Here is a 114,632-nt window from a genome sequence, read left to right as displayed (position 1 = left end):
ACGGGTGATGAGGGTGACGTCGAAGCCGTCGATCTGCCGCTCGGCGGTGATCTTGTCGAGCATCCGCTGGCGTTCGTCGAGGCTGTGCCAGAGGCCGAGTTGCACCGAGGTGCGGCCGAGGGCTTCTTCGCGGCTCCAGCCGAAGTGATCGACGAAACTGGCATTGAGCTCGAGGAATTTTCCGCTGTCCCGGTCGGTGATGACCATGGCGTCGGGCGCGGTATGAAAGGCTTTGGCGAACTTGTCCTGTCCGTCGGAGGCGTGCGGGGGCGTGTGCGGATCGCGGCTCATGCGGCGCTCCCCCTGAGTCTGGCGGCGCCGGCCAAGTGGGGCCGGCTAACGCGAACGGGTGTGCGGACGGGCATTCGGGCCCCTTCTTCTAGTTCTGTCAGAACAATAGAGGTTAGGCCGCGACAGGCGCAAGCCCGGCCGCCTGGGCGTCGAGCAGGCGCATGAAGGCCCGCGCGGCGTTGGACAGCGTGCGTTCGGTATGCAGGATGTAGCCCAGCTGGCGGCTGAGCTGGATGTCCTGCAGTGGCAGGCGCACGACGCTGTCATCGAGCATGGTGCGCGGCAGGACGCTCCAGGCCAGGCCGATGGAAACCATCATCTTGATGGTCTCCATGTAGTTGGTGCTCATGCCGATGTTCGGCGTCAGGCCCTCGGCCTCGAACATGCGCCGCACGATGTGGTGGGTGAAGGTGTTTCCGCCGGGGAACACCGCCGGGTGCCGCGCCACGTCGGCGAGGAATACCGGGCCCTGCACCGACAGCGGGTGCTCGGGGGCGGCGACGAAGTCCAGCGGGTCATCCCACACCGGCACGGCGCGCACCGGTTCGGCGGTTTCCGGGGCGAGGGTGATCACGGCCAGTTCGGCGCGGCCATGGAGAATTTCTTCGTAGGCCACTTCCGAGTCGCAGAACTGGATATCCAGCGCCACCTGCGGGTGGGCCTTGGTGAAGGCGCGCAGCAGCGGCGGGAGTCGGTGCAGGCCGATGTGATGACTGGTAGCCAGGACCAGCCGACCGCTCACTTCGCCGTTCAGGTTGGTCAGGGCGCGACGGGTGTCGTCCAGCACACTGAGTATCTGGTAAGCGCGCGGCAGCAGGGCGCGGCCGGACTCGGTGAGGGTCACCTCGCGGCCGACGCGGTCGAACAGCCTTACTCCCAGCTGGTTCTCCAGGGCGGCGATGCGCTTGCTCACCGCTGGCTGGGTCAGGTGCAGGCGCTCGCCGGCTTCGGAGAAGCTGCCGGATTCGGCGATGGCGAGGAAGGTGTTGAGGCTGGTCAGGTCCATGTCGACTCCCTGCGCTCTGGAAGCGGCGCCCGACTTTTATAACGCACCGTATTCCCTGTGGGAATCCTTTGGATAAAAAATATGAATTTGAGTTATTCGGCGCCTTTCCATAGGATCATCCCCACAAGCCCAAGGGGCATAGAAAGACGCTGATGAGGACTCTCTGATGGCCGGCAAGACGCTCTACGACAAACTCTGGGAAATGCACGAGGTGAAGCGCCGTGACGATGGTTCGTCGCTCATCTACATCGACCGCCACATCCTCCATGAAGTGACCTCGCCGCAGGCCTTCGAAGGTCTGCGCCTGGCCGGCCGCAAGCCGTGGCGCATCGACGCGAACATCGCGACCCCGGACCACAACGTGCCGACCACCCAGGTCGAGCGCAAGGGTGGCCTCGCGGCCATCGCCGATGAAGTGTCGCGCATCCAGGTCCAGACCCTGGACGAGAACTGCGATGACTTCGGCATCCTCGAATTCAAGATGAACGACGTCCGCCAGGGCATCGTCCACGTCGTCGGCCCGGAGCAGGGCGCGACCCTGCCGGGCATGACCGTGGTCTGCGGCGACTCGCACACCTCGACCCACGGCGCCTTCGGTGCGCTGGCCCATGGCATCGGCACCTCCGAAGTGGAACACGTGCTCGCCACCCAGTGCCTGGTCGCCAAGAAGATGAAGAACATGCAGGTCCGCGTGGAAGGCAAATTGCCCTTCGGCGTGACTGCCAAGGACATCGTCCTCGCGGTGATCGGCAAGATCGGCACCGCGGGCGGCAACGGCCATGCCCTGGAGTTCGCCGGCAGCGCCATCCGCGACCTGTCCATGGAAGGCCGCATGACCATCTGCAACATGTCCATCGAGGCGGGCGCTCGCGTCGGCATGGTGGCGTGCGACGAGAAGACCGTCGAATACGTGAAGGGCCGTCCGTTCTCGCCGCAAGGCAGCGACTGGGCCAAGGCTGTTGAAGCCTGGAGCGACCTGGTTTCCGACGCCGACGCGCACTTCGACACCATCGTCGAGCTGCGTGCCGAGGACATCAAGCCGCAGGTCAGCTGGGGGACTTCCCCGGAGATGGTCCTCGCGGTCGACCAGAACGTGCCGGACCCGGCGGCCGAAGCCGATGCGGTCAAGCGCGATTCCATCGTCCGTGCCCTCAAGTACATGGGCCTGAACGCCAACCAGGCGATCACCGACATCCAGCTGGACCGCGTCTTCATCGGCTCCTGCACCAACTCACGCATCGAAGACCTGCGTGCCGCCGCCGCCGTGGCCAAGGGCCGCAAGGTCGCTGCCACCGTCAAGCAGGCGCTGGTCGTACCGGGCTCGGGCCTGGTGAAGGCCCAGGCGGAACAGGAAGGCCTGGACAAGATCTTCATCGAAGCCGGCTTCGAATGGCGTGAACCGGGCTGCTCCATGTGCCTGGCGATGAACCCGGACCGTCTGGAGAGTGGCGAGCATTGCGCTTCCACCTCCAACCGCAACTTCGAAGGCCGTCAGGGCGCCGGTGGTCGTACCCACCTGGTGAGTCCGGCGATGGCCGCCGCGGCTGCCGTGACCGGTCGTTTCATCGACGTACGTGAATTGATGCAGGCCTGAGGAGACCGAACATGAAAGCCTTTACCCAGCACACCGGTCTCGTTGCGCCGCTCGACCGCGCCAACGTCGACACCGACCAGATCATCCCCAAGCAATTCCTCAAGTCGATCAAGCGCACCGGCTTCGGCCCGAACCTGTTCGACGAGTGGCGCTACCTCGACGTGGGCCAGCCGAACCAGGACAACTCCAAGCGCCCGGTGAACAAGGACTTCGTCCTCAATTTCCCGCGCTTCCAGGGCGCCAGCGTGCTGCTGGCCCGTGAGAACTTCGGTTGCGGCTCCTCCCGCGAGCACGCGCCGTGGGCGCTGGACGAGTACGGCTTCCGTACCGTGATCGCGCCGAGCTTCGCCGACATCTTCTTCAACAACAGCTTCAAGAACGGCCTGCTGCCGATCATCCTGAAGGACGAGGAAGTCGACGAGCTGTTCGCCCAGTGCGAAGCCACCGAGGGTTACCAACTGACCGTCGACCTCGCCGCGCAGACCGTGACCCGTCCGGACGGCAAGCGGTACAGCTTCGACGTGGACGCGTTCCGCAAGCACTGCCTGCTCAATGGCCTGGACGACATCGGCCTGACCCTGCAGGACGCCGAGGCCATCCGCAGTTTTGAAACCGGCTACAAGCAGCAGCAGCCCTGGTTGTTCCGCGACGCCTGACCGGCGTCGCACCATCGCGTTGAGGAGATCAGCATGACCGAGAGTCGTCACGAGCAAGTGGTCCAGCGCCAGTTCGGCGCCCAGGCCAACGCTTACCTGACCAGCGCCGTACACGCCCAGGGCGAGGAATTCGCCCAGCTGCGCGAGCGACTGTCGGCGACTACCGGTGCGCGCGTGCTCGATCTGGGGTGCGGGGCAGGGCATGTGAGCTTCAACGTCGCGCCGCTGGCCGGCGAGGTGGTGGCCTACGACCTGTCCCAGCAGATGCTCGACGTGGTGGCCTCGGCCGCCGCCGAGCGCGGCCTGGGCAACATCGCCACGCGCTGTGGTGCCGCCGAGCAGCTGCCGTTCGAGGATGGTGAGTTCGACTTCGTCTTCAGCCGCTATTCCGCGCACCACTGGCGGGATGTCGGCCAGGCGCTGCGCGAAGTGCGCCGGGTGCTCAAGCCGGGCGGCGTGGTCTGCTTCATCGATGTCGCGGCGCCGGGCTTGCCTCTGCTGGACACCTATCTGCAGACTGTCGAGGTCTTGCGCGACACCAGCCATGTGCGTGACTACTCCCCGTCGGAGTGGGCGCGTTTAGTGGGTGAGGCGGGTCTTGCGGTGACTGCGCAGAAGCGCCAGCGCCTGCGCCTGGAGTTCACTTCCTGGGTCGAGCGCATGCGCACCCCCGAGGTGATGCGCCAGGCCATTCGTGCCCTGCAGCTTTCGATGGGCGACGAGGTGCGCGAGTATTTCGAGATCGACGCCGAGGGTTCCTTCAGCACCGACGTGCTGGTGCTCTGGGCGGAGCGCTGATCTCAAGGTTCTGACCGCCCCGGATGGTGCGAGCCATCCGGGGCGTTACGTTATTTGCCAAGCGGTTTTATTTGCCAAGCGACTTTCAAAAAGTGAGCAGAAAGATGAGCAAACAGATTCTGGTTCTCCCCGGCGACGGCATCGGCCCGGAAATCATGGCCGAAGCGGTCAAGGTGCTGGAGCTGGCCAACGACAAGTTCGCCCTGGGCTTCGAGCTGACCGAAGATGTGATCGGCGGCGCTGCCATCGACAAGCACGGCGTACCGCTGGCCGACGAGACCCTGGGGCGCGCGCGCAACTCCGACGCGGTGCTGCTGGGCGCCGTGGGCGGCCCGAAATGGGACAAGATCGAGCGTGACATCCGCCCCGAGCGCGGCCTGCTGAAGATCCGCTCGCAACTGGGCCTGTTCGGCAACCTGCGTCCGGCCATCCTCTATCCGCAACTGGCCGATGCCTCCAGCCTGAAGCCCGAAGTGGTCGCCGGCCTGGACATCCTCATCGTGCGCGAGCTGACCGGCGGCATCTACTTCGGCCAACCGCGCGAGCAGCGCGTGCTGGAGAACGGCGAGCGCCAGGCGTACGACACCCTGCCGTACAGCGAAAGCGAAATCCGCCGCATCGCCCGTGTCGGCTTCGACATGGCTCGCGTGCGCAACAAGAAACTGTGCTCGGTGGACAAGGCCAACGTCCTGGCGTCCAGCCAGCTGTGGCGCGAAGTGGTCGAGGAAGTCGCCAAGGACTACCCGGACATCGAGCTGTCGCACATGTACGTCGACAACGCCGCCATGCAGCTGGTCCGCGCACCCAAGCAGTTCGACGTGATGGTCACCGACAACATGTTCGGCGACATCCTGTCGGATGAGGCTTCCATGCTCACCGGCTCCATCGGCATGCTGCCTTCTGCCTCGCTGGATTCGAACAACAAGGGCATGTACGAGCCTTGCCACGGTTCCGCGCCGGACATCGCCGGCAAGGGCATCGCCAACCCGCTGGCGACCATCCTCTCGGTCTCGATGATGCTGCGTTACACCTTCAACGAAGGCGCCGCCGCCGCCGCCATCGAGAAGGCCGTGAGCCTGGTGCTCGACCAGGGCCTGCGTACCGGTGACATCTGGTCCGAAGGCTGCACCAGGGTCGGTACCCGCGAAATGGGCGACGCGGTAGTCGCAGCACTGCGGAATCTGTAATCTGTCCGGCTCGCTCGTTCCCGTGCTCTTGTACGAAGGCGGGAACGACGGCCCTCTAAATATTTGAAGGTGTAGTAGCGATGAAGCGTGTAGGTCTGATCGGTTGGCGTGGCATGGTGGGTTCGGTGCTCATGCAGCGGATGCTGGAAGAGCGGGACTTCGACCTGATCGAGCCGGTGTTCTTCACCACCTCCAACGTGGGTGGCGAAGGTCCGTCCATTGGCAAGGACATTGCCCCCCTGAAGGACGCCTACAGCATCGAGGAACTGAAAACCCTCGACGTCATCCTGACCTGCCAGGGCGGCGACTACACCAGCGAAGTCTTCCCCAAGCTGCGCGAAGCCGGCTGGCAGGGCTACTGGATCGACGCCGCTTCCAGCCTGCGCATGCAGGATGACGCGGTCATCGTCCTCGACCCGGTGAACCGCAAGGTCATCGACAACTCGCTGGATGCCGGCACCAAGAACTACATCGGCGGCAACTGCACCGTCAGCCTGATGCTGATGGCCCTGGGCGGCCTGTTCGAAGCCGGCCTGGTCGAGTGGATGAGCGCCATGACCTACCAGGCGGCCTCGGGTGCCGGCGCGCAGAACATGCGCGAGCTGATCAAGCAGATGGGCGCCATCAACGCTTCCGTCGCCGATGACCTGGCCAACCCGTCCAGCGCCATCCTCGACATCGACCGCAAGGTCGCCGAAGCCATCCGCAGCGACGCCATGCCCACCGAGAACTTCGGCGCGCCGCTGGCCGGCAGCCTGATCCCGTGGATCGACAAGGAACTGCCCAACGGCCAGAGCCGCGAAGAGTGGAAAGGCCAGGCCGAGACCAACAAGATCCTCGGCCGCTTCAAGAACCCGATCCCGGTGGACGGCATCTGCGTGCGCATCGGCGCCATGCGCTGCCACAGCCAGGCGCTGACCATCAAGCTGAACAAGGATGTGCCCATCGCGGACATCGAAGGCCTGATCAGCCAGCACAACCCCTGGGTCAAGCTGATCCCGAACCAGCGCGAGATCAGCATGCGCGAACTGACTCCTGCGGCCGTCACCGGCACCCTGAGCGTTCCGGTTGGCCGTCTGCGCAAGCTCAACATGGGCACTCAGTACCTGGGCGCCTTCACCGTGGGCGACCAGCTGCTGTGGGGCGCCGCCGAGCCGCTGCGCCGCATGCTGCGCATCCTGCTCGAGCGTTGATTCGCCTCTGAGTGACCCCCACGACGCCGGCCCTGAGCCGGCGTCGTGCTTTGTGGAGCACGAGAAGTTCCCTGTGTGTAGGTGAACCGCCGCACAAAAACGCCAGTCCGTCTGGCTGTCGGCTCTTTGGCGCCGGTTTCTGTGACGCACCCGGAAAAGCCACCGGGAACCAGTCGTTATCCTCGCAGCCCGTCCATGGGGACAGGTTTCGGCGCGCCTTTCGCGCCGGCCGACGGCAAGCAAGCAGCGGGGGAGAAAATGGCTCGGTTACACAGATTGTGGTTGGCGACGGCAGTCGCCGCGGCGTTCATGCCGGGCATGGCAGGCGCCCTGGAACTGGGTGACATCTCCTCGCGGGCAGCGCTGGGGCAGACCCTCTCGGCCAATATCGACCTGCGCGGCGTGGCTGACCTGAGCTCCGAGGAGGTGGTGGTGAGTCTTGCCTCGGCAGATGACTTCGAGCGCCTGGGTGTGGACCGCAACGTGGTCACCAGCGGGCTGAAGTTCACGCCCGACGTCGGCAAGAACGGCCGTGGCGTCATTCATGTCAGCTCGTCCAAGCCGATTCGCGAGCCCTACGTGAACTTCGTCCTGCAGGTGGTCTGGCCGCAGGGTCGTCTGGTGCGCGAATTCACCTTGCTGCTGGACCCACCGACCTATATGGCCAGTCCGGTGACGCCGCCGGCCATCGCGCCGGTGGCTGCAGTTCGCGCGCCGCAGGCGCAACCAATGGTGCCGGCGGTCGCCAATGCGCCGGCCGACAGCTATCGCATCCAGCGCAACGACGCGCTGTGGGACATCGCTTCGCGCAACCGTCCGTCCAGCAGTGTTTCGGTCATGCAGACCATGGCCGCGATCCAGCGCATGAACCCGAATGCCTTCGTCGACGGCAACGTCAATCGCATCAAGGTCGGCCAGGTGCTGCGCCTGCCTAGCGAGCAGCAGGTTCGCGAGCAGAGCCACGCCCAGGCAGTGGCCCATGTCGAAACCCAGAATTCCGAGTGGAAAGCCAGGCGCAATCCGCAACTGGCCCAGCAGGGGCGCCAGCTGGACGCCACCCACAAGGCGGAGGCGGGCAGCGCGCCGGCAAAGGCCGAAGAGCGCGACAACCTGCGCCTGATCTCCGGCCAGCCGGGCAAGGACAAGGGCAAGGTCGAGGCCGAGCAACTGGCCGTGGCCCAGGAAGGTCTGGACAGCGCCCGTCGCGAGGGCGATGAACTGCGCAGCCGGATTTCCGACCTGGAGAGCCAGACCCAGAAGCTGAACAAGCTGATCGAGCTGAAGGACTCGCAGATCGCCGGCCTGATTGCGCGTCTGGCCGAGCAGGATCGCGCCAAGACCCAGGCCGCTCCGCAGGCAGGCAATCCGCAGGCTGCAGCCGGGGGCGTCGCCCAGGTGACGGCGCCGCTGACCGCCCAGGCTACGGACGGTGCGCCGCGCCCCTGATCTGCGGCGATAGGCGGCGGAGCCCTCGATTGCTTCGCCGCCGGTGGGGGCAGTAAAGTGCTGCGCTACTTTACCCACCGATTGTGAGACACCGGATGCCTGAAACACTCGACATCGCCGTAGTAGGCGCCACAGGACTCGTTGGCGAGGCTTTGGTCGAACTGCTGGAAGAGCGCGACTTCCCCGTCGCCAACCTGTATCTGCTGGCCAGCGGCGAATCCGCCGGCAAGTCGGTTGCCTTCCGCGGGCGCAACATCCGGGTCGGCAAGCTCGATGATTTCGACTTCGCCAAGGTGCGCCTGGCCTTCCTTTCCGTAGGCGCCGAGGCTGCTGCCGATTGTGCCGCCCGTGCCAGCGCCGCCGGTTGCAGCGTGATCGATCTCAGTGGTGCATCGCTGAGCAATGCCGCCGCGCTGCTGGCCCAGGCCTGCGTGAATGCTGAGGCTGTCGAAACCCTGCAGCTGCCCGCTGTGATTGCCGCCCCGGCAGCGCCGGCGGCCGAGGTTGCCGAAGTGCTTGCCGCGCTGCGTGGCGTGCTGGAGCTTCGCCAGGTCACTGTGAGCGCCTGCCTGTCCGCTTCCGCACTGGGGCGCGAGTGTGTGCAGGAGCTGGCGCGGCAGACTGCGGAGCTGCTCAATGCTCGTCCGCTGGAGCCGCGACTGGTGGATCGCCAGTTCGCCTTCAACATGCTGGCGCAATTGGGCGACGTCGATGCGCAGGGTTATTCCGTGGTCGAGCGCCGCATTGCGGCAGAGCTCGCTGTGCTGTTCCCTGAGCTGAAGGATGGCCTGAGCGTTACCTGCAGTCTGGCGCCGGTATTCTTCGGCGATACCCTGATGCTTTCCGTCAGGACGGCAGCGCCGGTTTCCCTGGCGGCAGTCAGCGTTGCCCTGGATGCGGCCGACGGCATCGAGCTGGTGGAAGACGATTACCCGACTGTCATCGGTGATGCACAGGGGCAGGATAGTGTTTACGTCGGTCGCCTACGGACCGGTCTGACAGATTCGTGCGAACTGAATTTGTGGATTGCGTCAGATAATGTGAGAAAAGGCGCAGCCCTAAATGCTGTGAACTTGGGCGAATTGTTGATAAAACACTATCTGTAAAAGATACTTACCGAATATTTGAAGAAGTATTCTAGCTTGGCAATACTGGCCGGGAATGTCGCTGACAGGGGAGAGCACCGCCGTGAAAACGGAAGGTGTAGTGGGCAGCGGCGCCCGTTAGACGTTGTTCTAATCCAGAAAAAAGCTATTAAAACAAGGGATTAATATATGGTCCGGCTTCGCAAACTGGTGCAGGCAATCGCAGCTGCTTCGGCACTGACCTCGGGCATGGCGCATGCGTTGGGGTTGGGGGATATCCACCTGCGTTCGGCGCTGAACCAGCCGCTGGATGCCGAAATCGAGCTGGTCGAAGTTCGAGACCTGTCCGCGGCCGAGGTAATCCCGAAGCTGGCTTCGCCGGAGGATTTCAACAAGGCCGGCGTCGACCGTCAGTACTTCCTGACCGGGCTGAAGTTCACGCCCATCGTCAAGCCGAATGGCAAGAGCGTCATCCGCGTGACCTCCGACCGGCCGGTGCAGGAACCCTACCTGAACTTCCTCGTGGAAGTGCTCTGGCCCAATGGCCGTCTGCTGCGCGAGTACACCGTGCTGCTGGACCCGCCGCTGTATTCGCCGCAGACCGCCGCCGCCGTGCCGCGCGCGCCGATGGCCGTACCCGCTCCGGTAGTGCGCCCGTCCGCCACAGCCGCGCCGCGTGCGACTCCCGCGCCCAGCGCTACTCCGCCCGCGCCGGCTCGTCGCCTGGAAGGCAACGAGTACCGCACCGGCAAGAATGACACCCTCTGGGAAATCGCCGCTCGTGCGCGCCCGGATGGCAGCGTTTCCGTCCAGCAGACCATGCTGGCGATCCAGGACCTCAATCCCGATGCCTTCCTCGGCGGCAACATCAACCGCCTGAAGAGCGGCCAGGTGCTGCGTCTGCCCGATGCCGAGCAGATCAAGGCGCGCACCCAGCCGGCTGCAGTGACCGAGGTCAACCAGCAGTACACCGCCTGGCGCGAAGGCCGCAGCCTGCCCACCGGCGGCGCCCGTCAGCTGGATGCCACGCCGCGCGCCAATGCCGGTAACGCTCCGGCCCAGGCCGAAACCAAGGACAGCCTGCGCCTGCTCTCTGGTGAGAATGGCAAGGCCAAGGGTGGCGACAAGGGCAGCAAGGACGGCCAGGCCGTCGCTGACAAGCTGGCCGTCACCAAGGAAAGCCTGGACAGCACCCGTCGCGAGAACGACGAGCTGAACAGCCGCATGACCGACCTGCAGAGCCAGATGGACAAGCTGCAGAAGCTCATCGCGCTCAAGGATGCCCAGCTGGCCAAGCTGCAGAACGAACTGGGCAACGACAAGGCTGCTGCCGCCAATGGCGCCGTTCCGGTTCCCGTGCCGGGCGCCGATTCGGCTGCCCAGCCCGCGACTCCGCCGGCTCCGGCCGTCGCAGAACAACCGGCTGCGCCGGCTCCGGGTGGCGACGCAGGCACCCCGCCGGCACCTGCCGCCGAGGCGCAACCGCAACCGGCTCCGGCGCCCGCACCGGCTCCTGCCGCAGCGACCCCCGCGCCGGAAGCGGAGAAGCCGAAACCGGCTCCCGCTCCTGTTGCCGCACCAGTCGAGCAGGCCGAGACCGGCATCGTGGACGAGATTCTCGCCAATCCGATCTGGCTGGGTGCCATCGCCGGCAGCGCGCTGCTGGCCCTGCTGGTCCTGCTGATGATCATTTCCCGCCGTCGCGCCGCCAAGGAGCAGGAAAGCCTCGCTGCCTACGCCGGTGATGACGAGCCGCATCTCGATGACGACCTGACCCTTGCCGGCAGCGAGCTGGATGCCCTGGTCGTGCCGCCGGCCGCCGAGGTTGCCGCCCCGGCTCAGGCTGCGCCAGAGCGTGTGGCTGCGCAGACCAGCGATGCACTGGGCGAGGCAGACATCTACATCGCCTACGGCCGCTTCAACCAGGCTGCCGAACTGCTGCAGGGTGCCATCTACGACGAGCCGCAGCGTGCCGACCTGCGCCTGAAGCTGATGGAGGTCTATGCCGAGATCGGTGATCGCGAAGGTTTCGCCCGTCAGGAAAACGAACTGCGTGAGATCGGCGGCGCCGAGCCGCAGGTCGAGCAACTGAAATCCCGTTACCCAGGCATGGTCACCCTCGCTGCCGTGAGTGGTGGTCTGGCTGCTGCAGCAGCGTCTGCTGACGACGACCTCGATGGGTTCAGCCTGGACGACTTCGAAGTGGAGCCGACTCCGCCGGCCGCCGAGCCTGCCACTCAGTCGCACAGTGATCTGGATGACGCCTTCGACCTGGCGCTGGACGACCTCGAGCTGGGTGACGACAAGCCCGCCGCTCCGGTCGCGCAGCAGGGCGACGAACTGTCCTTCGGCAGCTTCGACCTGGACGACGACCTGAGCCTGGGCGGTTCGCCGGCCGCGGCGCCAAGCGCGAAGGCCGAGGACGACTTCGCCTTCGATCTGGATCTGCCGGAAGAGCCGGTTGCCAAGGTCGAGGCTCCGTCGCTGGTCGATGACCTGAGCGACTTCTCCCTGGACCTGGACAAGGATCTGGAGAAAGATACCCAATCCACCTTGGCTTCGGCGGAAGATGACTTCCTGCTGGGCCTGGACGACGACACCGCATCGCTGTCCGGCGTGAGCCCCGAGGAGTTCACCCTGGATATCGAGAGCAAGGCGCCGCAAGCCGACGACCTGCCGGACGATTTCGACCTGTCCCTGGCGGATGACGAGCCGGCGCCGGCCAAGGCCGACGACAGCTTTGCCGCCCAACTGGACGAGGTCAGCGCCGAGCTGGACCGTCTCTCCGGGCAGAACGAAGAGCCGCAGGCTCCGGTCGAGCCGCTGGCAGACGAAGGCTTCGCCGCCAGCGATCTGGACCTGCCGGGCGACGGTGCTGACGACGAAGACGATTTCGACTTCCTCTCCGGCGCCGACGAAGCGGCCACCAAGCTCGACCTGGCGCGTGCCTACATCGACATGGGCGACACTGAAGGCGCCCGCGACATCCTCGATGAAGTCATCACCGAGGGTAACGACAACCAGCAGCAGGAAGCTCGCGAACTGCTCGGGCGTATCGCCTGAGCCGGAAGGCTCCAGATAGATGATTGAAGCAGTACCCTCAGCGGCGGCCGAATCGGCCGCCGTTGGCGTTTCCAGGATTGCCCTGGGCGTCGAATTCAAAGGCTCGCGCTATCGCGGCTGGCAGCGCCAGGAAAATGGTGTGCCGACCGTGCAGGGCGCGCTGGAAAAAGCGCTGTCCCGGGTGGCTGACCATCCGGTATCCCTGATGTGCGCGGGTCGTACCGATGCGCTGGTGCACGCGAGCGGGCAGGTGGTGCATTTCGACACCACCGCCGAGCGCTCGCTCATCGCCTGGGTCATGGGCACCAATGCCAACCTGCCCAACGACATCAGCGTGACCTGGGCCAAGGTGATGCCGGCGCATTTCCATGCGCGCTTCACTGCCATGGCGCGGCGCTATCGCTACGTGATCTACAACGACCAGATCCGCCCGGCGCACATGGCCGAAGAGGTCACCTGGAACCACCGCCCGCTGGATGTCTCGCGCATGCGCGAGGCGGCCCGCGCGCTGGTCGGCACCCATGACTTCACCTCGTTCCGCGCGGTGCAGTGCCAGGCCAAGTCGGCCATCAAGACGGTGCACCACCTCGAGGTGATCGAGCACGGGCGCTTCATCGTGCTGGATGTCCGCGCCAATGCCTTCCTGCATCACATGGTGCGCAACTTTGCCGGGATGCTGATGACCATCGGTGCCGGCGAGCGCCCGGTGGAATGGGCGGCCGAAGCGCTGGCCGCGCGCGATCGGCGCGCCAGCGGCATCACCGCGCACCCTTACGGGCTGTACCTGGTGGGCGTGGAATATCCGGAGGAGTTCGTGCTGCCCGAGCGGTATGTGGGGCCACATTTCCTTTCAAGTTTGCCGGATATCGTCGGCTGACGATGCCGGGGTCATTTGCTACCATCGATCGATCACTTGCCTGAAGGTTGCTGCATCTTGTCCGCCGTTCGCATCAAAATCTGCGGTATTACCCGAGTCGAGGATGCCCTGGCCGCCGCCGAGGCGGGGGCCGACGCCATCGGCCTGGTGTTTTATGCCAAGAGCCCGCGCGCGGTGAGCATCCAGCAGGCGCGGGCGATAGTCGCTGCGCTGCCGCCCTTCGTCAGTACCGTCGGCCTGTTCGTCGATGCCAGTCGCTGCGAGCTGGGGGAAATCCTCGATGCGGTGCCGCTAGACGTGCTGCAGTTCCATGGTGACGAGACGCCCGAAGCCTGCTCCGGCTGGCACAAGCGCTACCTCAAGGCCCTGCGCGTGAAGCCGGGCGACGACGTGGCGGCGCAGATCGCGAAGTATCCGCAGGCCAGCGGCTTCCTCCTCGATACCTACGTGGAGGGCATTCCTGGTGGAACCGGGCTGGCTTTCGACTGGTCGCTGGTGCCGAAGGATGTGCAGCGTCCGCTGATCCTGGCCGGCGGCCTGACGGTCGCCAACGTGGCCGATGCCATTGCCCAGGTGCGTCCTTACGCCGTGGATGTGAGCGGCGGGGTGGAGGCGAGCAAGGGCATCAAGGATGCGCAGAAGATCCGCGATTTCATCGCGCAGTGTCGTTCGGTGGCGTGACGCGGAATCTTCATGTGACGACGAGCGGCCTGCCGCCGTCCACTACCCAATCGCTGCCCGTGGGTGGCGCTGGGAGTTGTCGGTGTTGGCAGTCTTGTCCATCGGCGACCCGCATCGAGTGCTGTATCCGTGGCGACGCCCCAGGCGGCGCCTTTGTTTGCGAGGGGTTCCGGCCTTGAGGTCGGAACCGCGACGATGAATTTGCTCAGGGGCACGCGCAACCCATCGCGCCGTGCCGCTGCACTGGAGACGAGAGCATGAGCAACTGGCTGGTAGACAAGCTGATCCCTTCCATCATGCGTTCCGAGGCGAAGAAGAGCTCGGTACCGGAAGGCCTGTGGCACAAGTGCCCGTCCTGCGAGGCGGTGCTGTACCGTCCGGAGCTGGAAAAGACCCTCGACGTCTGCCCCAAGTGCGATCACCACATGCGTATCGGCGCCCGCGCGCGCATCGATATCTTCCTCGATGAGGAAGGCCGCGAGGAGCTGGGCGCCGAGCTGGAGCCGGTGGATCGCCTGAAGTTCCGCGACAGCAAGAAGTACAAGGACCGCCTGACCGCCGCGCAGAAAGACACCGGCGAGAAGGACGCGCTGATCTCCATGAGCGGCAAGCTGATGGGCCTGCCGGTCGTGGTCAGCGCCTTCGAGTTCTCCTTCATGGGCGGTTCCATGGGCTCCATCGTCGGTGAGCGCTTCGTGCGTGCTGCCAACTACGCCCTGGAAAACCGTTGCCCGATGATCTGCTTCTCCGCCTCGGGTGGCGCGCGCATGCAGGAAGCGCTGATCTCCCTGATGCAGATGGCCAAGACCTCCGCCGCGCTGGCCCGCCTGCGCGAAGAGGGCATCCCGTTCATTTCCGTGCTGACCGACCCGGTGTACGGCGGTGTTTCCGCCAGCCTGGCGATGCTCGGCGACGTGATCGTCGGCGAACCGCGCGCCCTGATCGGCTTCGCCGGCCCGCGGGTGATCGAGCAGACCGTGCGCGAGAAGCTGCCTGAGGGCTTCCAGCGCAGCGAGTTCCTGCTGGAGCACGGCGCCATCGACATGATCGTCCACCGCTCGGAAATGCGTCAGCGGCTCGCCAGCCTGCTGGCCAAATTCACCCACACTCCAAGTACCGCGCTCGCAGGATGACCCCACGTACCCTTGCCGACTGGCTCAGCTATCTCGAACAACTCCACCCCACGGCAATCGACATGGGGCTGGATCGCTCCCGTGAAGTAGCTGGCCGGCTTGGCCTGGGGCGCCTCGCGCCCCGCGTGGTGACCGTCACCGGCACCAACGGCAAGGGTTCCACCTGCGCCTTCCTCGCCGCCCTGCTCGGCGAGCAGGGCCAGCGCGTCGGCGTCTACAGCTCGCCGCACCTGCTGCGCTACAACGAGCGCGTGCTCATCGATGGCGTCGAAGCCAGCGACGAGGCACTCTGCGAAGCTTTCGCCGCTGTCGAGTCGGCTCGCGGCGAAATCTCCCTGACCTACTTCGAAATGGGCACCCTCGCGGCCTTCTGGCTGTTCGAGCGCGCCAACCTGGATGCCGTGGTGCTGGAAGTCGGCCTGGGCGGTCGCCTGGATGCGGTCAACCTGATCGACTCCGACGTCGCGGCGGTCACCAGCATCGGCATCGATCACGCCGACTGGCTGGGCAACACCCGCGAAAGCGTGGCTTTCGAGAAAGCCGGTATCTTCCGCGCCGGCAAGCCTGCCGTCTGTGGTGATCTGGAGCCGCCGGCGCCGATCATGGAGCAGGCTGGCAAGCTCGGCTCGCCGCTGGTCCTGCGCGGGCGTGATTTCGACCTGGCGATGGGCGAGGGCGACTGGCACTGGCGCGGCCGTTCCGCCACCGGCGAGGCGCTGAGCCTGCACAACCTGCCGCTGCTCGACCTGCCGATGGAGAATGCGGCGCTGGCCTTGCAGGTGTATGCCTTGCTGGACCTGCCGTGGCAGTCCGAGCAACTGGTCGCCGCACTGCAGCGCACCCGCGTGACCGGGCGCCTGGATCGCCGCACCGTGCAATGGCATGGCGAAGAGCGCCACTTGCTGCTCGACGTCGGGCATAATCCGCACGCAGCGCAATACCTCGCCAGCCGCCTGCGGGCGGCGCCGCCCAAGGGCGTGCGCCACGCGGTGTTCGGCCTGCTGGCGGACAAGGACCTCGACGGCGTACTGGAACCCTTGCTCGGCTTGGTGCAGGATTGGGCCGTCGCGCCGCTGCCCACCGGGCGCAGCCGTCCGGCCGCAGAGCTGGAGGCCGCGCTGCAGGCACGCGGGGCGCAGGTCAGTGGCCATGGCGATATCGCCGCGGCGCTGGTGGCGCAGTGCGATGCGGCGGGCACCGATGACGAGATTCTGGTGTTCGGTTCGTTCTACAGCGTGGCGGATGCCCTGGAGTGGCTCGCCAAGGCTGCTCAATAAGTGGACCTAAGGGGAGTTGTGCATGGCGTTGCTCGATAAGGGGCTCAAGCAGCGGGTAGTCGGAGCGCTGGTGCTGCTGGCACTGGCCGTGATCTTCCTGCCGATGCTGTTCTCCCGCGAGGATGATGTACGCCAGGTGGTGGTCGAAGCGCCGGTGATGCCCAAGCCGCCGGCGATGCCTACCGTCGAAGTGCAACCCACCGAAGTTCCCGAGCCGCAGGCCGAAGACGCGGATAACGCCGTGCCGCCGGCCGAAGCGGCTCCGGCGCAGGCGCCTTCCGCGCCCATCGCCAGTCTGCCGACCCAGCCGACGCAGCCCAAGGCTCCGGCCCCGCAGCCGGCTGCTCCCAAACCGGCCGTGCCGGCGCAGCAGCCTGCCCAGGCCGCCGCTCCTGCCGCTCCAGCGCAACAGCCGGCCCAGCGTCTGGACAGCAACAACCTGCCGGTGAGCTGGTCGGTGCAACTGGCCAGCCTGTCCAACCGTGCTCGTGCCGATGAACTGCAGAAGTCGCTGCGCAGCCAGGGCTACAACGCCTACGTGCGCAGTTTCGACGGCATGAACCGCGTCTTTGTCGGCCCTGTGGTCGAACGCGCCGAGGCGGATCGCCTGCGCGACCAGCTTGGCAAGCAGCAGAAGCTCAATGGTTTCGTGGTGCGTTTCCAGCCTGAGCGTGGCTGAACCCGTTCGTTAGCTTCTCTCAATTAGCCCCATGTCAAACTGGGGCTCTTCTAAATCGAAGGCCTCTGCTAAAATGCGGGGCCTTTCCGTTTCTGGGCCGCAACGTGGCATTTACCTGGGTCGATTGGACGATGATCGGCATCATCGTCGTTTCCAGCCTGATCAGCTTGAGTCGTGGTTTCGTCAAGGAAGCCCTGTCGCTGGTCACCTGGATCGTAGCCGGTGCGGTCGCCTGGATGTTTGGCGGCGCCCTGGCCGAGCATCTCGCACCCTACATCCAGCTGCCCTCGGGGCGTGTCATCGCCGCCTGCGCTCTTCTTTTCGTCGTCACGCTGCTGCTGGGCGCACTCGTCAATTTTCTCATCAGCGAGCTGGTGCGGGTGACCGGCATGTCCGGCACCGATCGCGTGCTCGGCATGGTGTTCGGTGGCGCCCGTGGCGTGCTGCTGGTGGTTTTGCTGGTCGGTCTGCTGAGCCTTGCGCCGGTGCAACAGGATCCGTGGTGGCAGCAATCGGTGCTGATGCCGCATTTCCTGATGGTCGCCGACTGGTCGAAGAACTTCATCCTGACTTTTGCCGGGCAGTGGATGTCCGGCGTTACCATCACTCCGCCTTCCGGAGTGGGTGGCTTGCTGCCGGCCCAGTGACGGGCGGGCGGAGGCGACGGGTAGCCGTCGCCGCTACGGCAGGTCCGGTGGATACTGCCGAATATGGAATTGTTTTAGCCTGAACACCAACTAGGGGTTGCGTCGCATGTGTGGCATCGTCGGTATCGTGGGCAAGTCGAACGTGAATCAGGCGCTCTATGACGCGCTCACCGTTCTCCAGCATCGTGGCCAGGACGCTGCGGGGATTGTCACCTGTCAGGACGACCGTCTGTACCTGCGCAAGGACAACGGCCTGGTCCGTGACGTCTTCCAGCAGCGCCACATGCAGCGCCTGGTCGGCAAGATCGGCATCGGACACGTGCGCTACCCGACCGCGGGCAGCTCCAGCTCCGCCGAGGCGCAGCCGTTCTACGTCAACTCGCCCTACGGCATCACCCTGGCGCACAACGGCAACCTGACCAATGTCGAGCAGCTGGCCAAGGAAATCTACGAATCCGACCTGCGCCACGTGAACACCAACTCCGACTCGGAAGTGCTGCTCAACGTGTTCGCCCATGAGCTGGCGGTGCGCAACAAGCTGCAGCCCACCGAGGAAGATGTGTTCGCCGCCGTTGCTGGCGTGCACGCCCGTTGTGTGGGTGGCTACGCCGTGGTGGCGATGATTACCGGCTACGGTATCGTCGGCTTCCGCGATCCCCATGCGATCCGCCCGATCGTCTTCGGCCAGCGTCACACCGAGAACGGCGTGGAGTACATGATCGCCTCGGAAAGCGTGGCCCTGGACGTCCTCGGCTTCACCCTGATCCGCGACCTCGCGCCGGGCGAAGCGGTGTACATCACCGAAGACGGCAAGCTCTACACCCGCCAGTGTGCGGCCAACCCGCAGTACGCGCCGTGCATCTTCGAGCACGTCTACCTGGCCCGTCCGGACTCCATCATCGACGGCATCTCGGTTTACAAGGCGCGTCTGCGCATGGGCGAGAAGCTGGCCGACAAGATACTCCGCGAGCGTCCGGACCACGACATCGACGTGGTCATCCCGATCCCGGACACCAGCCGCACCGCCGCGCTGGAACTGGCCAACCGCCTGGGCGTGAAGTTCCGCGAAGGCTTCGTGAAGAACCGCTACATCGGCCGTACCTTCATCATGCCCGGCCAGGCCGCGCGCAAGAAATCGGTGCGCCAGAAGCTCAACGCCATCGAGCTGGAATTCCGCGGCAAGAACGTGATGCTGGTGGACGACTCCATCGTTCGCGGCACCACCTGCAAGCAGATCATCCAGATGGCCCGCGAGGCCGGCGCGAAGAACGTCTACTTCTGCTCCGCCGCTCCGGCGGTGCGCTACCCCAACGTCTACGGCATCGACATGCCGAGCGCCCACGAGCTGATTGCGCACAACCGCAGCACCGAGGAAGTCGGCGAGCTGATCGGTGCCGACTGGCTGGTGTATCAGGACCTGCAGGACCTGATCGAATCCACCGAGGGCGGCAAGATCAAGATCGACCACTTCGACTGCGCCGTGTTCAACGGTGAGTACGTCACCGGTGACGTCGACGAAGCCTATCTGAACAAGATCGACCAGGCGCGCAACGACTCCACCAAGACCAAGGGTGCCGCGGTCAGCGCCATCATCGATCTGTACAACGACTGATTCAGACACGAATAGGGAGAGCAGGGCATGGCTCAGGATTGGGAAGCCGGCCGGCTGGACAGCGACCTGGAGGGTGTCGGTTTCGACACCCTCGCAGTGCGCGCCGGGCAACGCCGCACCCCGGAGGCTGAACACGGCGAAGGCCTGTTCACCACCTCCAGCTATGTGTTCCGCAGTGCCGCCGATGCGGCCGCGCGTTTCGCCGGTGAAGTGCCGGGCAACGTCTACTCGCGCTACACCAACCCCACGGTGCGCACCTTCGAGGAGCGCATCGCCGCGCTGGAAGGCGCCGAGCAGGCGGTGGCCACGTCCACCGGCATGTCGGCCATCCTCTCGCTGGTGATGAGCCTGTGCAGTGCTGGCGACCACGTACTGGTCTCGCGCAGCGTGTTCGGCTCGACCATCAGCCTGTTCGAGAAGTACTTCAAGCGTTTCGGCATCGAGGTGGACTACCCGCCGCTGAGCGACCTGAAGGCCTGGGAAGCGGCCTGCAAGCCGAACACCAAGCTGTTCTTCGTCGAATCGCCGTCCAACCCGCTGGCCGAGCTGGTGGATATCGCCGCGCTGGCCGAGATCGCCCATGCCAAGGGCGCGCTGCTGGCGGTGGACAACTGCTTCTGCACCCCGGCGCTGCAGCAGCCGCTGAAGCTGGGCGCGGACGTGGTGATCCACTCCGCGACCAAGTACATCGACGGCCAGGGCCGTACCATGGGTGGCGTAGTCGCCGGTCGGCGCGCGCAGATGGAGCCCGTCGTCGGCTTCCTGCGTACCGCCGGCCCGACGCTCAGCCCGTTCAACGCCTGGATCTTCATCAAGGGCCTCGAAACCCTGCGCGTGCGCATGCAGGCCCACAGCGCCTCGGCGCAACTGGTCGCCGAGTGGCTCGAGCAGCAGCCGGGCGTGGAGCGCGTTTACTACGCTGGCCTGCCCAGTCACTCGCAGCATGAGCTGGCCAAGCGTCAGCAGAAGGGCTTCGGCGCGGTGGTGAGCTTCGAGGTGAAGGGTGACAAGGCGGCAGCCTGGCGCTGCATCGACGCCACCCGGATGATCTCCATCACCACCAACCTGGGTGACACCAAGACCACCATCGCCCACCCGGCCACCACCTCCCACGGTCGCCTGTCGCCGCTGGAGCGCGAGAACGCCGGCATCCGTGACAACCTGATCCGCGTCGCCGTGGGCCTGGAAGATGTCGATGACATCAAGGCCGACCTGGCGCGAGGCCTGGCGGCGCTGTGAGCGTGATGGACGCCCTGGGCAACGGCCAGGTGGTGCTGGTCACCGGTGCAGCACACGGCATCGGCCTGGGCATCGCCGCCTGGCTGGTCGCCGAGGGCTGGCAGGTGGTGCTGGCGGACATCGACCGCGAGTGCGGCCCGAAAGTGGCTGCGGCGCTGGGTGAGCGCGCCAGCTTCATCGCGCTGAACGTGGCCAGTGAAGGGCAGGTTGCCGCGGCCGTGGCTGAGCTGATCGGCCAGTTTGGCCGCCTCGACGCGCTGGTGAGCAATGCCGCCATCGCCCGGCCGCACAACACGGCACTGGAAAGCCTGGGTCTGAACGAGTGGAACCGCACCCTGGCGGTGAATCTCACCGGCCCGATGCTGCTGGCCAAGCACTGCGCGCCGTACCTGCGTGCGCACAGCGGCGCCATCGTCAACATCGCTTCCACTCGCGCGCACCAGTCTGAGCCGAGTTCCGAAGCCTATGCGGCGAGCAAGGGCGGGCTGCTGTCGCTGACCCACGCCCTGGCCAGCAGCCTGGGCCCGGATATCCGCGTCAACGCGATTTCCCCCGGCTGGATCGATGTCCGCGACCTGCGCGAGCGCGAGGTCGAGCCGCTGACCGAGCTGGATCATGACCAGCACCTGGTCGGCCGTGTCGGCACGGTAGAGGACATCGCCTCGGCGGTGGCCTGGCTGATCGGCGACAGTGCCGGCTTCGTCACCGGCCAGGAGCTGGTGATCGACGGCGGCATGACGCGCAAGATGATCTACCTCGACTGAGTGTCGGGTGCGGAAGAGGAGGGCGGCCTGAGGGTCGCCCTTTTTCATTTCCGGCCAGCGCCGGGGAGTGCAGGTGTCGGGCTGTTCGCGAGCAAGCTCGCTCCTGCAGGATTGGCGCCGGAGCTCTTCTGTAGGAGCGAGCTTGCTCGCGAACCTGGGGTCGCACCGAGCTCGGCACCGGCACGCCGAACTTTTTTCGCGGGAAATGAAAAAAATTTCAATCAGGGCATTGACTTAGGTTCTGCCGGCTGTAGAATGCGCCCCACTTCGAGACGAAGGGTGATTAGCTCAGCTGGGAGAGCATCTGCCTTACAAGCAGAGGGTCGGCGGTTCGATCCCGTCATCACCCACCACTCTCGCAAGTTACGCGCAGCGGTAGTTCAGTCGGTTAGAATACCGGCCTGTCACGCCGGGGGTCGCGGGTTCGAGTCCCGTCCGCTGCGCCATTTTCCCCCTCCTTGGTTCCTACCCCGAACCGGCTTGTCGAGTGATTCACTCCAGGCGCAAGGAGGTTGCTGTACCGGACGAAAGTCCAACCGACACGCAGCGGTAGTTCAGTCGGTTAGAATACCGGCCTGTCACGCCGGGGGTCGCGGGTTCGAGTCCCGTCCGCTGCGCCATATTCGAAAGCCCTCAGGTAGCAATACCTGAGGGTTTTTTCGTTTCCGCCCGAAAATTCCCACAGTCCTTCTGTAAGACGCTGTCACAGGTCCTTCACCTTTGCCGTCTAGCTTTTTTCCCATGGTCTTTGCTAAAACCGGATCGAACGGTCAGGAGAAAAGCCAATGGACGACTATCAGGAAGAACTGCTGGAGTTGCACGCGGTGGAACAGGATCTGCCGGAGCCGGCTGACGACGCCACGGAAATGTGATCAGGCGCTGTGGCGCTGAGCGCGGCGGAATTCTCCGGGGGTCTGCCCGCTCCAGCGCTTGAAGGCGCGCTGAAAGGCCTCGGCGGAGGCGAAGCCGAGCAGGTAGGCGATCTCGCCGAAGGCCAGGTCGGTGTCGCGAATGTAGATCATCGCCAGGTCCCGCCGGGTGTCGTTGAGGATGCTGCGGAACTGCGTGCCTTCCTCGGCCAGCTTGCGACGCAGTGTCCAGGTCGGCAGCTTGAGCCGCGCGGCCACTTCCTCCAGGTCCGGTTCGCGGCCGTTGAGCATCGGTCCCAGCAACTGGGCGACACGCTCGTGCAGGCTGCGCGTGCGGGTCAGTTGCTCCAGTTCCTTCTCGCAGATATCCAGCAATTGCCGCCAGGTGCTCGGGCAGTGGTCCGGGTTGGCGCGCGCCAGTGTCGCCTGGTCCAGGCGTAGCTGGTTGTGTTCGGCGCCGAACTCCACCGGGCAGCCAAGTCTCTCTTCGAAGCGTGACGCCCAGGCGGGTGCCGGGTACTCGATCTCGACCTTCTCCGGGCGCAGCGGCTGCGCACCGATGCTGCCGAGCATGCTCACCCAGCCGGCCAGAACCGAATCCACCACGAAGCGGTTGTACGCGTTGTACGGGCTGATGGAGTAGAAGCGCAGCCAGGCACCGCTGGCGTCTTCGATGAAGCTGCTCTGGCCGCGGTAGTTCTGCGCGTAGAGCGGCTCGAAGCGGATCAGCGCGCGGGCGGCGGCTCGCAGGTTGGGTGCCTGGGCGGCGGTGACGCCAGCCAGGCCGCTCTGGCTCGGTCGGCTCAACTGCCCCATGCGCAGGCCGAGGGCGGGGTCGCCGCTCTGCTGGATGGCCGCGTGGCCGAGGCGCATGTAGCGGGGGATCGACAGGCGCGCGCCGGGTTCACCCAGGCGCGCGGCATCCAGTCCGTACTGTTGAAGCAGGGGTTGCGGGGCGACGCCGCTTTCCGCCAGCGCATCGGCGAGGCTGTGGACAAAACCCACCGACAGGTCGCCGAGGCGCATGCTGGGACGGTTCATAGCCAGAGGTTGATCAGGCGCGCGCCGGAGCCGTCGGGCGCCAGGGTGTGGCTGTTGCCATTCACGACCAGGCTGCGACCGTCGCTGCCCAGGTCCCAGAGATGGCCACGGAAGAACACGGTGATGCCCGCGCGTGCGCCGCTCTCACCGAGACGGCCAGCCAGCGCCAGGCGTTCCCAGGCTTCGCCTTCGGAGAGTTCGCCGGGCTTGAGCGTCACGTCGTTCGGCGTCGCCCCGCCGTTGTAGCCCTTCCACGGTTTGCTCCAGCTGCCGTTGCCGGTAAGGAAGGCCGGTACAGCAATGATGTCAGGCTTGTTCGCGGCCAGCGCGCTGTAGCTGGCCGGGTACCAGCTGTCGGCGCAGACCAGCACGCCCAGGCGCCCGGCCGGGGTCTGCAGGACCTGCAGGTCGTCGGCGTCGCCGCCACGGGTGAAGCCTTTCTCGTCGTCGATGGGGAACAGCTTGCGCTGCGGCTTGCCCAGCGGCAGGCCGTCGCTGCCGAAGACCTGGCTGACGTTATAGAGGCGGCCGTTGCCCGTGCGAATCTGCCCTTCGACGATGCGCGGGTTGGGCAGCACGATGGAGCCGGCGACTATGGTGACGCCGAACTCCTTCGCCAGAGAGCCGAACAGCGTCTGGTAGTCGTGGGCCATGTCCACCGCCTTCATGCGGAACAGGGCGTCGGCCATGCGGTCTTCGCCCTTGGCGCCGAGCCAGCCGCGCGCCAGTTTCAGCGGGTTGCTGGCGGCCATCCATTCCATGGCCTCGGCGAGGTGCTCGGTCTGGTAGACCTCGGGCTTCTCGCCGGCGGCCACCAGCCAGGTGCCGATGTGTTCCGGGAAGACCACCACGGTGCGCGGGTTGATCAGCCCTTCGTCGCGGGCCTTGGCCAGGTAGGCATGGAACTTCAGGCGCAGGCGCTCGACGCTCTGGTAGTCCTGGGTGAACAGCTCCGGCTGCACGCCCAGCAGGTTGCCGCGTTCGGACGGCTGGCCCTGGTTGAGCGAGACTTCGCTGCGCAGGTCGGACAGGTAGTGCCCCACCGGGCGGCGCTCCGCCCAGCCGGCATAACCGGCGAAGAGGATGACCAGGACGAGGAAGATCAGCTTGCGCATAAAGGACGGGTACTCATGGGATGCACCACAGGGTAGGGGTTGAGCCGGGCCTTGCCAAGACGGGGTGTCATCTTTGGTCAGTAACTTGTCATTTACGATCATTGAGCGGCGAGGGTGCGCTCCTTAGAGTCTGCCCCATACCGACCGCGCCCCATGCCTTGCCCCCGCAGGCTGAGGGCGCGGCATCATCGTGAATGCCGGAGGAACCATGACCGCCACTTACCCGCACCTGCTCGCACCGCTGGACCTGGGCTTTACCACCCTGCGCAACCGCACCCTGATGGGTTCCATGCACACCGGCCTGGAAGAGAAACCCCAGGGCTTCGAGCGCATGGCGGCCTACTTCGCCGAGCGCGCCCGTGGCGGCGTCGGCCTGATGGTCACCGGCGGCATCGGCCCGAACGAGGAGGGCGGCGTGTATTCCGGCGCGGCCAAGCTGAGCACCGTCGAAGAAGCCGAGAAGCACAAGATCGTCACCCAGGCGGTGCACGAAGCGGGCGGCAAGATCTGCATGCAGATCCTCCACGCCGGCCGTTACGCCTACAGCCCCAAGTCCGTCGCGCCCAGCGCCATCCAGGCGCCGATCAACCCGTTCAAGCCGCGCGAGCTGGATGAAGAGGGCATCGAGAAGCAGATCGCCGACTTCGTCAATTGCTCGAGCCTGGCCCAGGTGGCCGGCTACGACGGCGTCGAGATCATGGGTTCGGAAGGCTACTTCATCAACCAGTTCCTGGTCGCCCACACCAACCACCGTACCGACCGCTGGGGCGGCAGCTACGAGAACCGCATGCGCCTGCCGGTGGAAATCGTCCGCCGCGTGCGTGAGGCCGTAGGCCCGAACTTCATCATCATCTATCGCCTGTCGATGCTCGACCTGGTGGAGGGCGGCAGCACCTGGGACGAGATCGTCCTGCTGGCCAAGGCCATCGAAAAGGCCGGCGCGACCATCATCAACACCGGCATCGGCTGGCACGAAGCGCGTATCCCGACCATCGCCACCAAGGTGCCGCGCGCGGCTTTCACCAAGGTCACCGCCAAGCTCAAGGGCGAAGTCAGCATCCCGCTTTGCACCACCAACCGTATCAACACCCCGGAAATCGCCGAGCAGGTACTGGCCGAAGGCGACGCCGACATGGTCTCCATGGCCCGTCCGTTCCTGGCTGACCCGGACTTCGTCAACAAGGCTGCCGAAGGCCGCGCCGACGAGATCAACACCTGCATCGGCTGCAACCAGGCCTGCCTGGACCACACCTTCGGCGGCAAGCTGACCAGCTGCCTGGTGAACCCGCGTGCCTGCCACGAGACCGAGCTGAACTACATCCCGACCACCCACGTGAAGAAGATCGCCGTGGTCGGCGCCGGCCCCGCCGGCCTGTCCGCCGCCACCGTGGCGGCCGAGCGTGGCCACGAGGTGACCCTGTTCGACGCCGCCGGCGAGATCGGCGGCCAGTTCAACGTCGCCAAGCGCGTGCCGGGCAAGGAAGAGTTCTACGAGACCCTGCGCTACTTCAAGCGCAAGGTGGAAACCACCGGTGTGAACCTGCAGCTGAATACCCGCGTCAGCGTCGACGACCTGGTCAAGGGCGGCTTCGACGAGATCATCCTGGCAACCGGCATCGTGCCGCGCACCCCGGCCATTCCGGGTATCGAGAATGCCAAGGTGATCAGCTACCTGGACGCCATTCTCGAGCGCAAGCCGGTCGGCAACAGCGCGGCGGTGATCGGCGCCGGCGGCATCGGCTTCGACGTCTCCGAGTTCATCACCCATGCCGGCGAATCCACCAGCCTGGATCGCCATGCCTTCTGGCAGGAGTGGGGGATCGACGAGAACCTGGATGCCCGTGGCGGTATCGCCGGCATCCAGGCGCATCCGCACGCTGCGGCGCGCCAGGTGTTCCTGCTGCAGCGCAAGAAGTCCAAGGTCGGCGACGGCCTGGGCAAGACTACCGGCTGGATCCACCGTACCGGCCTGAAGAACAAGCAGGTACAGATGCTCAACAGCGTCGAGTACCTCAAGGTCGACAATGATGGCCTGCACATCAGCATCGCCGGCGGCGAACCGCAGGTGCTGCCGGTGGACACCGTGGTTGTCTGCGCCGGCCAGGACCCGTTGCGCGAACTGCACGACGGCCTGGTCGCTGCAGGCCAGAGCGTGCACCTGATCGGCGGTGCCGATGTGGCTGCCGAGCTGGACGCCAAGCGCGCCATCAACCAGGGTTCGCGCCTCGCTGCCGAAATCTGATTCGGTTGAAGCCCGATCAGGCTGAATCCTGAGTGGGCTGAGATCCGTATCACAAAGCCGGGCCCGGAAAAGTTCCCTTCCGGGCCCGGATATCCCTCCAGAAATCCAACCGCGTCACAGAATTCTCCAACCGGTTAACCGCCCGGCCCAACCGCCGGGGCGGGTGCCAACCGAGTCACATTGCCTGCGACATTAATTCCCCTAGACTTGCTCGAATGTCGGGATTTTCCCGCTGTCTGGGTGCTGCATTTCTGACAGACCCTTTTTTCAGACTTCCTCCCGCACCAGCCCAGAGGTCAATCGATGAGCATGCAGAAGAAGCCTCAAATGGTGGAAGCCGTGGTCTTCTTCAACGACCGTGGCGTCTGCAGGGAAATGCTCTACCCCGAATTCGAGGCGCTGCTCGACAACGTCGTGCAGATGCCGGAATACGCCGATCAGCAGATGCAACTCGCCTATGTGCTGATCAACCCGCGCTTGCTGGTCAAGGCCGTGGTGTTCTTCTACCTGGACTTCGACGAGAAGGGCGAGGCCGACAGAGGCTGGAACCTGCCGCTGCGCAACCTGGCCGACCGTGCCGGCCGTGGCCCCGACATGGGTGCCGGGCCAATCCGCCTGGCCTGCCGCAGCCAGTGCCCGGTGTCCTGGCACCAGATGCACCTGTGGGACCCGACCCTCGACGCCGCCCAGAACCATCTGGTGCAGCTGCGCGAATCGATCAAGCGCAACAACCTCGGTGTGCTGGTGGAAGAAGAGCCTGCCGCCGTGGAGCTCGCGCGCCTGCAGATGGCCGACGAGCACCAGTGGTATGCGCCCGCCGAGGAGTCCCGCGAGGAGGCCGAAAAGCTCGCCCGCGCGATGCTCGAGGAGCACCAGCAGAAGACCGCCGCACTGCTCGGCCAGCATGAAACCCGCCTGTCGCAGATCAGCCAGCAGCACGAGCAGGAACTCAGTCGCCTGAAGCTCGGCGCGCAGGAGCAGGTCAAGGTGCTGCAGGCCGAGCTCGCCGCATTGCGCGAAGGCCTGAAGCGCGAGGAAGAGATCAACGCCGGCCTGCGCCGTGAGCTGGATGGCCAGGCCAATGGCTTCCAGCGCGGACGCGAGGAGCTGACCGCACAGTTGCGCCATATCGAAGAAAGCGGCCGTGACGAGCTGGAGCAACTGCGCCAGCAGATCGAGGAGGAATCCCGTACCCGCCTGGCCAGCCTGGAGGCTCGCTACAAGGAGCAGATTTCCGTCCGCGACGTCGAGCTGGGCTACCGCAACGAACTGGACCAGCAGCTGAAGCAGGAGAATCAGCAGCTGCGCCAGGAAGCCGAGCAGTTGCGCGGGGAAACCGCCCAGTTGCGCGAGCTCGCCGGGCAGCTGCAGCAGGGCGCTGAGGGCTTGCGCCTGGAGCTGGATGCGCTGGCGGCCAAGGCGGCCGACAGCTCGATGCTGGAGCGCCTGGCCGGCATGGGGGTGATCTTCGTGGTGTACCATCCCGGCGCCGGTCATCTGACCCTGTCGCTGCAGGATGTCGCCCGTTACCAGGAAAACCCCATGGCTTACGCCGCGGCCAAGTGCTTCGTCGCCGAAGACCAGTACCGCAGCTGGCTCGCCCACTACCAGCAACCCGCCTGCGAAGGACGCCTGTCCAACGGCGAACGCTGCGCCATGCCCATCGACCGCGTGGAAACCCCCGGCCGCTTCGTCGAAGGCGACAGCAACTGCTGCTCCCGGCACAAGACCGCCGGCCGACTGCGCAGCGTCACCACCGGCTGACCGGGGCGCCGTGCGGTTCCCCGACTGGCGCCCCGAAGCCCCCCTGCAACGCGTCCACCTGGAATGGCTCGACCGCGCCGGCGTCGAGCTGGCGTTGTTGCGCCTGGACTTCGTGGATGCGCAGGTCTCCGGCAACAAATGGTTCAAGCTCGCGCCTTACCTGAAACAGGCCGCCGACCTCGGCTTGAGCGGCGTGATGACCCTGGGCGGCGCCCATTCCAATCACCTGCACGCGGTTGCGGCGGCCGGTGCGCGCTTCGGCTTCGAGACCGTCGGATTGCTGCGTGGAGACGAGCAGGAAAATCCCACAGTGGCCGACCTGCGCCAGCTCGGCATGCAGCTCCACTGGCTCGGCTACGGTGGTTATCGCCGACGGCACGACAGCGATTTCTGGGCGCCCTGGCGCGAACGCTATCCGCAGTTGCTGGCGGTGGGAGAGGGCGGCGGCGGGCTTGCCGGTGCGCAGGGCTGCTCGCCGTTGATTGCGCAGATTCGTGGGCAACTCGGTACTCTCGGCTGGGAGGACTATCAGCAGCTCTGGGTGGCGTGCGGCACTGGCACGACCCTGGCCGGCCTGGTGCTCGGCGAGGGTGGAGCGCATCCGGTGGTCGGCGCCATGGCGGTGCCGCCGGGGCACGGTATCGAAACACAGGTGCCCGAGCTGTTAAGGGAAGGTGGCTCCAGCGATGCCGGATACCGTTTGCTGGATGCCAGCCGTGGGGGCTTCGCGCGGATCGACGCGACGCTGGCGCGCTTCATCCTGGCGACCGAAGCCGAGTGCGGCGTGCCGCTGGAGCCGTTGTACACCGGGAAGTTGCTGTTGGCGTTGCACGATGAAATCGCGGCGGGGCGCATCGCGCGCGGTGCCCGCATCGTTGCCATCCACAGCGGCGGTCTGCAGGGGCGCCGGGCGCTGGATGAGCAATTGAAGGCACTGGCGGCTCAGCGCGAATAGCCGCTGTGCACCCGTGGCCAGCGGTCACCCACCAGGAACAGGCGCTCCTGCTCCCGCCAGCGCCCTTCATGGAACTCCATGCGCGCCAGCATCTGCGGGAAGCCGTCTTCCGGCAATTCTGCCAGCCAGGTGGCGAAGCGCTCCGTGCTCCAGCTTTCATCTTCGGCGGCCGGGGATAGCCAGCCCTTGCGCGACAGCGCCTGCCAGCCATCCGGCTGCTGCGCCTGGTAGGCAGGCCAGGCGCGCCGATGCAGCCAGCGGCCGCGCTGGTGGTTGTCGCTGGCCCCCGCGGGTGGCGGGCAGGGTGTCGGCCAGGAATAGAACAGGTAGCCGCCGAGCCAGAGGCCAGGCCGCGGCTCGGCATCGCTGTGCTCGCGCACCACGGCAAGCCCCTCGACGGTGGCGGAGAGTGGCAGCTGGTGCTGGTAGAAGTGCTCGATCTTGCGCAGCAGATGGTCTTCGGCGCCCGGCCCGAGCCAGGAGTCGGGGCCGTCGTCGCTGGGGCCGAGGTAGAGCTTGATGGCCAGTTCCAGGTGGTGCAGGCCGTCATCGTCCTCCAGCAGCAGGTCCAGCTCGCCGAGGGTCTGGCCGTTGTCGCGCACCGGCAGGTTGGCCGCCAGCAGGCGCAGGTCCGGCGCGCGCTCCAGGGCGTATTGCCAGAGCCGTTCGTAGTAGCGGCCCAGGCGCTGGTGCGGCGCGGACTCGAGCTGCGCCAGCAGTTCGCCCGGCGAGCGCTCCTGGGCGCGCAGCCAGTCAGCCAGCAGTTCGGGCTGCGAGTACCAGCGACTGGCGCTCAACGGATGGCGCAGCGCCGGGCTGCCGGGGTGCAGCAGGGGCGGGGAGAGCAGCGTCCAGGCGAGGTCGCGAACCTGCGGCTGGCGCAGGTCGATCAGCAGCTCGTCGAGCAGGGCGGTGAAGTCGGTCATGCCCCAAGACTAGCCGCTGCGCACCCGCTCCGGCCACGCTGCGGTTTGCCGCTGCTTCCGCCTTTCGCCCATAATTCCGCCATTCGAGTAGCGCAACGCCGTCCGGAGTCCCATGGAACCCTTTCGCAATATCGGCATCATCGGCCGCCTGGGCAGCACCCAGGTTCTGGAAACCATCCGTCGGCTGAAGAAATTCCTCACCGAGCGCCACCTGCACGTGATCCTCGAGGACACCATCGCCGAGGTCCTGCCGGGCCACGGCCTGCAGACCTGCTCGCGAAAGATCATGGGCGAGATCTGCGACCTGGTGATCGTGGTCGGCGGCGACGGCAGCATGCTCGGCGCCGCGCGGGCCCTGGCGCGGCACAAGGTGCCGGTGCTGGGGATCAACCGCGGCAGCCTGGGCTTCCTCACCGACATCCGCCCTGACGAACTGGAAACCAAGGTCGCCGAAGTGCTCGGCGGCCAGTACATCGTCGAAAGCCGCTTCCTGCTCGACGCGCTGGTGCGCCGCCACGGCGAATCCATCGGCCAGGGCGACGCGCTGAATGACGTGGTGCTGCACCCCGGCAAGTCCACGCGGATGATCGAGTTCGAGCTGTACATCGATGGCCAGTTCGTCTGCAGCCAGAAGGCCGACGGCCTGATCGTCGCCACCCCGACCGGCTCCACCGCCTACGCGCTGTCCGCTGGCGGGCCGATCATGCATCCCAAGCTGGATGCCATCGTGGTCGTGCCGATGTACCCGCACATGCTGTCCAGCCGCCCCATCGTGGTCGACGGCAACAGCGAGCTGAAGATCGTCGTCTCACCGAACATGCAGATCTACCCGCAGGTGTCCTGCGACGGCCAGAACCACTTCACCTGCGCGCCGGGCGACACCGTCACGGTGAGCAAGAAGCCGCAGAAGCTGCGCCTGATCCATCCCATCGACCACAACTACTACGAGGTCTGCCGGACCAAGCTGGGTTGGGGCAGCCGCCTCGGGAGCAGCGAGTGATGGAACTCGACCCCGCACGTGGCTATGACCTGATCGGCGATATCCACGGCTGCGCGCACACCCTCGACCATCTGCTGGAGCGCCTCGGCTATCGCTCGCAGGGTGGCGTGTGGCGACATGCGCGGCGACAGGCGCTGTTCCTGGGCGACCTCATCGACCGTGGCCCGCGCATCCGTGAGGCGCTGCACCGAGTGCACGACATGGTCGCCGCCGGCGAGGCGCTGTGCATCATGGGCAACCATGAATTCAACGCGCTCGGCTGGTCCACGCCCGCCGCGCCGGGCAGTGGCCGCCAGTACGTGCGCGAGCACACGCCTCGCCATGCCCGGCTGATCCGCGAGACGCTGGAGCAGTTCGAAGGTCACCCGGCGGACTGGCGCGACTTCCTCGGCTGGTTCCAGGAGATGCCGCTGTTCCTCGATTCCGGGCGTTTCCGCATGGTCCACGCCTGCTGGGACCACGACGTGATCGACACGCTGCGCCAGCAGTTTCCTGACGGGCGCATCGACGAAGCCTTCCTCATGGCCACTGCCGAGCCGGGCAGCTTTGCCCAGCAGGCCTGCGACCGCCTGCTGCGCGGCACCGACATGCGCCTGCCCAACGGCCTGACGCTGACCGGCAGCGACGGTTTCACCCGCGCCTTCTTCCGCACCAAGTTCTGGGAAGAAGACCGCGCGCCGGAAACCTACGGCGACATCGTGTTCCAGCCCGACGCGCTGCCTGACGAAGTGGCCAGCGAGCGCCTGAGCGAGGAGCAGAAGTCCCGCCTGCTCACCTACGGCCCCGACGAGCCGCTGCTGTTCGTCGGCCACTACTGGCGGCGCGGCACCCCGGCGCCGATCCGCCCGAACCTCGCCTGCCTGGACTACAGCGCAGTGATGTACGGCAAGCTCGCGGCTTACCGGCTGGACGAGGAAACGCGGCTGGACCGCAACAAGTTCGTTTGGGTGGATGTAAAGCGTCCGGAGGGCGATGAGTGAGCGCGATTGAAGCAATGCGACTGCCTGCGGCGGTCGACCTGGGGCAGTTCGTCACCCTGCTGCAGCGCCTGAACGTGCCGTTCCGGGTCAGCGAGGAATCCGGCGAGCAGGTGCTCTGGGTGCCCAACGCGCAACTGGCTGAGCAGGTCCGCACGCTCTACGAGCGTTATCCGCAGGGCGACCCGCAATTCGCCGTGCAGGCCGAGACCCTGCGCCGCGGCCCGGGTTTCGTCCAGCAACTGAAGATGAGCCGCATGACGGCGGCGGTGCTGCTGGTGACCTTCGTGGTGGCGGCCATCACTCTGCTGGGCACCTCCCCCGAGACGTTGCGTTGGTTCACTTTCCAGAATTTCCAGATGGTCGGCGAGGATCGTGCGCTGTTCTATCCGCTGTCCGACTCGCTGGCGCAGGGGCAGTGGTGGCGCCTGTTCACGCCCATGCTGATCCACTTCGGCTGGCTGCACCTGGCGATGAACGCCATGTGGTACTGGGAGCTGGGCCGGCGCATCGAGTATCGCCAGGGCGCCTGGATGCTGCTGGGGCTGAGCCTGGGCTTCGGCCTGGTGTCGAACCTGGTGCAGTACGGCTTCAGCGGGCCGAGCCTGTTCGGCGGGCTGTCCGGCGTGCTTTACGGCCTGCTCGGCCACTGCTGGATCTTTCAGCGCATGGCGCCGACGCCGGCCTACCACCTGCCCAGGGGCGTGGTGGCGATGATGCTGATCTGGCTGCTGGTGTGCCTGTCGGGTGTGATCGATTTGCTCGGCTTCGGCTCCATCGCCAACGGCGCCCACGTCGGCGGGCTGGTGGCCGGTTGCCTGAGTGGTCTGGTCGGCGGGCTGTTGGCTCGGCGCGCGGCGCGCTGAGCCGCATTGCGGCGTCTCATCATCGGCCGATCCTTGCCGGCTGGCGACTTCGCAGGATGGGTGGAGCCTAGGCGATACCCATGCTGTCGGTGCTGGGATCGATGGGTATCGCTTCGCTCCACGCCATCCTGCGAAAGCGCCCCTGGATGAACGGGAGCCGCGCAACCGATTGACCGGCGTTCGTGCGCACAGCGCTTTCGCCCGGTAGAATGCCGGCTTCGTTTTTCCCCTGCAGGAGCCGGCCCATGTCGTCCTTCGCCGAAATGATCGAGAACATCACCCCCGAAATCTACGAGAGCCTCAAGCTGGCCGTGGAAATCGGCAAATGGCCCGACGGCCGCAAGCTGTCCCAGGAGCAGAAGGAGCTGTCGCTGCAGGCCATGATCGCCTGGGAGATGGACAACCTGCCCGAGGACCAGCGCACCGGCTACATGGGCCCGCAGGCCTGCGAATCCCACGCCGAGCCGATCCCGAACATCCTCTTCTCCTCCAATTCGCTGCACTGATGGCAGGGTTTTGATGCAAGAGATTGGACGCGGCGCCCTGGACAAGATGTCGGCGCGCCTGGAAAGCCCCGTGCAGTACGCCTTTCGCTTGGGCGATGCGCAGGTCCCGGTGAACCCGCTGATCGGCAAGACCGTGCGCCTGGAGTACCTGGGCGAGATCAACTGCTGCCACTGCGGGCGCAAGACCAAGAAGAGCTTTGCCCAGGGCTACTGCTACCCGTGCTTCACCAAGCTGGCGCAATGCGACAGCTGCATCATGAGCCCGGAGAAGTGCCACTTCGAGGACGGCTCCTGCCGCGAGCCGGAGTGGGGCGAGCGCTTCTGCATGACCGATCACGTGGTCTACCTGGCCAACTCCTCGGGAGCCAAGGTGGGCATCACCCGCGCCACCCAGGTGCCGACCCGCTGGATCGACCAGGGCGCGCGCCAGGCGCTGCCGATCATGCGCGTGGCGACTCGCCAGCAGTCCGGCTTCGTCGAGGACCTGCTGCGTAGCCAGGTCACCGACCGCACCAACTGGCGCGCATTGCTCAAGGGCGAGGCCGAGCCGCTGGACCTGGTAGCCATCCGCGAGCAGATCTTCGATGCCTGCGCCGAGGGCATCGTCGCGCTGCAGCAGCGCTTCGGCCTGCAGGCGATCCAGCCGGTGATCGACATGGACCCCATCGAGATCAGCTACCCGGTGGAGGCCTACCTGCCCAAGATCACCAGTTTCGATCTGGACAAGACGCCGGTGGTCGAGGGTACCCTGCAGGGTATCAAGGGCCAGTACCTGATCTTCGATACCGGCGTGATCAACGTGCGCAAGTTCACCGCGTACCAACTGGCCATCAGCGCCTGATCGAACCTGCATTGAATTTTCGGCACGAGGAACGCATCTAGGGATAGATGCGTTCCCGACTCGCCCGCGCCGTTCCCAATCGCTAGAGTCAGTATTCCTCCGGCCGGCCCATCCTGCCTGCCGCCTTCCAAGGGGCCAAAAGCCATGCGTACCGAGCAACCGAAAGTCATCTACCTCAAGGATTATCAGGCGCCCGAGTACCTGATCGACGAGACCAACCTGACCTTCGAGCTGTACGAGGACCACACCCTGGTCCACGCCCAGCTGGTGATGCGCCGCAATCCGGAGCGCGGCGACGGCTTGCCGCCGCTGGTGCTCGACGGCCAGCAGCTGGAGCTGCTGTCGGTGGCGGTGGACGACCAGACCCTCGAAGCCGGCCAGTACCAGCAGGACGAGAACCACCTGACCCTGCAGCCGACGGCGAAGACCTTCACCGTCGACAGCACCGTGCGCATCCACCCGGAAAGCAACACCGCGCTGGAAGGCCTGTACAAGTCCGGCAAGATGTTCTGCACCCAGTGCGAAGCTGAAGGCTTCCGCAAGATCACCTATTACCTCGACCGCCCGGACGTGATGAGCAGCTTCACCACCACGCTGTCGGCCGAGCAGCACCAGTATCCGGTGCTCCTCTCCAACGGCAACCCGGTGGCCAGCGGCTCGGAAGAGGGCGGCCGCCACTGGGCGACCTGGCAGGACCCGTTCAAGAAGCCGGCCTACCTGTTCGCCCTGGTCGCCGGTGACCTCTGGTGCGTGGAAGACCAGTTCACCACCATGAGCGAGCGCGAAGTCACCCTGCGCATCTATGTCGAGCCGGAGAACATCGACAAGGTCCAGCACGCCATGGACAGCCTGAAGAACTCGATGCGCTGGGACGAGAAGGTCTACGGCCGCGAGTACGACCTGGACATCTTCATGATCGTCGCGGTCAACGACTTCAACATGGGCGCCATGGAGAACAAGGGCCTCAACATCTTCAACTCCAGTTGCGTACTGGCCAAGGCCGAGACCGCCACCGATGCCGCGCACCAGCGCGTCGAAGGTGTCGTCGCCCACGAGTACTTCCACAACTGGTCGGGCAACCGCGTGACCTGCCGCGACTGGTTCCAGCTGTCGCTCAAGGAAGGCTTCACCGTGTTCCGCGACAGCGAGTTCTCCGCCGACATGAACTCGCGCACCGTCAAGCGCGTCGAGGACGTGGCCTTCCTGCGCACCAACCAGTTTGCCGAGGACGCCGGTCCCATGGCGCACCCGGTGCGCCCGGATTCCTTCATCGAGATTTCCAACTTCTACACCCTGACCGTCTACGAGAAGGGTTCGGAAGTGGTACGCATGATCCACACCCTGCTGGGCGCCGACGGCTTCCGCAAGGGCACCGACCTGTACTTCGAGCGCCATGACGGCCAGGCCGTGACCTGCGACGACTTCGTCAAGGCCATGGAAGACGCCAACGGAGTCGACCTGACCCAGTTCAAGCGCTGGTACAGCCAGTCCGGCACCCCGCGTCTGGCGGTGGAGGAGAGCTTCGACGCCGCCGCGCAGAGCTACACCCTGACCTTCCGCCAGAGCTGCCCGGCCACGCCGGGGCAGAGCGAGAAGCAGCCCTTCGTCATTCCGGTGCAGATGGGCCTGATCGACAAGCTGGGCAACGCCCTGTCGCTGCGCCTGCAGGGTGAAGAGCACGCCCATGGCAGCGATCGCGTGCTGCAGGTCACCGAGGCCGAACAATCGTTCACCTTCGTCGGCCTCGCCGAGAAGCCGCTGCCGTCGCTGCTGCGTGGTTTCTCCGCGCCGGTGAAACTGAGCTTCCCGTACAACCGCGACCAGCTGATGTTCCTCATGCAGTACGACGAGGACGGCTTCAACCGCTGGGAAGCCGGCCAGCAGCTGTCCGTACAAGTCCTGCAGGAGCTGATCGGCCAGCACCAGCGTGGCGAGAAGCTTGTCCTGGATGATCGCCTGATCACCGCCTTCCGAACCTTGCTGCTGGATACCGGCCTGGACCAGGCCATGGTCGCCGAGATGCTCTCGCTGCCCAGCGAGGCGTACCTCACCGAGATCAGCGAAGTGGCTGATGTCGAGGCCATCCACGCCGCCCGCGAGTTCGCCCGCCAGCAGATCGGTGCGGCGCTGCACGAGCCGTTGTGGGAGCGCTACCAGGCCAACCGCAAGCAGTCCCGCGAGACCGCCTACGTCGCCGAGGCTTCGCATATCGCCCGCCGCAGCCTGCAGAACATCGCTCTCTCCTACCTCATGCAGAGCGGCAAGGCCGAGGTGCTCGCCGCCTGCCAGGAGCAGTACAAGGATTGCGACAACATGACCGAGCGCCTGACCGCGCTGGCCGTGCTGGTCAACTCGTCCTTCGAGAGTGAAAAGGCCGAGGGGCTGGCGATGTTCGCCGACTACTTCAAGGACGACCCGCTGGTGATGGACCAGTGGTTCAGCGTCCAGGCCGGCTGCACCCTGCCGGGCGGGCTGGAGCGTGTACAGGAACTGATGAAGCATTCGGCCTTCACCCTGAAGAACCCGAACAAGATCCGCGCGCTGATCGGCGCCTTCGCCAACCAGAACGCGGTGAACTTCCACCGCGCAGACGGCGCCGGCTACCGCTTCCTGGCCGACCAGATCATCACCCTCAACGCGCTCAACCCGCAGATCGCCTCGCGCCTGCTGACCCCGCTGACCCGCTGGCGCAAGTACGCGCCGACGCGTCAGGCGCTGATGAAGGCCGAGCTGGAACGCATCCTCGCGTCCGGCGAGCTGTCCAGCGATGTATACGAAGTGGTCAGCAAGAGCCTCGCGTAACACACCCGCCGCGCCCCGTCCCAGGGGCGCAATGCACTTTCGAAAAGGTGTTACCAACTTTTGTTGGTAACACCTTTTTGTTACCTATCGAAATTAACCGATATCATTCTTATCGCTTTGTGATATTGGGCGAAAAACCCCGATGTGTCTGCGTCGCGCCTTCAGGGGCCGATTGCGCCATCAGGGGTGTCAAATGGCGCAATCAGCCACTTGATTTGATCAGTGAACGACCAGTCACAAAAAGTAGCGCGCAGATTCTTTATTTTTTGTAAGCAGAATCGGATACATCGGTGCTGTTGGCACTGGGGTTGCACCGACGGACCCCGCTTAGCCTTTGCCCGTCCGATGGGGCGGGAGGCATGTCGAGCACCTTGGGGGAGTTTCCTTCAGATCGACGACAACAAGGCCGTGGAATAACGGCTGAAAACGGTGAACCGCCCGCAGTGGCGGCACCGCCAAAGAATGATCAGTCCATGGAGTGAGTCCTAATGGAAATCCCAGTTCGCAAGCCCGTCTTGCGTTATGCGCCTGCTCGTGCGGGCTTCGCCCTGGCAGGCATCCTGCCTCTGCTGATGTCCGCCCCGGCGACCGCCGTGGAGTTCAGCTTCCTCGACAACGAGGTGACCGGCTCGCTGGACAGCACCGTTTCCTACGGCTCGCTGTGGCGCGTACAGGGTCAGGACAAGACCAATAACGACATCAACGGCAACGACGGCAACCGCAACTTCGACACCGGCCTGGTTTCCGAGGTGTACAAGATCACTTCCGACCTGGAAGCGACCTACAAGAACTACGGCCTGTTCGTACGTGGTTCGGCTTTCTATGACACCCAGATCATGGACAAGCGCAACGACTACTACGACAACAACCACCCGGCGCAGCCGAGCCAGACCTACCCCAACAGCGACCGCTTCACCAGCGAGACCCGTGACGCCGCCGGCAACCGCGCCGAGATCCTCGATGCCTACGTCTATGGCAACTGGGACGTGGCCGACCACCCGTTGACCGCGCGCCTGGGTCGCCAGGTGTTCAACTGGGGCGAGGGCATCTTCTACCGTGGTGGGGTCAACACCACCAACCCGGTGGACGCCGCCAAGTTCCGCCTGCCGGGCGCAGAGCTGAAGGAAGTGCTGATGCCGGTTGAGGCCGCGAGCTTCAACATCGGCCTGACCGACAACCTGTCGATGGACGCTTTCTACCAGTGGAACTGGAAGGAAACCCGTATCGACCCGGTCGGCACCTTCTTCTCCGAGACCGACCTGTTCGCCGATGGTGGCAACACCGCCTACACCACCGTGGGTGCGCTCTCCAACCCGCTGTTCCAGACACTCTACCCGCAGCTGTCGGCAGCCCATGTGGGCGGCCTGCAGGGCACCAGCTACCTGGACTCCAATGGGGTGTTCAAGGTCGCCAACGTCGGCAAGGACATCAACGCCAAGAACGATGGTCAGTTCGGCGTGGCCTTCCACTACGTGGCCGAAGAGCTGAACTCCACCGAGTTCGGCTTCTACTTCGTCAACTACCACTCGAAAGAGCCGACCATCTACGCCGACCTGAACAGCGATTACGCCGGCGTGAACCTCGACCAGCTGGCCGGCATTGGCGGCTTCAGCTCCTACGACCAGCTGGTAAGCGCGGCAGGAGGCGGCAACGCCCTGGCCGGCCAGGTGCTGAGCCTGGTCAACGGCGCGACCTCCGTGGACGTGGCCAACCAGGTCAACGCCCGTCGCGAGTACGTCGAGAACATCCGCATGTACGGCTTCAGCTTCAACACCACCGTGGGCGATGCCTCGGTGTTCGGTGAGCTGGCCTACCGTCCGAACCTGCCGATCGGCATCGCCACCACCAACGACCTGCTCGGCGACCTGCTGGTCCAGGCTCCGGGTCTGGCCAGCGGCAAGACCGTGAATATCGGTGGCGGCCAGGTTTCGATGAGCGACCAGATCCACAACTACGAGCGCGTCGAGGCCTTCAACACCTCGCTGGGTACCATCTACAACTTCGGTCCCTCGCTGTCCTTCGACTCGCTGATGGGCGTGGCGGAACTGGCCTCCGAGCACCTGCGCGGCAGCGACCTGAAATACACCGCGTACGACGGCACCACCCGCTACTACTCCGGCCGCAGCAACGGCGCCTACATCTCCGGCTACGACCGCGACGATCAGGTGAACAAGAACGCCTACGGCTACACCCTGCTGCTGTCGGGTACCTGGAACGACGTCTTCGCCGGCGTGAACATCTCGCCCTACGCCGTCTACAAGGACGACTTCGAAGGCAACTCCTACCAGACCGGCAACTTCATCGAAGGCCGCAAGGCCTACACCCTGGGCGTCAAGGCGACCTACCTGAACGCCCTGGAAGCCGAGCTGCAATACACCGAGTTCTACGGCGCCGGGCAGAACAACGCCGCACGCGACCGCGACAACGTGGGCTTCAACGTCAAGTACTCGTTCTAACGAAAACAGATCCTATGAAAGCCGCGCGGCGGGGTTCAGAAGTACCCGCCGCGCACACCTCACGGAGAAGCAACATGCGCAACATGCGTACCCTGGTTGGCGCCGCAGTGGCCCTGGCCCTGTCGGCCGGCAGCGCCCTGGCAGCGGTTTCCCCGCAGGACGCGGCCAAGCTGCAGTCGACCCTGACCCCGATGGGCGCGGAAAAGGCCGGCAACGCCGCCGGCACCATTCCGGCCTGGACCGGTGGCATCACCCAGGCGCCGGCCGGCTACAAGCCGGGCCAGCACCACATCGACCCGTTTGCCGCCGACAAGCCGCTGTACACCATCACCAAGGCGAACCTGGACCAGTACAAGGCCAACCTGACGCCGGGCACCCTGGCGCTGTTCGCCACCTACCCGGACACCTTCCAGATGCCGGTGTACCCGAGCCGCCGCAGTGGTTCGGCACCGCAGTGGGTGTATGACAACACCCTGAAGAACGCCACCAGCGCCAAGCTGGCCGAGGGCGGCAACGGCTTCGTCGATGCCTTCGGCGGCATTCCGTTCCCGATCCCGCAGAGCGGCGTGGAGGCGGTGTGGAACCACATCGCTCGTTACCGCGGTACCTTCATCGTGCGCCGTGCGTCCGAAGTGGCCGTGCAGCGTAATGGTGACTACTCGCTGGTGACCTCGCAGCAGGAAGCACTGTTCAAGTACTACGTCCAGGGCAAGAGCTTCGCTGACCTGAACAACCTGCTGTTCTACTACCTGTCGTTCACCAAGAGCCCGGCTCGCCTGGCCGGTGGTGCCGCGCTGGTCCACGAGACCCTGGATCAGGTGAAGGAGCCGCGTCAGGCCTGGGGCTACAACGCTGGCCAGCGCCGCGTGCGCCGTGCGCCGAACCTGGCTTACGACACCCCGATCGCTGCCGCTGACGGCCTGCGTACCGCCGACGACACCGACATGTTCAACGGCTCGCCGGATCGCTACGAGTGGAAACTGATCGGCAAGAAGGAAATGTACATCCCGTACAACAACTACAAGGTTTCCAGCCCTGAGGTTAAGTACAAGGATCTGCTGACCCCCAGCCACCTGAACCCGAAGTACACCCGCTACGAACTGCACCGCGTGTGGGTCGTCGAAGGCACCCTGAAGCCGGGCTCGCGCCACATCTACTCCAAGCGCGTGCTGTTCCTGGACGAAGACAGCTGGGGCGCCGCCGAAGTCGATCAGTACGACGGTCGCGGCGAGCTGTGGCGTGTTTCGCTGGCCTACCTGAAGAACTACTACGAGCTGCCCACCACCTGGACCGCTCTGGATACCTTCCACGACCTGCAGGCCCGTCGCTACCACGTACAGAACCTGGACAACGAAGAGCCGAGCACCATCGACTTCGGCCAGGCCGTACCGGACGACTCCTACTTCAGCCCGTCCGCACTGCGTCGCCGCGGCACCCGCTGAGTTCGTGTCATGCCTGAAAGAGCCCGCCCTTCGGTGGGCTTTTTCATTTGTGGTTGAAAAGTCGCCAGACCCTGTAGGGCGGAGACGAAAAGTGTTACCGCTCAACCCGCTGGAAGCCCCCAGCTGCGCGCCTTTCGGCTGAGATGGCAAAATGCAGTCATCCTTTCGAGTGAGGCGGCCAGGGCTTAACAAAAGATAACGTGCCGTTAATTGTCAGCCTCGGAAAAGGCTGGCTATATAGCTCCAAACTACATACCGCCTGCATAAGAAAAAGAGGTAAAGGCATATGCGTGAGCCCCTGTGGCGCACTTCGAGCGAGCAGCCCGTATCGGGAGTGCGAAGCTCCTTCCCGATGTCGCGCAAGACGGTTTCCCTGCTCGGCGCGTTTTCCTTCCTGATGATGTCCCTGGCTCCGCTGCATGCCGTTGCCGCAACGGACGCCGCCAGTGATTCCAACTCGATCGTTTCCGCCAAGGCCTCCAGCAGCCTGCTGCTGAGCATTGCCCATGCCGGCAAGCGGCTGATCGCGGTGGGTGATCACGGGCACATCCTCTATTCCGACGACGCAGGCAAGAGCTGGACCCAGGCCACCGTGCCGACCCGCCAGCTGCTGACCTCGGTGTTCTTCATCAGCGACAAGAAGGGCTGGGCCGTCGGCCATGACGCCCAGGTCCTGGCCACCACCGATGGCGGCACCACCTGGGTGCGCCAGTTCGAGGACCTCAAGCGCGAAGCGCCGCTGCTGGACATCTGGTTCCAGGACGAGAACCACGGCATGGCCGTGGGCGCCTATGGCGCGCTGCTGGAAACCACCGACGGTGGCCAGCACTGGGAAGACGTCAGCGACCGCCTGGACAACGAAGACCAGTTCCACCTCAACGCCATCACGGCGGTGAAGGATTCCGGCCTGTTCGTGGTCGGCGAGGCGGGCAGCATGTTCCGCTCCAAGGACTGGGGCGAGACCTGGGAAAAACTCCAGGGCCCGTACGAAGGCTCGCTGTTCGGCGCCACCGGCACCACCCAGGCCGGCACCGTCCTGGCCTACGGTCTGCGCGGCCACCTGTTCCGCTCCACCGATTTCGGCAGCACCTGGCAGCAGGTCAGCCTGCCCACCGCCAACGGCGGCGAGCTGGAGTTCGGCCTCTCCGAAGGCAGCCTGCTGGATGACGGCACCATCGTCGTCGTCGGCCATGGCGGCAGCGTGCTGGAGAGCAAGGACGACGGCGTGAGCTTCAGTGTCGTCAACCGTCCGGATCGCCTGTCCCTCGCGGGCGTGAGCGCGGCCGGCAATGGCAACCTGGTCCTGGTCGGCCAGGGCGGTATCCACCTGGCTTCGGCGACCGGCGCCGAGCTGACAGAACAACAATAAGCCGGGGAGCCGCAATGAACGCTCTGAACAAGCATCAACAGGACAAGGCGACTTTCCTGGAACGCATCATCTTCACCCACCGGCCGTTCGTGATCATCGCGTGCCTGCTGGTGACCGTCTTCCTCGCCTGGTCGGCCACGCAAGTGCGTCCGTCCACCAGCTTCGAGAAGATGATCCCGCTGCAGCACCCGTTCATCCAGAACATGCTGGAGCACCGCAACGACCTGGCCAACCTCGGCAACACCGTGCGCATCTCGGTGGAAGCGGTGAATGGCGACATCTTCACCAAGGAATACATGGAGACGCTGCGGCAGATCCATGACGAGGTCTTCTACATCCCCGGCGTCGACCGCTCCGGCATGAAGTCTCTGTGGAGCCCGAGCGTGCGCTGGACCGAAGTGACCGAGGAAGGCTTCGCCGGTGGCGAGGTGATCCCGCAGACCTACGACGGTTCCGCCAAGGCCCTGGACCTGCTGCGCAACAACGTGCTCAAGTCCGGCCAGATCGGCCGCCTGGTGGCCAACAACTTCAAGTCGAGCATCGTCGACGTGCCGCTGCTGGAGGTCTACCCGGACCCGAAGGACCAGGGCAAGCTGATGAAGCTGGACTACCGCCAGTTCTCCCATGAGCTGGAAGAGAAGATCCGCGACAAGTACCAGCTGCAGAACCCCAACGTGAAGATCCACATCACCGGCTTCGCCAAGAAGGTCGGTGACCTGATCGACGGCCTGCTGATGGTGGTCGGCTTCTTCGGCATCTGCTTCGTCATCACCCTGGTGCTGCTGCTGTGGTTCACCAAGTGCGTGCGCTCCACCATCGCCGTGCTGTCCACCACCCTGGTGGCGGTGATCTGGCAGCTGGGCCTGCTGCACATCATCGGCTTCGGGCTGGATCCGTACTCGATGCTGGTGCCGTTCCTGATCTTCGCCATCGGTATTTCCCATGGCGTGCAGAAGATCAACGGTATCGCCCTGCAGTCCAGTGACGCGGAAACCCCGCTGCTGGCCGCCCGCCGCACCTTCCGCCAGCTGTTCCTGCCGGGCATGATCGCGATCCTCGCGGACGCCGTCGGCTTCATCACCCTGCTGGTGATCGACATCGGCGTGATCCGCGAACTGGCCATCGGCGCGTCCATCGGCGTGGCGGTGATCGTGTTCACCAACCTGATCCTGCTGCCGGTTGCCATTTCCTACATCGGCATCAGCAAGAAGGCGGTACAGCGCAGCAAGGAAGACGCCGTGCGCGACCATCCCTTCTGGCGTGCGCTGTCCAACTTCGCCAGCCCGTCGGTGGCGCCGATTTCCGTGGTCATTGCCCTGGCGATGTTCGCCGGCGGCATGTGGCAGGGCCATCACCTGAAGATCGGCGACCTCGACCAGGGCGCGCCGGAACTGCGTCCGGATTCGCGCTACAACCTGGACAACGACTTCATCATCCGCAACTACTCGACCAGCTCCGACGTGCTGGTGGTGATGGTGGCGTCCGAGGCCGAAGGCTGCTCCACCCACAAGACCCTGTCCGCCATCGACGAGCTGTCCTGGCGCCTGGAGAACACCCAGGGCGTGCAGTCGGCCATCTCCCTGGTCACCGTCTCCAAGCAGATGATCAAGGGCATGAACGAAGGCAACCTGAAGTGGGAGTCGCTGTCGCGCAACCAGGACGTGCTGAACAACTCCATCAGCCGCGCCGAAGGCCTGTTCAACAGCAACTGCTCGCTGGCGCCCCTGCTGGTGTTCCTCAACGACCACAAGGCCGAGACCCTCGACCGCGCCGTGGCCGTCGTTCAGGACTTCGCCAAGGCCAACGAGAAGGACGACCTGAAGTTCAAGCTCGCCGCCGGTAACGCCGGTATCGAGGCCGCCACCAACGACGTGATCAAGCACTCGGAACTGACCATCCTGATCCTGGTGTACATCTGCGTTGCGCTGATGTGCCTGATCACCTTCCGCTCCTTCGCCGCGACCCTGTGCATCGTGCTGCCGCTGATCCTCACCTCGGTACTGGGCAACGCGCTGATGGCGACCCTGGGCATCGGCGTGAAGGTGGCGACCCTGCCGGTGATCGCGCTGGGCGTGGGTATCGGCGTGGACTACGGCATCTACATCTACACCCGCCTGGAGTCCTTCCTGCGCCAGGGCCTGTCCCTGCAGGAAGCCTACTACGAGACCCTGAAGTCCACGGGCAAAGCGGTACTGTTCACCGGCCTGTGCCTGGCCATCGGCGTCGCCACCTGGATCTTCTCGGCGATCAAGTTCCAGGCCGACATGGGCCTGATGTTGACCTTCATGCTCCTCTGGAACATGTTCGGCGCCCTGTGGCTGCTGCCGGCGCTGGCGCGCTTCCTGATCAACCCGGAGAAGGTGCGTCAGAAGAAGGCTTCGATCCTGGTTCACTGATCGACGCTCGAGCAATAAAGAACGCGGCCCTCGGGCCGCGTTTTTTTATATTCTTCGTAAGGGGGCCGCCTTCACGGCAGAATCGCAAACACCCGCGCCGGGAAGCCCGTACCCTGGGCAATCTTCGGGAAACTCACCACCGCCAGCGCGCCGGCTTCGGGCACCTTGTCGAGGTTGGCGAGCAGTTCGATCTGGTAGTGGTCGGTGCCCAGGATGTAGGACTCCAGCGAATAGTCGTCCTTGCTGGTGGCGATGCCCGGATCGGTGTCGGTGGTCTCGTGGCCCGATGCAGTGATCTTGCGCGTCTCGTAGAGGTACACCAGCGCCTCCTTGCTCCAGCCCGGATAGTGCGCCACGCCGTTGGCGTCCTGGTTCTGCATCTTCGCCTGGTCTGGCCAGCGCTGGGACCAGTCGGTGCGCAACGCCGCGAAGGAGCCTTCCGGTACCGCACCATGCCTGGCCTCCCAGGCCTTCACATCGGCGAGGGTGAGTACGTAGTCGGGGTTCTTCGCCACCTGTTCATGGATGTCGAACACCACCAGCGGCAGGAACTGCTCCTTCACATCGAGCTGGTCGACGCTGCGCAGGCCCTTGTGGAAGTGCACCGGCGGGTCGACGTGGGTGCCCCACTGTCCGACGTGGCTGTACAGCTCCACCTGGAAGCCATCCTTGTCCACGGTGTAGAGCGTCTTGCGGCCCATGGGTTCGAAGCCTTTCCAGTGCGGCGTGTTGCTGTCGAACGAGTGGGTCAGGTCGACGAAAGTGTGCTGCTTGAGGCTGGCGTAGGTGTCCCACAGGCCGGGCTGGGCGGCCTGGCTCGCGGCGGGCAGCAGGGCGGCGGTGAAGAGCAGGGCGGGGAGGCGTTGCATGGGTCTGATTCCTTGACAGGGATGGAAGAAAGCGCCTTATCTTTCTCCATCGTCTGATCCGCCATCCAATTCTGAATTCTGCTTTTCTTATTCCTTTCCGTTAGGAGACCCCATGTCCTTCCAGCTCATCGAGTACGCCGAAGCCAGTCCTGAAGTCCGTGCCGTCTACGACGACATCATGGCGACCCGCAAGATCGACTGGGTGAATAACTTCTGGAAGGCCCTCGCCAACCATCCGCAGACGCTCAAGCGCACCTGGGAAAGTCTCAAGGAAGTCATGGGGCCGGGGCAGCTCGATCCGCTGGTTAAGGAGCTGATCTACGTCGCCGTCAGCGTCACCAACAACTGCAATTACTGCATCGGCTCCCACGGCGCCGCGGCGCGCAAGGCCGGGATGGACGACGCCATGCTCGGCGAGCTGATGGCGGTGGTGGCCATGGCCAACGAGACCAACCGCCTTGCCATCGGCTACCAGGTGCCGCTGGACGATGTGTTCAAGGGCGCGGTGATGGAGAGCAGCGCCAACTGAGTCGACTGGGCCCTGTAGGAGCGGGCCATGCCCGCGATCCGTCGGCAGGGCCGACGTTTTTCTGGTGTTGCAGGTTTGCTGCTTCGGCTTGGGTATTTCGGCGCCGCTTCAGCATGCGCGTGGACTCCGTGTTTCGCCCCCTCGGGCGACCTTCTTTGGCAAACGACGGATGGCCGCCCCACCCAAAGAAGGCAAAGGTCTTGCCCCGGACAACCGGTTTTTCGCTTAGGCGAAAAATACCCTCGTTGAACGGGGCATTCGGCGCGTGCGGATGTTTCTCTGGAAGTCTCATCAGAGCCAGAGCGGCGTGGCTCTTCGTAAGAGCGAGCTTGCTCGCGAACCCGCCCTGCGCCCGAACCATCAGGGGCGGGATTGGGACAACCGCTGGATCGCCTTGACCGGAGTTCCATCGCTCCAGCGCCCCATGGACAGCTGCGCCGGCCCGCCGCCCAACGCGTAGTCGCGGTCCTGGCCGTAGAAGGCCGCATCGCACAGCGCATCGAACAACTTCCACGGTCCGAACCAGTCCATCGCATCGGTGGCCAGCGCGTTGTGTGCCGACGGCTGGCCCTGTTTTAGCCGTTGCTTCACGCGTTCCTGCACGCGGTTGAGCAGCCAGCTGGAAGAGTCGCTGGGCGGGTAGCGCGGATCGAAACGCGGCGCGGTCGGCGCTGCGTGATTGGCCAGCAGCGGCGGGCTGCCGTGGCGGTCGCTGCGCAGCAGGAGCAGGTCCTTGTCGCGCGGTGCGACCTGGGTGCTCTCCGCGTAGACGCGTCGCGCGTCATCGCAGGCGACGCGATCGTCCTCATCACCACAAACAGCCAGCAGCAAGGTGCCGGCGGGAATGTTTGCCAGTGGCTCCAGCGGCACCTGCCGCCAGCGCGGGCCGCTGCTCTTGCCCGGCTCAACCGCCATCAGCGCGCGCGGTTGTGGCACGCCGAGGCGTTGCCAGGAGGCTGCCAGCCCGCTGGCGATCAGGCCGCCCGCCGAATGGCCGACATAGGCGACGTGCTCCAGCTCCGGCTTCACCCCCAGTTTGCCCGCCTGCAGATCGGCGAGGGCGCGGCGCACGGAATCGGCGGCGTTGGGCAGGAATTCCGCCGCCGGCGTCTTCAGCGTGGCCTGGTAGCGCGGGTAGATGAGGATGGCACCGCGCCGGACGATGTGCTCGATCCAGGCGCGGTAGAGGTCGGGCTGCATGACGCTCCAGCCGTGGGTGAAGACCACGACGGGGGCCGTGGACGGGGCAGGACGGTCCGGGGTGAACACCCAGTACTCGTTGCCGTCGGTGGTGAAGTGCCACTGGCGCACGTCGGCGTGGGCATAGTTCGAGCCGCCGGGGCCCTGCAGTGGCTGGGTCGGTGGCAGAACCTCGGCAGCGCTCAGCGGGGCTGCCTGGAGCAGGTCGCAGATCAGCAGCAGGCCGGCGGCCAGTGCTGGAATCAGCCGGTGGGCGGGCATGGAGGCACCTCTGGCGGGGATGCCTCCAGCATAGCTGTCAGCGTGGATAGAGCGGCGGCAGGCTGCTGGCTTCCGGCGCTGGTGGCGCGTCCGGATCGGCGCCAGGGAGGGTGCGGATGGCGCGCCAGAGGTCTTCACCCTGCCAGTTGCGACCGCCTTCGCTGTCGCTATAGAGCGCGCCGTTCAGACCGTCCAGCGCATCGGACAGTGGCACGAAGCGCGCCGCCATGTCGGCCAGGGTTTCCGGCTGCTGGCGGGCCCAGGCGTCCAGCGCCTGGCGGGTGGCGTGGGAATCGTTGGCCTGGCAGGCGCGGCGCAGCTCGTCGAGCAGCGTGCGGGTACTGGGGCCAGCCTGCGCCACACGGATCACCGCCGGCTGGCTACGGGCGCGCCACCACAGGCCGAAGCCGAGCAGGGTGGTCAGGCTGAGCAGTGCGCAGGCGAGCTGCCAGGGCCACAGCAGCGTGTCGCTGACCGGCGCTTCGCTGGGCGCGGCGGGGGGCTCGGCGTGCTCTTCGAGTTGTGCGTTGGCAGCGACCTGCAGCGTGCGCGCCGGCAGGCTGGTGCGCTCGACGCGGCGCTCCCGGGTGTTCCACCAGACGATTTCCACCGGCGGCAGCTCCACCGGGCCGGCCTTGTCGGCGATCAGTGCTTCACGCTCTTCGCGACTGCCGATCATGCCCTGGTCGCTGGCCTCGTTGGCCAGCTGCGGCTGGTCCGGATAATGGCGCAGGCCCTTGGGCAGGCTGATGGGCAACGGCGGCAGCTGGGCGCTGGAGAGGCCTTCCACGCGCAGCATGATGTTGCGGGTCAGCGACTCGCCGGCCTTGGCCTCTTCCGGCTGCGGGCTCCAGGTCTCGGTCAGGCTGAGCGAGCGGGCAGGCAGCCACGGTGCGTCTTTCGGGTAATCGGCGGGCTTGGGATCGACCTGCAGCGGGATGCTCGGCGAGACCACTCGAATCTGTTTGCCCGTTGGCGGGCCGAAGGGATTGTTGTCCTCGTTGCGGCGCTGCGCGACCTGGGTTGCGTTGAAGGTCTGGCCGGGGATTTCCAGGGTGCCGCTGTTCTGCGGGAAGATCGCGTAGCGCACTTCGATCACGCCGTGGCGAACGCCGTTGATGTCCTTCTCGTAGGTGCGCGCCTCACCCAGTTGCTCGACGCGGGCGTCGTTCATGCGCAGCGGGCTGAGGCTGCTGTCGTCGTACAACGACACCGAGTGATAGATGCGCAGGGTGAGGATCACCTGGGCCTGCACCCAGCTTTCCTCGCGGTCGACGCTGGCGTCGATGAACACCGGGGCGAGCTTCTGGCCCTCGGCGCTGTCCTCGGCCTTGAGCACGTCGAGGCTGATCGGTTCGCTGGCATTGCCGCCCAGGTGGATCGGCGGGATTTCCACCTTGCCTTCGTTGCGCGGCTGCAGGGTGATGATCCAGCGCGTGGTGGCCTGGGACTTGCCGTTGAGCGTGGTCAGGCGGTTGACCTGACGGGTGCCGAGCACCACGAACTGCTCGTCCAGCGGCTTCAGGTCGGGCTTGCCGAACAGCGTGGGGTCGTCGGATTCCAGCGTCAGCTCGACGCTCTCGCCCTGGTTCAGGCGGGCACGGTCGACGCTGGCGGTGAGGCTGGCCTCGGCGCGGAAGGCGACGAGGCAGAGCAGGGTCAGGCAGATCAGCCTTTTCATGGGTTGGGTTCCTGGCGCTGCTGCTGTTGCTGGTACCAGAACTTGCGGCGCAACAGCTCGGACGGATCGTCGGGAATCTGCCGCAGCCACTGTTCCAGGGCCTGACGGCGCTCGTCACCTAGTGGACCGGCATCTTCCGGGTTGGTTTCCTGTTCTTCGCGGGCGTCCTCGCCGGGCTTGTCGCTGTGGCTGGCGGAGGGGCGGTCGGCTTCCTGCGAAGGGTTCTTCGCTGCCGGTGCCGGCTGCGAGTCGCGTTCGCTGGAATGTTCTTCCTCTTGCTGCTGGTCCTGCGGCTTGGCGGCCTGGGGATCGCTGCTCTGGGCGGGGTCCTGGTTCTGCTGCGGCGGCTGGTCGGTGCCATCGCCCGCGGGGTTGTCCTTGCGCTGGCGCAGCAGGTCTTCGAGCAGCGCCTTGTTGCGCTTGGCCGACTCCAGCTCGGGCTCGCGCTCCAGCGCCTGGTCATAGGCGTCGATGGCCGCCTCCAGCTCGTTCTGTTTCGCCAGGGCGTTGCCGCGGTTGTAGTGGTCTGCGGCCTCATCGCCCTGGGCGAAGGCCTGGGCGGCGTCGACATAGTCGCCGGCGCGGTACAGCGCCAGGCCTTTCCAGCGGAAGTCGTCGAAGCGCTCGGCGGCTTCGGCGGGGTGCCCCGCGTCGAGCAGGCGCTGGCCCTGCTGGTCGGGCCGCAGCCAGAGGTCGTTGAACTCGAAGGCGTTGGCATCCTGCGGCGGCGCCCACAGCAGCGGCAGCAACAGCGGCAGGCTGAACAGCCAGCCGCGTCGGCCGGCGCAGGCGGCGAGCAGCAGTAGCGGCAACAGCAGCCAGTAGCCCTGGTCGGCCCAGCGTTGCAGGCGCAGCAGGGCATCTTCCTCGCTCACCTGCAGGCCCTGGGTGCTGTCCAGCAGGCCGAGGGAGCGCAGGTCGCTGCTGCTGGCGCGCAGGCGCTGGAAGCGTCCGCCCATGTCGGTGGCGAAGGCACGCAGCGAGTTTTCGTCCAGCCGCGGCACGAGAATGTTGCCCTGGTCGTCCTTGAGGAAGGTGCCGTCTTCCTGGGCGATGGGCGCGCCGCCGGGGGTGCCGACGGCGAGCAGCAGCAGGTCCTTGCCCTTGCCTTTGAGGGCCTGGCGGATGCCCTGGCGTTCGCGGGCGTCCAGCGCGCTGGTGATCAGCAGGATTCGGCCGTTGCCTTCGGCGCCGTTGTCCAGCAGTCGGCGCGCCTGGGCCACGGCAAGGTCGGCGCGCTCGCCAGGTTCGGGCATGATCGACGGCTTCAGGGCGTCCAGCAGGTTGCGCGCGGTGCCCAGGTCATTGGACAGCGGCACCAGCGTGTGGGCGCTGCCGGCGTAGACGACGATGGCGGTCTGCGCGTCGCTGCGGCTCTGCAGCAGGTCGAGCAGCTTGTGCCGGGCCTGCTCCAGGCGCGTCGGCTTGAGGTCGGTGGCGAGCATCTGCGGGGTGAGTTCCAGCACCACCACCAGAGGGTCGCTGCGCTCCATGGTCGGTTGCTCCACCTGCTCCCAGCTTGGGCCGAGCAGGGCGAGCACGGCCAGCAGCCAGGCGATGCCGAGGTAGATCCATGGGCGGCGCTCATGGCGGCCGCTGCCGCCGGACAGCAGCCACGGATGGAAGGCCGGTGGCAGCAGCAATTGCCAGCGGCCGGCGCGGCGTTCGCGGTGCCAGAGTTTCCACAGCAACCAGCCGAGCGGCAGCAGCAGGATCAGCCAGAGCGGGTGCAGCAGGTGCGGCCAGACGTGGCTCATGGCCGGCGCTCCTTCTGCAGGCGCGCCGTCCAGGCCGGCCAGCGCCAGTCCTCGGGCGGCCACAACGTTCCGACGACCAGCGCCGCGCTGATCAGCAGGGCCAGCAGCAGCGGCCAGCGGTACAGCGCGATGGCCGGGCGTGCCTGGGTCGGCTTCTGTTCCACCGGTTCGAGCTGGTCGAGGCTGTCGGAGATGCGTTGCAGCTCTTCACCGTTGCGCGCACGGAAGTATTCGCCGCCGGTGCTTTCGGCGATGGCCTTGAGTGTCGGTTCGTCCAGGTCCAGCCCCGGATTGAGGCCGAACAGCCCGGCGACGCCACCCTGTTTGGGATCGGCGCCGATACCGATGGTGTAGACCTTCACCTGTTCCTCGGCAGCGAGTTTGGCGGCGGTCTGCGGGGAAATCTCGCCGGCGGTGTTCGCGCCGTCGGTGATCAGTACCAGCACGCGGCTCTCGGCCGGGCGCTGGCGCAGGCGCTTGACCGCCAGGCCGATGGCGTCGCCCAGGGCGGTGTCCTTGCCGGCGATGCCGATCAGCGCCTCGTCCAGCCAGATGCGCACGGTGTGGCGGTCGAAGGTCAGGGGCGCCTGCAGGTAGGCGCGGGTACCGAACAGAATCAATCCGACACGATCGCCCCGGCGGCCCTCGATGAAGTCGCCGAAGAGTTTCTTCACCAGGTCGAGGCGGCTGACTTGCGCGCCGTCCCAGGTCATGTCGGCGTAATCCATGGAGCCCGAGACGTCGACCGCCACCAGCAGGTCGCGGCCGGTGGCCGGGATCGGCAGCGGCTCGCCGACCCACTGCGGGCGCGCGGCGGCCAGCAGCAGGCAGAGCCAGAGCAGGGCGAAGGGCGCCTGCTGGCGCCACGCCGGCAGGCGTGCGCGGGCTCGGCGGCCGGCGAGGCCTTCGAGTTCCTTGAGGAAGCTGACCTTGATCGCCGCCTCGCCGTTGTCGGCCGGCGGCAGGATGAAGCGCATCACCCAGGGCAGCGGGACGAGCAGGAAGATCCAGGGCCAGGCGAACTCAAACATGCTTGCGCACCCAGGTTTCCACCGATGCAGCGAGGCCGTCGATGGCCTTGTCGTCCAGCTTGCACTCGGCGCGGTAGCCGCCTTCCACCAGGATCATCCAGCGGGTCAGGCCGGCGGCCGGGCAGCGCGTATCGAGGAAGGCCAGCCAGGCGCGGCCGCTCAGGGTATGGCTGTGGCTCTCCGGCCAGCGGGCGCGCGACAGGCGCTTGAGCAGGCCATTGAGCGATTGCAGCCAGGGGCCGGCCGGCGCGCGGTCGTAAGGGCGTGGCAGGCGCTTGAGTTCCTCCAGCGCGGCTTCGCGCAGCGGGTCCAGTGCCACCTCGGCAACCACCTTGGCCTTGCGCCTGGGCAGCCAGCGCTGGCGGTTGCGCCAGAGCCCCCAGAGCAGCAGCGGCACCAGCGCGGCGAGCACCCACCAGCCCGGCGCCGGCGGCCACCAGGGCACCGCAGCGGGTTCGATCAGCGGTTGCAGCTGGTCGAGGGGATTCATTTCGCGTAGCCCGGCTGGTGCTGTTCCAGCAGGTTGCGCAGTTGTTCCACCAGTTCTTCCTGGGTGGTCAGCGGCAGCAGCGGCACGCCAAGGCGCAGGGCGAGGCGCTGCCAGCGTTCGCGGCGCGCTTCGCCAAGGGCGCGGTAGGCCAGGCGTTGCTCGTCGATGTGAGTGTCCAGTTCCAGCTGCGCCTGACCCTCGGCGAACCTCAACAGGCCGGCGGCGGGCAGTGCATGATCGAGCGGGTCGGACACCGGCAACATCACCAGGTCGGTGTGGCGCGCCAGCAGGGACAGCTGTTGCTCGGCGACGTCACTGAGCGCGCGCTCGTCGCACATCACCATGATCAGGCTGCCGGGGCGCAGCACCTCGCGGGCGCGGCGCAGGGCCATGCCGAAGCCGTCGCCGCTGTGGCTGAGGTTGGAACCGGCGAGCAGGGCGTTGTTGGCGCGCACGATCAGGTTGAACAACTGCAGCAGGCTCTGCTTGCTGCGCCGTGGCTTGATCTCGTGGCATTCGCTGTCGGTGAACACCAGCCCGCCAATGCGGTCATTGTGCGCCAGCGCGGCCCAGCCGACGAAGGCGGCGGCGCGGGCGGCGAGTACGGACTTGAAGCACAGGCCGGAGCCGAAGAACAGCCGGGCGCTCTGCTCGACCAGCACGAACACCGGACGCTCGCGTTCCTCATGGAAGAGCTTGGTGTGCGGCTCCTGGGTGCGCGCGGTGACGCGCCAGTCGATGGTGCGCACGTCGTCGCCGGCCTGGTAGACGCGCACCTGGTCGAAGTCCACGCCGCGGCCGCGCAGGCGCGAGTGGTGCAGGCCGATCAACGGGCTGCGCCGCGAGGGCGTCGAGAACAGCTGGACTTCGCGCAGGCGGTGACGGATCTCGATCAGCTCGCCGAGCGAGACGGCCACGCCGGGCGCCAGGACGTTGTGCATGTCAGGCGACGGCGACCACGTCGAGGATGCGCTGGACCACACGGTCCTGGTCGATCCCGGCGGCTTCCGCCTCGAAGGTGAGGATCAGGCGATGGCGCAGCACGTCGAAGAGCATCGCCTGGATGTCCTCGGGGCTGACGAAGTCGCGTCCGGCCAGCCAGGCATGGGCGCGTGCACAGCGGTCCAGGGCGATGGAGCCGCGCGGGCTGGCACCGTAGGACAGCCACTCGGCGAGCTCGGCGTCGTACTTGGCCGGGGTGCGCGTGGCCATGATCAGCTGCACCAGGTATTCCTCCACGGCGTCGGCCATGTACAGGCCAAGGATTTCGTGGCGGGCGGCGAAGATGGCTTCCTGGGTAACCCGGCGCTCCGGCTTCGTCTCGCCATGCAGCGCTTCGCCTCGGGCCTGCTGGAGGATGCGGCGCTCCACGGAGGCTTCCGGGTAGCCGATCTTCACGTGCATGAGGAAGCGGTCGAGCTGGGCCTCGGGCAGCGGGTAGGTGCCTTCCTGCTCGATGGGGTTCTGCGTCGCCATCACCAGGAACAGCGGCGGCAGGTCATAGGTGCTGCGGCCCACGCTGACCTGGCGCTCGGCCATGGCTTCGAGCAGGGCGGACTGCACCTTGGCCGGCGCGCGGTTGATTTCGTCGGCCAGCACCAGGTGGTGGAAGATCGGCCCCTGCTGGAACACGAAGCTGCCGTTCTCCGGGCGATAGATCTCGGTGCCGGTGATATCCGCCGGGAGCAGGTCGGGGGTGAACTGGATACGGTGGAACTCGGCCTCCAGGCCCTCGGCCAGGTCCTTGATCGCCTTGGTCTTGGCCAGGCCCGGTGCGCCTTCCACCAGCAGGTGGCCGTCGGCGATCAGGGCGATGAGCAGCCGCTCGATGAGCTTTTCCTGGCCGAGGATCTGGCTGGAGAGATACTGGCGCAGTGCAAGGAGCGACTCACGATGTTCCATCGCGTGGATTTCCTAGACGAAGGGTGGGGCTGTCGGGCCGCCTACTTTACTGCATCGGCCGTCACTCTTGCAGCGCTGCGCTTCGAGCCTTGTGCGGCGCTAGTGGTTCCCGATGGACTTCGAGGCCGGGCAGTGGGGTCAGGCAGCGCAGCGAGGTATTGGGGTTGCGCTGGCGGCGCATGTCGCGCGCGCCGCCATGGACCACCGCGAAGCGGTAGACCCAGGCCACCAGGCGCGGCATGCCGGCGCGCAACAGCATGCGGTGGAACAGCTCGTCCGCCTCGGCCTTGGTCACCGGGGCAACGTTGAGGAACTGGTACAGCGCGTCATGCACCAGGCTGGCGTGGTGTGCCACTGGCCAGAACATCACGCGCTCCTTCTGCTGGCCATGGCGCAGGCACTGCACGCTTTCCAGGTGTTCCCACCAGTCCGGCGTACCGAGTGTGGCGACCCAGAAAAACGGCACCTTCGGCGAGCAGCCGTCCCAGGCGTAGGTGCGGGTGCAGCCGAAGTCGTAGCCCACGGTACCGGCAGCGAGGTCCACGCTGGCGGGGCCGGGGTTGATGATGATGCGGCCGTCGTGAACCACCAGCCACTCGCTATAGAAGAAGCGGCCGTCGAATACCGGGTCCTCGCAGACCAGCGGGAAATCGATGTAGTTGATCCACGGGCCGTTGCGGTCACGGCTGCAGAAACCCCATTCGCGCACCGAGCGCTCCCGCGCGGCTTCCACACGGCGCAGGCGCTCGTCACGGCCGACGATGCGCGGCAGCAGTACGCCGAGATAGACCGGGACTGCTCCAATCAGCAGCGGCCGCACAGCCTCGTCAAGGAACAGCCAGGCCAGCACCAGCAGCGCCACGCCCAGCAGGGTGACCAGCAGGTTGTCCAGGTGGCGCAGCAATGGGCGGTGCAGGGGCGGGTGGCGTTGCATGGAATCCATTCCGGAGGGAACTCCTATGGTAGCACGACGCCAGTATCGCTCCTCAAGTTTTCCATTGCTCCAGCAGTTGCAGGTGCTGGCGCAGAGCTCCACCGTGCTCGCAGGGGTGCAGGCGTATGGTCTGGCCGGGGGCACATTGCGCCAGACGCGCGAGAGAGTGGGGGGCGATGGCGCCCAGGCGGGGATAGCCGCCGATGGTCTGGCGGTCGTTGAGGAGGATGATCGGCTGGCCGTCGGCCGGCACCTGTACGGCGCCCAGCGGAATGCCTTCGGACACCATGGGTGGCCCGAGGTACTGCAGTTCCGGGCCAAGCAGGCGCATGCCCATGCGGTCGGCGCGCACATCCAGCTGCCAGTCGCTGTTGAAGGCGTCGAACAGGCTCTGCCCGCTGAAGTGGCCGGCCTGTGCGCCAAGCACCAGGTCGAGGACGGGGCTGTCGGTGTAGCTGGGGCGCCGCGCCTCCGGGACTGTCCGCAAGCTGCCGTGGCCGGCGGCGGCCTGCAGGAGATCACCCGCGCGCAGCGGGCTGGCCAGGCCGTCGATCCCACCCAGGCCTTCCCGGCTGACAGTGGCAGCGCTACCCAGGGTATGACGGCAGAGGAAGCCGCCGGGAACCGCCAGGTAGGCCCGGCTGCCCTGGCGGGGCTGGCGCAGCCGCAGGGTCTGGCCGGCGCGCAGCAGGGCGCTCTGCCAGGGGGCGAAAGGCTGGTCGTCGAGCTGCGCATCCAGGTCAGCGCCGGCCAGGGCGAGGGTGCCGTCACTGACGCAGCGCAGGCTCAGGCCGCCAAGGGGGATCTCCAGCGCGCAGGCGTCCAGGGCGTTGCCGAGCATCCAGTTGGCCCAGTACTGCGCAACCCAGTCGAGTGCGCCGCCCTCGGTAATGCCCAGGTGCCGCACGCCATGGCGTCCACCATCCTGCAGCTGCACCAGCGGCTGGCAGGTTTCTATCTGCAGGGTGGTCATGCGGTTGGCTCCTTGTCGTCCATCGGGCTGATGTCGCCGCCCAGGCGCAGGAACTCACCCCGGTCGACGCTCACGAAGCGCACCCGGTCGCCCGGTTGCAGCAGGCTGTAGCCTTCGCGCTGGCGATCGAACAACTGCGCCGGGGTGCGCCCGATCAGGTTCCAGCCACCGGGTGAGGTCAGCGGGTAGACCGCGGTCTGGCGTTCGGCGATGCCCACGCTGCCAGCGCTGACTCGTTGTCGGGGAGTGGCCAGGCGTGGCGAGGCGATGCGCTCGTCGACCATGCCCATGAAGGCGAAGCCCGGCGCGAAACCGAGGGCGAAGACGTCGTACTGCCCTTCGCTGTGGCGTCGGATCAGTTCCTCCGGTTCCATCCGGCACTGCCGCGCCAGCCGGTCGAGGTCCGGGCCGACGCTGCCGTGGTACCACACCGGTATCTCCACTTCGCGGCTGCTGTGGCGGTCCAGCGGGCGCAGACCATCCAGCGCCTGGCGCAACTGTGCGCGGATCTCGCCGCTCTGCAGGCGTTCGGGGGACAGTCGCAGCAGCAGGGTGGTGTAGGAAGGGACCAGTTCCAGCAGGTCATCGCCGAAACGCTCGCGCAGGCGTTGGGCGGCGGCCAGCAGCCAGGGCATGTTGGTCGCGTCGATGTGCTCGAACAGGCGCAGGGTAAAGCTGTCCAGCGAGGCAACCTCGATGCGCGGGTTCATCGCTCAGCACCCATGTCGAGGGCCTGGCGCAGTTGCTGCACGGCTTCCACCGAGGCGGCGTTGTCGCCGTGCACACACAGCGTGTCGCAGGTCAGTTGCAGTGTCTGGCCGTCCTCGGAGCGCAGGCTTTCTCCACTGGCCAGGCGCAAGGCTTGCTCGATGACCAACTGGTGGTCGTGGTGGACCGCGCCGGGAGTTCCCCTTGGCACGAGGTGGCCGTCGCCCGTGTAGCGGCGGTCGGCGAAGGCTTCGAACCAGAGCGTCAGGCCGAACTCTGCGGCCATGGCCTGGGCCGGGCGATTGTCGCGGGTGGACAGCAGCATCAGCGGCAGGCTGTTGTCGTAGCGGCTCACGGCGGCCATGACGGTGCGCAGTTGCTGAGGCTTGCGCATCATGTCGTTGTACAGCGCGCCATGGGGTTTGACGTAGCCGACCCGGGTGCCCTGGGCGCGACAGATGCCATCGAGTGCGCCGATCTGGTAATGCAGCAGGTCAGTGATCTCTTCCGGCGTGCAATCCAGGCTGCGTCGGCCGAAACCCAGCAGGTCCGGGTAGCCGGGATGGGCGCCGATGCGCACTCCATGGCGCAGTGCGAGCGCCACGGTGCGGCGCATGGTGCCGGGGTCGCCGGCGTGGAAGCCGCAGGCGATGTTGGCGCAGTCGATGTAGGGCATCACTTCGGCGTCGAGGCCCATGGTCCAGGCGCCGAAGCTTTCGCCGATGTCGCAGTTCAGTAGTGGGGTTGGCATTGCCGCGTCTCCGTTGGTGGGCAGTGGCTCGTCGTGGAAAGAATTTTTCCGAGGCGGCGGCTCGGGCGTCCAACGGTTAATTCCGAGCAGGGGTGATAAGAGAATCCGATCACTGCCACTGCGACGTGATTACACTGAGGGTCCCGCCTGCGAGTGACAGCATGAACATCAAGTTTCTCGAGACCTTCATCTGGGTTGCCCGGCTGAACAGCTTCCGCCTGACCGCCGAGCGACTGTTCACCACTCAGGCTGCGGTGTCCGGTCGAATCGCGGCGCTGGAGGCCGAGCTCGGGGTGCGTCTGTTCCTGCGCGATGCCCGTGGTGCCACGCTGACCGCCGAGGGGCGCGCCGCCCTGGCGCACGCGGAGCAGATGCTCGAGACCTACCAGGCGTTGCGCCAGAGCGCCGACCTCGGCGGCGCCGGGCGCTTGCGCCTGGGCGTGATCGACAGCGTGGTGCACAGCTGGCTGGCGCCGCTGATGGGGGAACTGCAGAAGCGCTTTCCCACCCTGGAAGTGGAGTTGCAGGTGGACACCGCGCGCCACCTGCTGGAGCAATTGCGCCGGGGCACGCTGGACCTGGCGCTGCAGACCGACCCGCTGGCCAGCGACAGCCTGCGCAGCGTGCGCCTGCTGAGGATGCGCATGGCCTGGCTGGCGCGGCGGGGTGGTGCGCAGCCTGGCAGCCTGCGCCTGGCCGATCTGGCCGCCGAACGGCTGCTGACGTTTTCGCGACACTCGCGGCCGCACCAGGATCTGCTCAGCCTGCTGCACGCCGCCGGCATCGATGCACCGCGGGTCAGCTGCATCAACTCGCTGGCCGCCATGGAGCGCCTGCTGCTCGACGGCTATGGCATTGCGCTGATGCCGCCGGCGTTGTTGAGCGCGGGCGAGGCGGAGGCTGTGCAGGCGCTGCCCCTGGACGGTGAGCCGCCCGCACTGGAGGTGGTGGCGAGCTGGCGCGTCGGCGCCGGCCTGGAGTGGCTGGAGGCCGTTGTCGGCTGCTGCCAGGAGGTTGTGCAGCGCTACTGCGCCCAGTGCCCCGAATGGGTGCAGGAAGCTTGAGTAACCGGTCTGATTCGAACGGTAACAGTAGTTGCATTCGGGCTGATCGGTGTTTCTGAGTTTCCCAGAAGGTCGGCTTAGTGCGGCGGAAAAGGCGTTCTAATCTCCGCGTAATTTTTGAGTTGGCATCATATTTGATTAAGCCATGGCTAGAGATTGTTGAACAATCAGCCACGAGCGGAGACGATCATGATGTCGCAGTTTCATTCTGTCCGGTTGCCGAAATCCCTGCGTCGCGCCCTGCTGCCCCTGGCGCTGCTGACGGCGCTTCCCGCCCTGGCGGCGGAGCCGGGTGCCACCCTCGCCGCCGGCTCCCTGAGCGTCGGCTCCGACCTGACCTACCCACCCTACGCCTACCTGGAGGGCGGGCAGCCTGCCGGCTTCGATCCCAGCTTCATGCGTGCCCTCGGTCAGCAGATGGGTGTGCAGACGCAGTTCATCGATACGCGCTTCGCCAACCTGGTGATGGGGGTCAACGCCCGCCGTTTCGACGTGGTCGCCTCGGCGCTCTATGTCACCCCGGAGCGGACGCGCCAGGTGGATTTCCTGCCCTACCTGAAGAGCGGTGCCTCGCTGATGGTGCGCGGCGACGACAGCTTCCGCCCGCTGCTCCCCGAGGACCTGTGCGGCAAACGCGTCGGCTCGATCAAGGGCGGCTCCTGGATTCCTGCCCTGCTCAAGGTGTCTCGCGAGGTCTGCCAGGCCAAGGGCCAGGCGCCGATCGAGTCGCGTGAATACCCCACCTCGCCTGAAGCGGCCCAGGCGTTGCTGTCGAAGGCCGTCGACGTGCAGTTCGAGAACGCCGCCGTGGCCAAGATCATCAGCGAGAAGCTGAGTGGCCGGGTGGTCATCAGTTCGCAGCAGATGATCTATCCGGTGGTGATCGGGCTGGCTGTGCGCAAGGGCAACGACGCATTGCTGCAGGAGTTGCGCACCGGCCTGGCGGGCCTGAAGGCCGACGGGCGCTACAGCGCGCTGCTGGAGCAGTACAACCTCGCCGAGCCTTCCGAGGCGGACGTCACCGCGGCCCTGCAGGGGCGCCTGTGAGTTTCTCGCGCTGACTTATGGCCCGCTGCTGGCGGGCCTTGCGATACGGAGTACGGATATGCAATTCGATTGGCACTACGCCCTTGGGCTGTTGTGGAACGAAGACTTCTGGCGCGCGGTGCTCACAGTAGTGGAGCTGAGCGTGGAAACCTGGTTGCTGGGCATCGTCTTCGGCTTCCTCCTGGCGCTGGGGCGGCAATCCACCCGGCGCTGGCTGCGTGACCTGTCCGGCGCCTACATCTGGTTCTTCCGCAGCCTGCCGCTGCTGGTTCTGCTGATCTTCGTCTACAACCTGCCGCAGATATTTCCCTCGACCAGCCACCTGCTTTCCAATCCCTACGGTGCCGGCCTGATCGCCATGGTGATCAGTGAAACCGCGTACATCGCGGAAATCCACCGCGGCGGCCTGCTGGCGGTGGCCAAGGGCCAACTGGAAGCGGGCAAGGCCCTGGGCATTGGTTACCGCGGCGTGCAGTGGCTGATCGTGATTCCACAGGCCCTGCGCGTGGCACTGCCGACGCTGGCCAACGAGTACATCACCATCGTCAAGCTGACCTCGCTGGTGTCCGTCATTTCCCTGTCGGAGATCCTCCTGGTCGGCCAGCAGCTCTACACCCAGAACTTCCTGGTGATGGAGACGATGCTGGCGGTGGCCTTCTACTACGTGCTGATCGTGACCGTGTTCAGCTACCTGCTGCGCCGCCTGGAGAACTACCTCGATGTCAGCCGCCGCGTGCCACGGGTGGTGGTGGTCGGCGAGCTGCCGGCGAAGCTGGAAGGCCGCCCGGTCGATTCCGGCAAGAGCACCTTCGCCCTGCAGGTGCGCGGCGCGCGCAAGCGCTATGGCGAGTTGGAAGTGCTCAAGGGCATCGACCTGGATGTGCGCTGGGGCGAGGTGGTGTCGATCATCGGCCCGTCCGGCTCGGGCAAGACCACGCTGATCCGTACTCTCAATGGCCTGGAAACCCTCGACCAGGGAGAGGTCACCTTGTGCGGCGCGCCCTTCCTGCGCGGCGCGCGCGAGCCTGATGGGCCGCTGAGCAGCAAGGTGCACATGCAGGGCATCGTGCAGGTCGGCATGGTGTTCCAGGGCTTCAACCTGTTCCCGCACAAGACCGTGTTGGAGAACGTGATGCTCGCGCCGCGCCACCACGGCCACGATGACCTGGACCTGCGCCAGTTCAGCCTGGGCCTGCTGAACAAGGTGGGCATGCTCGATCACGCCGGCAAGTACCCGCACCAGCTGTCCGGTGGTCAGCAGCAGCGCGTCGCCATCGCCCGCGCCCTGGCCATGCGTCCGGCGGTGATGCTGTTCGACGAACCGACCTCGGCGCTCGACCCGGAGCTGGTCGGCGATGTGCTGGCGGTGATAGAGGAGCTGGCGCGCGAGGGCATGACCATGGTCATCGTCACCCACGAGATGAACTTCGCCTTCCGCCTTTCCGATCGCGTGGTGTTCATGGAGAGCGGCCGCATCGTCCAGGCCGGCCCGCCGCGCGAGCTGCTGGAACAGCGCAGCGAGCGGATGGGGCGTTTCCTCAAGGATGTCCAGCTGGCCTGATACGGAGCCTCCCATGAACGACAAGAATGCCATTGGCCTGTCCCTGGCTGCGCAGGTGGCCAACGAATTGCGCGAGGACATCATCGGCGGGCGCCTGCTGCCGGGGATGGCGCTGGTGGAAAGCGAGCTGGTGCTCGCCTACAACGCTTCACGCAACACCGTTCGCGAGGCCCTGCACCAGTTGGGCCGCGAAGGACTGGCCACCTACGTGCGCAATAAAGGTGTGATGGTCCGTCGGCTTGGGCTGGCCGAGGTGCGCGACATCTTCCTGGTGCGCCGCACTCTGGAACTGCAGGCGATCCGTACCAGCAAGCCGCTGCGCGAGTACCAGTCCGACCGCATGCTCGAAGCCATCGAAGGCGCCGAGCTGGCCCAGGATCGGGAGGACTGGCAGGCCTTCGGCACCCACAGCCTGCACTTTCATCAGCACATAGTCGGGCTGATGCGCAGCCCGCTGCTCGACGAATTCTTCGCCAATATCGCGGCGCAGATGCGCCTGGTGTTCTCCCTGGCTCCCAGCGAGGAAAACTTCCAGCGTCCCTGGCTCGCCCGCGACCGCCATATCCACGACCTGTTGGTCGCCGGCCGTCCCCACGAGGCGGCGGAGGCGATGGCGGAGTACCTCGACGATTCCGAATCCGCGCTGCTTGATCTGCTCAGCGCGCCCCTGCCTCTGTGAAACAGGAGATACCCCATGTACAAGAATTATCCCGCTGCCTACCAGGTCACCAAGGGCTCGGCGCTGCAGGTGGACAAGGACTTCTATCAGCGCATCCGCGAAAGCGCCGGACAGCGCGAGCTGGTCGAGAGCTTCGAGGTGCCGATCCGCACAGGGCGCGCGTGGAAAGTCCCGGCCGGCCACGTATTCCGGGTGACCACGCCGAACGGCCCGCAGGTGGGCGATTTCAACGTGTGGAACGCCAACGATCCGCGCGAGCGCATGTGGGCCGCGCGCACCCGCCAGCTGCAGGGAGCGCACGTCACTACCTACGACCGCCTGTGGTCGAACCTGCCGTTCCTGCGCCCGCTGCTGACCATTACCGATGACAGCCTGGCCAGCTACGGCATCGACGAACACGGCGGGCGTCTGCACGATCTGCTCGGCACCCGCTGCGATCCCTACGTCAACAAGATGCTCACCGGCGAGGAGTTCCATCACCACTGCCACTCCAACCTCACCCGTGCCGTGCTGCCCCATGGTCTCACCGAGTTCGACGTGCACGATGTGCTGAACATCTTCCAGTGCACCGGCCTGAACCATGACGACATGTACTTCATGAAGGCCTGTCCGGCGCAGAAGGGTGACTACCTGGAGTTCTTCGCCGAGATCGATGTGCTCTGTGCGCTGTCCACCTGCCCGGGCGGCGATCTGTCGCTGCCGATGTGGGGGCCCGACGCGCAGGACCCGCTGAGCGTCTGCCGTCCGCTGGGGGTGGAAATCTATCGCCTGGACCCGGCGCTGCTCGAAGGCTGGAGCCAGCCGGAACGGGCGTCCTACTCCGGGCAGCACGGCCTGCTGCTGCAGACGCCGGAGTGGGAGCGCCGCTGATCCATCGGGGCCGCCGCAACGGCGGTCCCGTTTCCGCCCCGCCCCGGCCGCCGGTTTCCACCGGCCGATCTCCCCCCTGAACGCGTGCCGGTGCCAGCGGCCAAGCGCTGCCGCAGGCTGAACGAATATGTCGCAGCCCCGTAAGCGGACGGTAGCCGACTCCCGATAAGCTCGGCGGACCGGTGACCGCCCGGTCGGGACGGTCCATCGAGGGTCACGCTGCCCGCACTTCATCCGTGACCCGCACCAAGACGCACAAGCGAACTACGCTCAATCCAACAAAACGAGCCCAGCGGAGTAACAACATGGCGTTCTTCACCGCAGCCAGCAAAGCCGACTTCCAGCAACAACTGAAAGCGGCCCTGGCGCAGCACGTCGACGACAAGGGTCTGCCACAAGTGGCCCTGTTCGCCGAGCAGTTCTTCGGCTTCATCTCCCTCGACGAATTGACCCAGCGCAGGTTGTCCGACCTGGTCGGCTGCACCTTGTCTTCCTGGCGCCTGTTGGAACGCTTCGACCCCACGCAGCCTGAAGTGGCGGTGTACAACCCCGATTACGAAAAGCACGGCTGGCAGTCCACCCACACGGCCGTGCAGGTGCTGCACCCCGACCAGCCGTTCCTGGTCGACTCGGTGCGCATGGAGCTGAACCGCCGCGGCTACAGCATCCACACCCTGCAGACCAACGTGCTCAGCGTGCGTCGCAACGCCAAGGGCGAGCTGCTGGAAATCCTGCCGAAGAACAGCACCGGCAAGGACGTGCACCAGGAATCGCTGATGTACCTGGAGATCGACCGTGTCTCCCAGGCCGGCGAACTGCGCACCCTGGAGAAGGCCCTGCTGGACGTGCTCGGCGAAGTCCGCCTGGCCGTCGCCGACTTCCCGGCCATGCGCACCAAGGCTGAAGAGCTGCTGGCCTGGCTGGGCAAGTCCAAGGCGAAGGCCCGCGCGGAAGAGACCGCCGAGGTGCGCGCCTTCCTCGAATGGCTGCTGGACAACCACTTCACCTTCCTCGGCTATGAAGAATTCACCGTGCAGGAAGAGGCCGACGGCGGCCACCTGGTGTACGACGAGAAGGCCTTCCTCGGCCTGACCCGCACCCTGCGCGCCGGCCTGAACAAGGACGACCTGCACATCGAGGATTACGCGGTCGCCTACCTGCGCGAGCCGGTGCTGCTGTCCTTCGCCAAGGCCTCGCAGCCCAGTCGCGTGCACCGTCCGGCCTACCCGGACTACGTTTCGATCCGCGAAATCGACGCCAAGGGCAAGGTCGTCCGCGAGTTCCGCTTCCTCGGCCTGTACACCTCGGCGGTCTACGCCGAGAGCGTGTTCGACATCCCGTTCATCCGTGGCAAGGTCGCTGCGGTGCTGAAGAACTCCGGCTTCGACAGCAAGGCGCACCTGGGCAAGGAGCTGGCGCAGATTCTCGAGGTGCTGCCGCGCGACGACCTGTTCCAGACCCCGGTGGACGAGCTGTACAACACCGCCATGTCCATCGTGCAGATCCAGGAACGCAACAAGATCCGCCTGTTCCTGCGCAAGGACCCGTACGGCCGCTTCGCCTACTGCCTGGCCTATGTGCCGCGCGACATCTATTCCACCGAAACGCGGATGAAGATCCAGCAGGTGCTGATGGAGCGCCTGAAGGCCAGCGACTGCGAGTTCTGGACCTTCTTCTCCGAATCCACCCTGGCCCGCGTGCAGTTCATCCTGCGCGTCGATCCGAAGAACCGCATCGACGTCGACGCCGCCCAGCTTGAGCAGGAGGCGATCCAGGCCTGCCGCTCGTGGCAGGACGACTACGCCGCGCTGGTGCTGGAGAACTTCGGCGAAGGGCAGGGCAACAACCTGCTGGAAGATTTCCCGAAAGGCTTCCCGGCGGGCTACCGCGAACGCTTCGCCCCGCACTTCGCGGTGGTGGACCTGCAGCACCTGTCCAGCCTGTCCGAAAGCCGCCCGCTGGTGATGAGCTTCTACCAGCCGCTGGCCCAGGGCGAGCAGCAGCTGCACTGCAAGCTGTACCACGCCGACACGCCGCTGGCGCTGTCCGACGTCCTGCCGATCCTGGAGAACCTCGGCCTGCGCGTGCTCGGGGAGTTCCCTTACCGCCTGCGCCACACCAACGGCCGCGAATACTGGATCCATGACTTCGCCTTCACCTACGCCGAAGGCCTGGACGTCAACATCCAGGAGCTCAACGAGACCCTGCAGGACGCCTTCGTCCACATCGTCAACGGCGATGCCGAGAACGACGCCTTCAACCGCCTGGTGCTGACCGCCGGCCTGCCGTGGCGCGACGTGGCGCTGCTGCGCGCCTACGCCCGCTACCTCAAGCAGATTCGCCTGGGCTTCGACCTGGGTTATATCGCCAGCGCGCTGAACGCCCACGTGGACATCGCCCGCGAACTGGTGCGCCTGTTCAAGACCCGCTTCTACCTGGCCCGCAAGCTCACCGCCGAGGACCTGGAAGACAAGCAGCAGAAGCTGGAGCAGGCCATCCTCACCGCCCTGGACGATGTCCAGGTGCTCAACGAGGACCGCATCCTGCGGCGCTACCTCGACCTGATCAAGGCCACCCTGCGCACCAACTTCTACCAGCCGGACGCCGCCGGGCAGAACAAGAGCTACTTCAGCTTCAAGTTCAATCCCAAGGCCATCCCGGAAATCCCGCGGCCGACGCCGAAGTTCGAAATCTTCGTCTACTGCCCGCGCGTGGAGGGCGTGCACCTGCGCTTCGGCGACGTGGCCCGTGGCGGCCTGCGCTGGTCCGATCGCGAGGAAGACTTCCGCACCGAAGTGCTGGGCCTGGTGAAGGCGCAGCAGGTGAAGAACGCGGTGATCGTGCCCACCGGCGCCAAGGGCGGCTTCATCCCGCGGCGCCTGCCGGTTGGCGGCAGCCGCGATGAAATCCAGGCCGAGGCCATCGCCTGCTACCGCATCTTCATCTCCGGGCTGCTGGACATCACCGACAACATCAAGGAAGGCCAGATCGTGCCGCCGGCCAACGTGGTGCGCCACGACCCGGACGATCCCTACCTGGTGGTGGCGGCGGACAAGGGCACCGCGACCTTCTCCGACATCGCCAACGGCATCTCCGCCGACTACAACTTCTGGCTCGGCGACGCCTTCGCCTCCGGCGGCTCCGCCGGCTACGACCACAAGGGCATGGGCATCACCGCCCGTGGCGGCTGGGTCTCGGTGCAGCGCCACTTCCGCGAGCGCGGCATCGACGTGCAGAAGGACAACGTGACCGTCATCGGTATTGGCGACATGGCCGGCGACGTGTTCGGCAACGGTCTGCTGATGTCGGACAAGCTGCAGATGGTTGCTGCGTTCAACCACATGCACATCTTCCTCGACCCCAACCCGGATGCGGCGGCGAGCTTTGCCGAGCGCCAGCGCCTGTTCAACCTGCCACGCTCCAGCTGGGCCGACTACGACGCCTCGCTGATCTCCGCCGGTGGCGGCATCTTCCTGCGCAGCGCCAAGAGCATCACCCTGACCCCGGAAGTGCGCGCACGCTTCGACATCGACGCCGAGCGCCTGACCCCTACCGAGCTGATCCACGCGCTGCTCAAGGCGCCGGTGGACCTGCTGTGGAACGGCGGCATCGGCACCTACGTGAAGTCCAGCGATGAAACCCATGCCGACGTCGGCGACAAGGCCAACGACGGCCTGCGCGTGGACGGCCGCGACCTGCGCGTGAAAGTGGTGGGCGAGGGCGGCAACCTCGGCATGACGCAGCTGGCGCGGGTCGAGTTCGGCCTCAATGGCGGCGCCTGCAACACCGACTTTATCGATAACGCCGGTGGTGTGGACTGCTCCGACCACGAGGTGAACATCAAGATCCTGCTCAACGAGGTGGTGACCGCCGGCGACATGACCAGCAAGCAGCGCAACAAGCTGCTGGCGGAAATGACCGACCAGGTGTCCGACCTGGTGCTGGGCAACAACTACAAGCAGACCCAGGCGCTGTCCCTGGCCGAGCGCCGCGCCCGCGAGCGCATCGCCGAGTACAAGCGCCTGATGAGCGACCTGGAAGGCCGCGGCAAGCTGGACCGCGCGCTGGAATTCCTGCCCACCGACGAAGGCCTCGCCGAGCGTATCGCTGCCGGACAGGGTCTGACTCGCGCTGAATTGGCCGTGCTGATTTCCTACAGCAAGATCGATCTGAAGGAGCAGCTGCTGGGCTCGCTGGTGCCGGACGACGACTACCTGACCCGCGACATGGAGACGGCCTTCCCGCAGACCCTGGTCGACACCTTCGGCCCGGCCATGCGCAAGCACCGCCTGAAGCGCGAGATCGTCAGCACGCAGATCGCCAACGACCTGATCAACCACATGGGCATCACCTTCGTGCAGCGCCTGAAGGAGTCCACCGGCATGACGCCGGCGAACGTCGCAGGTGCCTACGTGATCGTGCGTGATGTCTTCCATCTGCCGCACTGGTTCCGCCAGATCGAGGCGCTGGATTATCAGGTGCCAGCGGAAGTGCAGCTGACCCTGATGGACGAACTGATGCGCCTGGGCCGCCGCGCGACCCGCTGGTTCCTGCGCAGCCGTCGCAACGAGCAGGACGCCGCCCGCGACGTCGCGCACTTCGGCCCGCGTATCGCCGCCCTGGGCCTGAAACTCAACGAATTGCTCGAAGGCCCGACCCGCGAGCTGTGGCAGGCACGCTACCAGGCTTACGTCGACGCTGGCGTGCCCGAGTTGCTGGCGCGCATGGTCGCCGGTACCAGCCACCTCTACACCCTGCTGCCGATCATCGAAGCGGCGGACGTCACCGGCCGCGACCCGGCCGACGTGGCGCGCGCCTACTTCGCCCTGGGCAGCGAGCTGGAGCTGACCTGGTACCTGCAGCAGATCAGCTCCCTGCCGGTGGAGAACAACTGGCAGGCGCTGGCCCGCGAAGCCTTCCGCGACGACCTGGACTGGCAGCAGCGGGCGATCACCGTCTCCGTGCTGCAGATGCAGGACGGCCCGGCGGAGATCGATGCGCGCGTGGCGCTCTGGCTGGACCAGCACGCCCCGATGGTGGCCCGCTGGCGCGCCATGCTCGTCGAGCTGCGGGCTTCCACCAGCACCGACTACGCCATGTACGCCGTGGCCAACCGCGAGCTGCTCGACCTGGCGCAGAGCAACCAGCAGGGCTCCTGCCCGGTCTGACACTCAACGCCTTTAAAGCCTTTTCATGCTCCAGCCCCGCCTCGTGCGGGGCTTTTTTTCGGCTATGAGGGGAATCCTGCTGGAGCGGGCCATGCCGTGCCCCGCACCAGCATCACGATGGAGCGCCACCGTAGGATGGCGTGGAGCGTAGCGATACCCATCGATCCCGGCGCACCGACAGCATGGGTATCGCCTAGGCTCCACCCATCCTACGAAAGCACCCACCGGTGGCAGCGGCAGGACGCAGCTTGCTCGCGAACATCAAGGTAAGAGCGTGCCAATCAGTAGGCACGTAGGACTTCAGAATTCCAGAGGAGGAGCGCATTCCGCCGCGATGGCTTCGCGGAGAAGCTCCGTTTCTGTAGGAACGGAGCGGATAACAGCGACAACCAGCAGGATCAGCTCCCGCTCCGCCCATCCTCGTGCGGCTCGGTCAGTGCCCGACGGTACTTGGCGTACAGCTCGTCGGACAGGTTGCTGGCACCCAGCATCTTCAGCGCGAAGGACTTCACTTGCTCATCGCTGTAGGGCTCTTGCTGCGGCGCCGGCTGGCTGGCGCAGCCCACCAGCCACAAAGGCAGGGTCATGGAGAGAAGGGCGAGGGCACGGTTCATGGTTTTCACACGCAGGCTGGTTCGGGATGGTTGTCAGGCTATCAACCGCTCGAAGCGAGCAGAAATCATCCCGTTCAATAGTGGGTATCGTTTCTGGTGACTTCGGACGCCTTTTTCTGACAGAAAGTTCCCGGCTGCGGCGTTTTACAGCGAATACGGATATCCTTTCCGGCTGTTCATCTCTCTGCAGGACCTCCCCATGAAAGCGCAACTTGCCGAACTTCTTACGCTGATCAGCTCCGGCTGCCTGGGCGAAGAGGAGATCCAGCAGATCGCCGACGAAGCTTCGCAGGCCTACGCCGATCCGGCGGCCTTCCTCGCCGCCAATCCGGACATCAACTACGACGAGGACTTCCCCATCCCGCTGGGTGAGTGGGTGGTGGTGGGCAGCCTGCCGGAAATCGTGCTGTTCATGGGCGACAGCTTTGAAGAGCTGTTCGGCGAGATCCGCGCTTCCTTCGACCCGAGCGTGAGCTTTGTGCTGCAGGCCAAGCAACTGCGCAAGACCGAGCCGCTGGCCGCGCTGAACCGCATCCAGACCCAGCTCGGCGCGCTCTACCCGGAAAAAGGCGGCTACGTGCTCGTGGACTTCAGCGAGCCGCTGGATACCGAACTGCAGTGCGTGCTGGTCTACCGCAATGACCTGGAGCGCGTCCTGGCACTCTGCGTGGACATCGGCATTCCCGCCGTACCGGCGCTGCAGGCCGCCCAGGAATCGGATCAGGCCTGATCCGGCTGGGTCATCAGCAGCAGGGCGCCCAGGTCGACGAGAACCTGGCCGCGCAGGCGGCGTGTCGGTATCGCCCCCTCATCGATCCAGCCTTGCACAATGGCGGGACGATCTTTGAGACCGACCAGCTCCGCAAAGCGCTGAGGCGTCACGTAATAGCCACCTGCGAGCAGGTCAGGGCTGAATCCGCTTTCATCGTTCATGCTGTGCCCCGCACCATCCCGTCGCTTTGATCCACGGCCTCCGCTACGGCCTGGATCGCGAATTTATCCTAATTGTTAGGGTGTTTTTCCGGGCTTTGGCAGTCTCGGAGATGGATGACGCATGATGAAGAAACGTTTCCTGTTTACTGCGGGAGAAAGACTACGGGCGCTTCGCTCGTTGACCGGACTGTCGCGCCGCGCCTTCGCCGAGACGGTCGGCATGAAGGCCAAGGATGTGGAGAACATCGAGTACGGCAACCAGCGCATGCGTGACCTGGATTTCCAGAAGGTCTGCAGCGTGTACCCGGACTTCGCCCGCTGGATCACCTATGAAGGACCGATCGATTCGGACGAGGTGGACTGGAAGGTGGAGGACTCCGCCCAGCGCGCGGCGGTCTACCTGGTGAAGAGCAATCCGCAACTGCTGGCGACCCTGGGGCTCAGCCTGGAAGAGTGGCGAGCCCGGCATCATGAGGTGCTGGAAAGCCTGGACGAGGAAGAGCGCCAGCTCGGTGAGGATGCGCTCGGGGAGTGACGCTGCGGGTCAGGCCGCCTTGCCAGCGCGGCGCAGGTAGGCGACCACATCCGGCGCGCCGGCCTCCCGCAGTCCCTGGCCGAAGGCATCGGACTGCGGATGGTCCCGAGGCAGCAGCAGGCTCTCCGGGGTTTCCGAGTTGAACAGGCCGAAACGGGCATAGGGCATGCCGGTCTCCAGCAACAGCTCCATGAACGACGCGTCGCTCCAGGCCTTGGCCGGCATGGCCAGGATGTGGAAGTCGCGCTCCAGCTCATCCAGTACCGTGACTTGCAGTTCGAAGCGCTGGATGCTCGCGGGCAGGATGATCTCCAGCCCACGGCGGCGGGCGTAGACCACCGCATTGGCCAGTTCGCAGGGGTGATTGTCGTCGTCCCAGAACAACCGCGCGCCGTGCCAGCCTGCGCTGCGCAATTGCAGAGGTGCCTTGCGCTCGAAGCCGGGCAGGGCCACGCCCAGCACCTTGGTGAAGTCGTTGTAGCTGATGATCCGCACCTTGCGGCACTGCTCGCAGTTGGAAAGCTCTTCGAGCCCCGCCAGGGGGCTGTCGAGCAGGCTGCGGCAGCAGAGACCATCGATGCTTCGAATATCGACGGCGGGATGCTCTTCGCGGTGGCAGGCCACCAGGCGCTTGAGAACGCTATGGATGCGCGCCTTGTCTTCCTGCACCGGCCCGGACAGCGCGCCACGCGGCAGGTCGATCAGCCGGTAGAGCGGCGCGCCGGAATGCCAGCCCAGGCCGGCAGGCCAGTCCGGCAGCGGTTCGAAGGGCAGGGACAGGCTCCGACTGCGTTCGGCGACGTTGCGCCCATCGGCGCTGCCGATGCCCAGGCGCTGGGCGAGGGCGGCCAGCCGGCTGGTCACGCTGCGGGGGCGAGGTGGTTGACTCATGGACGACGCAAGACTCCCGATGGCCGGCTGGTCAGTGCAGGAAGCGCCGGGCCCGATGCGCGGCGGATTGCCCTAAGCATAGAAAACCCTGGCGCTGTTGGGCGCATGCGTTGTGGCAAAATTCTTTCCTTCACTTGCTGGAGGCCTCCATGGCTTGCGTTGTGCTGGATATATCCCTGCCGGCGGACCGGCTGCAAGCGCTCTATCGCGGGCATGCCAATCGGGTCCAGGTGACCGGTCGTGATGGTCGGCGGGTCAATCTGCCGGCGCATCACCTGCGTCCATTCGTCACTCACTCCGGAGTTCACGGCAGCTTCGAGCTGGAATTCGACGATTCCGGGCGGCTGCTGGCGCTGCGTCGCCTCGCGTGAGCGAGGGCGGGCTGGCTATAATAGCGCCCCATTTTGCCGACCGATGCCCGACCATGTACAGCCTGGCCCGCGAGCTCCTGTTCAAGCTCTCCCCGGAAACCTCCCATGAATTGTCCATCGACCTGATCGGCGCGGGTGGCCGTCTGGGCCTCAACGGCCTGTTGACGCAAGCACCCAAAAGCCTGCCAGTAAAGGTCATGGGGCTGGAGTTCGCCAACCCCGTGGGGCTGGCCGCCGGCCTGGACAAGAACGGCGATGCCATCGACGGCTTCGCCCAGTTGGGCTTCGGTTTCGTCGAGATCGGCACCGTCACCCCGCGTCCGCAGCCGGGCAACCCCAAGCCGCGCATCTTCCGCCTGCCGCAAGCTACCGCGATCATCAATCGCATGGGCTTCAACAACCACGGCGTCGATCACCTGATCGAACGGGTCAAGGCGGCCAAGTACAAGGGCGTGCTGGGCATCAATATCGGCAAGAACTTCGACACCCCGGTCGAGCGCGCGGTCGATGACTACCTGATCTGCCTGGACAAGGTCTACGCCCACGCCAGCTATGTCACGGTCAACGTCAGTTCGCCGAATACCCCCGGTCTGCGCAGCCTGCAGTTCGGCGATTCGCTCAAGCAACTGCTCGAAGCGCTGCGCCTGCGCCAGGAAGACCTGGCTGTGCAGCACGGCCGCCGGGTGCCGCTGGCGATCAAGATTGCGCCGGACATGAGTGATGAGGAGACCGCGATGGTCGCCGCTGCGCTGATCGAGTCGGGTATGGACGCGGTGATCGCCACCAACACCACCCTGGGCCGCGAAGGCGTCGAGCACCTGCCGTTCGGCAACGAGGCGGGTGGCCTGTCGGGCGCTCCGGTGCGCGAGAAGAGTACCCATATCGTCAAGGTGCTGGCTGGTGAGCTGGGCGGCCGTCTGCCGATCATCGCCGCCGGCGGCATCACCGAAGGCGCGCATGCGGCGGAGAAGATCGCTGCGGGTGCGAGCCTGGTGCAGATCTATTCGGGGTTCATCTACAAGGGCCCGGCGCTGATCCGCGAGGCGGTGGACGCTATTGCGGCGGCCAAGCAGGCGTAGATACAAGGTGTGGAAATAAGTAGGGCTCCTTTCGGAGCCCTTGGGCTTGCGCCCTTTTCCGCCCGGATGGGGCGGCTTGGGGAAGTCGTGGGTGACCCTGGATTCAGCCTGTTGCGTGCTGCAATTGGTTCACTCGTTGAATACCGGCGGCGCCGGTCAAACCATCCCAGTTGTCGCCGCGGCCCTCACGCCAGCCGTTGAGCCAGGATTGCCGGGTAGTGGGATGGGTAAACGGACAGAGGTCGCGAGATTTTCCAGTAATGCCGTGCTGATAACCACGCAAAAAGGCTCTTTCCAACGGATCACGCTTAAGTCTTCTCATAGGGTGTTGCCCTCACTTGTTGACTGTTATGTCCCGTTGGCCCCCCAGGGAGGCCGGGCGGAATATTCCGCCAATGGGGCGCATTGCCGGCGTGACGCGCCCCGCCCGACACCATTGCGGTGAAGGATTACCCCGAGTTCTATCTAAAGGTTCCGGGGCTGTGAATGACCAATTTGTCATAAGGACGTAACTCTTATGGGTTTGGGCCATAAGGTTCGCCCGGTTTGCAAAATGCCAGTACGGCATAACCCGCCAGGGGCGGGAGCTTGCCGAGGATCAAGAGGAATGTGTGTCTAATTGAGACCACCTCTCGTTCCGACGAGTGGGATGACTTTCTGCGACGCGAGGCCGCAGGCCGGTAGCCGGTCCATCCCTGAAAATGACTACAGGGGTTGCCTGGGTTCACTCGAATGAACCCAAGGTGGCCGACAAGGCCATAAGCGGCTTTGATGAAAGGGCTGCGGCCCGGGAACTATTTGCATGTCGGATTTGCACGATCTCTTCCTCACCTGCCCGAAAGGGCTCGATGGCCTGTTGCTGGAGGAAGCCCAGGCGCTCGGCCTGACCGAGGCGCGCGCCCAGGTTTCGGCCATTCGCGGCAAGGGCGACCTGGAGACGGCCTACCGCCTGTGCCTCTGGTCGCGCCTGGCCAACCGTGTGCTGCTGGTGCTCTCGCGCTTCCCGGTGAGCAACGCCGAAGACCTCTATCTGGGCGTCAACGCCGTATCCTGGAGCGACCACCTGGATGCCGGCGGCAGCCTCGCGGTGGAGTTCAGCGGCAAGGGCTCGGGCATCGACAACACCCACTTCGGCGCGCTGAAGGTGAAAGACGCCATCGTCGACAACCTGCGTGCCGAGTTCGGCAAGCGGCCGACCGTGGACAAGGTCAACCCGGACATCCGCGTGCACCTGCACCTGGATCGCGGCCAGGCCGTGCTGTCGCTGGACCTTTCCGGCCACAGCCTGCACCAGCGTGGCTACCGCCTGCAGCAGGGCGCCGCGCCGCTGAAGGAAAACCTCGCCGCTGCGGTCCTTATCCGCGCCGGTTGGCCGAAGATCGCCGCTGAAGGCGGCGCATTGTCTGACCCGATGTGTGGCGTTGGCACCTTCCTCATCGAAGCCGGCCTGATTGCTGCCGACATCGCGCCAAACCTCAAGCGCGAGCGCTGGGGCTTCAGCAACTGGCTGGGCCATGTGCCGGCGATCTGGAAGAAGCTGATAGAGGAAGCCCAGCAGCGTGCCGAGGCTGGCCTTGCCAGGACGCCGCTGTGGATTCGCGGCTATGAAGCCGACCCGCGCCTGATTCAGCCGGCGCGCAATAACATCGAACGCTCCGGCCTGGCCGAGTGGGTGAAGATCTACCAGGGTGAGCTGGCCACTTTCGAGCCACGCCCGGACAAGGGCCAGAAGGGCCTGATCATCTGCAACCCGCCCTACGGCGAGCGCCTGGGTGATGAAGCGAGCCTGCTGTACCTGTACCAGCATCTGGGCGAGCGTCTGCGCCAGAGCTGCCTGGGCTGGAGCGCCGGCGTGTTCACCGGCGCGCCGGAGCTCGGCAAGCGCATGGGCATCCGCAGCCACAAGCAGTACGCCTTCTTCAACGGCGCTCTGCCGTGCAAGCTGATCATGCTCGAGGTGGAGCCGCGCCAGTTCGTGACCGGCGAGCGTGGCGAACGCAGCGATGCCGCTCCGGCTCAGGGCGCCGCCGTGATCGAACAGGCTCGCCTTAGCGAAGGCGGCCAGATGTTCGCCAACCGCCTGCAGAAGAACGTCAAGGCGCTCGGCAAGTGGGCGCGCAAGGAGAAGATCGAGTGCTACCGGGTGTATGACGCCGACATGCCCGAGTACGCCCTGGCCGTGGACCTCTACCGCGACTGGGCTCACGTGCAGGAATACGCGGCGCCCAAGTCCATCGATCCGGAGAAGGCGCAGATCCGTCTGCTCGACGCGCTCGCTGCGTTGCCGCAGGCGCTGGGCATTCCCACTGAGCGCATCGTGATCAAGCGTCGCGAGCGCCAGACCGGCAAGAAGCAGTACGAACGGCAGAACGCCGAAGGCCGCTTCATGGAAGTCGAAGAGGGCGGCGTGAAACTGCTGGTCAACCTGACCGACTACCTCGACACCGGCCTGTTCCTCGACCACCGGCCGATCCGCCTGCGCATCCAGCGCGAGTCTGCCGGCAAGCGCTTCCTCAACCTGTTCTGCTACACCGCCACGGCCACCGTACATGCCGCCAAGGGCGATGCGCGCAGCACCACCAGCGTCGACCTGTCGAAGACCTACTTGGACTGGGCGCGGCGCAACCTGTCGCTCAACGGCTTCTCCGACAAGCAACGCCTGGTGCAGAGCGACGTCATGGAGTGGCTGCGCGAGGACCGCGGCGAATACGACCTGGTGTTCATCGACCCGCCGACCTTCTCCAACTCCAAGCGCATGGAAGGCGTTTTCGATGTGCAGCGCGACCACGTTGAACTGATCGACCTGGCCATGGCGCGACTGGCCAGGGGCGGGGTGCTGTACTTCTCCAACAACTTCCGCAAGTTCGAACTGGATGAAGGGCTGGCAGCGCGTTACCAGGTCGAGGAAATCAGCGCCCAGACGCTGGACCAGGATTTCGCCCGCAACAGCAAGATCCACCGCGCCTGGCGCATCAGCGTACGTTGAGGCCCGAGCGGCGCGCGGCCTGGGCCGTGCGTCGTGCCAAAGCTGGGCAAATGGCCATCGGCTGCTATAAAAACTGAGTCACCCTGAGAGTTGGGAAAGCGCATGACTCAGTTGCCGGCCTATGAGCAGTTGCCCGCCGCTCAGGGAGTCGCCAGCCAGAAGAAGGCCCTGCGTGCCGCCGGCGTCGTGCTGGTGGCTGGCCTCTTGCTGACGGCGCTGCTCGGCTGGAATGTGTGGCGCAACGCCCGCACCTTTCTGGAACAGCAATTTTCCCTCGCCGCCAACGAGCGGATCGAGCGCGTGCGCGAGCGGCTATCGAATCAGCAGAGCGAGCTGGAGTCGATCCAGCGCTTCTTTGAGAACTCCACGAACGTTTCCCGTGAAGAGTTCGAGCACTTCGTCAGCCCACTGCTGGGCGACACGCTGGGGTACGCCTGGCTGCCGCGCGTGGATCAGCGTCAGCGCGACGCCTTTGAAGCCCGTGCCCATGATGCCGGCATGCTCGATTACATGCTTTTCGAGCTGGACCTGCAGGGTCAGCCGATTCCGGCGCAGGTGCGCGAGCGCTATTTTCCCGTCCTCTATGGTGCTTCCGAGTATCTGGAGGAGATGCCCCTGGGCCTGGATCTGAACTCGACCCTGCCGGGGCGTGAGTTGACCCAGCGTGTGATGAAGACGCGCTCGGTGGCTGCCTCGATGCCCGTGGTCCTGCCTGGTGCGCCGCCGGCGGACTCCACCGGCCTGCTGCTGGCGGCGCCACTCTATCGCAGCAGTACGACGCCCAGCCCGACAGCCGAAACCCGCGTCGGAATCCAGGGCATCCTGCTGGCGGCGATCAGCTACCGCCTGCTCATCGAACAGGGTTCGGAAGCGCGCGGTGAGCAGCTGGCGCTGACACTGCGCGATGCCGGCGACCCGCGTCCGGATGTGCCGTTGTATCGCAGCCAGGTAGCGGCTGATCAGACGGCAGGACTGGTTTCCGAGCGACACCTGCCTTTTGCCGGTCGTGACTATCTGGTGCGCGTCGAACCTTCCAGCGACTTTCTGCGGCGCAACCAGGGGCATCCGCAGCTCTGGGTGGCGTTCGCGGGCGGGCTGACTTCGCTGTTGCTGGCGGGCTATGTGCTGGCACTGCTGGGCCAGCGCCAACGGGCCTTGCAGCTGGTGGACGAGCGCACCGCCGAGTTGCGGGCCAACCAGCTGGAGCTGCAGGAGAATCAAGCGCGCCTGCACTTCGCCATGGACAGCGCCGGCCACGGTGTCTGGGACTGGAGCCTGGATACCGGCAACGTGTTCTATTCCCATGCCTGGAAGGCCATGCTCGGCTACCGCGACAGCGAGGTGGGCACGACCACCGACGAGAGCCTGAGCCGGGTCCATCCTGATGACAAGGACGTGCGCTGCGAGGCGCTGCGACGGCATCTTCGCGGCGAATCCTCGCTGTACCAGAGTGAGCACCGGCTGCGCTGCAAGAGTGGGCGCTGGCTCTGGGTGCTGGATCGCGGTCAGGTGGTGGAGCGCGACAACGATGGTTCGCCGCGACGCATGATCGGCACCCAGACCGACATCAGTTCGCGCAAGGCTGCCGAGCTGGAGCTGGGCGAGGTCAACAGTCGCCTGCACGGCCTGCTCGATGCGGCGACCCAGGTTGCCATCGTCTCGACCGATCTGCGTGGCTTCGTGCGCAGCTTCAATGTGGGCGCCGAGCGCATGTTCGGCTACAGCGCCCAGGAAGTGATCGGGCGGCCGGTGCCGGAGAATGTCTTCGTCAAGGACGAGATCCGTCGCCGCGCGCAGGACCTGTCGAGCATCCTCGGGCGCGAGATTCGCGGCTTCGACGTCGTCGGCGCCCTCGTGGGCGAGGGGCACGAGGAGCACGAGTGGACCTGCGTGCGCCGTGATGGCCGGCAACTGAAGATCAACCTGATCATTACCGGTGTACGCGATTCAGCGGGCAACACCACGGCGTATCTGGGCATCGCCACTGACATTACCCGGCGCAAGGAGGCGGAGATGGAGTTGCGGCGCCTGTCGGTCACCGACGCACTGACGGGCATCCACAATCGCCGCTATTTCAAGGAGCAACTGGATCAGGCCATGGCGCGCTGTTCCCGCAATGGCGAGCCGTTGTCGCTGGTGATGTTCGATATCGACCACTTCAAGGACATCAATGACCGCTTCGGCCACGAGGCGGGCGATATCGTGCTGGTCACCCTGTGTCAACGCATTGCGCAGCGCCTGCGCAAAGTCGATGTGTTCTGCCGGATCGGTGGCGAGGAACTGGTGGTGCTCTGCCCGGGAAGCACCACGGACCAGGCCTGGCTACTGGCGGAGGCGCTCTGGAAGGCCTTGCGCGGGCAGCCGATGGAGGGTGTCGGCGTGGTGACGGCAAGCTTCGGCGTTGCCTCCTGGAGCCCCGGCGAAAGCGCGGACGACCTGATGCGCAAGGTGGACCGCGCGGTGTATCGCGCCAAGCGGCTGGGGCGGGATCGTCTGGAGAAGGTCGAAGCCTGATGCGAAAACCCCGGCCAGTTGGCCGGGGTTCGCGTGGGAATCAGCGCTTGGTGCTGCTGTAGAGGTCCAGCAACACCTGGTCGAGGATCGACGAGGCCCCCCACGGCCGGTTGCTGTTGAGGATGGCCACTACGACCCAGGTGCGGCCGTTGGCGTCGCGGCTGAAGCCGGCGAGGGCGCGCACGGTGTTCAGGGTGCCGGTCTTCACGTGGGCTTCTCCGGCCATGGGCGTGCCACGCAGGCGTTTGCGCATGGTGCCGTCCTTCGCCACGATCGGCAGCGAGGAGATGTACTCCGCGGCGTAGGGGCTGTGCCACGCGGCCTGGAGCATGGCCGCCATTTCGCGGGCGCTGACTCGCTCATCGCGGGACAGGCCCGAACCGTTCTCCATCACCAGGTGGCTCGCGGTAATGCCCTTGCGCGCCAGCCATTGGCGGATCACCCGCTGGGCAGCCTGGGCATCGTCCGCGTCGGCACCATTGCGATACTGGCGGCCGACTGACAGGAACAGCTGGCGGGCCATGGTGTTGTTACTGAACTTGTTGATGTCGCGGATGATTTCCACGACGTCCGGCGACATGGCGCGAGCCACCAGGGTGGCGTTCTTCGGCACGGTGCCTTCGCGGTCCTTGCCGAGGATGCTGCCGCCCAGCTCCTGCCAGATGCCGCGCACGGCGCCGGCGGTGTAGGCAGGGTGCTCGAGCAGGGACATGTAGGTCTGGGCGCTGCAGCCCTGGGGAATCTGCCCGGTGGCGACCAGCGAGGTGCCGTCGAACTGGGTCACCGGGTTGAAGCGCAGTTTCGGCCAGGCGGGGCAGGCTGCGGCCTTGCTCACCTGGATCTGGTTGTCGATGCGCACGTTTGCCAGCGGTGGGTCCATCAGCACGGTGGCCTTGCTGCCTTCGGTGCGGATCACCAGTCGCACGCTCTTCAGGTTGACCATCAGCGAGTCCGGGCCGACCAGGAACGGCTTGTTGTCGTCGCCGCCGTCGTCGTTGAAGACCGGCAATTGCGGGATGTTGAAATAGCTGCGATCCAGCACCAGGTCGCCGGTGACCTTGTTCACGCCGTTGGCGCGCAGGTCGCGCATCATCAGCCAGAGCTTCTCCAGGTTCAGCTTCGGGTCGCCGCCGCCCTTGAGGTAGAGGTTGCCGTTGAGGGTACCGTCCTTGAGCTGGCCGTCGGTATAGAACTCGGTCTGCCACTGGTAGGTCGGGCCGAGCATTTCCAGGGCGGCATAGGTGGTGAACAGCTTCATGGTCGACGCCGGATTCACCGAGACGTCAGCGTTGAAATAGGTGGCGTTGCCGGGACCTTCCAGGGGAATCATCACCAGCGACAGGGCGTCGTCGGTGAGCTTGCTGGCCCTCAGCGCCTTCTGTACGCGCTCGGGCAGGGTGGAGTTGATCTGGGCAACAGCCGGCAAGGCGAATGGCAACAATGTAGCGAGAGCGAGGACACGCAGAGACTTGAACATAGAAAAGATGACATCCCAGTGGTCGGGCATTGACTTGAAAAAATGAAAAGATGAAGCGCAACACTACAGATGAAATACTCCCTGTTGGACCGGGAGCTGCGGCACATTATGCCGCAAGCCGTTCGAGGATGCGCTGGCCTTCGGATGCCAGTCGTCTCGGAGAGGTTTGTCGAGTCATTGTTCGTGCAAGTCCCGGATATGTTCCGGACACACCCGTGCATCGAGCGGCGAAAGCCCTCCTGAGGAGAGATTCAGATGGCGACCCATCGTTCCCGTCGTTTACGCAAGAAGTTGTGTGTCGATGAGTTCCAGGAACTCGGCTTCGAACTGAGTTTTCAGTACAAGGAAGGAACGAGCGAAGAGGCTATTGACGCATTCATCAAGCGTTTTGCAGGTGTCGCGGTCGAACCCAACGACCTGGTCTATAGCGGTTGCGACGAGTACGGGTTCATCTGCCTTGCTCGGCGCGGCTCGGTGAGTGCGGAGCAGCGCGAGTTGATCGACGGATGGCTCAAGCAGCAGCCGGAGCTCGCAGGTTTCAGTCTCAGCTCGCTGATCGATGCGTGGTACCCGGACCAGCCAGTCAATCTGCCCGCATCCTGAGTCTGAGGCTCTCGTCCGCTGCCAGGGACTCCATCAGCGCCCACTCATCGAGTGGTTTGGACAGGCAGGCCAGGACGGGTAGTCCCTGGTCGCGGAGGGTTCTGCGCAAGGCCTGCAATTCATCGGCATCTCGGCAACTTAGGAAGACTGCGTGGCGAATATGACCGGCTTCGGCCAGTTCGCCGAGCAGTTCTATGCCGTCAGTGTCCGGCAGGTTGATATCGCAGAGCAGCAAGTCGAAAGGTTCGTTGCGACGTGCACACTCCTCACGCGCTTCACTGGCATCGAGAGCGGGCGTCAATCGGAAGAATCCCAGTCTGTTCAATTGCATTTGCGTAGCGATCAGTTGGAAGGGATGGTCTTCGACTATCAGGATGCTGAATTTGTTTTCCTGCACGTAAGAAACTCCAGGCTGTCAGGGGGATCGACAATTGCAGTGGATAAGTTTGGTGCTTCCTATCTTAGGTGTGTCGATTGATATGCAGCTTGATTGCTGATGGGTAAGTTGATCAGCCAATGTGTCGGGCCGGTTATCTTGTTGTGTGATTTTTAAGTTTTCCGGCGAAGGGCTTTCTTGTGCTTGTTTGTTCTGGGTGATTATTTGGTTTTACGATTTGACCTTGTTCGAGCTGTTCCATGTTTATCCTGATTGCTGAGGTTTACTGAAGAGGGGCTGAATTAACTGTTCAGTGTTCGATAGCTGATCTGTCTGGCGAGGGGAAGAGGCAGGGTGCTTGTCAGACGGCGGCCGACAGAAAGTGTGATCAAGGGCAGCGTTGGAGGAGTGCGTCAATGACTGCGGTCAGGCTGGGCTATGGCGAAATAGCTGATCTAGAGCGGGTGCTGTGGTTTCAATGGCTGCCGGGAAGGCGCGCTGATTCCGCGGGCGGAGTGATGGAGGGCGGGTGGCGAGGAAGGCTCAGGCGCCTATCGAGCGTTCGGTAGATGGGATAAGCAGCGACAGGGAAGCGAATTGTCAGAAATCGTGCTCAGATTTTCGCTCGTCTCTCATCAGAAATTCCTTGCCTGTTTTAAGGTGACGTCAAAATATTTAAGGTTACTTGTAGGAATTATTTATATGTTGTGTAGGAAAGCCCTCTAATGGTCAATATTGAGGGTGGGTAATCTCGACAGCGCTCGCTCTGCATATATCTTACCGAAGGACATTTTTTAAGAAGGGTCAGAGGGAGGAAGCTGATGAGCAAAGTTCTAATTGTCGATGATCACCCAGTCATTCGCATGGCAATGCGTGTGCTGCTGGAAAAGGAAGGCCATGTCATCGTTGGTGAAACCGACAATGGCGTGGACGCGCTTTCGCTTGTCAAGGACCTGATTCCCGACCTGGTCGTTCTGGATATCGGTATTCCCCGGCTTGATGGTCTGGAGGTGATCAGCCGTATCTCTGCCTTCGAGCTGCCACTCAAGGTGCTGGTGCTGACCGGGCAGAGCGCCTCGCTGTTCGCCATGCGCTGCATGCAGGCGGGTGCCTCAGGCTTCGTCTGCAAGCAAGGCGGTTTGTCCGAACTGATCAGCGCCGTCAACGCTGTGGTCGCCGGCTACAACTACTTCCCCAGCACGGCGGTGCGCCAGACTCGTCGCAACAATGGACAGATGGACGATCAGGAGCTGATCCAGCGCCTCTCGGATCGTGAGATGGCTGTCCTCCAGTACCTCGCTAACGGTTATTCGAACAAGGAAATCTCCGAACAGATGTTCATCAGCAACAAAACGGTCAGCACCTACAAGACCCGGCTGCTGCTGAAGCTCAATGCTCATTCGCTGGTTGACCTGATCGAGTTCGCCAAGCGGAACGCGCTGGTCTGAGGTGTTTGATGTGCCGCTTCCGCTTCATCGTCAGTGTGTTGCTACTCGTCTGTTGCGGATGGGTGATGGCGGAGCAGCACGATTGGACCTCGATCAACCTGCTGGCTCGTTCGGGCGACGAGCCAGTCAAGGTGCAACTCAGCGACTCCGACTGGCACTGGCTCAGGGACAAACGTACGCTGCGTCTGGGCGTGACGGCACCCGATTACGCCCCGTTCGATATCACCAGCAGCGGTACGGACCTTGAGGGCATCACGGCCGACGTCGCGGGAATCATTGCCGACTCGCTCAATGTTCGAATTGAAGTACGACGTTATTCTGACAGGGATGCCGCCGTGGCCGCGCTGTCTCGCGGAGATATCGACCTGTTGAGCCGTGCCACGGGGTATGAGGCTGCGCGACCGGACGTTGTGCTGTCCGTACCCTACTTTTCCAACCAGCCTGTCATCATCGGGCCGGAAGGCACGCGCCTGGAAAGTAGTGAGCAACTCGCCGGCAAACGCATTGCGGTGGTCGCCGACTACTTCCCGGCAAATGATCGGGACAGGTTCCTGGCCGGCGCCACCGTACAGAGCTATCAGTCGGTGCGCCGTGCACTGGAAGCGGTCGCTTTCGGCCAGGCGGACCTGTTCGTCGGCGATGCCTTCAGTGCGCAGTACTTGATCAGCCAGGCATACCTGGCCAATCTCAAACTGCTCAACTTTGCCAGCTTCAACGGCCAGGGTTTCAGCTTTGCACTGAATGCATCCGATCGGACGTTGCTGGACATCATCGACCATACCCTGAATGCGATTCCGCGACAGGGCGAGACGGCCATTCAGCGTCGCTGGAGTCCGGGCGGAAGCAGCCCCATTGCCGGCCAGCGCCTTATCCTGACGCCTCAGGAGCAACGCTGGGTGGACCGTCACCCGCGACCGAAAGTCGTGATCGATCAGGCGTTGGCTCCTGTTTCGTTCTTCGATGCCCAGGGCCAGTTCCGCGGAATCGCTGCCGATTTGCTGGAGCTGGTCCAGAGCCGAACCGGGATCGAGTTCGATGTACGCCCGCAGGCCAGCGTCACGGCGATGCTGGAGCAGGTGCGTACGGGCAAGGCTGACGTGATTGCGGCGCTGACTCCAACGGCGCAGCGCGAGGAATGGCTGAGTTTCACACGTCCCTACATGACCGCATCCTTCGTTGTCTTGGTGCCAGAGGGGAGCGACTGGCTGCACAGTCTGGGGGATCTCGATGGCCACACTGTCGCCGTCCCCAGGGGCTCGGTCATCGCGGACTTCATGCGTGCCCGCCACCCTCGGGTGAAACTGCTGGAGGTCGAGAACAATGTCGACGACCTGTCCATGGTCAGTGAAGGCAAGGTGGACGCCGGCATTCACCTGTTGTCGTCGGCCAACTACCTGATCTCCCGCTATTACCCGGACCTCAAGATCGCCCTGGCCCTGGACCGCGAGCCCGGACAGTTCTCGCTGGCGGTGTCACAGTCGGACCCGGAGCTGCTCAGTATCCTGAACAAGGCGTTACTGGCCATCGCGCCCGAAGACCTGAGCAATATCACTACCCGCTGGTCTGCCAGCGTGGACAGGCCGGACAGCGTCTGGCAGGGCTACCGCAAGCAGTTCATCCAGCTTGCCTGGGCGGCAGCGCTGGCATTGCTCATCGTGTTGCTGTGGAACGGGTGGCTCTGGCGCAAGGTGCGCCGGCGCCGGGATTCGGAGAAAGAGCTCAGTTACCGCCTCGAATTCAAGCGTGCATTGATCGATGGTATTCCTCAGCCGGTGGCGGTACGTGATCGTGAAGGGCGGCTGGTTACCTGCAATATCGGCTTCCTGAAGGAAACCGGAATGCCGCGCGAGTCGGTGGAAGGTTCCCGCGTCGTCGATTACCCCTGGCTGCAGGCGCCTGACGCGCTAGCGTTGCAGTTGATTCATCAGCAGGCCATGGAGCAGGACGGGAAAGTGGCCTCCGATCTGGTCCTGCAGATTCACAACGAAGTTCGGGAAATACATTACTGGGCGACTCCCTACCGTGGGTCGGGTGGTGATATCTCCGGGGTAGTCACGGGCTGGATCGATGTCACCGAGCGCGAGCGGCTGCACCACCAGCTGGAAGCGGCGAAGGAGCTGGCCGAGGAAGCCAACCGCGCGAAGAGTACCTTCCTCGCTACCATGAGCCATGAAATTCGCACGCCGATGAACGCGGTGATCGGCATGCTCGAGTTGGCGCTCACCCGTGCCGATCAGGGGCATTGGGAGCGGGAGCCAGTCGAGGTGGCTTACGACTCGGCGCGTTCTCTGCTGACGCTGATCGGCGACATCCTCGATGTGGCCAAGATCGAATCCGGGCGTCTGACGCTGATGCCGGAGCGCGCCCACCTGCGCGAGTTGGTGGAGTCCGTTGCGCGCGTGTTCGATGGGCTGGCGCGGCAGAAAGCGTTGGAGCTCAGGATGGAAATCGAGGCGGAAGCCGCCTGTGACGTGCTGATCGATCCCTTGCGGTTCAAGCAGATTCTGTCGAACCTGGTCAGTAACGCCATCAAGTTCACCGACTTCGGGCATGTGAAGATTCGCGTCTACGGCGAGCGTGTCGCCGGCGAGCGCCTGGCCCTCGAGGTCAGCGTGCAGGACAGTGGGATCGGCATTTCCGAGGATGAACAGCGCCAGTTGTTCGAGCCTTTCAGCCAGGTGACCCGCAGTGGCGATGCCAGTCGAGGTGGTACGGGGCTGGGGCTCACCATCTGCCGCAAGCTGGCGGAGATGATGGGCGGCACCGTACGCATGGAAAGCCGTCCCGGCGAGGGCACCACGGTCACGGTGCGCCTGTTGCTGCAGACCCTGGAAAGCCTGCCCGAATGCGAAGTTGGGCCGGCCGTGATGGTCCCGAGGACCGCCCAGTCGCTGAAGGTTCTGGTGGTCGACGACCATGTGGCCAACCGGATGCTGCTGACCCAGCAACTGGAGCATCTGGGGCATCAGGTCGAGGTCGCCTCCGACGGCTCCCAGGCACTGCAGCTGTGGCATCCGGGTGACTTCGATCTGCTGATCACCGACTGCAATATGCCGGTGCTCAATGGCTATGGTCTGGCCCGGCGGGTTCGCGAGCTTGAAGCGGAGATGGAAGCCGAACCCTGTGTGATCTTCGGGTTCACCGCCAACGCCCAGCCCGACGAGATCGAGAACTGTCGGCGGGCCGGCATGGATGACTGCCTGTTCAAGCCCATAGGCCTGGATAACCTGCGTGTGCGGCTGGATGCAGTGCCGAAGCTGTCAGCGGCTCACGACGATCAGGCATCTGTGGAGAAGCAGGTCGATGGCTTCGACCTGAAGCCCCTACGGGAGATGACCGGCGGAAATCCTGGCCTGATCCGCCGTTTGCTGGAGGAGTTGTACAGCAGCAACCGGATCGATATCGACCAGGTCCGGCCGCTCTGGGAAGCCGGCGACTGGAAGCAACTGGCCGATCTGGCCCACCGCATGAAGGGCGCCGCGCGATTGGTCAATGCGGACACGCTCCAGGACCTCTGCAGCAAGCTTGAAGGTGGCTGCAAGGATGGTCTCGACAGCCGGGAGCTGGGCAACCGGGCACTGGCGGTGGAGCAGGCGATGGCGACCTTGCAGGACGATTTGCTGCAGCAATTGCGCAAGCTGGCCGCCTAGCCCGCGCGGCCGCTTCAGCTCGGGCTGGAGCGGCCGGTCATCTCGCGCGCCATCTCGGTGGCATAGCTGTCGGTCATCCCGGCGATGAAATCCGTTACACGCAAGAAGGAGCGATAGAGCGACCAGCTCGGGTCCGGCGCGTAGTGGCTCAGCAGGTCGAGGATGCGCTGGTTCTTGAACGACGGCGTGCTCTGGCGGTGTTGTTCCAGCACGGCGCCGCAGAAGGAATTCAGCAGGATTTCCAGGGTGGTGTAGGCGCCGATCTCATGCAGCGTCTTGCGCTTGTCCTGGAATATCTTCTCTCGCGCCATCGCCTTCGCGCGTTGCACGCAGCGCTTGGCCGGGCCATGCATGTGTTCTACCAGGTCGCCTTGCAGGCTTCCCGCGAGCAGGGTCTTTTCCTGTTCGACGAACGCGCGGGCGGCGGCATTGGTCAGGTGTTCGATGGCCTTGCCGCGCAGGATCGCCATCTTGCGCCGGCGCGAGTCCTTCGGGCCGAGCTGGCGGTAGGTTTCCGGCAGATCGTCACCGACCAGGTCGAGCAGCAGCGCTTCCACTTCGCTGTAGTCGAGCAGCTCCATTTCCACACCGTCTTCCAGGTCGATCAGGCCGTAGCAGATGTCGTCCGCGGCCTCCATCAGGTAGACCAGCGGATGGCGCGCCCAGCGTTCATCTTCCAGCTGCGGCATGCCCAGCTTCTGGGTGATCTGCTCCAGCAGTGGCAGCTCGCTGCGGTAGCAGCCGAACTTGTGCTTCTTGTAGCCGTGAGAGTCGGCGTGTCGTGCCGTCCAGGGGTACTTCAGGTAGGTGCCGAGGGTGGCGTAGGTCAGGCGTGTGCCGCCGTCGAACTGGTGGTATTCGAGTTGGGTGAGGACACGGAAGCCCTGGGCGTTGCCCTCGAAGTGCAGGAAATCCGAGCGTTCCCCGTCGCTCATGCCATCCAGCCAGCCACGACCGGCAGCCTGCTGGAACCAGTGGCGGATGGCGTCTTCGCCGGAGTGGCCGAAGGGCGGGTTGCCGATATCGTGGGCGAGGCAGGCGGACTGGACGATCACGCCCATGTCCCCGGGGTCGCACCATTCCGGCAGGCGGTCACGAATGATCTCGCCAACGCGCATGCCCAGTGAGCGGCCGACGCAACCGACCTCCAGTGAATGGGTCAGGCGGGTGTGAATGTGGTCGTTGCTCGATACCGGGTGCACCTGGGTCTTGCGCCCCAGGCGGCGGAAGGCACCGGAGAAGATGATGCGGTCGTGGTCCTTGTGGAAGGCGCTGCGGCCGAGTTCGGCGCTGCTGTGCACCGGTTTGCCGAGGCGCTCCCGGGGGAGCAGGGTGTGCCAATCCATTCTTCTTTCCGCAATCCAGAGAGTTACCGGCAACGCTAGCCGTTCGCGCCGGCAATCTCAATCGCGGCGCTAGAGGCCTTCGGCGTCGATATCGATGAGCAGAAGGCGTCGACCCTGGTCGATGAACTGGCCGGCGGTCATGCAGTACTGGTTGGTGGTGGCATCGCGATAAGTGTTGGAGAGTGTCAGGCGACGCTCTTCCCAGCCCTCGGCGAGCAACTGGTAGAAGTAGGGGCGCCAGGACCAGTTGTGGCCCAGGTAGCGGCGGTTCTCCTTCCAGAACAGGCCGTTCCATTCCAGGTTCGGCGAAGTCTGGGTGCCGTGGCGGTCGCACTGGTAAATGCGTAGCAGACGGCCGAAGGAATCCGGCGCCGGCGGCAGGCTGCTGAGCATGGCGCCGCCTTCGGCCCAGGGGCGCAGCATGTTCATCAGTTCGGAGAGTTGCTGGCGCAGCTGGATGAGGTTGGAGCGCTCCTGCAGCTTGCGATGCACATAGTGGTCGCGGCGCTGGGCGAAGGCTTCGCGGAAGGCGTCGCTGGCAGGGAACTCCAGAGCCGGTTTGGCGAACAGGAAGCCTTGCACGTAGCGTGCGCCGCACTCCAGGGCGAAGTCCATTTCCTCTTCGGTTTCCACGCCCTCGGCGATGATCCAGCAGCCGGTCTTCTCCGCCATCTGCGCCAGCGCCTTCACCACTTCGCCACTGGGGCCGCCGCGGGCGGCTTCCTGGAACAGACGCATGTCCAGCTTGAGGATGTCCGGCTGCAACGCCAGTACGCGGTCCAGCTGCGAGTAGCCGGCACCGAAGTCGTCGATGGCGATGCGCGCGCCGGCATCACGGTAGCGAGCCACTACTTCCGGCAGGCGCTGGTGGGCACCGCCCAGTTCAGTGATCTCGAAGACTACGCGCTCCGGTGGTACGCCCTGTTGTTGCAGTTGCTTGAGGCTGGGCAGCGGCTGGTTCGGGCGCAGGCGGCTGATCCAGCGCGGCGAGATATTCAGGCTGAGGAACCAGTCCTTGGGCGCTTCGTGGATGCGGGCGAGGGCGGCGTCGCGGATCTGCCGGTCGAGACGGCGCAGTTCGGCCAGGCCGACTCGCGGGTTGAAGAACAGCGGGCCGACCGATTGCAGATCACCGTTGTCCTGGCGCAACCGGCCCAGTGCTTCGACACCGGCGATCAGGCCGGTCGCGGTGTCGATGAAGGGCTGGAAGCAGGCGATGGGTTGCCCGTCGATCAAGGGACACATCCTTAGTGGCGTGACAGGGAAGCGCTCGCGCGCAGCTCACTGTCACTTAGCAAGAATGTGGCCAGTCTAGACGTCAGAGGTGCGTCGAGGGGGCGGGCGGGTCCTTGGGCTCGGGCTTGCTGCGCATCTGCAGGAGGATCGGCAGCAGGGCGATCCCTACGCGCAGCAGCCGCACCCAGCGGCGTTTGCGGCCGAACAGCAGGGCAAGGGCTGCGGCGCCGCCAGCGCCCCACAGCGGCGTGCTGCCGCCCAGGCCGCTGCGCAGGTTCTGGCCGAGATTGCGTGCCTGTTTCAGGGGTTGCAGCAGCAGTTCGCCTTCCTGGCGGATCTGCTGGCGCTGCATTTCCAGGCGCAGGCGGACGATCGCCTTGCGCAGTTCGGCGCGGGTCAGGTTGCGGGCGTCGGGCATTTCGCTCATGGCAACAGTCGCTCCCGGTCACGGGCCAGTTCTTCGAGGGTGGCGCTGAACGGCGAGCTTTCGTCGTTGACCAGCATATGCAGACGCCAGGCGCAGAACAGGCTGCCGCCGACATAGAAGAGGCACAGTCCGATGGCGGCCTGCAAACGGTAGCTGTCCCAGAACAGGATGAGCACCAGCACCGACAGGGCGACCAGCAGGAGCAGAGCGAAAACCAGCGCCAGGCCGGCCATCAGCAGCATCTGCACGGTGCGGGTCTTCTGCTCCTGCAGCTCGATGCCGAGCAGTTCGACGTGCCCGTGCAGCAGGCCGAGGACCGCGGCGCCGAAGCGCCGCGGGGAAGGGGAGTTGGCCGAGGACTTCGGCCCGGCGTCCATTCCGTCGCTCATCGATCAGCGCCGGCTGACCAGCAGGCCGAGGAGGAAGCCGACACCGGCGGCGATACCCACGGCCTGCCACGGGTGATCACCGACATAGTCTTCGGTGGCGTCCACGGCGGCTTTGCCCTGGTCGCGCACGGAGTCCTTGGTGGAATAGATGGCATCGCGGGCGCGCTTGAGGCTCTCATGGATCTGCGCGCGCATCTGGTCGGCTTCGGCGCCAGCCAGGTCAGCCGAGCTCTGCAGGAGTTTCTCGGTGTCGCTGACGAGGGCCTGGAATTCGGCCAGGAGTTCATCCTTGGCGGCGTTCACTGCGGTCTTGCGAGGCATGTGATGCTCCTTGTGCGGGTTGAGGTTCCTAGTTTTCGAGCCCCAGGGTCGCTGGAAAGTTTCTCATAAATTCATCATGGGGCCGCTCTCGCGTGCGAGTTGAAGCCTAGCCGCTGAATGCTGCTCCGGTGGTATGCCGCTTGCATTTCTCTGGTGCGCATGGAGAGCCGAGCGCCCCATGGCGGGGCGTTCCCGGTGTCTGAAACGGCCGGGAATATGAGCTCAAACCACTGAAAAACATAAGGAAGTACAAGAAATTGCGAAGCTGGTCGGATGGCTTGTGAGCCATGCTGGTTCAGCGCTCGGCTCCTCTGTGGTGCGCCGCTGCTTCAGTGTGGTGCGACGCAGGGTCGCCGCGAGCCGTTTTGGTGCTTTCCCCTTGACCTCCGGGGCTGCCTGTAGCGATGGAAAACCTCAATAGTGCCGTAGAGACGCTGGTCCACGGTTCCAACACGCTGTTCCTCCTGATGGGCGCGGTCATGGTGCTGGCCATGCACGCGGGCTTTGCCTTCCTGGAAGTGGGCACGGTGCGCCTGAAGAACCAGGTGAACGCCCTGTCGAAGATCCTCTCGGACTTCGCCATCTCGACCCTGGCCTATTTCTTCATCGGCTACTGGATCGCCTATGGCGTCACTTTTCTGCAGCCGGCGGCGACGCTGGCGCACGAAAACGGCTACGCGCTGGTGAAGTTCTTCTTCCTGCTGACCTTCGCCGCGGCGATCCCCGCGATCATTTCCGGCGGCATCGCCGAACGTGCCCGGTTCGGCCCGCAGTTGTGCGCTACGGCGCTGATCGTGGCCTTCGTCTATCCGTTCTTCGAGGGCTTGATCTGGAACGGCAATTTCGGCTTCCAGGCCTGGCTGAAGGCCGAATTCGGCGCTGCCTTCCATGATTTCGCCGGCTCCGTCGTGGTGCATGCCTTCGGCGGCTGGCTGGCGCTGGCGGCGGTGGTTCTGCTGGGGCAGCGCAATGGCCGGTACCGCGAGGGGCGATTGGTCGCTTTCGCGCCGTCGAACATTCCGTTCCTGGCGGCGGGTTCGTGGATTCTCATTGTCGGCTGGTTCGGCTTCAACGTCATGAGTGCGCAGTCGCTGGCGGGCGCGAGTGGATTGGTGGCAGTGAACTCTTTGCTGGCGATGGTCGGCGGCACCGTGGCGTCGCTGCTGGTCGGTCGCAATGACCCGGGCTTCCTGCACAACGGCCCTCTGGCCGGACTGGTGGCGGTCTGCGCTGGTTCCGACCTGATGCACCCCATCGGCGCCCTGGCCACCGGCATGCTGGCCGGCGCGCTGTTCGTCTGGGCGTTCACCGCGACCCAGGTGCGCTGGAAGATCGACGACGTGTTGGGCGTCTGGCCGCTGCACGGCCTGTGCGGCGCCTGGGGCGGCATTGCCTGCGGCATCTTTGGTCAGCAGGCGCTGGGCGGACTGGGTGGGGTCAGTCTGGCCAGCCAGGCGATCGGCACGCTGCTCGGTGTGGCGGTGGCTTTCGCCGGAGGCCTGCTGGTGTACGGCCTGGTGAAGGCGGCTGTGGGTATCCGCCTGACGAAGGAAGAGGAGTACTACGGCGCCGACCTGTCGATCCATAAGATCGGAGCGCTCAGCCAGGACTGATTGCTCCATGGTGAGGCAAAGAAAAAGCCCGGCAGATGCCGGGCTTTTTCGTCACGCCGCGGGAGTTACCAGAGCGGCATGGTGTAGCTGACGATCAGACGGTTCTCGTCGTAATCGTTGGTGTAGTTGGTGCGCATGGTCGCGTTGCGCCACTTCACGCCGAGGTTCTTCAGCGGGCCGTCCTGGAAGACGTAGGCGATGTCGGTGTCGCGTTCCCATTCCTTGCCTTCGCCGTCGGTGGTGATCAGGTCGATGTTGTCGCCTTTCACGTAGCGGGTCATGAAGGTCAGGCCGGGGATGCCGAGGCCGGCGAAGTTGTAGTCGTAGCGCGCCTGCCAGGACTTCTCGTCCTTGTTGGCGAAGTCGCCGATCTGGATGTAGTTCACCAGGTAGGGGTCGGTGCCGTTGATGTAGGCGAAGCCGGTGTCGCCGCTCATCTTCTGGTAGCCGAGGCCGAAGGCGTGGTAGCCCAGGGCATAGGTGAACATGGCGTTGAGCGCCTTGTTGTCGACGTTGCTGCCGCCATCGTCATCGGACTTGGCCCAGCGGATGTCGGACTTCAGCGATTGCTTGTCGGCGATCGGCAGCACATGGATCAGGCCCAGGTAGTGCTGTTTGTAGATGTCTTCCAGGCCGCCGTAGTGGTAGCTGGTGCTCAGGCTGTCGGTCCACTTGTAGGTGAGGCCGCCAAACAGGAACTTGTTGGAGGTGAGGCTATCGCCAAGCTTGATGTTGCGCTTGCCGCCGCCGGTGATGGTCATGTCCTCGTAGTCCGAGGAATCGCGCTGGTTGACCTGGTACAGGCGACCGCCGTCGACGGTCAGGCCGTCAAGCTCAGCGGAGTTCAGGGCGAAGCCGCTGAAGGTCTGCGGCAGCAGGCGGGTGTCGTTGAACTGCACCACCGGCATCTTCGGCATCAGGGTGCCGCCCTTCAGGGTCGTCTTGGACGCACGCAGCTTGGCGGTAACGCCCAGGTCGCCGTAGCTGTCCTCGGCGCGCTTGTCGCTGGAGGAGCGCTGCAGCAGGCCGGTGCCGCTGCGGTCAGGTGACGAATCGAGTTTCAGGCCCAGGGTGCCCAGGGCGTCGACGCCGACACCGATGGTGCCGTCGGTGTAACCCGACTCATATTTGAGGATGAAACCCTGGGCCCATTCCTCGGCCTTGTTCTGGGCAGGGGCCGGGCTGTCCTGGCGGAAGTCGCGGTTGAAGTAGAAGTTACGCAGTTCGACGGTGGCCTTGCTGTCCTTGATGAAGTCAGCGTGGGCGAGTGTCGGAAGGATAAAGCTGGTACCCAGCGCGGCCAAAGCCACGGCACGGGCGATCGGGGTCTTGCTCATTGTTATTGTCTCCTCGAGCGCTTGGGGCAGTTTGATGATGCCGACTGGATCAGGGTCGGCATGTCAATCTGTTACAGCCTATCTACTAAATCATTACCGAATGTTGACGACTCTTAGACCTTAGTCGCTGATTAGTAAGCTGGCTATTGAAGCGCTGGGCGGCGGCGGGCGTGGCTTTCACTGAATCCAGTGGGGGTAGTAGCCGAGTTTGTCCTGCACCTGGGCATCGTGGGCGGGGACGATGGTGAGCTTTGGATAGGCAAGCATCAGTTCGTGGACGCGGGCCACTTCGGCCAGCGTCTGGTCGCGGTTGCTGTCCACCAGTTTGCGGCTGACCCAGAACTTCTCGCGGGGGCCGGTGAAGCCGGACAGGCGCCAGGTGGTGTCGCCGCTGAAGAAGTAGCGCCGGCCGTCGTCGAGGGTGATGAACAGCCCCACCGCGCCCGGCGTATGACCGCTCATGGGCACCAGGACCAGGCTGCCGTCGCCGAACAGGTCGAGGCTGCGGTCGTAGCTCAGGAAGGGGCCGGAATCGAACTGGAAGGGCACCCATTTCACCGGATGGCGGAACTGGCTGGGGAACACTGCCGGCGGTTGGGCGATATGGGCGTAGTTGATTTCGTCATAGGTTGCCCAGACCGGGACTTCCGGGAAGTCCGACAGCGCCGAGGCGTGGTCCCAGTGCGCATGGGACAGGATGATCCGATCGATGGAAATACCACTGCCCTGCAATTGCTCGTGTGCCGGTTTCAGACCTTCGTACTGGAACAGAGGCTTGTCCCACCAGGGCATGTCCTGCTTGAACTGTGCGTCCGCCTGGCTGCCCAGGCCGGTGTCGAACAACAAGGTGGCCGCGTGGTGCTGGATCAGCACAGCGGTGTGGTTCATCGGGACTTTCTCGGTCCAGTTGCCGCCGGCCACGGTGAACGCATCCAGGGTGGTGACGCCGGAGGTGCGGATCAACGAGAAGCGCAGGTCGGCGGCCTGGACGCTCAGGCAGGAGAGGGCGAACAGTCCGGCCAGCAGCAGGGATGGCAGACGCATCGGAGTTTCCTTTTCGGTGAGCGGAGGGGCGCGCCGCCGTGCAAGCGGCGGCGTGGCCAGTCAGAAGAAAATCAGAAGGCGGGTTGCGCGACGTAACCGGGCAGGGCGCGCACGCGGGCCAGCCAGTCCTGCACATAGGGATAGCCGGATGGCTCCAGACCACCTTCCGTCGCCAGGGTGACGTAGGGGTAGACGGCAATGTCGGCGATGCTCGGCTTGTCCGTCTGCGCCAGCCAGCGGTGGTCGGCCAAAGTTGCGTCCAGCAGCTCCAGCGCGTGGCGGCCCTTGGCCTGCGCGGCGGCCAGGTCGCCGGGGCGCTTGAACAGCTGGATCACCCGCGCCATCGCCAGGCCGTGCTGCACCTCGTTGGCCGAGAAGCTCAGCCAGTTGGCAATGCGCCCCTGGGTGACGGCGTCCTGCGGGTACCAGTGCGGCTCGGCGTACTGCCGGGCGAGGTAGGCGAGGATGGCATGGGAATCGCCCAGGCGCAGTTCGCCATCCTCCAGCGCCGGCACCTGGCCGCGCGGGTTGATCGCCAGGAAGGCCGGGCGCTTGTGCGCGCCGGCCATCAGGTCCACCGGCAGCAGCTCGGCCTTCTGGCCAATAAGACCGAGGAACAGGCGAACCTTGTAGCAGTTTCCGGAAAGCGCGACGTCGTGGAGTTTCATGGCGGGAGTCCTTTGCGATGTTGTTGTGGGACGGCTGAGGTAGGGTGGTGGAATAGATATTAGACAGACAGGTCTGTATAGTTCAAGCGAAATGACCGTCCGCTAATCGACCTGGCGCTGCCGCTCTCGCTCCCCACGGGCGCCGAGCCTCGCGCATAATGTCCGGTCAGGAGGTAATGCCATGGCATCCAGCAAACGCGAGCTACTGCTCGCCACCGCCCAGGATCTGTTCTACCGCGAGGGCTATCACGCCACCGGTATCGACCGCATCCTCGCCGAGTCGGGCGTCGCGAAGATGACGCTGTACAAGCACTTCAAGTCCAAGGACGAGCTGATCATGGCGGCGCTGGAAGAGCGCCACGCCCGCATGGTCGAGCGCATGGAAGTCGCCGAACGCATCCTCGCGCCACGCGAGGCGATCCTGGCGGTCTTCGACGGCCTGCAGGAAGTGCTCAACGGCTCGGACTTCTGCGGCTGTGCCTTCATCCATGCCGCCGGCGAATTCCACGACCGCGAACACCCCATCCACCAGCAGGCCGCCGAGCACAAGGCCTTCCTTGGCCGCTTCTTCGCGGCCCAGCTGTTGCACCTGGGGGCGCCGGAGCCGGAAGCCCTGGCGCGTCAGCTGCAGTACCTGCTCGAAGGCGTACTGGTGATGGCGCACATGCAGGGCCCGGCGCAGCAGGGGCGAGAAGCCCGCGCCGTGGCCGACACGCTGCTCAAACATGCCGGAGTCTGAACCCATGTCGCCAACCCAGGAGCCCACCATGCCCCCGGAATGCCAGCTCTTCGGCACCCTTGGCTGCCATCTCTGCGAAGTGGCCGAGGCGGTGCTGATGCCCTTCGTCGAACACGGCCTGCTGGTCGAACTGGTGGATATCGCCGACCGCGAGGAATGGGTCGAGCAATACGGCCTGAGCATTCCCGTGCTGCGTCGCTGCGATTCCGGCGCAGAGCTCAACTGGCCCTTCGACGCCGCACAGGTCGCCGCTTTCCTCGGCTGCTGAAGATTTCGGCGGCTTTCCCTCTCCTCAATCAACCGATGCGAGGCGCATTGCAATGAAGATCGGATTTCTCGGACTGGGCGGCATGGGTGCTGCCATGGCTGCCAACCTCATCCAGGCCGGCCACCATGTCGTCGTGTGGAACCGCTCGCCCGGCGCCGCCGAGCCGCTGGTGGAACTGGGCGCGATCGCCGCTGCCACCCCTGTGCAGGCGTTCGATGTCGAGCTGGTGATCTCCATGCTGGCCGACGATGCCTCCACCCGCGCCGTGCTGCTCGACAGCGGTGCCCTGGCATCGGCCAGGGCCGGCCTGGTGCACTTGAGCATGGCCACGCTGTCCACCGCCTTCGTCGGTGAGCTGATCGAGCTGCACCGCGAGCAGGGCGTTGAGTTCGTCGCCGCGCCGGTATTCGGGCGCACGGATGTCGCCGCCGCCGGCAAGCTGAACATCCTGGTGGCCGGCCCCGAGGCTGCCATCGCCAAGGCGCAGCCGGTGCTCGACGTGCTGGGGCAGAAGACCTGGCCGCTGGGCGACGACCCGCTGCGCGCGGTCGCGGTGAAGATCGCCGGCAACTTCATGATCGCCAGCGCCATCGAGGCGATGGGGGAGAGTGCGGCGCTGGTGAAGACCTACGGCGTCGCGCCGGGCGAGTTCATGGAAATCATGGGCAACACGCTGTTCAACGCGCCGGTCTACCGCAACTACGGCGCGCAGATCGCCGAGCAGCGTTTCGATCCGGCCGGCTTCCGCCTGGTGCTGGGGCTCAAGGATGTTGGCCTGGCGCTGTCGGCCGGGCATGAGCAGCGCGTGCCGCTGCCACTCGCCAGCCTTCTGCGTGACAATCTGCTCGAAGCCATCGCACACGGTGATGGCGAGCGGGACTGGAGCGCCCTGTCGCAGGTCGCGCTGCGCAAGTCCGGTCAGCTCTGATTCGCCCATGAAAAAGCCCGTCCTGGTGGACGGGCTTTTTTGTGCCTGTGACTACTTCTGGGGAAAAATCGCAGGCAATAAAAAACCCGCCGTTAGGCGGGTTTTTCGGGATTTGGTCGGAGCGACTGGATTCGAACCAGCGACCTTCTCGTCCCGAACGAGACGCGCTACCAAGCTGCGCTACGCTCCGTTTGATGGCGCGCATTCTACCGAAAAACTTTTGATGCACAAGGGGTTAGCGAAAAATATTTGAAAAATCTTTTCGCCCCCGTGAAAACGCCAACGCCCCGCAGACCGCTCAGGGCCTACGGGGCGTTTTCACCGCCGGGCGAATCAGAGGTCCTTGACGGTCCGTACCTGATCCTTGTTCACGCGGGCGGTTTTGCCATCCAGCTGTTCGAACTCATAGAAGCCGGATTCTTCGTCGTACTTGGGTTTGTCGACCGACTGAATCTCGCGTCCATCGTTCAGGGTGATGACGGACGGAGTGGAGCAACCAGCGAGCACGCTAAAGCCCAGGGCGAGCAGGAAGGCGGGAAGCATCCGTTTGTTCATGGGTGAATCTCCTGATGAGCGAACAAAAAAGTACGAAAAGTCTGACCGGGTGCCTTGCAGCATAGTTCCCGGAAAATTTTCGACTCTGTCGCTATCGGGCGCGATAGAGCAGCTCCGGGGTGTTCAGATTGGCCAGTCGCGGGTCGTCGGCCGGGCAATCCACCGCCTGCAGGCCGAGGTTCGAGAAAACATGGCGCGGGCTGCGGTCGCCCTGGTCCCAGGCTTCCTCTATCTGGGCGCGCAGCGCCACCGGGATGATGCTGAACAGCGGTTCCCACTGCGTGCCGCAGCGCAGCATGTGCACGACGTCCGGCGCTGCGGCCGATGCGCGCAGCAGGCGCTCAAGCAGGTCGGCGTCCAGCAGTGGCGCATCGCAGGGCAGTACCAACAGGTGGGTATGGTGCGCGCTGACCAGGCCCGCGCGGATGCCGGCGAGCGGGCCGGGGAAGTCCGTGCTGTCGTCCTGCACCAGGCGGTCGGCGAAGCCGGCGTAGACATCCGCGTTGCGGTTGCAGGAGATGATCAGGTCGTCGCTGAAAGGGCGGGCGAGGGCGGCGGCGTAGCTCACCAGCGGGCGGCCCTGCCACTCCAGCAGGCCCTTGTCCTGGCCGCCCATGCGCTGGCCGCGTCCTCCGGCGAGAATCAGGACGGAACAGAGGGGCAGCGGGGCTTGTGGCATGTCAGGGTCTCCGGGGCGGGCCTGTGATATAACACCGCGCATTCCAACCTCACAAGCAAGGGCCCTCATCATGAGCCACAAGGCCGAGCAGCCATTCGTCCCGCTGAACATCGCCGTCCTCACCGTCAGCGACACCCGCACCCTGGAAACCGACACCTCCGGCCAGCTGTTCGTCGACCGCCTGAAGGCCGCCGGCCATAACCTGGCCGCCCGCGTCCTGCTCAAGGATGACCTCTACCGCATCCGCGCCCAGGTCGCGACCTGGATCGCCGAGGACGAAGTGCAGGTCGTGCTGGTGACCGGCGGCACCGGCTTCACCGGCCGCGACAGCACCCCGGAGGCCGTGACCTGCCTGCTGGACAAGGTGGTGGACGGTTTCGGCGAGCTGTTCCGGCAGATTTCCGTGGCCGATATCGGCACCTCCACCGTACAGTCCCGCGCGCTGGCCGGCCTGTCCAACGGTACGCTGGTCTGCTGCCTGCCGGGCTCCACCAACGCCTGCCGCACCGCCTGGGACGGCATCCTCGGCGAGCAACTGGACGCCAGCCACCGCCCGTGCAACTTCGTGCCGCACCTGAAGAAGGCGGCGCCCTGCGAGAGCCGCGGATGAGCTGCTGCGACAAACCCGGCCTGCTCCCGGTCGAGGACGCCCTGGCGCGCCTGCTGAGCCTGGCGGAACAGTCGCCGATCCTCGATACCGAAGACCTGCCGCTGAGCGAAGCGGACGGCCGCGTGCTCGCCGGGCCGCTGCTCGCCGGGCTGGACCTGCCGCCGTGGCCGAACAGCGCCATGGACGGCTATGCACTGCGCCAGGCCGACTGGCAGGGCGAGCCGCTGTCGGTCAGCCAGAAAATCTTCGCCGGGCAGGCGGGCGAGCCGCTGCTGCCGGGCACCTGCGTGCGCATCTTTACCGGCGCACCGGTGCCTGACGGCGCCGATTGCGTCGAGATGCAGGAAAACGTCGAGGTGCTGGAAGATGGCCGCGTGCGTTTCCTCGAAGCGCTCAAGGTAGGTCAGCACGTACGCCCGCAAGGCCAGGAAACCCGCAAGGGCGACTGTGTGCTGCCGGCCGGCACGCGCCTGGGCCCGATCGAGATCGGCCTGGCCGCATCGCTCGGCCAGGCCGAGCTGACTGTGCGTCGTCGTCCGCGCGTGGCGCTGCTGTCGACCGGCGATGAACTGGTGGAACCGGGCAAGCCGCTGGCGCTCGGGCAGATCTACAACAGCAACCGTCACCTGCTGCGCACCTGGCTGCAGCGCTTCGGTTGTGAGGTGGTGGACGCCGGTATCCTCCCGGACGACCTGGAGCGCACCCGTGCGGCCCTGTCCGGCCTGTCCAACGTGGACCTGATCCTTTCCACCGGCGGCGTCTCCGTCGGCGAGGCGGACTTCCTCGGTGCGGCCCTGCGTGAAGCCGGCGAGCTGGCGCTGTGGAAGCTGGCGATCAAGCCGGGCAAGCCGCTGACCGTCGGCCATTACCAGCAGGTGCCGGTGATCGGCCTGCCGGGCAATCCTGCCTCCACCCTGGTGACCTTCGCGCTGCTGGCGCGGCCGTACCTGATGCGTCGCCTCGGCATGCAGAAGGTCGAGCCGCTGCGCCTGCAGGTGCCGGCTGGGTTCAACTGGACCAAGCCGGGCAACCGCCGCGAGTACCTGCGCGCGCGCCTGGAGAATGGCCGTGCGGTGCCTTACGCCAACCAGAGCTCCGGTGTGCTGCGCAGCGCCGCCTGGGCCGAGGGGCTGGCGGAAGTGCGCGAGGGGATGACGCTGGCCGAAGGCGATTGGCTGACCTTCATTCCGTTCAGCGAACTGCTGGACTGAGCGCCAGGAACGCAATGAAAAACGCCGGTCTCAGACCGGCGTTTTTTTATGCTGCTGGCGATACTCGCCGGGCGTCTGGTCGGTCCAGCCCTTGAAGCTGCGGTGGAACGAGCGCGACTCGGTGAAGCCCAGGTACTGGGCGATGTCCTGGATCGGCAGGTCGCTGTGCACCAGGTAATGCTCGGCCAGTTCCTGGCGCAGTTCATCGAGGATCTGCTGGTAGCTGGTGCCGGCCTGCTGCAGGTGGCGCTGCAGGGTGCGCACGGTCATCTCGAAGCGCTCGGCGACGCGCTCCTTGCGCGGCAGGCCGTCCTTGAGCAGCAGCCGCAGGGCGTTCTTCACCCGCAGCGGCAGCGGCTCGTCGTCGTCCAGTTCGGCCATCAGCGCCAGGGCGTGCTCTTCCAGGGTGCGCAGCAGATTGGCGTCGGCCTGGCGCAGCGGGTAGCTGAGCAACTGCAAGGGCACCAGCAGGGCGCTGAAGGGTTGTTCGAAGCGCACCGGGCAGCCGAACAGCTGCTCGTATTCGGCGACGTCGGCGCCCTCGGGCTGCGCGTGTTCGAACCAGACTTCCTGCGGCGAGCCGTTGGTGTCGGCGATCCAGCGCGCATAAAGCAGCCAGGAAGCCAGTACGTTTTCCACCATGTGCCGGCGGATCTGCGCGGCCTCGTGGCGGCAGTTCCAGATCAGCTTGATGTGGTCTTCGCCTGGCTCCAGGCGGCTGACGCCCATGTCGCCGACCAGCTTCTCGTAGGGAATGATGCGGCCCATGGCCTCGCCCAGATTGGCGCAGTTCATGGTGATGTAGCCCAGCACGCTCCACGAGCCCGGCTGCACGAAGCGCGCCGAGTGCAGGCCGAACAATGGATCGCCCGAGTGCGCGCACAGGTGCTGCAGCAGGCGCTCGTGGGCCTCGCTGGGCAGGCGCTGGCTGTTGTCGCTCAGTTGCGAGCGTTCCAGGCCCGCCGCCTGGAGGGCGATGTCCAGGTCCATGCCGATAGACTCGGCGTGGCGCAGGTATTTCAGCAGTGCGGGGACGGATGTGTAGCCGAGGGAATGCATGGCGTGAGTTCTTGTTCTTTGGTGTCTCGATCGGCAACTGCGCCTGTCTTGATCCGACAGTGACAGGGCAGGGCGGCTGGCTAGTATAGGCAGCCATCAAGCGGCACCGAAATAGCAATCGAATTAGCGGGTTCAGACCCTGAACAAGAAGGAGCGGGCATGCGACGCTGGAACGGCTGGGGTGAAGAAACGACGGTGGTGGAATTGCCCGGCAACGGGCGTGATTTTCTCGCCGAACTGGTTGGCCCCGGCCTGACGCTGCCGGACGCGACGCTGGAACAGGTGCTGGCCAAGGTGCCGGCCTCGCGCCTGCCCGAGCATCCGCTGGTGGTGCGCGAGGCCCGCGACCGTCTGCTGCACGCCCGTGGCCAGAGCCTGCCGGACTGGCTGGCGATGCGCGAAGGCGAGTTCGGCGTGTTCCCCGATGGCGTGGCCTACCCGCAGACCGCCGAGCAGATCCGCGAGCTGCTGAAGTTCGCCGAGCTCTGGGACTGCCTGGTGATCCCCTACGGTGGCGGCACCTCGGTGGCCGGCCACATCAACCCGCCAACCTCCGACAAGGCGGTGCTCACCGTTTCCCTGGAGCACATGAACCGCCTGCTGGAGCTGGACGAGCAGAGCCTGATCGCCACCTTCGGCCCCGGCGCCAACGGCCCGCAGGTGGAAAGCCAGCTGCGCGCCCGTGGCTATACCCTGGGCCACTTCCCGCAGTCCTGGGAGCTCTCCACCCTCGGTGGCTGGGTCGCCAGCCGCTCCAGCGGTCAGCAGTCGCTGCGCTACGGGCGCATCGAGCAACTGTTCGCTGGCGGCACCCTGGAAACCTTCGCCGGCAGCCTGGACATCCCGACCTTCCCGGCATCCTCCGCCGGCCCCGACCTGCGCGAAGTGGTGATGGGCTCCGAAGGCCGCTTCGGCATTCTGTCGTCGGTGAAGGTGCGAGTCACGCGCATCGCCGAGGACGAGCGCTTCTACGCGGTGTTCCTGCCGTCGTGGGAGCAGGCGCTGGAAGGCATCCGTACCCTGGTGCAGGCGCGTGTACCGCTGTCCATGCTGCGTCTGTCCAACGCCGTGGAAACCACCACCCAGCTCGCGCTGGCCGGTCATCCGGGGCAGATCGCCTGGCTGGAGCGCTACCTGAAGCTGCGCGGTGCGGCCGAGGGCAAGTGCATGCTGACCTTTGGCGTCACCGGCGACCGTGCCCAGAACGCGACTTCGCTGCGAGCCGCGCGGCGAATTCTCAAGGCCTTCGGCGGCGTGTTCACCGGCACCCTGCTGGGCAGGAAGTGGGCGCAGAACCGCTTCCGCTTCCCCTACCTGCGCGAGGCGCTATGGGAGAACGGCTACGTAGTCGACACCCTGGAAACCGCCACCGACTGGTCCAACGTCGACAACCTGCTGAACCGCATCGAAGCCAGCCTGCGCGATGGCCTGGCCGCGGAGGGCGAGCGCGTGCACGTGTTCACCCACCTGTCCCACGTCTACGGCGAGGGCTCGAGCATCTACACCACCTATGTGTTCCGCCCGGCGGCCAGCTACGCGGAAACCCACGAGCGCTGGCGCAAGCTCAAGCACGCCGCCAGCCAGACCATCGCCAACAATCGCGGCACCATCAGCCACCAGCACGGCGTGGGCAAGGACCACGCTCCCTATCTGCCGGTGGAGAAGGGCCCGCTGGGCATGGCCGCGATCAAGGCGCTGGCCGGGCATTTCGACCCGTCCGGCCGGTTGAACCCCGGCACTCTGCTGCAGGACTGAGCCCATGGGCTGGAATGCGACGTGGCGCGCCAAGGCGCTGCCGGATCTGGCGGAGCGCGACTGGGACCTGATTGTGGTCGGCGGTGGCATCACCGGTGCCGGCATCCTCCGTGAAGCCGCACGGCGCGGCTGGCGTTGCCTGCTGGTCGAGCAGCGCGACTTCGCCTGGGGCACCTCCAGTCGCTCGTCGAAGATGGTCCATGGCGGCCTGCGCTACATCGCCAAGGGCCAGTTCGGCCTGACCCGCGACTCGGTTCGCGAGCGCCAGCGTCTGCTGGGCGAGGCGCCGGGGCTGGTCGATCCGCTGAGCTTCATCATGCCGCACTATCAGGGCGGCTTCCCCGGCCCGCGCGTGTTCGGCACGCTGCTGTCGCTTTACGACGCGTTGGCGGGGCGGCGCAATCATCTGTTCTATCGCCTGGAAGAGCTGCGTTACCTGGCGCCGGGCTTGAGGGAAGATCGCCTGCTCGGCGGCACGCGCTTCCAGGACGCAGTTACCGACGACGCACGCCTGGTGATGCGCGTGCTCGGAGAAGCTCGCGCTGAAGGCGGCGAAGCGCTGAACGGCCTGAAAGTGATCGAGCTGGATCGCGGCGACGGTCGAGTGGAGGGGTTGGTCGCCGAGGACAGCGAGAGTGGCGAACGCTTCACTTTCCGTGCGCGCACCGTTGCCCTGGCCACCGGCGCCTGGGCCGATGCCTTGCGGCAGAAACACAGTAGCGAGCACATCCGCCCGCTGCGCGGCAGTCACCTGTTGCTGCCGGCCTGGCGCCTGCCGGTTGCCCACGCCTTCAGCTTCATGCACGGGCAGGACAAACGCCCGGTGTTCGTCTTCCCCTGGGAAGGCGCGACCGTGGTCGGCACCACCGACCTCGATCACCGCGACACGCTGGACGACGACGCGGCCATCAGCCGCGAGGAAGTGGATTACCTGCTGGCGGCCTGCGCGCAGCAGTTTCCGTCGGCACAGATCAGCGCGGCGGACGTGCGCTCCACCTGGGCCGGCGTGCGCCCGGTGGTCAGCGATGGCGCACCGTCGCTCAAGCCCTCGGATGAAAAGCGCGAACATGCGCTGTGGGTCGAGCCCGGCTGCGTAACCCTGGCCGGCGGCAAGCTCACGACCTTCCGCCTGCTGGCGCTGGAAGTGCTCGCCGCCTGCGCACCGATGCTGGAGCGCTCGCTGGAGGCGGTGGGAGAACAGGTCTTCGAACCTGTCGACGCAGTGGATCTACCCGGGCTGACTCCGCCGCAACAGACCCGTCTGCGCGGTCGTCATGGCCGCGCATTGCCGGAGCTGGCGCGGGTACTGAAAACCGTGGGCAGCGAGTGCATCGGCCATACCGATTCACTCTGGGCCGAACTGGCCTGGGCGGCGGAAGGCGAGTTGGTGCTGCATCTGGACGACCTGCTGCTGCGCCGTACCCGCGTTGGCCTGCTGCTGGCCGACGGCGGCGCCCACGAGCTGCCGAGAATTCGCGCGCTGTGCCAGCCACGCCTGGGCTGGGACGACCCGCGCTGGAAACGTGAAGAACAGGACTATCTGGCGCTGTGGCGTCGCTGCTACAGCCTTCCAATCTGACCGACGTCTCATTGACCAAGAGCCCCATGGATAACAAGAACTACCTGCTGGCCATCGACAACGGCACCCAGAGCGTGCGCGCGCTGCTCTTCGATCTCCAGGGCAACCTGGTGGGCAAGGGCAAGGTCGAGCTGGAAGCCTATTTTTCCTCGCAGCCCGGCTGGGCCGAACAGCACCCGGACTACTACTGGGAACAGTTGGGCGAAGCCTGCAAGCGGCTGTGGGCCAGCGTGGACATTGACCGCAGCCGCATCTGTGGCGTCTCGCTGACGACCCAGCGCGGCACGGTGATCCACGTCGACCAGGCCGGCCAGGCACTGCGCCCGGCGATCATCTGGCTGGACCAGCGCCGCGCCGAACTGGAAGGGTCGATCAAGGGGCCCTGGGGCTGGCTGTTCAAGCTGGTGGGCGCGCAGGGCGCAGTGGATTACTTCCGCACCCAGGCCGAAGTGAACTGGGTCGCCCAGCAGCAACCGGACATCCACCAGCGCACGCACAAGGTGCTGCTGCTCTCGGGCTTCCTCACCCAGCGCCTGTGCGGACGCTACGTGGACTCGGTCGCCTGCAGCGTTGCCTACCTGCCGTTCGACTACAAGAAGCTGCAATGGGCGGCGCCGCGTGACTGGAAGTGGCAGGTGCTGGACGTGCGCCGCGAGCAGCTTCCGGAGCTGTTCAAGCCGGGTGAGAAGCTCGGTGAGATCACCGCCGAGGCCAGCCGCCTGACCGGGATTCCCGAAGGCCTGCCACTGATCGCCGCCGGCGCCGACAAGGCCTGCGAGGTGCTCGGCGCGGGCGCCATCGACCCGACTGTGGCCTGTCTGTCCTACGGCACCACCGCGACCATCAACACCACCCGCTCGCGCTACCTGGAAACGATCCCGCTGATCCCGCCGTACCCGGCGGCGATTCCCGATCACTTCAACACCGAGGTGATGATCTACCGCGGCTTCTGGATGGTCAGCTGGTTCAAGCGCGAGTTCGGCCTGCGCGAGATGCAGCGTGCGCAGGAGCTGGGCGTCGAGCCGGAGAAGCTGTTCGACGAACTGGTCAACAGCGTGCCCGCCGGCTCCATGGGCCTGATGCTGCAACCCTACTGGACGCCGGGCATCCGCGAGCCGGGGCTGGAAGCCAAGGGCTCGATCATCGGATTCGGCGACGTGCATACCCGCGCGCACATCTACCGCGCCATCCTCGAAGGCCTCGCCTACGCGCTGCGTCAGGGCAAGGAGCGCATCGAGAAGCGCTCCGGCACCCGCATCCAGCGCCTGCGCGTGGCCGGGGGCGGATCGCAGAGTGACGCAGCGATGCAGCTCACCGCCGACATCTTCGGCCTGCCGGCGGAGCGCCCGCACGTCTACGAGGCATCCGGCCTGGGCGCGGCCATCGATTGCGCGGTGGGGCTGGGGCTCTATCCGGACTTCACCAGCGCCATCGCCGCCATGACCCGCGTCGGCGATGTCTTCCACCCGAACCCGGAGGCGCAGCGCACCTACGAGCGGCTGTACAGCGAGGTCTACCAGCACATGTACAAGCAGCTAAAGCCGTTGTACCAGAGCATCCGGGAGATTACCGGCTACCCCAGGTGAGGGAGGGAGTTACGAGGTTTGTGTGTTGCCGACCAGTTTCATCAGCCACTTCAGACAGAGCAGGGCGGCGATCATGATGAGCAGGAAGAGCCCGATGGAGACCATTGCCGTTTGGTTGATCCCGCCGGCATCGACAATCGCAAAGTACGAGAGGGCGGCATTGAGCAGCACCAGCGTCACCGTGTAAGCGATAGCCAGTTTCTTGAGGATATTGTGGCTGAGCGACTCGTGATCGGTGCCTAAGTTCAGCAGAAGCGTCAGCGCTGCGCCTATGCCGGCCAGGATGTAGGTACCCAGGCTGGGAATACCGAGTTTGACCTGCATCGGCTCGGCGAACGCAGCGGCCATGAGGAGGCTGAAGGCGGACAGGATACTGAATGCCGTGGCGCGCCGGCCGCGGGATTTGTTGAGACGCGCATCGTCTGAATCATACTGGCTCATAACTTTTCCTACATTCTCTGAGGGATAAATCAAACCGGAAGGTTATCCAAGCGGTCGAACTCCTAGGGCTCGGATTCATCTGTTTTCCTTGTAGGTGTTGTCCATTCGGTGATGTTTCCGTTGAGAGGTTGGTACGAGTGGGCCGTTGATTGATGGCAACTGGGCGGTGAAATGATGATGAATGGCTCGAAATACCTGCTGATCCTGCATGGCAAGCAAGCCGCCAACGACGAGGTGCGCGCCGCCGTGCTGGCCACGCGCGAGGCGGGTCGGGCGCTGGATGTCAGGGTGACCTGGGAGGGCGGCGACGCCCGGCGGCTGGTGGAGGAGGGGCTGGCGGCGGGCTACACGACGCTGATCGCCGGCGGCGGCGACGGCACCGTGCGCGATGTCGCCGAGGCGCTGGCCCAGGCCGGCGGCAAGGCCAGCCTGGCAATCCTGCCGCTGGGTACCGCCAATGATTTCGCCCGCGCCGCCGGCGTGCCGCTGGAGCCGGCTGCAGCGCTGGCGCTGCTGGACGTGCCGGCACGGCCCATCGACCTGGGCGAAGTGGATGGGCAGATGTTCCTCAACATGGCTACCGGTGGCTTTGGCTCGAAGGTCACGGCCAATACCCCGGAAGACCTGAAGAAGCTGCTCGGCGGCGCGGCCTATCTGCTCACCGGGCTGACGCGTTTCTCCGAGGTGCACGCGGCGCAGGGGCGATTCACCGGGCCGGACTTCAGCTGGGGAGGCGAGTTCCTTGCCCTTGGCATCGGCAACGGGCGGCAGGCAGGTGGCGGGCACGTGCTCTGCCCGCAGGCGACGGCGGACGATGGGCTGCTGGACGTGAGCATCCTGCCGACCCCGCAGGATATGGTTGGCACGCTGGGTGCCTTGCTCGGCAGTGGCTTCGGCACTCAGGATGTATTCATCCGCGCGCGGGTGCCCTGGGTCGAGGTGGAGGCCCGCGAGGGGCTGGACGTCAACCTCGACGGAGAACCCCTGGAGGGCCGCAAGCTGCGCTTCGAGGTACGCCCGGCGGCACTCTCCATGCACCTGCCGGCGGATTCGCCGCTGCTCTCCGCCACTGGGCTGCTCGGCGCGCCGAAGGGCTGATCGGTCTGGCCCGGATCGGGCAAGTCGTGCATGATGGCGCACGGCCAGTATCTTGTTCCGCAAGATGCGGCCGATAGCGTTCCCGCACGACTCATTCCGAATCTGGAGCAGGTATGGCCGGTATTCTCGACACTGTCGATCAACGCACCCAACTGGTAGGCGAGAACCGCCTGGAAATCCTGGTCTTCCGCCTGGCCGGGCGGCAGCAGTTCGCGATCAACGTGTTCAAGGTGCAGGAAGTGCTGCAGCTGCCGCGCCTGACCCTGATCCCGCAGCGCCACCCGATGATCTGCGGGGTGATCAACCTGCGCGGCCAGACCCTACCGGTGATCGACCTGTCGCGCGCCATCGGCATGCGCGCGCTGACTCCGGATGCCAACAGCACCATCATCGTCACCGAGTACAACCGCTCGGTGCAGGCCTTCCTGGTGGGCGGGGTGGAGCGCATCCTCAACCTCAACTGGGAGTCGATCCAGCCGCCGCCCGGTGGCGCCGGCCGCCAGCATTACCTGACGGCGATCACCAAGGTGGAAGACCGCCTGGTGGAGATCATCGACGTGGAAAAGGTGCTGGCCGAGATCGTGCCGATGAACACCCGCGTCTCCAGTGACCGCCTGGACGACAAGCTGCTCAGCCAGACCCGTGGTCGCGAAGTGCTGGTGGTGGATGACTCCAGCGTCGCCATTTCCCAGCTGCGCGACACGCTCGGCCAGCTCGGCCTGCGCCTGCATGTGGCCACTGACGGCCTGCGTGCGCTGCAGCAGCTCAAGCGCTGGGCCGACGAAGGCCACGACATGGAAGACAAGCTGCTGATGGTCTTCACCGACGCCGAGATGCCGGAGATGGATGGCTACCGGCTGACTACCGAGATCCGCAACGACCCGCGCCTGCGTGACCTCTACGTGGTGCTGCACACCTCGCTGTCGGGCAGCTTCAACGATGCCATGGTGAAGAAGGTCGGCTGCGACGACTTCCTCTCCAAATTCCAGCCGGACCAGTTGGTGGAAGTGGTGCGTCGTCGGCTGCAGAAAGTCCCCGCCTGATCGCAATGCCTGACCGTCGGCCTTGCCGACGGTCCGCGGGCATGGCCCGCTCCTGCAGGGTGAGCCCCGCGTCGCTTTCGTAGGATCGGGCCATGCCCGCGACAAATGCGCCCCCATTGCTAGACGCCCGTCCCTCGCCGTATAAGGTCGCTTCCGCCTGCATGAAAGGAAGCTTCCGATGTACAGCCTGAGCGAGCTCTACCGCTACCCGGTCAAGTCCACCGGCTACGAGCCCCTGGAGTCCGTCCGCCTGGACGCCCTGGGCCTGGAAGGGGATCGACGCTGGATGGTGGTGGAGGCGTCCAATGGCCGCTTCCTGACCCAGCGCCTGCTGCCGCAGATGGGCCGCATCGAGGCGCGCTGGCAGGATGACTTCCATGGTCTGCGCCTGCGTGCGCCGGGAATGCAAGATATCTTCGTGTCAGTGCCTGAAAGCGACGCCAACCTGCGCGGCGTGCTGATCTGGCGCGACATGCTGCAAGTGCCGGACGCCGGCGATGAGGCGGCACAGTGGCTGAGCAGCTTCCTCGGCCGCGACGTGCGCCTGGTGCAGATGCCCGAGCAGCGCGCGCGCCAGGTGGATACCGCCTACGCCGAACCCGGTGAGCACGTGCATTTCGCCGATGGCTTCCCGCTGCTGCTGATCGGCCAGGGTTCGCTGGATGATCTGTCGGCCAAGGTCGGTCGCCCGCTGGAGATGCTGCGCTTCCGCCCGAATCTGGTGGTCACCGGCGCCGAACCCTTCGCCGAAGACGGCTGGAAACGCATCCGCATCGGCGACGTCACCTTCAAGGTGGCCAAGCCCTGCTCGCGCTGCATCCTTACCACCATCGACCCGCACACCGGCGAGCGCGATGCCGCCCGCGAGCCGCTGGCGACCCTGCTGGGCTATCGCAACGTCAATGGCGAGGCTCTGTTCGGCCAGAATCTGCTGGCGGAGAACCGTGGCGAGCTGAAACTGGGCATGCCGGTGGAAGTGCTGGAATAACGCTGGAATGACGCTGAGGCGGCGCGCCCGGACGGGCGCGCCGGATGACGCGGGATTTACAGCTTGCTGTCGACGCAACCGGTGCTCTGGCACTCGCGCTCACGCTCGCGCAGCACGACCAGGCGCTCGTTGGTCTTGTCCACGGCACACTGCAGGTTGACGAAATAGCCGCCGTCGCGCTCGTAGCTGCACTGGGCGTCGCGGTCCTTGATCCAGGCGATCTGGCTCTTCTTCAGTGCGGCCTTCTGGCCGTCGTTGAGCATCTTGCGCAGGGTGCCGAATTCATTGTTCAGCTCGCGGTCCACCTGGGCGTATTCGGTGCTCAGGCAGTACACGCTGTCGAAGGCGTTGCGCGGTTTCTCGCAGGCGGCGAGGGCCAGATCGGCACTGAGCAGGCCGGCGGCCAGGACGGTGAGGGAGAGGAGCGACTGGCGCATGGAATTTCCTTTTCCTTGAGGGGATGAAGACCGCCCGGCGGTGCCGGGCGGGGGAGGGATCAGAGCTCGTCGAAGAAGCGTTCGTGCCAGTCGACGATGGGTTGCGGCGCGTTGAGCTTCTGCCCGTAGATCACCGCGTAGGACAGCACGTTCTGCACGTAGGAGCGGGTCTCGTCGAACGGAATGGTCTCGACCCAGACGTCGAAGGCCAGGTGACGCGCATCCTTCAGCCACTGGCGCACACGGCCGGGGCCGGCGTTGTAGGCGGCGGTGGCGAGCACACGGTTGCCGTTGAACTGGCCGTGCACCTGGCTCAGGTAGGCGGCGCCGAGCTGGATGTTCACGTCCGGCACGATCAGTTGCTGCTGCGAAGCCAGCGGGATGCCGAACTTGCGCGAGGTTTCCTTGGCGGTGGCCGGCATCAGCTGCATCAGCCCGGTGGCACCGACGCCGGAGCGCGCATCGGACATGAAGGCGCTTTCCTGGCGGGTGATGGCGAACACCCAGCTGGAGTGCAGGCCGCGATTGCGCGCCTCGCGCACCAGGGTGTTGCGGTAGGCCATGGGGAAGCGGATATCGAGGTCATCCCAGTACTTCGCCTGGCTGATCGCGCGGATCGCCGGGAAGTACCACTGCATGTCGTAGGCGATCTTCGCCTGGGCCAGCAGCTCGTCGTGGCTCAGGTGGCGGGCCGCGTGGTACCACTCGCGACGGGCGTTGATGATCTCGCCGCGGGCGTAGAACTCCAGGGCGCGGCGGGTGCTCGGTGCGTTGCGCACGCGCTGCATCGTCCCGGCATCGGGCGAAACAGGTCGATTGTTCAACTGGTAGGGGGCGTTGATCCGGTCGGCGGCGAGAAAACCGTAGAAATCACGCTCGCCGGCAACCGGCTGGTACAGGCTGATGGCCTGCTTGTTCTGCGGTTGCGCCAGTTGCAGCGAGCGAGCCTGCCAGTATTTCCAGCGATTGGTCTCGGCCAGCGACGGCGGCAGGGCGCGGGTCAGTTCGTAGGCTTCTTCCCAGCGGCCCAGGCGCAGCAGCAGACGCAGGCGCCATTCGGTGACGGTGTCGTCGCGCAGTTGCGGGTCGTACTTGACCATCATCGGCAGCGCGCGCGGGTCATAGCGGCGCGCCAGGCTCAGGCCGATCTCGCGGGCGATGGAGACTTTCTCGTCGCTGGAGAAGGGCAGCACCGAGCTGTAGTAGTCGAGCAGGCTGATGGCTTTTTCCGGGTCCTGCTTGGCCAGGCGGCGCAGGCCCAGGCCGACGACGTCGGCGGTGGCGTGGTCACGGGCGCCGAAGCGGGTGGTCTGGCTCAACTGCGCAGGATTCTGCGCCACATTGACCATCAGCGCGCCCTGGCTGCCGAGGGTCGGCAGGCGCTTGGAGAGCACCGTGGCGAGGCTGTAGTTACCTTTCTCGGCGGCCAGCTTCAGGCGTTTCCAGACCTTCTCCTCGGTGAGCTGGCCGTCGGCCTGCCACAGGGCGAAGGTCGTGTCGCAGGCATCGGGCTGCGGCTTGCCGACCAGCCAGAGCTTCTCGGCGGTGGCGTAGCCGTCGGCCTTGTTGCCGTGGCCCAACTGGTACTGGCCGTAGAGGCAGTCCAGCTCGGTGAAGTTCATCTTCGGGTCGTAATAACGGACGAAGGTGTTCCAGTCGCCGCGATCGGCCAGCTGGCGCATCCAGCGCAGCTTCAGCCAGTTGATCTGCGGCAGGTCGCCGTGCTGTTCGATGAAGCGCTCGATCTCGGCGTTGCTGGCGCTTTTCAGGCGGTTGGTCAGCTCGTCGTAGGCCAGGTACGGCTGCAGCGGATAATCGGCCAGTGCCGATTGGTAGCTGAAGTACGGGCCGCTGTCGCCGCGCGCCAGGGCCTTCTGCGCCTCGTCGTACATCTGGCGCTGCTGGGGCAGGGACGCTGCGTTGGCTGTCGAAGCGGACAGGCTGAGGATCAGGCAGGAAAACAGTGAGAAAAGGCGACCGCGCATGGCTCTTCCGGGAAGATGATCGGTGGGCGCTGGATGGCGCGCGCCCGCTGCCGGGTAGCTTAGCCTGTTGCGCGCGGGGGGTGAAAGCGCCACCAGGGCTGCCTGGCTCAAAGGCGGACGAATGTCTCGCCCCGGCACTTTGTCCGCACCCCTCTGACTTTTCCGCGCTTTCCCTTAAACTGCGCGCCCTGTTTTACGGAAGATGCCCTCATGACCCTGCTCAAGTTAACCGACGTGTCCCTCGCCTTCGGCACCACTCCGCTGCTGGATAAGGTGTCCTGGCAGATCGCTCGCGGTGAGCGGGTCTGCATCATCGGCCGCAACGGCACCGGCAAGTCGAGCATGCTCAAGCTGGTCAAGGGCGAGCAGAAGCCCGATGACGGCGACATCTGGCGCGCCCCCTCGCTGAAGATCGGCGAGCTGCCGCAGGAGCTGCCGCGGGCCGACGATCGCACCGTCTACGACGTGGTCGCCGAAGGCCTGGCCGAAGTCGGTGAGCTGCTGGCGCAGTACCACCACCTGAGCATGCACATCGAAAACGAAGAGGACCTGAACAAGCTGGCGCGCGTCCAGCAGGACCTCGAAGCCCGCGATGGCTGGCGCCTGGGGCAACTGGTGGACACCACGCTGAGCCGCCTGCAGCTGCCGGCCGACAAGACCCTCGCCGAGCTCTCCGGTGGTTGGCGCCGTCGTGTGCTGCTGGCCCAGGCGCTGGTCGCCGAGCCCGACCTGCTGCTGCTGGACGAGCCGACCAACCACCTGGACATCGGCGCCATCGCCTGGCTGGAAAACGCCCTGGCGGACTTCCCCGGCGCCGTGCTGTTCATCACCCACGACCGCTCCTTCCTGCAGGCCGTGGCGACCCGTATCCTCGAGCTGGACCGCGGCCACCTGATCGACTGGAACGGCGACTACGCGAGCTTCCTCGTCCATAAAGAGCAGGAACTGGCGGCGGAAGAGGCGGCCAACGCGCTGTTCGACAAGCGCCTGGCCCAGGAGGAAGTGTGGATTCGCCAGGGCATCAAGGCCCGCCGCACCCGTAACGAAGGCCGCGTGCGCGCGCTGAAGGCGATGCGCAACGAACGCGCCGAACGCCGCGAGCGCCAGGGCAAGGCCAGCTTCCAGATGGAGACGGCCGAGAAGTCCGGCAAGCAGGTGATCGTCGTCGAAAAGGCCGGCTTTGCCCATCCGGGCGGCCCGGCGCTGATCCGTGATTTCTCCCTGGTGCTGCAGCGCGGCGACCGTATCGGCCTGCTGGGCGCCAACGGCACCGGCAAGACCACGCTGCTCAAGCTGCTGCTGGGCGACCTGCAGCCGACTTCGGGCAGCGTCAAGGAAGGCACCCGACTGGAAGTGGCTTATTTCGACCAGCTGCGTCACCAGCTGGAGCCGGAAAAGACCGTCATCGACAACATTTCCGAAGGTCGCGAATTCATCACGATCAACGGGCAGAATCGCCACGTCCTCAGCTACCTTGGCGACTTCCTGTTCTCCCCGCAGCGCGCCCGGACCCCGGTGAAAGCGCTCTCCGGTGGCGAGCGGGCACGCCTGTTGCTGGCGAAGTTGTTCAGCAAGCCGGCCAACCTGCTGGTGCTGGACGAACCGACCAACGACCTGGACGTGGAAACCCTGGAACTGCTGGAAGAAGTGCTGCTGACCTTCGACGGCACCGTATTGATGGTCAGCCACGACCGGGCCTTCCTCGACAACGTGGTGACCAGCACCCTGGTGTTCGAAGGCGAAGGGCGCGTGCGCGAATTCGTCGGTGGCTACCAGGACTGGCTGCGCCAGGGCGGCTCGCCCAAGTTGCTCGGCGTGGGTGAGGAGAAGGGCGACAAGCCCGCCGCCGCACCTGTCGCCGAAGTGCCTGTGGCGGCACCTGCTGCGGTGGAAGCGGCGGCGCCGAAGAAGAAGCTGAGCTACAAGCTGCAGCGCGAGCTGGAGGCCATTCCCGGGCAGATTGACGCTCTGGAGGCAGAAATGGCTGCGCTGCAAGCAGAAACCGCAGCGCCGAATTTCTACCAGCGTCCGCCCACCGAGGCGCAGGCTGTTCTGGATCGCCTGGGGTCGCTGCAAGGGGAGCTGGACCAACTGATCGAGCGCTGGGCCGAACTGGAAGAGTGATCCGTTCGGTCCGGTGATGTGCCCGTGCGTATCGCTGATCAAAGACTGTTAGGGATGGCCGAATGGCAATCGAGTACCGCATCACCCTGGATGATGAGCACGAGTTCAGTTACCGCATCGAGCTGGAGCGCCAGTACGACGCCCAGATAGCCGCCCAGACCCCGCGCTGGACGCGTCTGGAGAACAACCGTTGCAGCAACTGCCCGCTGAACCCGGCGCAGTACAGCCACTGCCCGGCGGCGGTGGACCTGCACCGGGTGATCGAGGATTTTCGTGGTTTGCCGGCCTTCAAGAAGGTCTCGGTGCAGGTACGCACGCCGGAGCGCGAGTACATCAAGCACGCGGGGCTGGAAGAGGGCCTGCGCGCGCTGCTCGGGGTGATCATGGCCACCAGTGCCTGCCCGCTGCTGGGCAAGCTCAAGCCGATGGCGCAACAGCACCTGCCGTTCGCCAGCAACCAGGAGTTCATCCTGCGCGCCGTGTCGCTGTACCTGATGCGCCAGTACTTCAACTTCCGTGAAGGGCGGCATGCGGATTGGGAGCTGAAGGGGCTGGTGAAGCAGTTCCAGCAGTTGCAGCTGGTGAACCAGGCGTTCTGGCAGCGGATTCACGAGACCTGCGACGGCGACTCGAACCTGAAGGCTTTCCTCAGCTTCTTCTCCATGGCGTCGAGCATGAGCTATTCGCTGGAGGCGCAACTGCAGAAGGTGCGGCCGCTGCTGATGAGCGGGGACATGCTCGGGGCCTGAAACGCAGCGGGCCCCGCAGGGCCCGCCGTCTACCCAGGTTGGCTCAGCTAGTTTTCTGCAGGCGCACGGCGAGGACATCGCAGGGCGCACCGTGCAGCACGTCGTTGGCGGTGGAGCCCAGCAGCAGGGCGAGGCCGTGGCGGCCGTGGCTACCGACGACGATCAGGTCGCAGTCCTGCTCATCGGCAAGGCGGTGGATTTCCTGGCGCGGCTGGCCGTAGACCAGGTGGCACTGGGAGCTGGTGATTTCGGCGTAGGTGAGGGTGAACTGGTGCAGGCGTTCCTTGGCCTGGTCGAATTGCTGCTGCTGCAGCATCGACAGGTCCATCGGCACGTCGCCGCCGAAGGCCATGGCCATGGGCTCGACCACATGCACCGCCGAGAGCCGGGCATCGTTGGCCTTGGCCAGTGCGACCGCCCGCTTCATCACCGGATCGCATTCTTCGGTAAGGTCGACGGCGACCAGAATGTGTTGGTAGGGCATGAGCGTCTCCTCCGGGGGACTCGTTATTAATCAGTATGGCCCCAATGGCCGTGCTTGACCTGTTTGACCGGTATAACCGATATGACCACGTGGATGGTAATCCTGCTCATTGCATTGGTGCTCAGCCCGCTGACCTGGCTGATCCCTTCGCGCGGCCAGCGCGGGCAGATGGACCTGCGCCTGCAG

99 protein-coding genes and 4 tRNA genes (2 of these 103 cut by a window edge) are annotated in these 114,632 nt (G+C 65.3%); 64 read left to right on the top strand and 39 right to left on the bottom strand.

Translation table 11 applies throughout. From position 1 onward, the window contains the following. Both IB261_RS20560 and IB261_RS20555 read right to left on the bottom strand, forming a co-directional pair. Positions 1-291, bottom strand: the 5' portion of a protein-coding gene (locus tag IB261_RS20560; protein WP_192381250.1) for a sensor domain-containing protein. 2,586 nt of this gene lie to the left of the window's left edge; 291 of the gene's 2,877 nt are visible here — the first part of the coding sequence; the start codon lies at positions 289-291; its stop codon lies beyond the left edge, outside the window. 112 nt (positions 292-403) lie between these two features. Beyond that, positions 404-1,297: a LysR family transcriptional regulator gene (locus tag IB261_RS20555; protein ID WP_017520368.1), complete on the bottom strand. Its 894-nt coding sequence runs from the start codon at positions 1,295-1,297 to the stop codon at positions 404-406. Between the two features lie 166 nt (positions 1,298-1,463). Between IB261_RS20555 and leuC the strand changes: the two genes are divergently transcribed. The 20 genes from leuC (at position 1,464) to IB261_RS20455 (ending at position 21,848) form a co-directional block, all read left to right on the top strand. Then, positions 1,464-2,891: a 3-isopropylmalate dehydratase large subunit gene (leuC, locus tag IB261_RS20550; RefSeq protein WP_081519361.1), complete on the top strand. Its 1,428-nt coding sequence runs from the start codon at positions 1,464-1,466 to the stop codon at positions 2,889-2,891. A gap of 11 nt (positions 2,892-2,902) precedes the next feature. After that, a complete protein-coding gene (gene leuD / locus IB261_RS20545; protein WP_192381251.1) occupies positions 2,903-3,547 on the top strand; it encodes a 3-isopropylmalate dehydratase small subunit in 645 nt (214 codons plus the stop codon). 33 nt (positions 3,548-3,580) lie between these two features. Next, positions 3,581-4,345, top strand: a complete 765-nt coding sequence (locus IB261_RS20540) for a class I SAM-dependent methyltransferase (protein ID WP_081519363.1) — start codon at positions 3,581-3,583, stop codon at positions 4,343-4,345. Positions 4,346-4,449: 104 nt separating this feature from the next. Continuing rightward, entirely contained in the window at positions 4,450-5,532 is a 1,083-nt protein-coding gene (leuB, locus tag IB261_RS20535) for a 3-isopropylmalate dehydrogenase (protein WP_192381252.1), read from the top strand. Positions 5,533-5,612: 80 nt separating this feature from the next. Further along, the gene (gene asd, locus IB261_RS20530; protein WP_045211887.1) at positions 5,613-6,725 is read left to right on the top strand and encodes an aspartate-semialdehyde dehydrogenase; all 1,113 of its coding nucleotides are present in this window, start codon (positions 5,613-5,615) and stop codon (positions 6,723-6,725) included. Between the two features lie 309 nt (positions 6,726-7,034). Next, positions 7,035-8,171 (top strand): type IV pilus assembly protein FimV, encoded by a 1,137-nt coding sequence (locus tag IB261_RS20525; protein ID WP_427871410.1) that lies wholly within the window; start codon positions 7,035-7,037, stop codon positions 8,169-8,171. Positions 8,172-8,266: 95 nt separating this feature from the next. Then, positions 8,267-9,277, top strand: coding sequence for an aspartate-semialdehyde dehydrogenase (locus tag IB261_RS20520; protein ID WP_192381254.1), 1,011 nt, complete (start codon positions 8,267-8,269; stop codon positions 9,275-9,277). 168 nt (positions 9,278-9,445) lie between these two features. Then, positions 9,446-12,319 carry a motility hub landmark protein FimV gene (locus IB261_RS20515; protein ID WP_192381255.1) on the top strand — a complete coding sequence of 958 codons (2,874 nt, stop codon included), beginning with the start codon at positions 9,446-9,448 and terminating at the stop codon, positions 12,317-12,319. Positions 12,320-12,338: 19 nt separating this feature from the next. Beyond that, complete coding sequence (truA, locus tag IB261_RS20510) at positions 12,339-13,196, top strand: tRNA pseudouridine(38-40) synthase TruA (protein WP_081519368.1); 858 nt, start codon at positions 12,339-12,341, stop codon at positions 13,194-13,196. 57 nt (positions 13,197-13,253) lie between these two features. Then, entirely contained in the window at positions 13,254-13,877 is a 624-nt protein-coding gene (locus IB261_RS20505; RefSeq protein ID WP_081519369.1) for a phosphoribosylanthranilate isomerase, read from the top strand. Between the two features lie 257 nt (positions 13,878-14,134). Then, on the top strand, positions 14,135-15,010 hold the full coding sequence (gene accD / locus IB261_RS20500; RefSeq protein WP_081519370.1) for an acetyl-CoA carboxylase, carboxyltransferase subunit beta: 876 nt from the start codon (positions 14,135-14,137) through the stop codon (positions 15,008-15,010). Further along, on the top strand, positions 15,007-16,287 hold the full coding sequence (folC, locus tag IB261_RS20495; protein ID WP_192381256.1) for a bifunctional tetrahydrofolate synthase/dihydrofolate synthase: 1,281 nt from the start codon (positions 15,007-15,009) through the stop codon (positions 16,285-16,287). The genes accD and folC overlap by 4 nt, the downstream gene beginning before the upstream one ends. A gap of 22 nt (positions 16,288-16,309) precedes the next feature. Continuing rightward, positions 16,310-16,966 carry an SPOR domain-containing protein gene (locus IB261_RS20490; protein ID WP_151187791.1) on the top strand — a complete coding sequence of 219 codons (657 nt, stop codon included), beginning with the start codon at positions 16,310-16,312 and terminating at the stop codon, positions 16,964-16,966. A 104-nt stretch (positions 16,967-17,070) separates the two neighbouring features. Then, a complete protein-coding gene (locus tag IB261_RS20485) occupies positions 17,071-17,613 on the top strand; it encodes a CvpA family protein (protein WP_139791618.1) in 543 nt (180 codons plus the stop codon). Between the two features lie 106 nt (positions 17,614-17,719). Continuing rightward, entirely contained in the window at positions 17,720-19,225 is a 1,506-nt protein-coding gene (gene purF / locus IB261_RS20480; RefSeq protein ID WP_081519374.1) for an amidophosphoribosyltransferase, read from the top strand. A 27-nt stretch (positions 19,226-19,252) separates the two neighbouring features. Beyond that, positions 19,253-20,464, top strand: coding sequence for an O-succinylhomoserine sulfhydrylase (locus IB261_RS20475; RefSeq protein ID WP_081519375.1), 1,212 nt, complete (start codon positions 19,253-19,255; stop codon positions 20,462-20,464). Positions 20,465-20,469: 5 nt separating this feature from the next. Continuing rightward, entirely contained in the window at positions 20,470-21,228 is a 759-nt protein-coding gene (locus IB261_RS20470) for an SDR family oxidoreductase (protein WP_427871412.1), read from the top strand. A gap of 277 nt (positions 21,229-21,505) precedes the next feature. Then, a tRNA-Val gene (locus tag IB261_RS20465) sits at positions 21,506-21,581 on the top strand. Positions 21,582-21,597: 16 nt separating this feature from the next. Further along, positions 21,598-21,674 (top strand) — tRNA-Asp (locus tag IB261_RS20460). Between the two features lie 97 nt (positions 21,675-21,771). Continuing rightward, positions 21,772-21,848: transfer RNA gene (locus IB261_RS20455), tRNA-Asp, on the top strand. Between the two features lie 252 nt (positions 21,849-22,100). Here IB261_RS20455 and IB261_RS20450 read toward each other — a convergent pair. Together IB261_RS20450 and IB261_RS20445 are read right to left on the bottom strand one after the other, a co-directional pair. Continuing rightward, on the bottom strand, positions 22,101-23,138 hold the full coding sequence (locus IB261_RS20450; RefSeq protein ID WP_192381257.1) for an AraC family transcriptional regulator: 1,038 nt from the start codon (positions 23,136-23,138) through the stop codon (positions 22,101-22,103). Continuing rightward, positions 23,135-24,253, bottom strand: coding sequence for a carbon-nitrogen hydrolase family protein (locus IB261_RS20445; protein WP_192381258.1), 1,119 nt, complete (start codon positions 24,251-24,253; stop codon positions 23,135-23,137). The genes IB261_RS20450 and IB261_RS20445 overlap by 4 nt, the downstream gene beginning before the upstream one ends. 208 nt (positions 24,254-24,461) lie before the next feature. On the opposite strand from IB261_RS20445, the gene IB261_RS20440 reads away from it, so the two are divergent. From IB261_RS20440 to IB261_RS20430, 3 genes are all read left to right on the top strand, one after another. Beyond that, positions 24,462-26,495: an oxidoreductase gene (locus IB261_RS20440; RefSeq protein ID WP_192381259.1), complete on the top strand. Its 2,034-nt coding sequence runs from the start codon at positions 24,462-24,464 to the stop codon at positions 26,493-26,495. Positions 26,496-26,798: 303 nt separating this feature from the next. Beyond that, positions 26,799-28,259: a coiled-coil domain-containing protein gene (locus IB261_RS20435; protein ID WP_192381260.1), complete on the top strand. Its 1,461-nt coding sequence runs from the start codon at positions 26,799-26,801 to the stop codon at positions 28,257-28,259. A 10-nt stretch (positions 28,260-28,269) separates the two neighbouring features. Beyond that, complete coding sequence (locus IB261_RS20430; RefSeq protein ID WP_192381261.1) at positions 28,270-29,214, top strand: 1-aminocyclopropane-1-carboxylate deaminase/D-cysteine desulfhydrase; 945 nt, start codon at positions 28,270-28,272, stop codon at positions 29,212-29,214. Here the strand turns inward: IB261_RS20430 and IB261_RS20425 are convergent. After that, positions 29,202-30,140, bottom strand: a complete 939-nt coding sequence (locus IB261_RS20425) for a DUF1853 family protein (protein WP_192381262.1) — start codon at positions 30,138-30,140, stop codon at positions 29,202-29,204. The two genes, IB261_RS20430 and IB261_RS20425, sit on opposite strands and share 13 nt — an antisense overlap. 112 nt (positions 30,141-30,252) lie before the next feature. Between IB261_RS20425 and IB261_RS20420 the strand changes: the two genes are divergently transcribed. The 10 genes from IB261_RS20420 (at position 30,253) to IB261_RS20375 (ending at position 44,795) form a co-directional block, all read left to right on the top strand. Further along, positions 30,253-31,140, top strand: coding sequence for an NAD(+) kinase (locus tag IB261_RS20420; RefSeq protein WP_017519352.1), 888 nt, complete (start codon positions 30,253-30,255; stop codon positions 31,138-31,140). After that, complete coding sequence (locus tag IB261_RS20415) at positions 31,140-32,120, top strand: metallophosphoesterase (RefSeq protein ID WP_151187784.1); 981 nt, start codon at positions 31,140-31,142, stop codon at positions 32,118-32,120. Before IB261_RS20420 ends, IB261_RS20415 begins: the two co-directional genes overlap by 1 nt. Before the next feature lie 14 nt (positions 32,121-32,134). Next, positions 32,135-32,983, top strand: a complete 849-nt coding sequence (locus tag IB261_RS20410) for a rhomboid family intramembrane serine protease (RefSeq protein ID WP_225594661.1) — start codon at positions 32,135-32,137, stop codon at positions 32,981-32,983. A 245-nt stretch (positions 32,984-33,228) separates the two neighbouring features. Continuing rightward, positions 33,229-33,489: a YeaC family protein gene (locus tag IB261_RS20405; protein ID WP_045211838.1), complete on the top strand. Its 261-nt coding sequence runs from the start codon at positions 33,229-33,231 to the stop codon at positions 33,487-33,489. 13 nt (positions 33,490-33,502) lie between these two features. Then, positions 33,503-34,330 carry a DUF2797 domain-containing protein gene (locus IB261_RS20400; protein ID WP_192381263.1) on the top strand — a complete coding sequence of 276 codons (828 nt, stop codon included), beginning with the start codon at positions 33,503-33,505 and terminating at the stop codon, positions 34,328-34,330. A gap of 144 nt (positions 34,331-34,474) precedes the next feature. Beyond that, positions 34,475-37,132 (top strand): aminopeptidase N, encoded by a 2,658-nt coding sequence (pepN, locus tag IB261_RS20395; RefSeq protein ID WP_192381264.1) that lies wholly within the window; start codon positions 34,475-34,477, stop codon positions 37,130-37,132. A gap of 488 nt (positions 37,133-37,620) precedes the next feature. Continuing rightward, entirely contained in the window at positions 37,621-39,588 is a 1,968-nt protein-coding gene (locus IB261_RS20390; protein WP_192381265.1) for a DUF1302 domain-containing protein, read from the top strand. A 74-nt stretch (positions 39,589-39,662) separates the two neighbouring features. Then, complete coding sequence (locus IB261_RS20385) at positions 39,663-41,030, top strand: DUF1329 domain-containing protein (RefSeq protein WP_081519388.1); 1,368 nt, start codon at positions 39,663-39,665, stop codon at positions 41,028-41,030. 286 nt (positions 41,031-41,316) lie between these two features. Beyond that, positions 41,317-42,399 (top strand): WD40/YVTN/BNR-like repeat-containing protein, encoded by a 1,083-nt coding sequence (locus IB261_RS20380; RefSeq protein WP_081519389.1) that lies wholly within the window; start codon positions 41,317-41,319, stop codon positions 42,397-42,399. A gap of 14 nt (positions 42,400-42,413) precedes the next feature. Then, positions 42,414-44,795, top strand: coding sequence for an efflux RND transporter permease subunit (locus tag IB261_RS20375; protein WP_192381266.1), 2,382 nt, complete (start codon positions 42,414-42,416; stop codon positions 44,793-44,795). A gap of 71 nt (positions 44,796-44,866) precedes the next feature. On the opposite strand, the gene IB261_RS20370 is transcribed toward IB261_RS20375, so the two are convergent. Beyond that, positions 44,867-45,664, bottom strand: a complete 798-nt coding sequence (locus tag IB261_RS20370) for a cyclase family protein (RefSeq protein WP_192381267.1) — start codon at positions 45,662-45,664, stop codon at positions 44,867-44,869. Between the two features lie 112 nt (positions 45,665-45,776). On the opposite strand from IB261_RS20370, the gene IB261_RS20365 reads away from it, so the two are divergent. Next, entirely contained in the window at positions 45,777-46,193 is a 417-nt protein-coding gene (locus tag IB261_RS20365) for a carboxymuconolactone decarboxylase family protein (protein ID WP_192381268.1), read from the top strand. A 360-nt stretch (positions 46,194-46,553) separates the two neighbouring features. Here IB261_RS20365 and IB261_RS20360 read toward each other — a convergent pair whose 3' ends face one another. The 11 genes from IB261_RS20360 to IB261_RS20310 form a co-directional block, all read right to left on the bottom strand. Then, positions 46,554-47,654 (bottom strand): alpha/beta hydrolase fold domain-containing protein, encoded by a 1,101-nt coding sequence (locus IB261_RS20360; protein ID WP_192381269.1) that lies wholly within the window; start codon positions 47,652-47,654, stop codon positions 46,554-46,556. Between the two features lie 37 nt (positions 47,655-47,691). Beyond that, a complete protein-coding gene (locus tag IB261_RS20355) occupies positions 47,692-49,335 on the bottom strand; it encodes a BatD family protein (RefSeq protein ID WP_192381270.1) in 1,644 nt (547 codons plus the stop codon). Further along, entirely contained in the window at positions 49,332-51,092 is a 1,761-nt protein-coding gene (locus IB261_RS20350; protein WP_192381271.1) for a VWA domain-containing protein, read from the bottom strand. The genes IB261_RS20355 and IB261_RS20350 overlap by 4 nt, the downstream gene beginning before the upstream one ends. Further along, the gene (locus IB261_RS20345; protein ID WP_192381272.1) at positions 51,089-52,123 is read right to left on the bottom strand and encodes a vWA domain-containing protein; all 1,035 of its coding nucleotides are present in this window, start codon (positions 52,121-52,123) and stop codon (positions 51,089-51,091) included. Before IB261_RS20345 ends, IB261_RS20350 begins: the two co-directional genes overlap by 4 nt. Further along, positions 52,116-52,613 carry a DUF4381 domain-containing protein gene (locus tag IB261_RS20340; RefSeq protein ID WP_192381273.1) on the bottom strand — a complete coding sequence of 166 codons (498 nt, stop codon included), beginning with the start codon at positions 52,611-52,613 and terminating at the stop codon, positions 52,116-52,118. Before IB261_RS20340 ends, IB261_RS20345 begins: the two co-directional genes overlap by 8 nt. Continuing rightward, entirely contained in the window at positions 52,610-53,554 is a 945-nt protein-coding gene (locus IB261_RS20335; RefSeq protein WP_192381274.1) for a DUF58 domain-containing protein, read from the bottom strand. Before IB261_RS20335 ends, IB261_RS20340 begins: the two co-directional genes overlap by 4 nt. Before the next feature lies 1 nt (position 53,555). Beyond that, the gene (locus tag IB261_RS20330) at positions 53,556-54,515 is read right to left on the bottom strand and encodes an AAA family ATPase (RefSeq protein ID WP_045211803.1); all 960 of its coding nucleotides are present in this window, start codon (positions 54,513-54,515) and stop codon (positions 53,556-53,558) included. Between the two features lie 61 nt (positions 54,516-54,576). Beyond that, positions 54,577-55,458 (bottom strand): DUF1353 domain-containing protein, encoded by an 882-nt coding sequence (locus tag IB261_RS20325; protein ID WP_225605917.1) that lies wholly within the window; start codon positions 55,456-55,458, stop codon positions 54,577-54,579. A 43-nt stretch (positions 55,459-55,501) separates the two neighbouring features. Beyond that, positions 55,502-56,422 carry a 5-oxoprolinase subunit C family protein gene (locus IB261_RS20320; protein ID WP_192381275.1) on the bottom strand — a complete coding sequence of 307 codons (921 nt, stop codon included), beginning with the start codon at positions 56,420-56,422 and terminating at the stop codon, positions 55,502-55,504. Continuing rightward, a complete protein-coding gene (gene pxpB, locus IB261_RS20315) occupies positions 56,419-57,132 on the bottom strand; it encodes a 5-oxoprolinase subunit PxpB (RefSeq protein ID WP_192381276.1) in 714 nt (237 codons plus the stop codon). The genes IB261_RS20320 and pxpB overlap by 4 nt, the downstream gene beginning before the upstream one ends. Further along, positions 57,129-57,881 (bottom strand): 5-oxoprolinase subunit PxpA, encoded by a 753-nt coding sequence (locus tag IB261_RS20310; protein WP_192381277.1) that lies wholly within the window; start codon positions 57,879-57,881, stop codon positions 57,129-57,131. Before IB261_RS20310 ends, pxpB begins: the two co-directional genes overlap by 4 nt. Positions 57,882-58,042: 161 nt before the next feature. Here IB261_RS20310 and IB261_RS20305 point away from each other — a divergent pair, with 161 nt between their 5' ends. From IB261_RS20305 to IB261_RS20280, 6 genes are all read left to right on the top strand, one after another. Then, complete coding sequence (locus tag IB261_RS20305; protein ID WP_192381278.1) at positions 58,043-58,945, top strand: LysR family transcriptional regulator; 903 nt, start codon at positions 58,043-58,045, stop codon at positions 58,943-58,945. Between the two features lie 192 nt (positions 58,946-59,137). Then, positions 59,138-59,992, top strand: a complete 855-nt coding sequence (locus IB261_RS20300) for an ABC transporter substrate-binding protein (protein ID WP_192381450.1) — start codon at positions 59,138-59,140, stop codon at positions 59,990-59,992. A gap of 58 nt (positions 59,993-60,050) precedes the next feature. Further along, complete coding sequence (locus IB261_RS20295) at positions 60,051-61,553, top strand: amino acid ABC transporter permease/ATP-binding protein (RefSeq protein ID WP_192381279.1); 1,503 nt, start codon at positions 60,051-60,053, stop codon at positions 61,551-61,553. Between the two features lie 13 nt (positions 61,554-61,566). Further along, positions 61,567-62,232 carry a GntR family transcriptional regulator gene (locus IB261_RS20290; RefSeq protein WP_192381280.1) on the top strand — a complete coding sequence of 222 codons (666 nt, stop codon included), beginning with the start codon at positions 61,567-61,569 and terminating at the stop codon, positions 62,230-62,232. A gap of 15 nt (positions 62,233-62,247) precedes the next feature. Then, on the top strand, positions 62,248-63,102 hold the full coding sequence (locus IB261_RS20285; RefSeq protein ID WP_192381281.1) for an urea carboxylase-associated family protein: 855 nt from the start codon (positions 62,248-62,250) through the stop codon (positions 63,100-63,102). Between the two features lie 305 nt (positions 63,103-63,407). Beyond that, positions 63,408-68,270: an NAD-glutamate dehydrogenase gene (locus tag IB261_RS20280; protein ID WP_192381282.1), complete on the top strand. Its 4,863-nt coding sequence runs from the start codon at positions 63,408-63,410 to the stop codon at positions 68,268-68,270. Between the two features lie 398 nt (positions 68,271-68,668). On the opposite strand, the gene IB261_RS20275 is transcribed toward IB261_RS20280, so the two are convergent. Beyond that, positions 68,669-68,884 (bottom strand): hypothetical protein, encoded by a 216-nt coding sequence (locus tag IB261_RS20275; protein ID WP_081519401.1) that lies wholly within the window; start codon positions 68,882-68,884, stop codon positions 68,669-68,671. 199 nt (positions 68,885-69,083) lie between these two features. Here IB261_RS20275 and IB261_RS20270 point away from each other — a divergent pair, with 199 nt between their 5' ends. Then, positions 69,084-69,614, top strand: a complete 531-nt coding sequence (locus tag IB261_RS20270) for a hypothetical protein (RefSeq protein ID WP_192224250.1) — start codon at positions 69,084-69,086, stop codon at positions 69,612-69,614. On the opposite strand, the gene IB261_RS20265 is transcribed toward IB261_RS20270, so the two are convergent. Further along, positions 69,605-69,817 carry a DNA-binding protein gene (locus tag IB261_RS20265; RefSeq protein ID WP_151187772.1) on the bottom strand — a complete coding sequence of 71 codons (213 nt, stop codon included), beginning with the start codon at positions 69,815-69,817 and terminating at the stop codon, positions 69,605-69,607. The genes IB261_RS20270 and IB261_RS20265 overlap by 10 nt on opposite strands. A 178-nt stretch (positions 69,818-69,995) precedes the next feature. Between IB261_RS20265 and IB261_RS20260 the strand changes: the two genes are divergently transcribed. Continuing rightward, on the top strand, positions 69,996-70,352 hold the full coding sequence (locus IB261_RS20260) for a hypothetical protein (RefSeq protein WP_225605919.1): 357 nt from the start codon (positions 69,996-69,998) through the stop codon (positions 70,350-70,352). Positions 70,353-70,361: 9 nt separating this feature from the next. Here the strand turns inward: IB261_RS20260 and IB261_RS20255 are convergent, their stop codons facing one another. After that, positions 70,362-71,243 carry a DUF6685 family protein gene (locus IB261_RS20255; RefSeq protein WP_192381283.1) on the bottom strand — a complete coding sequence of 294 codons (882 nt, stop codon included), beginning with the start codon at positions 71,241-71,243 and terminating at the stop codon, positions 70,362-70,364. Positions 71,244-71,392: 149 nt separating this feature from the next. Here IB261_RS20255 and IB261_RS20250 point away from each other — a divergent pair, with 149 nt between their 5' ends. Together IB261_RS20250 and IB261_RS20245 are read left to right on the top strand one after the other, a co-directional pair. Next, positions 71,393-71,614: a DUF2835 domain-containing protein gene (locus tag IB261_RS20250; RefSeq protein WP_192381284.1), complete on the top strand. Its 222-nt coding sequence runs from the start codon at positions 71,393-71,395 to the stop codon at positions 71,612-71,614. Positions 71,615-71,667: 53 nt separating this feature from the next. Continuing rightward, positions 71,668-72,693, top strand: a complete 1,026-nt coding sequence (locus IB261_RS20245) for a quinone-dependent dihydroorotate dehydrogenase (protein ID WP_192381285.1) — start codon at positions 71,668-71,670, stop codon at positions 72,691-72,693. Between the two features lie 103 nt (positions 72,694-72,796). On the opposite strand, the gene rmf is transcribed toward IB261_RS20245, so the two are convergent. After that, positions 72,797-73,015, bottom strand: a complete 219-nt coding sequence (gene rmf / locus IB261_RS20240) for a ribosome modulation factor (protein WP_081519407.1) — start codon at positions 73,013-73,015, stop codon at positions 72,797-72,799. A gap of 480 nt (positions 73,016-73,495) precedes the next feature. Here rmf and rlmKL point away from each other — a divergent pair, with 480 nt between their 5' ends. Further along, positions 73,496-75,679, top strand: coding sequence for a bifunctional 23S rRNA (guanine(2069)-N(7))-methyltransferase RlmK/23S rRNA (guanine(2445)-N(2))-methyltransferase RlmL (gene rlmKL / locus IB261_RS20235; protein ID WP_081519408.1), 2,184 nt, complete (start codon positions 73,496-73,498; stop codon positions 75,677-75,679). 102 nt (positions 75,680-75,781) lie between these two features. Beyond that, positions 75,782-78,193: a sensor domain-containing diguanylate cyclase gene (locus IB261_RS20230; protein ID WP_192381286.1), complete on the top strand. Its 2,412-nt coding sequence runs from the start codon at positions 75,782-75,784 to the stop codon at positions 78,191-78,193. 40 nt (positions 78,194-78,233) lie between these two features. On the opposite strand, the gene dacB is transcribed toward IB261_RS20230, so the two are convergent. After that, on the bottom strand, positions 78,234-79,670 hold the full coding sequence (gene dacB, locus IB261_RS20225; RefSeq protein WP_081519410.1) for a D-alanyl-D-alanine carboxypeptidase/D-alanyl-D-alanine endopeptidase: 1,437 nt from the start codon (positions 79,668-79,670) through the stop codon (positions 78,234-78,236). A gap of 255 nt (positions 79,671-79,925) precedes the next feature. Here dacB and IB261_RS20220 point away from each other — a divergent pair, with 255 nt between their 5' ends. Next, entirely contained in the window at positions 79,926-80,273 is a 348-nt protein-coding gene (locus IB261_RS20220; protein WP_081519411.1) for a YggL 50S ribosome-binding family protein, read from the top strand. On the opposite strand, the gene IB261_RS20215 is transcribed toward IB261_RS20220, so the two are convergent. Then, entirely contained in the window at positions 80,254-80,670 is a 417-nt protein-coding gene (locus tag IB261_RS20215; protein WP_151187769.1) for a response regulator, read from the bottom strand. The two genes, IB261_RS20220 and IB261_RS20215, sit on opposite strands and share 20 nt — an antisense overlap. An 800-nt stretch (positions 80,671-81,470) precedes the next feature. Between IB261_RS20215 and IB261_RS20210 the strand changes: the two genes are divergently transcribed. Continuing rightward, positions 81,471-82,097, top strand: a complete 627-nt coding sequence (locus tag IB261_RS20210; RefSeq protein ID WP_081519413.1) for a response regulator transcription factor — start codon at positions 81,471-81,473, stop codon at positions 82,095-82,097. Positions 82,098-82,162: 65 nt separating this feature from the next. Then, positions 82,163-85,747: a transporter substrate-binding domain-containing protein gene (locus tag IB261_RS20205; RefSeq protein ID WP_225605920.1), complete on the top strand. Its 3,585-nt coding sequence runs from the start codon at positions 82,163-82,165 to the stop codon at positions 85,745-85,747. 14 nt (positions 85,748-85,761) lie between these two features. Here the strand turns inward: IB261_RS20205 and IB261_RS20200 are convergent, their stop codons facing one another. The 5 genes from IB261_RS20200 to IB261_RS20180 all read right to left on the bottom strand — a co-directional run bounded on the left by IB261_RS20200 (position 85,762) and on the right by IB261_RS20180 (position 89,466). Beyond that, the gene (locus tag IB261_RS20200) at positions 85,762-87,093 is read right to left on the bottom strand and encodes a deoxyguanosinetriphosphate triphosphohydrolase (RefSeq protein ID WP_192381288.1); all 1,332 of its coding nucleotides are present in this window, start codon (positions 87,091-87,093) and stop codon (positions 85,762-85,764) included. Between the two features lie 69 nt (positions 87,094-87,162). Then, the gene (locus IB261_RS20195) at positions 87,163-88,329 is read right to left on the bottom strand and encodes an EAL domain-containing protein (protein WP_192381289.1); all 1,167 of its coding nucleotides are present in this window, start codon (positions 88,327-88,329) and stop codon (positions 87,163-87,165) included. 82 nt (positions 88,330-88,411) lie between these two features. Then, entirely contained in the window at positions 88,412-88,756 is a 345-nt protein-coding gene (locus IB261_RS20190; RefSeq protein WP_151187766.1) for a hypothetical protein, read from the bottom strand. Beyond that, complete coding sequence (locus IB261_RS20185) at positions 88,753-89,133, bottom strand: phage holin family protein (protein WP_139791629.1); 381 nt, start codon at positions 89,131-89,133, stop codon at positions 88,753-88,755. Before IB261_RS20185 ends, IB261_RS20190 begins: the two co-directional genes overlap by 4 nt. A 15-nt stretch (positions 89,134-89,148) precedes the next feature. Continuing rightward, entirely contained in the window at positions 89,149-89,466 is a 318-nt protein-coding gene (locus IB261_RS20180; protein WP_045211754.1) for an ElaB/YgaM/YqjD family protein, read from the bottom strand. Between the two features lie 404 nt (positions 89,467-89,870). On the opposite strand from IB261_RS20180, the gene IB261_RS20175 reads away from it, so the two are divergent. Further along, positions 89,871-91,079: an ammonium transporter gene (locus IB261_RS20175; protein ID WP_081519419.1), complete on the top strand. Its 1,209-nt coding sequence runs from the start codon at positions 89,871-89,873 to the stop codon at positions 91,077-91,079. A gap of 65 nt (positions 91,080-91,144) precedes the next feature. Here the strand turns inward: IB261_RS20175 and IB261_RS20170 are convergent, their stop codons facing one another. The 3 genes from IB261_RS20170 to IB261_RS20160 all read right to left on the bottom strand — a co-directional run bounded on the left by IB261_RS20170 (position 91,145) and on the right by IB261_RS20160 (position 94,128). Beyond that, complete coding sequence (locus tag IB261_RS20170) at positions 91,145-92,416, bottom strand: OprD family porin (protein ID WP_081519420.1); 1,272 nt, start codon at positions 92,414-92,416, stop codon at positions 91,145-91,147. A 177-nt stretch (positions 92,417-92,593) separates the two neighbouring features. Further along, positions 92,594-93,460 carry an MBL fold metallo-hydrolase gene (locus IB261_RS20165; RefSeq protein ID WP_192381290.1) on the bottom strand — a complete coding sequence of 289 codons (867 nt, stop codon included), beginning with the start codon at positions 93,458-93,460 and terminating at the stop codon, positions 92,594-92,596. Positions 93,461-93,531: 71 nt separating this feature from the next. Beyond that, positions 93,532-94,128 carry a glutathione S-transferase family protein gene (locus IB261_RS20160; protein WP_192224260.1) on the bottom strand — a complete coding sequence of 199 codons (597 nt, stop codon included), beginning with the start codon at positions 94,126-94,128 and terminating at the stop codon, positions 93,532-93,534. A 181-nt stretch (positions 94,129-94,309) separates the two neighbouring features. On the opposite strand from IB261_RS20160, the gene IB261_RS20155 reads away from it, so the two are divergent. The 3 genes from IB261_RS20155 to IB261_RS20145 are packed head-to-tail and all read left to right on the top strand — an operon-like array spanning position 94,310 to position 96,063. Beyond that, entirely contained in the window at positions 94,310-94,867 is a 558-nt protein-coding gene (locus IB261_RS20155; RefSeq protein ID WP_081519423.1) for a TetR/AcrR family transcriptional regulator, read from the top strand. 28 nt (positions 94,868-94,895) lie between these two features. Beyond that, a complete protein-coding gene (locus IB261_RS20150; protein ID WP_081519424.1) occupies positions 94,896-95,135 on the top strand; it encodes a glutaredoxin family protein in 240 nt (79 codons plus the stop codon). Positions 95,136-95,187: 52 nt separating this feature from the next. Next, positions 95,188-96,063 carry an NAD(P)-dependent oxidoreductase gene (locus IB261_RS20145; protein ID WP_081519425.1) on the top strand — a complete coding sequence of 292 codons (876 nt, stop codon included), beginning with the start codon at positions 95,188-95,190 and terminating at the stop codon, positions 96,061-96,063. Between the two features lie 113 nt (positions 96,064-96,176). On the opposite strand, the gene IB261_RS20140 is transcribed toward IB261_RS20145, so the two are convergent. The 3 genes from IB261_RS20140 to mobA form a co-directional block, all read right to left on the bottom strand. Next, positions 96,177-96,253 (bottom strand) — tRNA-Pro (locus tag IB261_RS20140). A 143-nt stretch (positions 96,254-96,396) separates the two neighbouring features. Then, positions 96,397-96,618, bottom strand: a complete 222-nt coding sequence (locus tag IB261_RS20135) for a YgdI/YgdR family lipoprotein (protein ID WP_081519426.1) — start codon at positions 96,616-96,618, stop codon at positions 96,397-96,399. A gap of 91 nt (positions 96,619-96,709) precedes the next feature. Beyond that, positions 96,710-97,297 carry a molybdenum cofactor guanylyltransferase MobA gene (gene mobA, locus IB261_RS20130; RefSeq protein ID WP_192381291.1) on the bottom strand — a complete coding sequence of 196 codons (588 nt, stop codon included), beginning with the start codon at positions 97,295-97,297 and terminating at the stop codon, positions 96,710-96,712. A 70-nt stretch (positions 97,298-97,367) separates the two neighbouring features. Here mobA and moaB point away from each other — a divergent pair, with 70 nt between their 5' ends. Both moaB and IB261_RS20120 read left to right on the top strand, forming a co-directional pair. Then, positions 97,368-97,907, top strand: coding sequence for a molybdenum cofactor biosynthesis protein B (gene moaB / locus IB261_RS20125; RefSeq protein ID WP_081519428.1), 540 nt, complete (start codon positions 97,368-97,370; stop codon positions 97,905-97,907). After that, positions 97,904-99,118 carry a molybdopterin molybdotransferase MoeA gene (locus IB261_RS20120; protein WP_192381292.1) on the top strand — a complete coding sequence of 405 codons (1,215 nt, stop codon included), beginning with the start codon at positions 97,904-97,906 and terminating at the stop codon, positions 99,116-99,118. Before moaB ends, IB261_RS20120 begins: the two co-directional genes overlap by 4 nt. Before the next feature lie 30 nt (positions 99,119-99,148). Here IB261_RS20120 and gliR read toward each other — a convergent pair whose 3' ends face one another. Continuing rightward, positions 99,149-100,177 (bottom strand): AraC family transcriptional regulator GliR, encoded by a 1,029-nt coding sequence (gliR, locus tag IB261_RS20115; RefSeq protein ID WP_192381293.1) that lies wholly within the window; start codon positions 100,175-100,177, stop codon positions 99,149-99,151. Positions 100,178-100,336: 159 nt separating this feature from the next. Here gliR and IB261_RS20110 point away from each other — a divergent pair, with 159 nt between their 5' ends. From IB261_RS20110 to IB261_RS20100, 3 genes are read left to right on the top strand one after another with little or no spacing between them, the layout of a single operon-like run. Beyond that, a complete protein-coding gene (locus IB261_RS20110) occupies positions 100,337-101,932 on the top strand; it encodes an FAD-binding oxidoreductase (RefSeq protein WP_192381294.1) in 1,596 nt (531 codons plus the stop codon). A 4-nt stretch (positions 101,933-101,936) separates the two neighbouring features. Continuing rightward, on the top strand, positions 101,937-103,511 hold the full coding sequence (locus IB261_RS20105; RefSeq protein ID WP_192381295.1) for a glycerol-3-phosphate dehydrogenase/oxidase: 1,575 nt from the start codon (positions 101,937-101,939) through the stop codon (positions 103,509-103,511). Between the two features lie 26 nt (positions 103,512-103,537). After that, entirely contained in the window at positions 103,538-105,097 is a 1,560-nt protein-coding gene (locus tag IB261_RS20100) for an FGGY-family carbohydrate kinase (RefSeq protein WP_192381296.1), read from the top strand. A gap of 9 nt (positions 105,098-105,106) precedes the next feature. Here the strand turns inward: IB261_RS20100 and IB261_RS20095 are convergent, their stop codons facing one another. Beyond that, positions 105,107-105,538: a hypothetical protein gene (locus tag IB261_RS20095; RefSeq protein ID WP_192381297.1), complete on the bottom strand. Its 432-nt coding sequence runs from the start codon at positions 105,536-105,538 to the stop codon at positions 105,107-105,109. Between the two features lie 177 nt (positions 105,539-105,715). Here IB261_RS20095 and yegS point away from each other — a divergent pair, with 177 nt between their 5' ends. The 3 genes from yegS to IB261_RS20080 all read left to right on the top strand — a co-directional run bounded on the left by yegS (position 105,716) and on the right by IB261_RS20080 (position 108,667). After that, positions 105,716-106,636, top strand: a complete 921-nt coding sequence (yegS, locus tag IB261_RS20090; protein ID WP_192381298.1) for a lipid kinase YegS — start codon at positions 105,716-105,718, stop codon at positions 106,634-106,636. Positions 106,637-106,749: 113 nt separating this feature from the next. Beyond that, positions 106,750-107,679 (top strand): chemotaxis protein CheV, encoded by a 930-nt coding sequence (locus tag IB261_RS20085; RefSeq protein ID WP_151187754.1) that lies wholly within the window; start codon positions 106,750-106,752, stop codon positions 107,677-107,679. Positions 107,680-107,857: 178 nt separating this feature from the next. Beyond that, positions 107,858-108,667: an MOSC domain-containing protein gene (locus tag IB261_RS20080; protein ID WP_192381299.1), complete on the top strand. Its 810-nt coding sequence runs from the start codon at positions 107,858-107,860 to the stop codon at positions 108,665-108,667. A gap of 56 nt (positions 108,668-108,723) precedes the next feature. Here IB261_RS20080 and IB261_RS20075 read toward each other — a convergent pair whose 3' ends face one another. Beyond that, positions 108,724-109,104 carry a lysozyme inhibitor LprI family protein gene (locus IB261_RS20075; RefSeq protein WP_151187753.1) on the bottom strand — a complete coding sequence of 127 codons (381 nt, stop codon included), beginning with the start codon at positions 109,102-109,104 and terminating at the stop codon, positions 108,724-108,726. 59 nt (positions 109,105-109,163) lie between these two features. Further along, a complete protein-coding gene (locus IB261_RS20070) occupies positions 109,164-111,089 on the bottom strand; it encodes a transglycosylase SLT domain-containing protein (protein WP_151187752.1) in 1,926 nt (641 codons plus the stop codon). A gap of 210 nt (positions 111,090-111,299) precedes the next feature. Between IB261_RS20070 and IB261_RS20065 the strand changes: the two genes are divergently transcribed. Further along, entirely contained in the window at positions 111,300-113,213 is a 1,914-nt protein-coding gene (locus IB261_RS20065) for an ATP-binding cassette domain-containing protein (RefSeq protein WP_192381300.1), read from the top strand. A 62-nt stretch (positions 113,214-113,275) separates the two neighbouring features. Beyond that, positions 113,276-113,962, top strand: coding sequence for a DUF6901 family protein (locus IB261_RS20060; protein ID WP_081519440.1), 687 nt, complete (start codon positions 113,276-113,278; stop codon positions 113,960-113,962). Between the two features lie 43 nt (positions 113,963-114,005). Here the strand turns inward: IB261_RS20060 and IB261_RS20055 are convergent, their stop codons facing one another. Then, positions 114,006-114,446, bottom strand: coding sequence for a universal stress protein (locus IB261_RS20055; RefSeq protein WP_024766849.1), 441 nt, complete (start codon positions 114,444-114,446; stop codon positions 114,006-114,008). 81 nt (positions 114,447-114,527) lie between these two features. On the opposite strand from IB261_RS20055, the gene IB261_RS20050 reads away from it, so the two are divergent. Next, positions 114,528-114,632: the beginning of a hypothetical protein gene (locus tag IB261_RS20050; RefSeq protein WP_081519441.1), read on the top strand. 330 nt of this gene lie beyond the right edge of the window; 105 of the gene's 435 nt are visible here — the first part of the coding sequence; its start codon is at positions 114,528-114,530; the stop codon falls past the right edge of the window.

It is taken from the genome of Pseudomonas sp. PDM20, assembly GCF_014852575.3.
Taxonomy (GTDB): Bacteria; Pseudomonadota; Gammaproteobacteria; order Pseudomonadales; family Pseudomonadaceae; genus Pseudomonas.
Note: the sequence above shows the minus strand (reverse complement) of the source record. Positions and strands in the feature narration are given on the sequence as shown.

Coding starts and splice junctions, on each gene's coding strand:
- IB261_RS20100 (WP_192381296.1), top strand. CDS start 103,538: ATGGATAACAAGAACTACCTGCTGGCCATCGACAACGGCACCCAGAGC.
- IB261_RS20415 (WP_151187784.1), top strand. CDS start 31,140: ATGGAACTCGACCCCGCACGTGGCTATGACCTGATCGGCGATATCCAC.
- IB261_RS20490 (WP_151187791.1), top strand. CDS start 16,310: ATGGCGTTGCTCGATAAGGGGCTCAAGCAGCGGGTAGTCGGAGCGCTG.
- IB261_RS20185 (WP_139791629.1), bottom strand. CDS start 89,133: ATGGACGCCGGGCCGAAGTCCTCGGCCAACTCCCCTTCCCCGCGGCGC.
- folC (WP_192381256.1), top strand. CDS start 15,007: ATGACCCCACGTACCCTTGCCGACTGGCTCAGCTATCTCGAACAACTC.
- IB261_RS20135 (WP_081519426.1), bottom strand. CDS start 96,618: ATGAACAAACGGATGCTTCCCGCCTTCCTGCTCGCCCTGGGCTTTAGC.
- IB261_RS20210 (WP_081519413.1), top strand. CDS start 81,471: ATGAGCAAAGTTCTAATTGTCGATGATCACCCAGTCATTCGCATGGCA.
- IB261_RS20320 (WP_192381275.1), bottom strand. CDS start 56,422: ATGACCACCCTGCAGATAGAAACCTGCCAGCCGCTGGTGCAGCTGCAG.
- IB261_RS20270 (WP_192224250.1), top strand. CDS start 69,084: ATGAAAGCGCAACTTGCCGAACTTCTTACGCTGATCAGCTCCGGCTGC.
- IB261_RS20365 (WP_192381268.1), top strand. CDS start 45,777: ATGTCCTTCCAGCTCATCGAGTACGCCGAAGCCAGTCCTGAAGTCCGT.
- IB261_RS20275 (WP_081519401.1), bottom strand. CDS start 68,884: ATGAACCGTGCCCTCGCCCTTCTCTCCATGACCCTGCCTTTGTGGCTG.
- IB261_RS20295 (WP_192381279.1), top strand. CDS start 60,051: ATGCAATTCGATTGGCACTACGCCCTTGGGCTGTTGTGGAACGAAGAC.
- IB261_RS20280 (WP_192381282.1), top strand. CDS start 63,408: ATGGCGTTCTTCACCGCAGCCAGCAAAGCCGACTTCCAGCAACAACTG.
- IB261_RS20360 (WP_192381269.1), bottom strand. CDS start 47,654: ATGCCCGCCCACCGGCTGATTCCAGCACTGGCCGCCGGCCTGCTGCTG.
- IB261_RS20445 (WP_192381258.1), bottom strand. CDS start 24,253: ATGCGCAAGCTGATCTTCCTCGTCCTGGTCATCCTCTTCGCCGGTTAT.
- IB261_RS20255 (WP_192381283.1), bottom strand. CDS start 71,243: ATGAGTCAACCACCTCGCCCCCGCAGCGTGACCAGCCGGCTGGCCGCC.
- rlmKL (WP_081519408.1), top strand. CDS start 73,496: ATGTCGGATTTGCACGATCTCTTCCTCACCTGCCCGAAAGGGCTCGAT.
- IB261_RS20425 (WP_192381262.1), bottom strand. CDS start 30,140: ATGACCGACTTCACCGCCCTGCTCGACGAGCTGCTGATCGACCTGCGC.
- gliR (WP_192381293.1), bottom strand. CDS start 100,177: ATGCATTCCCTCGGCTACACATCCGTCCCCGCACTGCTGAAATACCTG.
- IB261_RS20555 (WP_017520368.1), bottom strand. CDS start 1,297: ATGGACCTGACCAGCCTCAACACCTTCCTCGCCATCGCCGAATCCGGC.
- IB261_RS20515 (WP_192381255.1), top strand. CDS start 9,446: ATGGTCCGGCTTCGCAAACTGGTGCAGGCAATCGCAGCTGCTTCGGCA.
- IB261_RS20310 (WP_192381277.1), bottom strand. CDS start 57,881: ATGCCAACCCCACTACTGAACTGCGACATCGGCGAAAGCTTCGGCGCC.
- IB261_RS20095 (WP_192381297.1), bottom strand. CDS start 105,538: ATGAGCCAGTATGATTCAGACGATGCGCGTCTCAACAAATCCCGCGGC.
- IB261_RS20120 (WP_192381292.1), top strand. CDS start 97,904: ATGAGCTGCTGCGACAAACCCGGCCTGCTCCCGGTCGAGGACGCCCTG.
- IB261_RS20155 (WP_081519423.1), top strand. CDS start 94,310: ATGGCATCCAGCAAACGCGAGCTACTGCTCGCCACCGCCCAGGATCTG.
- moaB (WP_081519428.1), top strand. CDS start 97,368: ATGAGCCACAAGGCCGAGCAGCCATTCGTCCCGCTGAACATCGCCGTC.
- IB261_RS20385 (WP_081519388.1), top strand. CDS start 39,663: ATGCGCAACATGCGTACCCTGGTTGGCGCCGCAGTGGCCCTGGCCCTG.
- IB261_RS20170 (WP_081519420.1), bottom strand. CDS start 92,416: ATGAGCAAGACCCCGATCGCCCGTGCCGTGGCTTTGGCCGCGCTGGGT.
- IB261_RS20250 (WP_192381284.1), top strand. CDS start 71,393: ATGGCTTGCGTTGTGCTGGATATATCCCTGCCGGCGGACCGGCTGCAA.
- IB261_RS20265 (WP_151187772.1), bottom strand. CDS start 69,817: ATGAACGATGAAAGCGGATTCAGCCCTGACCTGCTCGCAGGTGGCTAT.
- IB261_RS20065 (WP_192381300.1), top strand. CDS start 111,300: ATGACCCTGCTCAAGTTAACCGACGTGTCCCTCGCCTTCGGCACCACT.
- IB261_RS20325 (WP_225605917.1), bottom strand. CDS start 55,458: ATGGATTCCATGCAACGCCACCCGCCCCTGCACCGCCCATTGCTGCGC.
- IB261_RS20245 (WP_192381285.1), top strand. CDS start 71,668: ATGTACAGCCTGGCCCGCGAGCTCCTGTTCAAGCTCTCCCCGGAAACC.
- IB261_RS20540 (WP_081519363.1), top strand. CDS start 3,581: ATGACCGAGAGTCGTCACGAGCAAGTGGTCCAGCGCCAGTTCGGCGCC.
- yegS (WP_192381298.1), top strand. CDS start 105,716: ATGAATGGCTCGAAATACCTGCTGATCCTGCATGGCAAGCAAGCCGCC.
- IB261_RS20390 (WP_192381265.1), top strand. CDS start 37,621: ATGGAAATCCCAGTTCGCAAGCCCGTCTTGCGTTATGCGCCTGCTCGT.
- pepN (WP_192381264.1), top strand. CDS start 34,475: ATGCGTACCGAGCAACCGAAAGTCATCTACCTCAAGGATTATCAGGCG.
- truA (WP_081519368.1), top strand. CDS start 12,339: ATGATTGAAGCAGTACCCTCAGCGGCGGCCGAATCGGCCGCCGTTGGC.
- IB261_RS20450 (WP_192381257.1), bottom strand. CDS start 23,138: ATGAACCGTCCCAGCATGCGCCTCGGCGACCTGTCGGTGGGTTTTGTC.
- IB261_RS20440 (WP_192381259.1), top strand. CDS start 24,462: ATGACCGCCACTTACCCGCACCTGCTCGCACCGCTGGACCTGGGCTTT.
- IB261_RS20475 (WP_081519375.1), top strand. CDS start 19,253: ATGGCTCAGGATTGGGAAGCCGGCCGGCTGGACAGCGACCTGGAGGGT.
- IB261_RS20370 (WP_192381267.1), bottom strand. CDS start 45,664: ATGCAACGCCTCCCCGCCCTGCTCTTCACCGCCGCCCTGCTGCCCGCC.
- accD (WP_081519370.1), top strand. CDS start 14,135: ATGAGCAACTGGCTGGTAGACAAGCTGATCCCTTCCATCATGCGTTCC.
- IB261_RS20400 (WP_192381263.1), top strand. CDS start 33,503: ATGCAAGAGATTGGACGCGGCGCCCTGGACAAGATGTCGGCGCGCCTG.
- IB261_RS20330 (WP_045211803.1), bottom strand. CDS start 54,515: ATGGAACATCGTGAGTCGCTCCTTGCACTGCGCCAGTATCTCTCCAGC.
- IB261_RS20190 (WP_151187766.1), bottom strand. CDS start 88,756: ATGAGCGAAATGCCCGACGCCCGCAACCTGACCCGCGCCGAACTGCGC.
- IB261_RS20230 (WP_192381286.1), top strand. CDS start 75,782: ATGACTCAGTTGCCGGCCTATGAGCAGTTGCCCGCCGCTCAGGGAGTC.
- IB261_RS20405 (WP_045211838.1), top strand. CDS start 33,229: ATGTCGTCCTTCGCCGAAATGATCGAGAACATCACCCCCGAAATCTAC.
- IB261_RS20180 (WP_045211754.1), bottom strand. CDS start 89,466: ATGCCTCGCAAGACCGCAGTGAACGCCGCCAAGGATGAACTCCTGGCC.
- leuD (WP_192381251.1), top strand. CDS start 2,903: ATGAAAGCCTTTACCCAGCACACCGGTCTCGTTGCGCCGCTCGACCGC.
- IB261_RS20160 (WP_192224260.1), bottom strand. CDS start 94,128: ATGAAACTCCACGACGTCGCGCTTTCCGGAAACTGCTACAAGGTTCGC.
- IB261_RS20070 (WP_151187752.1), bottom strand. CDS start 111,089: ATGCGCGGTCGCCTTTTCTCACTGTTTTCCTGCCTGATCCTCAGCCTG.
- IB261_RS20055 (WP_024766849.1), bottom strand. CDS start 114,446: ATGCCCTACCAACACATTCTGGTCGCCGTCGACCTTACCGAAGAATGC.
- purF (WP_081519374.1), top strand. CDS start 17,720: ATGTGTGGCATCGTCGGTATCGTGGGCAAGTCGAACGTGAATCAGGCG.
- IB261_RS20105 (WP_192381295.1), top strand. CDS start 101,937: ATGGGCTGGAATGCGACGTGGCGCGCCAAGGCGCTGCCGGATCTGGCG.
- IB261_RS20470 (WP_427871412.1), top strand. CDS start 20,470: ATGGACGCCCTGGGCAACGGCCAGGTGGTGCTGGTCACCGGTGCAGCA.
- IB261_RS20060 (WP_081519440.1), top strand. CDS start 113,276: ATGGCAATCGAGTACCGCATCACCCTGGATGATGAGCACGAGTTCAGT.
- IB261_RS20410 (WP_225594661.1), top strand. CDS start 32,135: ATGCGACTGCCTGCGGCGGTCGACCTGGGGCAGTTCGTCACCCTGCTG.
- IB261_RS20305 (WP_192381278.1), top strand. CDS start 58,043: ATGAACATCAAGTTTCTCGAGACCTTCATCTGGGTTGCCCGGCTGAAC.
- leuB (WP_192381252.1), top strand. CDS start 4,450: ATGAGCAAACAGATTCTGGTTCTCCCCGGCGACGGCATCGGCCCGGAA.
- IB261_RS20165 (WP_192381290.1), bottom strand. CDS start 93,460: ATGCGTCTGCCATCCCTGCTGCTGGCCGGACTGTTCGCCCTCTCCTGC.
- IB261_RS20350 (WP_192381271.1), bottom strand. CDS start 51,092: ATGAGCCACGTCTGGCCGCACCTGCTGCACCCGCTCTGGCTGATCCTG.
- IB261_RS20380 (WP_081519389.1), top strand. CDS start 41,317: ATGCGTGAGCCCCTGTGGCGCACTTCGAGCGAGCAGCCCGTATCGGGA.
- IB261_RS20300 (WP_192381450.1), top strand. CDS start 59,138: ATGTCGCAGTTTCATTCTGTCCGGTTGCCGAAATCCCTGCGTCGCGCC.
- IB261_RS20375 (WP_192381266.1), top strand. CDS start 42,414: ATGAACGCTCTGAACAAGCATCAACAGGACAAGGCGACTTTCCTGGAA.
- IB261_RS20075 (WP_151187753.1), bottom strand. CDS start 109,104: ATGCGCCAGTCGCTCCTCTCCCTCACCGTCCTGGCCGCCGGCCTGCTC.
- IB261_RS20085 (WP_151187754.1), top strand. CDS start 106,750: ATGGCCGGTATTCTCGACACTGTCGATCAACGCACCCAACTGGTAGGC.
- dacB (WP_081519410.1), bottom strand. CDS start 79,670: ATGTTCAAGTCTCTGCGTGTCCTCGCTCTCGCTACATTGTTGCCATTC.
- IB261_RS20145 (WP_081519425.1), top strand. CDS start 95,188: ATGAAGATCGGATTTCTCGGACTGGGCGGCATGGGTGCTGCCATGGCT.
- IB261_RS20435 (WP_192381260.1), top strand. CDS start 26,799: ATGAGCATGCAGAAGAAGCCTCAAATGGTGGAAGCCGTGGTCTTCTTC.
- IB261_RS20340 (WP_192381273.1), bottom strand. CDS start 52,613: ATGAATCCCCTCGACCAGCTGCAACCGCTGATCGAACCCGCTGCGGTG.
- IB261_RS20220 (WP_081519411.1), top strand. CDS start 79,926: ATGGCGACCCATCGTTCCCGTCGTTTACGCAAGAAGTTGTGTGTCGAT.
- IB261_RS20205 (WP_225605920.1), top strand. CDS start 82,163: ATGGCGGAGCAGCACGATTGGACCTCGATCAACCTGCTGGCTCGTTCG.
- IB261_RS20290 (WP_192381280.1), top strand. CDS start 61,567: ATGAACGACAAGAATGCCATTGGCCTGTCCCTGGCTGCGCAGGTGGCC.
- IB261_RS20335 (WP_192381274.1), bottom strand. CDS start 53,554: ATGCACAACGTCCTGGCGCCCGGCGTGGCCGTCTCGCTCGGCGAGCTG.
- IB261_RS20080 (WP_192381299.1), top strand. CDS start 107,858: ATGTACAGCCTGAGCGAGCTCTACCGCTACCCGGTCAAGTCCACCGGC.
- asd (WP_045211887.1), top strand. CDS start 5,613: ATGAAGCGTGTAGGTCTGATCGGTTGGCGTGGCATGGTGGGTTCGGTG.
- mobA (WP_192381291.1), bottom strand. CDS start 97,297: ATGCCACAAGCCCCGCTGCCCCTCTGTTCCGTCCTGATTCTCGCCGGA.
- IB261_RS20175 (WP_081519419.1), top strand. CDS start 89,871: ATGGAAAACCTCAATAGTGCCGTAGAGACGCTGGTCCACGGTTCCAAC.
- IB261_RS20150 (WP_081519424.1), top strand. CDS start 94,896: ATGCCCCCGGAATGCCAGCTCTTCGGCACCCTTGGCTGCCATCTCTGC.
- IB261_RS20285 (WP_192381281.1), top strand. CDS start 62,248: ATGTACAAGAATTATCCCGCTGCCTACCAGGTCACCAAGGGCTCGGCG.
- leuC (WP_081519361.1), top strand. CDS start 1,464: ATGGCCGGCAAGACGCTCTACGACAAACTCTGGGAAATGCACGAGGTG.
- IB261_RS20345 (WP_192381272.1), bottom strand. CDS start 52,123: ATGTTTGAGTTCGCCTGGCCCTGGATCTTCCTGCTCGTCCCGCTGCCC.
- rmf (WP_081519407.1), bottom strand. CDS start 73,015: ATGAGAAGACTTAAGCGTGATCCGTTGGAAAGAGCCTTTTTGCGTGGT.
- IB261_RS20520 (WP_192381254.1), top strand. CDS start 8,267: ATGCCTGAAACACTCGACATCGCCGTAGTAGGCGCCACAGGACTCGTT.
- IB261_RS20525 (WP_427871410.1), top strand. CDS start 7,035: ATGCCGGGCATGGCAGGCGCCCTGGAACTGGGTGACATCTCCTCGCGG.
- IB261_RS20110 (WP_192381294.1), top strand. CDS start 100,337: ATGCGACGCTGGAACGGCTGGGGTGAAGAAACGACGGTGGTGGAATTG.
- IB261_RS20420 (WP_017519352.1), top strand. CDS start 30,253: ATGGAACCCTTTCGCAATATCGGCATCATCGGCCGCCTGGGCAGCACC.
- pxpB (WP_192381276.1), bottom strand. CDS start 57,132: ATGAACCCGCGCATCGAGGTTGCCTCGCTGGACAGCTTTACCCTGCGC.
- IB261_RS20355 (WP_192381270.1), bottom strand. CDS start 49,335: ATGAAAAGGCTGATCTGCCTGACCCTGCTCTGCCTCGTCGCCTTCCGC.
- IB261_RS20200 (WP_192381288.1), bottom strand. CDS start 87,093: ATGGATTGGCACACCCTGCTCCCCCGGGAGCGCCTCGGCAAACCGGTG.